The sequence below is a fragment of the Nocardia vermiculata NBRC 100427 genome, assembly GCF_001613265.1.
GTDB classification, from domain to species: Bacteria; Actinomycetota; Actinomycetes; order Mycobacteriales; family Mycobacteriaceae; genus Nocardia; species Nocardia vermiculata.
The window spans coordinates 57,672-158,146 of record NZ_BDCA01000019.1; the positions used below are offsets into that span (position 1 = coordinate 57,672).

At 68.3% G+C, this 100,475-nt stretch carries 98 protein-coding genes and 1 pseudogene (1 of these 99 only partly in view); 63 read left to right on the forward strand and 36 right to left on the reverse strand.

The genetic code is table 11. From position 1 onward, the window contains the following. Together NV2_RS19830 and NV2_RS19835 are read right to left on the reverse strand one after the other, a co-directional pair. Nucleotides 1–102, reverse strand: partial view of a hypothetical protein gene (locus NV2_RS19830; RefSeq protein ID WP_067876436.1) — the 5' end (the start) only. It extends 138 nt beyond the left edge of the window; 102 of the gene's 240 nt are visible here — the first part of the coding sequence; the start codon lies at nt 100–102; the stop codon falls past the left edge of the window. 78 nt (nt 103–180) lie between these two features. Next, nucleotides 181–570 carry a DUF2237 family protein gene (locus tag NV2_RS19835; RefSeq protein WP_067876439.1) on the reverse strand — a complete coding sequence of 130 codons (390 nt, stop codon included), beginning with the start codon at nt 568–570 and terminating at the stop codon, nt 181–183. 213 nt (nt 571–783) lie between these two features. On the opposite strand from NV2_RS19835, the gene ftsY reads away from it, so the two are divergent. The 24 genes from ftsY (at nt 784) to NV2_RS19955 (ending at nt 25,704) form a co-directional block, all read left to right on the forward strand. After that, nucleotides 784–2,472 (forward strand): signal recognition particle-docking protein FtsY, encoded by a 1,689-nt coding sequence (gene ftsY / locus NV2_RS19840; RefSeq protein ID WP_067876442.1) that lies wholly within the window; start codon nt 784–786, stop codon nt 2,470–2,472. Between the two features lie 270 nt (nt 2,473–2,742). After that, nucleotides 2,743–4,089, forward strand: a complete 1,347-nt coding sequence (locus NV2_RS19845) for an ammonium transporter (RefSeq protein WP_157102989.1) — start codon at nt 2,743–2,745, stop codon at nt 4,087–4,089. A gap of 4 nt (nt 4,090–4,093) precedes the next feature. Continuing rightward, nucleotides 4,094–4,432 carry a P-II family nitrogen regulator gene (locus NV2_RS19850; protein WP_067876457.1) on the forward strand — a complete coding sequence of 113 codons (339 nt, stop codon included), beginning with the start codon at nt 4,094–4,096 and terminating at the stop codon, nt 4,430–4,432. Nucleotides 4,433–4,516: 84 nt separating this feature from the next. Beyond that, nucleotides 4,517–6,955, forward strand: a complete 2,439-nt coding sequence (locus NV2_RS19855; RefSeq protein ID WP_067876459.1) for a [protein-PII] uridylyltransferase — start codon at nt 4,517–4,519, stop codon at nt 6,953–6,955. 193 nt (nt 6,956–7,148) lie between these two features. Next, nucleotides 7,149–7,460, forward strand: coding sequence for a hypothetical protein (locus NV2_RS19860; protein WP_067876462.1), 312 nt, complete (start codon nt 7,149–7,151; stop codon nt 7,458–7,460). Between the two features lie 110 nt (nt 7,461–7,570). Continuing rightward, entirely contained in the window at nt 7,571–9,232 is a 1,662-nt protein-coding gene (locus NV2_RS19865; protein WP_067876465.1) for a signal recognition particle protein, read from the forward strand. 72 nt (nt 9,233–9,304) lie between these two features. Further along, complete coding sequence (locus tag NV2_RS19870) at nt 9,305–10,399, forward strand: amidohydrolase family protein (protein WP_067876664.1); 1,095 nt, start codon at nt 9,305–9,307, stop codon at nt 10,397–10,399. A gap of 293 nt (nt 10,400–10,692) precedes the next feature. Further along, nucleotides 10,693–11,130, forward strand: coding sequence for a 30S ribosomal protein S16 (rpsP, locus tag NV2_RS19875; RefSeq protein ID WP_067876468.1), 438 nt, complete (start codon nt 10,693–10,695; stop codon nt 11,128–11,130). Further along, nucleotides 11,130–11,372, forward strand: a complete 243-nt coding sequence (locus NV2_RS19880) for an RNA-binding protein (protein WP_067876471.1) — start codon at nt 11,130–11,132, stop codon at nt 11,370–11,372. Before rpsP ends, NV2_RS19880 begins: the two co-directional genes overlap by 1 nt. Beyond that, on the forward strand, nt 11,373–11,921 hold the full coding sequence (rimM, locus tag NV2_RS19885) for a ribosome maturation factor RimM (protein WP_067876474.1): 549 nt from the start codon (nt 11,373–11,375) through the stop codon (nt 11,919–11,921). Nucleotides 11,922–12,108: 187 nt separating this feature from the next. Next, nucleotides 12,109–12,807, forward strand: a complete 699-nt coding sequence (gene trmD / locus NV2_RS19890; RefSeq protein ID WP_067876667.1) for a tRNA (guanosine(37)-N1)-methyltransferase TrmD — start codon at nt 12,109–12,111, stop codon at nt 12,805–12,807. 267 nt (nt 12,808–13,074) lie between these two features. Then, on the forward strand, nt 13,075–15,447 hold the full coding sequence (locus tag NV2_RS19895) for a Tex family protein (protein ID WP_067876670.1): 2,373 nt from the start codon (nt 13,075–13,077) through the stop codon (nt 15,445–15,447). Nucleotides 15,448–15,624: 177 nt separating this feature from the next. Next, nucleotides 15,625–16,512: a hypothetical protein gene (locus NV2_RS19900; protein ID WP_245662686.1), complete on the forward strand. Its 888-nt coding sequence runs from the start codon at nt 15,625–15,627 to the stop codon at nt 16,510–16,512. Nucleotides 16,513–16,537: 25 nt separating this feature from the next. Continuing rightward, on the forward strand, nt 16,538–17,047 hold the full coding sequence (locus NV2_RS19905; protein ID WP_067876477.1) for a hypothetical protein: 510 nt from the start codon (nt 16,538–16,540) through the stop codon (nt 17,045–17,047). A gap of 101 nt (nt 17,048–17,148) precedes the next feature. Beyond that, nucleotides 17,149–17,952 carry a DsbA family protein gene (locus NV2_RS19910; RefSeq protein ID WP_067876480.1) on the forward strand — a complete coding sequence of 268 codons (804 nt, stop codon included), beginning with the start codon at nt 17,149–17,151 and terminating at the stop codon, nt 17,950–17,952. Then, complete coding sequence (locus NV2_RS19915; protein ID WP_067876483.1) at nt 17,949–18,824, forward strand: cytochrome c biogenesis CcdA family protein; 876 nt, start codon at nt 17,949–17,951, stop codon at nt 18,822–18,824. Before NV2_RS19910 ends, NV2_RS19915 begins: the two co-directional genes overlap by 4 nt. Nucleotides 18,825–18,983: 159 nt before the next feature. Continuing rightward, on the forward strand, nt 18,984–19,325 hold the full coding sequence (gene rplS, locus NV2_RS19920; protein ID WP_067876486.1) for a 50S ribosomal protein L19: 342 nt from the start codon (nt 18,984–18,986) through the stop codon (nt 19,323–19,325). Between the two features lie 133 nt (nt 19,326–19,458). Further along, on the forward strand, nt 19,459–20,286 hold the full coding sequence (gene lepB, locus NV2_RS19925; protein ID WP_245662687.1) for a signal peptidase I: 828 nt from the start codon (nt 19,459–19,461) through the stop codon (nt 20,284–20,286). 61 nt (nt 20,287–20,347) lie between these two features. Continuing rightward, the gene (locus NV2_RS19930) at nt 20,348–21,091 is read left to right on the forward strand and encodes a ribonuclease HII (RefSeq protein WP_281198549.1); all 744 of its coding nucleotides are present in this window, start codon (nt 20,348–20,350) and stop codon (nt 21,089–21,091) included. A gap of 43 nt (nt 21,092–21,134) precedes the next feature. Continuing rightward, the gene (locus NV2_RS19935) at nt 21,135–21,440 is read left to right on the forward strand and encodes a DUF2469 domain-containing protein (protein ID WP_025351744.1); all 306 of its coding nucleotides are present in this window, start codon (nt 21,135–21,137) and stop codon (nt 21,438–21,440) included. A gap of 107 nt (nt 21,441–21,547) precedes the next feature. Next, nucleotides 21,548–21,904, forward strand: a complete 357-nt coding sequence (locus NV2_RS19940) for a YraN family protein (protein ID WP_067876489.1) — start codon at nt 21,548–21,550, stop codon at nt 21,902–21,904. Then, nucleotides 21,904–23,412, forward strand: a complete 1,509-nt coding sequence (locus NV2_RS19945; RefSeq protein ID WP_067876491.1) for a YifB family Mg chelatase-like AAA ATPase — start codon at nt 21,904–21,906, stop codon at nt 23,410–23,412. The genes NV2_RS19940 and NV2_RS19945 overlap by 1 nt, the downstream gene beginning before the upstream one ends. Before the next feature lie 149 nt (nt 23,413–23,561). After that, nucleotides 23,562–24,743: a DNA-processing protein DprA gene (gene dprA, locus NV2_RS19950; protein ID WP_245662700.1), complete on the forward strand. Its 1,182-nt coding sequence runs from the start codon at nt 23,562–23,564 to the stop codon at nt 24,741–24,743. Between the two features lie 37 nt (nt 24,744–24,780). Beyond that, a complete protein-coding gene (locus NV2_RS19955) occupies nt 24,781–25,704 on the forward strand; it encodes a tyrosine recombinase XerC (RefSeq protein ID WP_067876495.1) in 924 nt (307 codons plus the stop codon). A gap of 28 nt (nt 25,705–25,732) precedes the next feature. Here the strand turns inward: NV2_RS19955 and NV2_RS19960 are convergent, their stop codons facing one another. Continuing rightward, complete coding sequence (locus NV2_RS19960; protein ID WP_067876499.1) at nt 25,733–26,248, reverse strand: DUF1990 domain-containing protein; 516 nt, start codon at nt 26,246–26,248, stop codon at nt 25,733–25,735. 145 nt (nt 26,249–26,393) lie between these two features. On the opposite strand from NV2_RS19960, the gene NV2_RS32320 reads away from it, so the two are divergent. Then, entirely contained in the window at nt 26,394–27,164 is a 771-nt protein-coding gene (locus tag NV2_RS32320; protein ID WP_067876502.1) for a siderophore-interacting protein, read from the forward strand. A gap of 56 nt (nt 27,165–27,220) precedes the next feature. Here NV2_RS32320 and NV2_RS32325 read toward each other — a convergent pair. Then, a pseudogene (locus tag NV2_RS32325) lies at nt 27,221–27,739 on the reverse strand (M23 family metallopeptidase); the annotation flags it as partial. Nucleotides 27,740–28,083: 344 nt separating this feature from the next. Between NV2_RS32325 and NV2_RS19970 the strand changes: the two are divergent. From NV2_RS19970 to NV2_RS20000, 7 genes are all read left to right on the forward strand, one after another. Continuing rightward, nucleotides 28,084–28,416 carry a YidH family protein gene (locus tag NV2_RS19970; protein WP_245662688.1) on the forward strand — a complete coding sequence of 111 codons (333 nt, stop codon included), beginning with the start codon at nt 28,084–28,086 and terminating at the stop codon, nt 28,414–28,416. Continuing rightward, nucleotides 28,413–28,793 carry a DUF202 domain-containing protein gene (locus NV2_RS19975; protein WP_067876506.1) on the forward strand — a complete coding sequence of 127 codons (381 nt, stop codon included), beginning with the start codon at nt 28,413–28,415 and terminating at the stop codon, nt 28,791–28,793. The genes NV2_RS19970 and NV2_RS19975 overlap by 4 nt, the downstream gene beginning before the upstream one ends. 241 nt (nt 28,794–29,034) lie before the next feature. Further along, on the forward strand, nt 29,035–29,910 hold the full coding sequence (rpsB, locus tag NV2_RS19980) for a 30S ribosomal protein S2 (protein ID WP_067876509.1): 876 nt from the start codon (nt 29,035–29,037) through the stop codon (nt 29,908–29,910). 124 nt (nt 29,911–30,034) lie between these two features. Continuing rightward, nucleotides 30,035–30,859, forward strand: coding sequence for a translation elongation factor Ts (gene tsf / locus NV2_RS19985; protein ID WP_067876512.1), 825 nt, complete (start codon nt 30,035–30,037; stop codon nt 30,857–30,859). 265 nt (nt 30,860–31,124) lie between these two features. Beyond that, complete coding sequence (gene pyrH, locus NV2_RS19990; protein WP_067876515.1) at nt 31,125–31,856, forward strand: UMP kinase; 732 nt, start codon at nt 31,125–31,127, stop codon at nt 31,854–31,856. Nucleotides 31,857–31,920: 64 nt separating this feature from the next. Then, nucleotides 31,921–32,478 carry a ribosome recycling factor gene (frr, locus tag NV2_RS19995; protein ID WP_067876684.1) on the forward strand — a complete coding sequence of 186 codons (558 nt, stop codon included), beginning with the start codon at nt 31,921–31,923 and terminating at the stop codon, nt 32,476–32,478. A gap of 101 nt (nt 32,479–32,579) precedes the next feature. Continuing rightward, a complete protein-coding gene (locus NV2_RS20000) occupies nt 32,580–33,467 on the forward strand; it encodes a phosphatidate cytidylyltransferase (RefSeq protein WP_067876686.1) in 888 nt (295 codons plus the stop codon). A 46-nt stretch (nt 33,468–33,513) separates the two neighbouring features. On the opposite strand, the gene NV2_RS20005 is transcribed toward NV2_RS20000, so the two are convergent. After that, nucleotides 33,514–33,897 carry a LapA family protein gene (locus tag NV2_RS20005; RefSeq protein ID WP_067876517.1) on the reverse strand — a complete coding sequence of 128 codons (384 nt, stop codon included), beginning with the start codon at nt 33,895–33,897 and terminating at the stop codon, nt 33,514–33,516. A 92-nt stretch (nt 33,898–33,989) separates the two neighbouring features. After that, nucleotides 33,990–34,619, reverse strand: a complete 630-nt coding sequence (locus NV2_RS20010) for a TetR/AcrR family transcriptional regulator (protein WP_067876519.1) — start codon at nt 34,617–34,619, stop codon at nt 33,990–33,992. Nucleotides 34,620–34,655: 36 nt separating this feature from the next. On the opposite strand from NV2_RS20010, the gene NV2_RS20015 reads away from it, so the two are divergent. Next, complete coding sequence (locus NV2_RS20015; protein WP_084475124.1) at nt 34,656–36,119, forward strand: serine hydrolase domain-containing protein; 1,464 nt, start codon at nt 34,656–34,658, stop codon at nt 36,117–36,119. A 54-nt stretch (nt 36,120–36,173) separates the two neighbouring features. Beyond that, complete coding sequence (gene rlmN, locus NV2_RS20020; RefSeq protein WP_067876525.1) at nt 36,174–37,283, forward strand: dual-specificity RNA methyltransferase RlmN; 1,110 nt, start codon at nt 36,174–36,176, stop codon at nt 37,281–37,283. 41 nt (nt 37,284–37,324) lie between these two features. On the opposite strand, the gene efeB is transcribed toward rlmN, so the two are convergent. The 11 genes from efeB to hpnC form a co-directional block, all read right to left on the reverse strand. After that, entirely contained in the window at nt 37,325–38,563 is a 1,239-nt protein-coding gene (gene efeB, locus NV2_RS20025) for an iron uptake transporter deferrochelatase/peroxidase subunit (protein WP_067876528.1), read from the reverse strand. Between the two features lie 25 nt (nt 38,564–38,588). Then, nucleotides 38,589–40,754: an iron uptake transporter permease EfeU gene (gene efeU, locus NV2_RS20030; protein ID WP_084475126.1), complete on the reverse strand. Its 2,166-nt coding sequence runs from the start codon at nt 40,752–40,754 to the stop codon at nt 38,589–38,591. Between the two features lie 90 nt (nt 40,755–40,844). Next, nucleotides 40,845–41,960: a flavodoxin-dependent (E)-4-hydroxy-3-methylbut-2-enyl-diphosphate synthase gene (gene ispG / locus NV2_RS20035; protein ID WP_067876687.1), complete on the reverse strand. Its 1,116-nt coding sequence runs from the start codon at nt 41,958–41,960 to the stop codon at nt 40,845–40,847. Then, nucleotides 41,957–43,750 carry a 1-deoxy-D-xylulose-5-phosphate synthase gene (locus tag NV2_RS20040; RefSeq protein ID WP_067876533.1) on the reverse strand — a complete coding sequence of 598 codons (1,794 nt, stop codon included), beginning with the start codon at nt 43,748–43,750 and terminating at the stop codon, nt 41,957–41,959. Before NV2_RS20040 ends, ispG (NV2_RS20035) begins: the two co-directional genes overlap by 4 nt. 43 nt (nt 43,751–43,793) lie before the next feature. Then, a complete protein-coding gene (gene hpnH / locus NV2_RS20045; RefSeq protein ID WP_067876536.1) occupies nt 43,794–44,795 on the reverse strand; it encodes an adenosyl-hopene transferase HpnH in 1,002 nt (333 codons plus the stop codon). Continuing rightward, a complete protein-coding gene (ispH, locus tag NV2_RS20050) occupies nt 44,796–46,271 on the reverse strand; it encodes a 4-hydroxy-3-methylbut-2-enyl diphosphate reductase (protein WP_067876539.1) in 1,476 nt (491 codons plus the stop codon). It abuts the gene before it with no gap. After that, nucleotides 46,268–48,280, reverse strand: coding sequence for a squalene--hopene cyclase (gene shc, locus NV2_RS20055; protein WP_084475128.1), 2,013 nt, complete (start codon nt 48,278–48,280; stop codon nt 46,268–46,270). The genes ispH and shc overlap by 4 nt, the downstream gene beginning before the upstream one ends. Nucleotides 48,281–48,282: 2 nt before the next feature. After that, nucleotides 48,283–49,299 (reverse strand): polyprenyl synthetase family protein, encoded by a 1,017-nt coding sequence (locus NV2_RS20060; protein WP_067876540.1) that lies wholly within the window; start codon nt 49,297–49,299, stop codon nt 48,283–48,285. Then, nucleotides 49,296–50,771 carry a hydroxysqualene dehydroxylase HpnE gene (gene hpnE / locus NV2_RS20065; protein ID WP_067876543.1) on the reverse strand — a complete coding sequence of 492 codons (1,476 nt, stop codon included), beginning with the start codon at nt 50,769–50,771 and terminating at the stop codon, nt 49,296–49,298. The genes NV2_RS20060 and hpnE overlap by 4 nt, the downstream gene beginning before the upstream one ends. Further along, nucleotides 50,768–51,664, reverse strand: a complete 897-nt coding sequence (gene hpnD, locus NV2_RS20070) for a presqualene diphosphate synthase HpnD (RefSeq protein ID WP_218019009.1) — start codon at nt 51,662–51,664, stop codon at nt 50,768–50,770. Before hpnD ends, hpnE begins: the two co-directional genes overlap by 4 nt. Nucleotides 51,665–51,666: 2 nt before the next feature. After that, nucleotides 51,667–52,521 carry a squalene synthase HpnC gene (hpnC, locus tag NV2_RS31960; protein WP_067876549.1) on the reverse strand — a complete coding sequence of 285 codons (855 nt, stop codon included), beginning with the start codon at nt 52,519–52,521 and terminating at the stop codon, nt 51,667–51,669. A 104-nt stretch (nt 52,522–52,625) separates the two neighbouring features. Here hpnC and NV2_RS20080 point away from each other — a divergent pair, with 104 nt between their 5' ends. Beyond that, nucleotides 52,626–53,846 (forward strand): PucR family transcriptional regulator, encoded by a 1,221-nt coding sequence (locus NV2_RS20080; protein ID WP_084475132.1) that lies wholly within the window; start codon nt 52,626–52,628, stop codon nt 53,844–53,846. Here NV2_RS20080 and NV2_RS20085 read toward each other — a convergent pair. Together NV2_RS20085 and NV2_RS20090 are read right to left on the reverse strand one after the other, a co-directional pair. Beyond that, nucleotides 53,843–55,597: a sensor histidine kinase gene (locus tag NV2_RS20085; RefSeq protein WP_245662689.1), complete on the reverse strand. Its 1,755-nt coding sequence runs from the start codon at nt 55,595–55,597 to the stop codon at nt 53,843–53,845. The two genes, NV2_RS20080 and NV2_RS20085, sit on opposite strands and share 4 nt — an antisense overlap. Continuing rightward, complete coding sequence (locus NV2_RS20090) at nt 55,590–56,267, reverse strand: response regulator transcription factor (protein ID WP_067876555.1); 678 nt, start codon at nt 56,265–56,267, stop codon at nt 55,590–55,592. Before NV2_RS20090 ends, NV2_RS20085 begins: the two co-directional genes overlap by 8 nt. Nucleotides 56,268–56,387: 120 nt before the next feature. On the opposite strand from NV2_RS20090, the gene NV2_RS20095 reads away from it, so the two are divergent. Next, the gene (locus tag NV2_RS20095) at nt 56,388–56,771 is read left to right on the forward strand and encodes a PepSY domain-containing protein (protein WP_067876558.1); all 384 of its coding nucleotides are present in this window, start codon (nt 56,388–56,390) and stop codon (nt 56,769–56,771) included. A 24-nt stretch (nt 56,772–56,795) separates the two neighbouring features. Here NV2_RS20095 and crcB (NV2_RS20100) read toward each other — a convergent pair whose 3' ends face one another. The 3 genes from crcB (NV2_RS20100) to NV2_RS20110 are packed head-to-tail and all read right to left on the reverse strand — an operon-like array spanning nt 56,796 to nt 58,233. Next, nucleotides 56,796–57,152 (reverse strand): fluoride efflux transporter CrcB, encoded by a 357-nt coding sequence (crcB, locus tag NV2_RS20100; RefSeq protein ID WP_067876561.1) that lies wholly within the window; start codon nt 57,150–57,152, stop codon nt 56,796–56,798. Continuing rightward, nucleotides 57,149–57,589 (reverse strand): fluoride efflux transporter CrcB, encoded by a 441-nt coding sequence (gene crcB, locus NV2_RS20105; protein WP_067876566.1) that lies wholly within the window; start codon nt 57,587–57,589, stop codon nt 57,149–57,151. The genes crcB (NV2_RS20100) and crcB (NV2_RS20105) overlap by 4 nt, the downstream gene beginning before the upstream one ends. Continuing rightward, complete coding sequence (locus NV2_RS20110; protein WP_157102986.1) at nt 57,586–58,233, reverse strand: phosphatase PAP2 family protein; 648 nt, start codon at nt 58,231–58,233, stop codon at nt 57,586–57,588. Before NV2_RS20110 ends, crcB (NV2_RS20105) begins: the two co-directional genes overlap by 4 nt. Before the next feature lie 137 nt (nt 58,234–58,370). Between NV2_RS20110 and NV2_RS20115 the strand changes: the two genes are divergently transcribed. Beyond that, entirely contained in the window at nt 58,371–59,129 is a 759-nt protein-coding gene (locus tag NV2_RS20115) for a LysR substrate-binding domain-containing protein (protein ID WP_067876572.1), read from the forward strand. Between the two features lie 131 nt (nt 59,130–59,260). On the opposite strand, the gene NV2_RS20120 is transcribed toward NV2_RS20115, so the two are convergent. Beyond that, the gene (locus NV2_RS20120) at nt 59,261–59,545 is read right to left on the reverse strand and encodes a DUF2631 domain-containing protein (RefSeq protein WP_084475158.1); all 285 of its coding nucleotides are present in this window, start codon (nt 59,543–59,545) and stop codon (nt 59,261–59,263) included. Nucleotides 59,546–59,714: 169 nt separating this feature from the next. Between NV2_RS20120 and dxr the strand changes: the two genes are divergently transcribed. The 5 genes from dxr to NV2_RS20145 all read left to right on the forward strand — a co-directional run bounded on the left by dxr (nt 59,715) and on the right by NV2_RS20145 (nt 66,254). Further along, complete coding sequence (gene dxr, locus NV2_RS20125) at nt 59,715–60,860, forward strand: 1-deoxy-D-xylulose-5-phosphate reductoisomerase (RefSeq protein WP_067876699.1); 1,146 nt, start codon at nt 59,715–59,717, stop codon at nt 60,858–60,860. A 21-nt stretch (nt 60,861–60,881) separates the two neighbouring features. Beyond that, nucleotides 60,882–62,102: a M50 family metallopeptidase gene (locus NV2_RS20130; RefSeq protein ID WP_067876575.1), complete on the forward strand. Its 1,221-nt coding sequence runs from the start codon at nt 60,882–60,884 to the stop codon at nt 62,100–62,102. A gap of 157 nt (nt 62,103–62,259) precedes the next feature. Next, nucleotides 62,260–63,390, forward strand: coding sequence for a flavodoxin-dependent (E)-4-hydroxy-3-methylbut-2-enyl-diphosphate synthase (gene ispG, locus NV2_RS20135; protein ID WP_210749704.1), 1,131 nt, complete (start codon nt 62,260–62,262; stop codon nt 63,388–63,390). A 107-nt stretch (nt 63,391–63,497) separates the two neighbouring features. Next, nucleotides 63,498–64,358: a GNAT family N-acetyltransferase gene (locus NV2_RS20140; protein ID WP_245662690.1), complete on the forward strand. Its 861-nt coding sequence runs from the start codon at nt 63,498–63,500 to the stop codon at nt 64,356–64,358. Between the two features lie 81 nt (nt 64,359–64,439). Continuing rightward, entirely contained in the window at nt 64,440–66,254 is a 1,815-nt protein-coding gene (locus NV2_RS20145; RefSeq protein ID WP_067876702.1) for a penicillin-binding transpeptidase domain-containing protein, read from the forward strand. 63 nt (nt 66,255–66,317) lie between these two features. Here NV2_RS20145 and NV2_RS31495 read toward each other — a convergent pair whose 3' ends face one another. Together NV2_RS31495 and NV2_RS20150 are read right to left on the reverse strand one after the other, a co-directional pair. Beyond that, a complete protein-coding gene (locus NV2_RS31495; protein WP_157102987.1) occupies nt 66,318–66,473 on the reverse strand; it encodes a hypothetical protein in 156 nt (51 codons plus the stop codon). Between the two features lie 162 nt (nt 66,474–66,635). After that, on the reverse strand, nt 66,636–67,187 hold the full coding sequence (locus NV2_RS20150; RefSeq protein WP_067876581.1) for a peroxynitrite isomerase: 552 nt from the start codon (nt 67,185–67,187) through the stop codon (nt 66,636–66,638). Nucleotides 67,188–67,359: 172 nt separating this feature from the next. Here NV2_RS20150 and NV2_RS20155 point away from each other — a divergent pair, with 172 nt between their 5' ends. Then, complete coding sequence (locus tag NV2_RS20155; protein ID WP_084475134.1) at nt 67,360–68,217, forward strand: ABC transporter permease; 858 nt, start codon at nt 67,360–67,362, stop codon at nt 68,215–68,217. Then, the gene (locus NV2_RS20160; RefSeq protein WP_084475136.1) at nt 68,214–69,029 is read left to right on the forward strand and encodes an ABC transporter permease; all 816 of its coding nucleotides are present in this window, start codon (nt 68,214–68,216) and stop codon (nt 69,027–69,029) included. Before NV2_RS20155 ends, NV2_RS20160 begins: the two co-directional genes overlap by 4 nt. Before the next feature lie 22 nt (nt 69,030–69,051). On the opposite strand, the gene NV2_RS20165 is transcribed toward NV2_RS20160, so the two are convergent. After that, the gene (locus NV2_RS20165) at nt 69,052–69,915 is read right to left on the reverse strand and encodes a helix-turn-helix domain-containing protein (RefSeq protein ID WP_067876710.1); all 864 of its coding nucleotides are present in this window, start codon (nt 69,913–69,915) and stop codon (nt 69,052–69,054) included. 110 nt (nt 69,916–70,025) lie between these two features. Continuing rightward, nucleotides 70,026–70,838: an alpha/beta hydrolase gene (locus tag NV2_RS20170; protein ID WP_157102988.1), complete on the reverse strand. Its 813-nt coding sequence runs from the start codon at nt 70,836–70,838 to the stop codon at nt 70,026–70,028. 518 nt (nt 70,839–71,356) lie between these two features. Here NV2_RS20170 and NV2_RS20175 point away from each other — a divergent pair. The 4 genes from NV2_RS20175 (at nt 71,357) to NV2_RS20190 (ending at nt 75,048) form a co-directional block, all read left to right on the forward strand. Then, nucleotides 71,357–71,788, forward strand: a complete 432-nt coding sequence (locus NV2_RS20175; protein WP_245662692.1) for a DUF4254 domain-containing protein — start codon at nt 71,357–71,359, stop codon at nt 71,786–71,788. A 59-nt stretch (nt 71,789–71,847) separates the two neighbouring features. Beyond that, nucleotides 71,848–72,711, forward strand: a complete 864-nt coding sequence (gene map / locus NV2_RS20180) for a type I methionyl aminopeptidase (RefSeq protein WP_067876586.1) — start codon at nt 71,848–71,850, stop codon at nt 72,709–72,711. A 46-nt stretch (nt 72,712–72,757) separates the two neighbouring features. Then, on the forward strand, nt 72,758–74,320 hold the full coding sequence (locus NV2_RS20185) for a cobyric acid synthase (RefSeq protein ID WP_067876590.1): 1,563 nt from the start codon (nt 72,758–72,760) through the stop codon (nt 74,318–74,320). A 167-nt stretch (nt 74,321–74,487) separates the two neighbouring features. Then, on the forward strand, nt 74,488–75,048 hold the full coding sequence (locus NV2_RS20190) for a hypothetical protein (RefSeq protein WP_067876594.1): 561 nt from the start codon (nt 74,488–74,490) through the stop codon (nt 75,046–75,048). Between the two features lie 12 nt (nt 75,049–75,060). On the opposite strand, the gene NV2_RS20195 is transcribed toward NV2_RS20190, so the two are convergent. Continuing rightward, nucleotides 75,061–76,077 carry an alpha/beta hydrolase gene (locus tag NV2_RS20195; protein WP_067876597.1) on the reverse strand — a complete coding sequence of 339 codons (1,017 nt, stop codon included), beginning with the start codon at nt 76,075–76,077 and terminating at the stop codon, nt 75,061–75,063. Nucleotides 76,078–76,270: 193 nt separating this feature from the next. On the opposite strand from NV2_RS20195, the gene mqo reads away from it, so the two are divergent. Together mqo and NV2_RS20205 are read left to right on the forward strand one after the other, a co-directional pair. Then, nucleotides 76,271–77,773: a malate dehydrogenase (quinone) gene (gene mqo, locus NV2_RS20200; RefSeq protein WP_067876600.1), complete on the forward strand. Its 1,503-nt coding sequence runs from the start codon at nt 76,271–76,273 to the stop codon at nt 77,771–77,773. 21 nt (nt 77,774–77,794) lie between these two features. Further along, on the forward strand, nt 77,795–78,244 hold the full coding sequence (locus NV2_RS20205) for a GNAT family N-acetyltransferase (protein ID WP_067876602.1): 450 nt from the start codon (nt 77,795–77,797) through the stop codon (nt 78,242–78,244). A gap of 159 nt (nt 78,245–78,403) precedes the next feature. Here NV2_RS20205 and NV2_RS20210 read toward each other — a convergent pair whose 3' ends face one another. Further along, nucleotides 78,404–79,192: an EI24 domain-containing protein gene (locus NV2_RS20210; protein WP_067876716.1), complete on the reverse strand. Its 789-nt coding sequence runs from the start codon at nt 79,190–79,192 to the stop codon at nt 78,404–78,406. Nucleotides 79,193–79,341: 149 nt separating this feature from the next. Between NV2_RS20210 and NV2_RS20215 the strand changes: the two genes are divergently transcribed. The 4 genes from NV2_RS20215 to NV2_RS20230 all read left to right on the forward strand — a co-directional run bounded on the left by NV2_RS20215 (nt 79,342) and on the right by NV2_RS20230 (nt 83,941). Further along, complete coding sequence (locus NV2_RS20215) at nt 79,342–81,411, forward strand: VWA domain-containing protein (RefSeq protein ID WP_067876604.1); 2,070 nt, start codon at nt 79,342–79,344, stop codon at nt 81,409–81,411. A 32-nt stretch (nt 81,412–81,443) separates the two neighbouring features. Further along, on the forward strand, nt 81,444–82,058 hold the full coding sequence (gene cobO, locus NV2_RS20220) for a cob(I)yrinic acid a,c-diamide adenosyltransferase (protein WP_067876607.1): 615 nt from the start codon (nt 81,444–81,446) through the stop codon (nt 82,056–82,058). Nucleotides 82,059–82,080: 22 nt separating this feature from the next. After that, nucleotides 82,081–83,514, forward strand: coding sequence for a cobyrinic acid a,c-diamide synthase CobB (locus NV2_RS20225; RefSeq protein ID WP_067876720.1), 1,434 nt, complete (start codon nt 82,081–82,083; stop codon nt 83,512–83,514). Nucleotides 83,515–83,578: 64 nt separating this feature from the next. After that, entirely contained in the window at nt 83,579–83,941 is a 363-nt protein-coding gene (locus NV2_RS20230; protein WP_084475138.1) for a cobalamin biosynthesis protein, read from the forward strand. Between the two features lie 18 nt (nt 83,942–83,959). Here NV2_RS20230 and NV2_RS20235 read toward each other — a convergent pair whose 3' ends face one another. Then, nucleotides 83,960–85,102, reverse strand: coding sequence for a phosphotransferase family protein (locus NV2_RS20235; protein ID WP_067876611.1), 1,143 nt, complete (start codon nt 85,100–85,102; stop codon nt 83,960–83,962). Between the two features lie 384 nt (nt 85,103–85,486). On the opposite strand from NV2_RS20235, the gene NV2_RS20240 reads away from it, so the two are divergent. Next, nucleotides 85,487–86,875, forward strand: a complete 1,389-nt coding sequence (locus NV2_RS20240; protein WP_245662693.1) for a DoxX family protein — start codon at nt 85,487–85,489, stop codon at nt 86,873–86,875. 5 nt (nt 86,876–86,880) lie between these two features. Here NV2_RS20240 and NV2_RS20245 read toward each other — a convergent pair whose 3' ends face one another. After that, nucleotides 86,881–87,849 (reverse strand): poly(ethylene terephthalate) hydrolase family protein, encoded by a 969-nt coding sequence (locus NV2_RS20245; protein ID WP_067876614.1) that lies wholly within the window; start codon nt 87,847–87,849, stop codon nt 86,881–86,883. Between the two features lie 273 nt (nt 87,850–88,122). Between NV2_RS20245 and NV2_RS20250 the strand changes: the two genes are divergently transcribed. From NV2_RS20250 to NV2_RS20260, 3 genes are all read left to right on the forward strand, one after another. Next, nucleotides 88,123–88,668 carry an LGFP repeat-containing protein gene (locus NV2_RS20250; RefSeq protein ID WP_067876617.1) on the forward strand — a complete coding sequence of 182 codons (546 nt, stop codon included), beginning with the start codon at nt 88,123–88,125 and terminating at the stop codon, nt 88,666–88,668. A gap of 69 nt (nt 88,669–88,737) precedes the next feature. Next, entirely contained in the window at nt 88,738–90,003 is a 1,266-nt protein-coding gene (cobA, locus tag NV2_RS20255; RefSeq protein ID WP_067876620.1) for a uroporphyrinogen-III C-methyltransferase, read from the forward strand. A 145-nt stretch (nt 90,004–90,148) separates the two neighbouring features. Continuing rightward, nucleotides 90,149–91,633: an MFS transporter gene (locus NV2_RS20260; protein ID WP_373863593.1), complete on the forward strand. Its 1,485-nt coding sequence runs from the start codon at nt 90,149–90,151 to the stop codon at nt 91,631–91,633. A 98-nt stretch (nt 91,634–91,731) separates the two neighbouring features. On the opposite strand, the gene NV2_RS20265 is transcribed toward NV2_RS20260, so the two are convergent. From NV2_RS20265 to yaaA, 3 genes are all read right to left on the reverse strand, one after another. After that, on the reverse strand, nt 91,732–92,127 hold the full coding sequence (locus tag NV2_RS20265) for an ankyrin repeat domain-containing protein (RefSeq protein ID WP_067876623.1): 396 nt from the start codon (nt 92,125–92,127) through the stop codon (nt 91,732–91,734). 65 nt (nt 92,128–92,192) lie between these two features. Then, nucleotides 92,193–93,746, reverse strand: a complete 1,554-nt coding sequence (locus NV2_RS20270; protein ID WP_210749682.1) for a three-helix bundle dimerization domain-containing protein — start codon at nt 93,744–93,746, stop codon at nt 92,193–92,195. A 209-nt stretch (nt 93,747–93,955) separates the two neighbouring features. Further along, nucleotides 93,956–94,720 carry a peroxide stress protein YaaA gene (gene yaaA, locus NV2_RS20275; protein ID WP_067876625.1) on the reverse strand — a complete coding sequence of 255 codons (765 nt, stop codon included), beginning with the start codon at nt 94,718–94,720 and terminating at the stop codon, nt 93,956–93,958. Nucleotides 94,721–94,778: 58 nt separating this feature from the next. Here yaaA and NV2_RS20280 point away from each other — a divergent pair, with 58 nt between their 5' ends. Continuing rightward, entirely contained in the window at nt 94,779–96,536 is a 1,758-nt protein-coding gene (locus NV2_RS20280; RefSeq protein WP_067876737.1) for a proline--tRNA ligase, read from the forward strand. 84 nt (nt 96,537–96,620) lie between these two features. Here NV2_RS20280 and NV2_RS20285 read toward each other — a convergent pair whose 3' ends face one another. Next, entirely contained in the window at nt 96,621–97,052 is a 432-nt protein-coding gene (locus NV2_RS20285; RefSeq protein WP_245662694.1) for a ferritin-like domain-containing protein, read from the reverse strand. 31 nt (nt 97,053–97,083) lie between these two features. Beyond that, nucleotides 97,084–97,623 (reverse strand): hypothetical protein, encoded by a 540-nt coding sequence (locus NV2_RS20290; RefSeq protein ID WP_245662695.1) that lies wholly within the window; start codon nt 97,621–97,623, stop codon nt 97,084–97,086. A gap of 358 nt (nt 97,624–97,981) precedes the next feature. Here NV2_RS20290 and rimP point away from each other — a divergent pair, with 358 nt between their 5' ends. From rimP to NV2_RS20305, 4 genes are all read left to right on the forward strand, one after another. Beyond that, nucleotides 97,982–98,620 carry a ribosome maturation factor RimP gene (rimP, locus tag NV2_RS20295; RefSeq protein WP_067876631.1) on the forward strand — a complete coding sequence of 213 codons (639 nt, stop codon included), beginning with the start codon at nt 97,982–97,984 and terminating at the stop codon, nt 98,618–98,620. Beyond that, nucleotides 98,617–99,645, forward strand: coding sequence for a transcription termination factor NusA (gene nusA, locus NV2_RS20300; RefSeq protein WP_067876633.1), 1,029 nt, complete (start codon nt 98,617–98,619; stop codon nt 99,643–99,645). Before rimP ends, nusA begins: the two co-directional genes overlap by 4 nt. Before the next feature lie 63 nt (nt 99,646–99,708). Then, the gene (locus NV2_RS30955; protein ID WP_084475142.1) at nt 99,709–100,089 is read left to right on the forward strand and encodes a YlxR family protein; all 381 of its coding nucleotides are present in this window, start codon (nt 99,709–99,711) and stop codon (nt 100,087–100,089) included. A 120-nt stretch (nt 100,090–100,209) separates the two neighbouring features. Continuing rightward, the coding region (locus NV2_RS20305) for a translation initiation factor IF-2 N-terminal domain-containing protein (RefSeq protein WP_245662696.1) at nt 100,210–100,475 on the forward strand (266 nt) is incomplete at its 3' end.

The window sequence follows — 100,475 nt, forward strand, 5'->3', positions numbered from 1 at the left end:
GCGTTCGTGGACGTGTTTGCGAGACGGGCCGAACAGTGCGTCGATCTCCGCGCCGCGCATGCGCCCGTCCGTGGAGCGCCCGCGGCCCCGCCACCATGTCATCTCGTCGAAGGTACCCGCCTCCCGGAGGCCGTGCGGCCGGCCGCGGGCGGAAACCCGCCGACAGCATCGGGGACAGGTTCACAGTAGGTCGCTGACGTCGTCGGGGACGTCGACGGCGTATTTGCGCAGGGTTTCCATCGGGACCACTTCGAGGGCGTTCTCATGGGTGGCCGCCAGCACCACCGGGGCAGCGACACCGTCTTCGTGGGCGTGCAGCCAGCGCACCGCGACCACACACCAGCGGTCGCCGGGCTGCAGTCCGGGAAAGTTGTTCTCCGGCCGGGGCGTGAGCAGATCGTTGCCGATCGATTTCTGGTGTTCCAGAAATTCTTGGGTCGCAACGGTGCAGACGGTGTGGCTACCGAGATCCTCCGGGCCGGTGCTGCAGCAGCCGTCCCGATAGAAGCCGGTGAGGGGATCGGTGCCACACTCCTCCAGCGGTCCCCCGAGCACATTTCGATCGGTCACAGGCCGATCCTATTGTCTCTGTGTCGGATTCGCCGTGCCTTCCGCTGTTGCCGTGCGGACGCCGGTGGCGATGTGCGGCCGGACAGGCACATCGTCCGACGTCGTCGGCGTGTCGGTGTCGGATGAGCCGTTCCGAATACTGGGACGGTCCGAGTGCCGGTCGGGGCCTGCCGCACCGCGGGGGCGTGCTCGTGTTCTGACAGGATGGGGAGCGTGAATGCGCAAGCCTGGATTCTGATCGCCGCGATCGTCGCCGTTCTGCTGGTGGCCTTCGTTGCCGGATTCGTCCTGTACAAGCGCCGTCGCATCAGCATTGCGCCGGAACCGGAGCAACAGGGCGAGCCGCAGCAGCTGACCGATCGGTCGGGTGGGTACACCGCATCCGGTGGCTTCAGCTTCAGCCAGGGCGGTGCCGGAGCGGGGACGCTCGCGCCGCCACAGCCCGAACCGGTGCCGGTCGAACGCACCGACGACGACGGCCAGCCGCATATCGGGGACGATGCCGCGATTCCGCGCGATTCCGCACGCCGCAGCATCACCGATGTGCCGCTGCCGGAACCGGCCACCGATCAGCAGACCGGAGGGGCCACGGCGACGGCGGCCCCGACTGCCGAGCCGGAGACCACCGAGGTACCGGCGGACCGGGTAGTCGAGGCGGAACCGGAGACACCCGCGGGCGCCGAGACGCTCGAGACGGTCCCCGCACCGGTCGAGCCGGCGCCGGCGGACAGTGCGCCCACGCAAGCACCCCCGAGCGCGCCCACGGAAGCACGACCGACGGTCCCCGAGGCCCCGCCCACCGAGGCGGTACCCACCGAAGCTGCGCCGACCGACACCGCCCCGGCGGAAGCCCCGGCCACTCCGGCGGATACCGCCCCGGCGGAGACCGCGCCCGCCGACACCGTGCCGGTGGCCCCGGCACCCGAAACTCCCGCCCCCGCGACTCCGGCCGAGGCCGCCCCGGCAGCGGTGGAGGAGATCGAACCCACCGCAGGCCGGCTCACCCGTCTGCGGGGCCGGCTGTCACGCTCGCAGAACGCCGTCGGCAAGAGTCTGCTGGGCTTGCTCGGCGGTGGCGACCTCGACGAGGACTCCTGGGAGGAGATCGAGGACACCCTGGTCATGGCCGACCTCGGTACCTCGGTCACCATGACCGTGGTCGAGCGGTTGCGCGAGGAACTCGCCGCGCGCAGCGTGCGCACCCCCGACGAGGTGCGCGAAGTCCTGCGCGATGTACTGATCGAGGCCTTGCGCCCGGAACTGGACCGTTCGATTCGCGCGTTGCCGCACGCCGATCATCCGTCGATCCTGCTGGTCGTCGGTGTGAACGGCACCGGCAAGACCACCACCACCGGCAAGCTGGCCCGCGTGCTGGTCGCCGACGGCCGGCGCGTGCTGCTCGGCGCCGCCGACACCTTCCGGGCGGCGGCCGCCGATCAGTTGCAGACCTGGGGCGAGCGAGTGGGCGCCGACACCGTGCGCGGCCGTGAGGGCGCAGACCCGGCCTCGGTGGCCTTCGACGCGGTCACCCACGGCATCGACGAAGGCGTCGACGTTGTACTGGTCGACACCGCCGGCCGGCTGCACACCAAGACCGGCCTGATGGACGAGCTGGGCAAGGTCAAACGTGTGGTGGAGAAGAAGGCCGCGGTCGACGAGGTCCTGCTCGTACTCGACGCCACCGTCGGCCAGAACGGGCTCACCCAGGCGCGGGTGTTCGCCGAGGTGGTCGACATCACCGGCGTGGTGCTGACCAAACTCGACGGCACCGCCAAGGGCGGCATCGTGTTCCAGGTGCAACACGAGCTCGGCGTGCCGGTGAAACTGGTCGGGCTGGGCGAGGGAGCCGACGATCTGGCGCCCTTCGAACCGTCCGCCTTCGTCGACGCGCTGCTGGGCTGACGCCGCAGTCGCAGGAAAATAGCAGGTCACCTCACCTCGAGGCGGTCCGCACAGTGAGACATACAGCACTGTGCGGACCGCGAAACACAGAAGCAACACGCTCGCCGGATCCGTTCACGCCTGCGAAACACCGCGGCGGCACGAACGAAACACCCACTGGCGACCCTTCTGTGCAGGCTCGTTTGCCGCATTTCGGCCGGGCCCGAGACGAGGAGGAACAAGGTGGCGTATCCCTTGGTCGGTGTTCCCGACACCGGCGACACCGCATGGATGCTGGTGAGCGCGGCACTCGTGCTGCTGATGACCCCCGGCCTGGCGTTCTTCTACGGCGGTATGGTCCGCGCGAAGGGCGTGCTCAACATGATCATGATGAGCATCAGCGCCATGGGGGTCGTCGGAGTGCTCTGGGCGCTGTACGGCTTCTCCATGGCATTCGGCGACGACAAGGCCGGGCTGTTCGGCAACCCGGCGCAATTCTTCGGACTGAAGGGCCTGATCGGCGGGAACGGATCCGCGGCGACTGCCGCCGATCCCGCAACGGGTGCGGCCGCGAGTGATGCGGTGACGATCCCGCTGGCCGGCACCATCCCGATGACGGTCTTCGTCGCCTTCCAGATGATGTTCGCCATCCTCACCGTGGCCCTGATCTCGGGTGCGGTCGCCGATCGCATGAAATTCCGTGCCTGGATCGTCTTCTCGATCGTCTGGGTGACGATCGTGTACTTCCCGGTGGCGCACTGGGTCTTCGACTTCGATGTCACCGACGCCGCCGGCACCGTCGTGCACCACGGTGGCTGGATCGCGAACAAGGTGCAGGCCATCGACTTCGCCGGTGGTACCGCGGTCCATATCAACGCCGGTGCCGCGGGCCTGGCGCTGTGCCTGGTACTGGGACGCCGCAAGGGCTGGCCCAAGACGCCGATGCGTCCGCACAATCTGCCGTTCGTGATGCTCGGTGCCGGCCTGCTGTGGTTCGGCTGGTTCGGGTTCAACGCGGGCTCCGCGGTCGGCGCCAACGGTCTGGCCGGTTCGACCTTCCTGATCACCACCTTCGCCACCTGCGCCGCGATGCTGGGCTGGCTCGTGGTGGAGAAGATCCGCGACGGCAAGCCCACCAGCCTGGGTGCTGCCTCCGGCATCGTCGCCGGTCTGGTCGCCATCACACCGGCCTGTTCGTCGGTGAACGTGCTCGGTGGCCTGATCATCGGCGTGGTGGCGGGTGTGCTGTGTGCCCTCGCGGTAGGACTGAAGTTCCGGTTCGGCTTCGACGACTCGCTGGATGTGGTCGGTGTGCATCTCGTCGGCGGCATCGTCGGCACATTGCTGATCGGCGTGTTCCTGGCGCCGGAGTCGGGTGCGGGCGCGGACGGCGCCAAGGGCCTGTTCTACGGCGGCGGCTTCGATCAGCTCGGCAGACAGGCCGTCGGCGCCTTCGTCGTCCTGGCGTTCTCCTTCGTCGTGGCACTGATTCTGGGGCTGATCATCAAGTACACGATCGGTATCCGAGCCTCCGACGAAGAGGAGTTCGCGGGTATGGACGAGTCGGAGCATGCCGAATCGGCATACGATTTCGCTGCTGTGGGTGGCACGGCACGTACCGCCGTCAAGGAGGCATGACGTAATGAAACTGATCACCGCCATCGTCAAACCGTTCACGCTCGAGGACGTCAAATCGGCACTCGAGCAGGCCGGGGTACTGGGCATGACGGTCAGCGAGGTCCAGGGGTACGGCCGGCAGAAGGGGCACACCGAGGTCTACCGCGGTGCCGAGTACTCGGTGGATTTCGTTCCGAAGGTTCGGGTCGAGGTCGTCGTGGACGACGCCTCGGTGGAGAAGGTCGTCGAGGTGGTCGTCGAGGCCGCCCGCACCGGAAAGATCGGTGACGGCAAGGTCTGGGTGAGCCCGGTCGAATCGGTGATCCGGGTTCGCACCGGCGAACGTGGTGCCGACGCACTGTAGGAATGACAGGTCCGGGCAGCCCCGCTCCCGGCCGGAGACGGCCGGGAACGGGGCTGCCCGCATGAACGGGCGGTGGTTGCGGGGATGAGTGCAGACGGATTGTCCGATGGTGCCAAGGATTTGGTGACCGCGCGAGATCGGTTGCTCCGGGGTGAGGACCCCCGCCGGCCGCGCCTGACCGCGGATGCGCTGCGGGAGGCCCTGGTCGACCTGCACGAGCTGTGGCTGACCGGCAAGGGCGCCGAACTGGGCATCACACCCGGTAGCGGTCTGGCCGTGGTGGCTGTCGGTGGCCTGGGGCGCCGGGAGATGGTGCCCTACTCGGATCTGGACCTGGTACTGCTGCACGACGATGTCGACCCCGCCCGCGTCGCCGAGGTCGCCGACGCGCTCTGGTACCCCCTGTGGGACGCCCACATCGCACTCGATCACAGCGTGCGCACGGTGCCGCAGGCGCTGCGGGTGGCCGCCACCGATCTGACCGCCGCGCTGGGGATGCTCGACGCGCGGCACATCGTGGGCGACGCCGAATTGAGCAATCTGCTGATCGGCGGGGTGCGCCGGGAATGGCGTACCGGAATCCAGCCGCGCTTCACCGAATTGGTCGAGCAGGTGAAGGTGCGCTGGCAGCGCAGCGGCGAGGTCGCCCATCGTGCCGAACCCGACCTCAAGAACGGCCGCGGTGGCCTGCGCGATATTCAGCTACTCGATGCGCTGGCCGTCGCGCATCTGACCGATGCCGTGCCGGGGCTGGGACCGGATGTGCCCGGTGGCGGACTCGAGCAAGCACACCGTCGACTGCTGGATGTGCGTACCGAACTGCAGCGGGTGGCCGGCCGCGCCCGCGATCAGCTTCGTGCCCAGGACGCCGACGAGATCGGTGCCGCCCTGCGTATCGGGGACCGATTCGACCTCGCGCGCACGCTCAGTGACGCCGCGCGGACAGTCGGCTATTCGGTGGATGTGGGTCTGCGGACCGCCGGTAACGCCCTGCCGCGTCGTGGGCTGGCCCGATTGCGTCGCCTGCCGGTGCGCCGCCCACTCGACGAGGGAGTGGTCGAACATGCGGGGGAGGTCGTGCTGGCCCGCGACGCGCGCCCGCAACGCGACCCCGGGCTCATCCTGCGAGTGGCGGCGGCCTCGGCGCGGACCGGGCTGCCGATGTCGGCCACCACGCTGGCCCGGCTGGCCGAGGATGCACCGGAACTACGGGAGCCGTGGCCGCGCGAGGCGGTCGGTGATCTGCTGGTACTGCTGGGAGCCGGACGTGCGACGATCGACGCGATCGAGGCGCTGGACCGTACCGGGTTGTGGGGCAGGCTCTTTCCGGAGTGGGGTGCGGTGCGCGACCTGCCGCCGCGCGACGCCCTGCACACCTGGACCGTCGACCGGCATCTGGTCGAGGCAGTCGTCTACGCCAGTGCGCTCAGCACCCGCGTCGCCCGTCCCGACCTGCTGCTGCTCGGTGCGCTGCTGCACGATCTCGGCAAGGGGCGCACCGAGGACCACAGTGTGGTCGGGGCGGAGCTGGCGACCCGGATCGGGAGCCGACTCGGATTGTGGCCCGAGGATGTGCGGACGCTGTCGGCAATCGTGCGCTATCACCTGCTGCTTCCGGAGACGGCCACCCGGCGCGATCTCGACGATCCCGCCACCGCCGCGCGCGTGGTGACGGCGCTCGACGGGGACCGGCGGCTGCTGGAAATACTGCACACTCTCGCCGAGGCCGACTCGCTGGCCACCGGGCCCGGGGTATGGGGGGAATGGAAAGCATCGCTGATCGGTGAGCTGGTGCGCCGCGCACGGGCGGCCATGACGGGCGAGCCGCACACCCGCAGTGCGGAATTCGCCCGGGTACCGGTCGATCCCGCCCTTCTGGCCAAGGCCGCGGCGGGCGGGGTGCAGGTGGAGCTGCGGCCCGGCGACGGCCGCTACACCCATATCGTCACGGTGATCGCCCCCGATACCGCGGGTCTGCTCTCCGACGCGGCCGGGGTGCTGGCACTGCATTCGCTGCGCGTGCTCTCGGCCACCCTGTCCGGCAGCGGTGCCGCGGCGATCGACACCTTCGTGGTCAGCCCGATATTCGGTGATCCGCCCGACGCCGGACTGCTGCGCCAGGATCTGATCCGGGCGATCAACGGCGATCTGGATCCGGCCGCGGCCGTGGCCGCCAAGGAACGCGAGACCGGGGTCCGGGTCAGCCCGTATGCGCAGGCACAGCCGCGAGTGATCTGGACCGAGAGTGACGAACCCGGTCGGGTGCTGCTCGAGATCCGCGCCGAGGACCGCGTCGGGTTGCTCGGGCGCTTGGCTGCCGCTCTGGCCGCACAGAACGTGGATGTGCGCTGGGCGAAGGTGGTGACGATGGGATCGGTGGTCGTGGACGCATTCGGGCTGGAACTCGGGGAGACCGATTCGCCGCTGCGGCGACGGGAGATGGAAAGCGCCCTGCTGGCGGTGGTTCCGCATCAGGAACCGAAGAAACCGAGCGAAACGGACAGAAAGACTATTACGGGCTAGGTTTACCAACCGCTCGACGTTTCCGGGCCGAACCTGGTCAACTGCAATGTTTGTGGTTGATCAAACTGTTGCCGCGCGCTGTACTCAATGTGATCTCGGGCACTTTAGCATCTGTAATTGATCGTGATACGAGCTGTTCGAACCGTTGCGTTACCTGTCCGGCGAGTTGGGTTCGTTCGATGGGAGCAGGTCGATGGCAATCGAAGTCGTTTCCGCATCCATGATCACCAGTGATTCGACCCACCACATCGCTCGCTGCGTCGGCGGCGACCGCTGGGTGGTGTCCTGGCTTCCGGGCCGCACCCTCACCGGCGAGCAGGCCGTGACGGCCGTGACGCTCGCCGGAGTCTCCGTCGACGATCACCCTGTGGACGGAGACTGGGCGGTCATGGACGCCATGGCGCTGCCACTCGGGCTGACCGGCCGGGAAGCCGTCTTCCTGGTCGCCTGTGAGCAGCACGAGCTGGACCGGCCGGGGGATTCCCGGTCGTGTGCGCTGTCCTAGTGGCCGACCCGCACCGGGCCGGTTCGGCGAGGGCGAATCCACCGATCGCGAGATTGCCCGTACCCTGGTAACCCGAGTGACGTCCCTCGACGAGACCAGGAGCGCGATCGGTGTTCGAATCCCTGTCCGACCGGTTGACCGGTGCCCTGAAAGATCTGCGTGGCAAGGGACGCCTGTCGCCGGCCGATATCGACGCCACCGCGCGTGAGATCCGGCTCGCCCTGCTCGAGGCCGATGTGGCCCTGCCCGTGGTGCGGCCGTTCATCGCCAAGATCAAGGAGCGCGCCAAGGGAGCCGAGGTCTCGGCCGCGCTGAATCCGGCGCAGCAGGTCGTCAAGATCGTCAACGAGGAACTGATCGGCATCCTCGGTGGTGAGACCCGCCGACTGCAGCTCGCCAAGACCCCGCCGACGGTCATCATGCTGGCGGGTCTGCAGGGCGCCGGTAAGACCACACTGGCCGGCAAGCTGGCCAAATACTTGAAGGGGCAGGGGCACACCCCACTGCTGGTGGCCTGTGACCTGCAGCGCCCCGGTGCGGTGACGCAGTTGCAGGTGGTCGGCGAGCGGGCCGGCGTTCCGGTCTTCGCCCCGCACCCCGGCACCACTGTTGCGACTGGCGGCGCGAGCGAGCCCTCCGTGGTTACGCAGGCTGCCTCCTCCGGGTCTGACGCTGTCGCCGCGACCGGTGGCGGCGAGAACGCGCTGGGTATCACCGCGGCCGACCCGATCCACGTCGCCGAGTCCGGTGTCGAGGAGGCCCGGCAGAAGCACTACGACATCGTCATCGTCGACACCGCCGGACGGCTGGGCATCGACGAGGAACTGATGCGGCAGGCCGCCGGTATCCGCGACGCCGTCCAGCCCGACGAAACCCTGTTCGTCCTCGATGCCATGATCGGCCAGGACGCGGTATCCACCGCCGAGGCGTTCCGTGACGGCGTGGGCTTCACCGGCGTCGTGCTCACCAAGCTCGACGGTGATGCACGCGGTGGCGCGGCCCTGTCGGTGCGTGAGGTCACCGGCATGCCGATCATGTTCGCCTCCACCGGTGAGAAGCTCGAGGATTTCGATGTCTTCCACCCCGATCGCATGTCCAGCCGCATTCTCGGCATGGGCGACCTGCTCACCCTGATCGAACAGGCCGAACAGGTCTACGACCAGCAGCAGGCCGAGGACGCTGCGCGCAAGATCGGCTCCGGGGAACTCACCCTCGAGGACTTCCTCGACCAGATGCTGGCCATCCGCAAGATGGGCCCGATCGGGAACCTGCTCGGCATGCTGCCCGGCGCGGGCCAGATGAAGGATGTCCTCGAACAGGTCGACGACAAACAGCTCGATCGGGTGCAGGCCATCATTCGTGGCATGACCCCCGCCGAGCGGGCCAACCCCAAGATCATCAACGCTTCTCGCCGGCTGCGTATCGCCAACGGTTCTGGTGTCACCGTGACCGATGTCAACCAGCTGGTCGACCGGTTCTTCGAGGCCCGCAAGATGATGGCGGCCATGGGCCGGCAGATGGGGATGCCCGGATCGCGGCGCAACACCAAGGGGAAAAAGGGCAAGAAGGGCAAGAAGGGTGGGCGTGGGCCCACACCGCCGAAGGGAATGCGGGGCGGGTTCCCCGGAATGCCCGGCATGCCGCCGGGGATGCCCGGGCTGCCTCCCGCCGCCGGCGGGCCCGACCTGTCGAATATGCCTGCGGGACTGGACGAATTGCCTCCCGGTCTGGAGGGATTCGACCTCTCGAAGTTGAAGTTCCCCAAGAACTGAGACGAGGCTGCGGTGTCGGCCGGCGCGGCACTTCGGTCGGACGCTCGGCGTGATCAGGAGGTCTGTGTGCGGATGCATCTGCGGGGGACGGTTCTTCCCGGCGACGAGGTCCAGGATCTCTGGGTTCACGACGGGGTGATCTCGTTCGAACCGGTGCGGGGGGCCGAAACACTCTGCGACAGCGGGTGGATCGTGCCGGGCCTGGTGGACGCGCACTGTCATGTCGGCATCCGCTACGGCGGAGGCCACGAGGATCGCGAGGGCGCCGTCGCGCAGGCGGAAATAGAGCGTGAGGCGGGGGCGCTGCTGCTGCGCGATGCGGGATCACCGATCGATACCCGGTTCATCGACGATCGTCCCGAACTGCCGGAGATCATCCGGGCGGGCCGGCATATCGCCCGGCCCAAGCGGTATATCCGGGAACTGGGGATCGAGCTCGACGACGAGCGGGACCTGCCCGACATCGTCGCCGAACAGGCCCGCTTCGGAGACGGCTGGGTGAAGATCGTCGGCGACTGGATCGATCGGTCGGTGGGCGATCTGGCGCCGCTGTGGAGCGATGCCATCCTGACCGAGGCCATCGAGGCCGCGCATCGGGAAGGTGCCCGGGTGACCGCGCACGTCTTCGGTGAGGACGCGCTGCCCGGCCTGATCAATGCCGGAATCGACTGTCTCGAGCACGGCACCGGATTGACCGGCGACACCATCGCGATCATGGCCGAGCACGGCACCGCGCTGGTTCCGACGCTGGTCAACATCGACACGTTCCCCGATATCGCCGACAGTGCGACGAAATTCCCGGTGTACGCGGCCCATATGCGGGATTTGCACCGCCGCGTTCGCGACACGGTCGCCGATGCCCATGCCGCCGGGGTGCCGATCTATACCGGAACCGACGCCGGAGGTTCGATCCGGCACGGGCGGATCGCCGACGAGATCGAGGCGCTGGCCGGGGCGGGGTTGTCTCGGCACGAGGCGCTGGCAGCCTCCTCGTGGCGGGCTCGGGAGTGGCTGCACCGACCCGGTGTCGAGGCCGGCGCACCGGCCGATTTCGTCGTCTACCGCACGGACCCGCGCGAGAGCCGCGAAGCCCTCGACAGGCCCGCCTACGTCGTGTTGCGCGGGCAGGTATATCCCGGACGTGACCCCGTCACCGGTCATCGCTGAGCGGACCGCGGCGATTGCACCTTCCGTGCCGTGGGGTGCGAGAACCACCGGGCCGGGGTGATTTCTTCCGTTGTGAGTACATCTGGCAGAATGAACGACCGTCCGCGGTGATCCCCCGACCAGTTCGGCGGGGTGTGCACCGGGACAGTGTCAGCCCGTCTCCGGTTACGTACCGCGCGGCGGTCACACACTCAACGCAAAACCGGGCCCGCAATCGGTGCGGGCCGCTGAATTGCGCCGTGACCAACCAGGCTGCCTCCGGGTGGCCGCCATCGAAAGGCAAGTGCACAGCCATGGCTGTCAAGATCAAGCTGACCCGTCTGGGCAAGATCCGCAACCCCCAGTACCGCATCGTCGTCGCCGATGCGCGCACCCGCCGTGACGGCCGCTCCATCGAGAGCGTCGGCAAGTACCACCCCAAGGAAGAGCCCTCGCTGATCGAGGTCGACTCCGAGCGGGTGCAGTACTGGCTGGGCGTCGGCGCGCAGCCCACCGATCCGGTGAAGCGTCTGCTGGAGATCACCGGCGACTGGCAGAAGTTCAAGGGCCTGCCGGGCGCCGAGGGCACCCTGAAGGTCAAGGCCGCCAAGACGAGCAAGCTGGACCTGTTCAACGCCGCGCTGGCCGCCGCCGACAACGAGCCGGTCGCCGAGGCCGTCACCCCCAAGAAGAAGAAGTCCAAGGCTGCCGCCGGTGACGAGGCGTCCGAGTCCACCGAGGCTGCCGAGTAATGAGTGTCGTCGTCGCCGATGCCGTCGAGCATCTGGTGCGTGGCATCGTTGCCAACCCGGACGACGTTCGCGTCGACCTGATCACCGGTCGTCGCGGGCGCACCGTGGAGGTCCACGTCAATCCCGAGGATCTGGGCAAGGTGATCGGTCGCGGCGGACGTACCGCGACCGCGCTGCGCACGCTGGTCGCCGGGATCGGTGGCCGGGGCATCCGGGTCGACGTGGTCGACACCGATCAGTAGATGGAACTGGTAGTCGGGCGGGTCGCCAAATCGCACGGTGTGCGTGGTGAACTCGTGGTCGAGGTACGTACCGACGAGCCCGAACTTCGTTTCGCACCGGGTTCGCGCCTTCGCGGGCGGAAACCGAAAAGCGAAGCGGTACAGACGTATACGGTGGAGTCGGCCCGGGATCACTCGGGCCGGCTGCTCGTTCGTATCGAGGGCGTCGCCGACCGCACCGCCGCGGATGCATTGCGTGGCACCCTGTTGCTCATCGATACCGCCGAGCTGGCGCCGTCGGAGGATCCCGACGAGTTCTACGATCACGAACTCGAGGGATTGAGCGTGCGTCTGGTCGACGGCACCCAGATCGGTACGGTGACCGAAGTTCTGCATTCGGCCGCGGGAGAACTGCTGTCGATCGAAGCGGGCGAGGGCGCGGGCGGTCGTGCCGGTCGCGAAATTCTGGTGCCGTTCGTCACCGCTATCGTGCCGACCGTGTCGATTGCCGAGGGCCTGATCGTCATCGATCCGCCCGAAGGTCTCCTGGACGACGAGGAGCACCGGTGAAATACACTGCGCAGCCTTTTTGCCGGTGCGACCGGGTGCGGGTGTCCCGCAGAGCTACAGGAGCACCGGTGAAATACACTGCGCAGCCTTTTGCCGGTGCGACCGGGTGCGGGTGTCCCGCAGAGCTACAGGAGCACGAGTAGGGATGCGCCCCGGAGCCGACGAGACCGGAGCCGGCGGCCCCGCGCTGCGCATCGACGTCGTCACCATTTTCCCCGAGTATCTCGAGCCACTGCGCACCGCGTTGCTGGGCAAAGCGATCGAGAAGGGCATCGTCGAGGTCGACGTGCACAATCTGCGGGGCTGGACGCACGATGTGCATCAGTCGGTGGACGATGCGCCCTACGGTGGCGGCCCCGGGATGGTCATGAAACCCACCGTGTGGGGGGATGCGCTCGATGAGGTGTGCCCGGACGACGCCCTGCTCGTGGTTCCCACGCCCGCTGGGGTGCCGTTCACGCAGGAGACCGCGCAACGCTGGTCGGCCGAATCGCATCTGGTGTTCGCGTGCGGTCGGTACGAGGGGATCGATCAGCGGGTCTTCGACGATGCGGCGCGCCGCGTGCGGGTGCAAGAGGTCAGCATCGGCGATTATGTGCTGATCGGCGGCGAGGCCGCGGTGCTGGTGATGGCCGAGGCGGTGGTCCGGCTGATCCCCGGGGTGTTGGGTAATCAGCAGTCCCACCAACAGGATTCGTTTTCCGACGGATTGCTCGAAGGTCCCAGTTACACCCGCCCGGTGCGTTGGCGCGAACTGGATGTGCCCGAGATTCTGCTGTCGGGCAACCATGCGCGGATCGAGGCATGGCGCCGCGAGCAGTCCTTGGCCCGAACCCGGGACCGCCGGCCGGACCTGCTGCCGCGGGATCTGCCCGCGCCCGAGTAGCCGCCACGCCCGGGCCGACTCGGAAAGGGTGCGGCTGTGCCGTCGGTCCCGCCGGGAATCACAGCATGTGACGGTCCACGAAATCCCGCCCGGCCAGCGGTTTCGGCATATTGGACCGATCCGTTCCGGCGATAGCGGGTGCGGCCGGACGGATCGCGGTCGCGCCACTTCGTGGACTGTCGGCTGCCGACGGTAGTGTCAGCGAGCGTGACGACAGCCTCCGAATCCGTCAGCACCGAAGCCCCTGCCCGCGCCGTCCCGGATGTCGTGCCGGTCCGGCTGGCCAGCGTCGGCCGCCGCATCGCCGATGAGCTGGACGTGCGCGACGAACAGGTGCGCGCCGCCGTCGAGTTGCTCGACAGCGGGTCGACCGTGCCGTTCATCGCGCGCTACCGCAAAGAGGTCACCGGTGGCCTCGACGATGCGCAGCTGCGGCAGTTGGAGGAGCGGCTGCACTACCTACGCGAACTCGACGATCGCCGCAACACCATCCTGGAATCCATTCGCGGCCAAGGCAAGCTGGACGCCGCACTCGAACAGCAGCTGATGCTCGCCGAAACCAAGGCGCGCCTGGAAGATATCTACCTGCCGTACAAGCCGAAGCGGCGGACCAAGGCCCAGATCGCGCGCGAGGCCGGCCACGAGCCGGTGGCGGATGCGCTGATCGGCGATCCGACGACCGACCCGGCCGGCTACAGCACCGAACAGCTCGACGGGGCCCGGGCCATCCTGGTGGAACGCTTCGCCGAAGATGCCGACCTGGTGGGCGAACTGCGTGATCTGATGTGGGAACGCGGTCAGGTCAGCTCCCGGGTCCGGCCCGGCAAGGAAGAGGCCGGCGCGAAGTTCGCCGACTACTTCGAATTCAGCGAACCGTTCGCCAAACTGCCTTCGCATCGGATCCTCGCGTTGCTGCGCGGTGAGAAGGAGGAGGTGCTGAGCCTGTCGCTGGACCCGGACACCGAGGAACCGGTGCCGGGCGAGCGCACGATCTACGAGGGACGCATCGCGCGCACCTTCGATATCGCCGATCAGGGTCGCCCCGCCGACACCTGGCTGCTGGATACCGTGCGCTGGGCGTGGCGCACCAAACTTCAGGTCAGCCTCGGTATCGATACGCGCATGCGGCTGCGTCAGTCCGCGGAGAAGGATGCGGTCGACATCTTCGCCGCCAACCTGCGGGATCTGTTGCTGGCTGCTCCGGCCGGAACCCGCACCACGATGGGGCTGGATCCGGGCTATCGCACCGGTGTGAAGGTGGCCGTGGTCGACGGGACCGGCAAGGTTGTCGCCACCGAAACCATCTATCCGCACAAGCCGCAGGGGCAGACGGAGAAATCGCTCGCGGTGCTCGGTGCGCTCGTCGCCCGCTTCGATGTGGATCTCATCGCGATCGGCAACGGCACCGCGTCCCGGGAGACCGACGCCCTTGCCTCGGAGCTCATCTCGCGAATCGGGGCCACACCCGGCGCGCGCACACCGATCAAGGCCGTGGTCTCGGAGGCCGGTGCGTCGGTGTACTCTGCCTCGGCTTATGCCTCACAGGAACTTCCCGATCTCGATGTGTCGCTGCGTGGCGCGGTGTCGATTGCGCGCCGGTTGCAGGATCCGCTGGCGGAGCTGGTGAAGATCGAGCCGAAGTCGATCGGTGTCGGCCAGTATCAGCACGACGTGTCCGAGACGCTGCTGGCCCGCTCGCTGGGGGCGGTCGTGGAGGACGCGGTGAACGCGGTCGGTGTGGATGTGAATACCGCCTCGGTGCCGCTGCTGTCGCGGGTGTCCGGTGTCGCCGCCTCGGTCGCGGAATCGATCGTGGCGCATCGCGACGACAACGGCCCGTTCCGCAGCCGTACCGCGTTGCTGCGCGTGCCGCGCTTGGGCCCCAAGGCTTTCGAGCAGTGCGCGGGCTTCCTGCGGATTCGCGGCGGCGACGATCCGCTTGACGCCTCCGCGGTGCACCCCGAGGCATATCCGGTGGTGCGGCGCATGCTGGAAGCCACCGAGCGTGATGTGCCGGGGTTGATCGGCAACACCTCGACGCTGCGTGCGCTGCGCCCGCAGGACTTCACCGATGACACCTTCGGCGTCCCGACCGTCACCGACATCATCGCCGAGTTGGAGAAACCCGGCCGCGACCCGCGCCCGGAATTCAAGACGGCCGAATTCGCGGCCGGAGTGGAGAAGGTCGCCGATCTGAAACCGGGCATGGTGCTCGAGGGGGCGGTCACCAATGTGGCGGCCTTCGGTGCCTTCGTCGACGTGGGTGTCCATCAGGACGGTCTGGTGCACGTCTCGGCGATGTCACACTCGTTCGTCCGGGACCCGCGCGAGATCGTGAAATCCGGTGATGTGGTGAAGGTCAAGGTGCTCGAGGTCGATGTGGCGCGTCAGCGCATCGGGCTGACCCTGCGGCTGGACGACGAGCCGGGCGCGGGTAAGGCGGACAAGGCCGGGCAGGGGCCGCGCGGCGGTGGCCAGGCCCGGGGCGGGCAGCCGCGCGCCGGGCAGGGGCAGGGACGCGGCAACCAGGGCAAATCGGGGCAGGGCAATCAGGGGCGGGGCGGTCGCGGGCAGCAGCGCCGCAGTGAACCGTCCGGGTCCATGGCCGACGCGCTGCGTCGCGCCGGCTTCGGCCGCTGAGGTCCGGCCCGAGCGGAGAGAACCCGAGAGCGCCGGACGGTGTTCGGCGTTTTCGGTCCGATCGGCCTCGCGTGGTGCTGGACAATGGACATGCGGGGCCGGTCCGGCGACGGGTCCCGCGGACCTGAACTCCGAGCGGCGAGCTGAGCGAGGGGGTGCGCGGCCGTGCGAGGGTGGATGCAGGACACGATCATCGGGCAGGGGCGGCTGCCGCTGCTGTGTTTCCTGCTGGGCTTCATCGTCGGATTCCTGCTCATCCGGCTCAGCGTGCGGCTGATCCGTAAACAGGTGCGGTGGTGGCCGGGCAACCTCAGCGCCGGCGATGTCCACATCCATCACATGGTGTTCGGTGTGGTGCTGGTCTTGTTGTCCGGCCTGGGACTGGTTGCCGCCTACGAGAGTGGCGTCGCCACGTTGTCCGCGCTCGCGGCCCTGTTCGGCCTCGGTGCCGCACTGATACTCGACGAATTCGCGCTGATCTATTACCTGCGTGACGTGTACTGGGAGGAACAGGGCCGCACCTCGGTCGACGCGGTCTTCGTCGCGGTGGCCGTGACCGGGTTGCTCCTGCTGGGGATCCATCCGCTGTGGCTGCTCGACTTCAACGACATTCGCCACGACACCAGCGTGGTCGGACGTGCGCAGGTCAGTGCGTTCGCGGTGGTGAACCTGGTCCTGGCCGCGATCGTCATCGCCAAGGGCAAGATCTGGACCGGATTGTTCGGCATGTTCTTCCTGCCGCTGCTGGTCATCGGTGCGCTGCGACTGAGCCGTCCCGGTGCCCCCTGGGCGCGCTGGCGCTACGGCGACCGGCGCCGGCTCATGTATCGCGCGGTCGTGCGGGAACGCCGGTATCGGCGGCCGGTCATCCGGGCCAAGATCTACGTCCAGGACCTGGTGGCCGGCAAGCCCGACCGCACCCACGTACGCGTGGCCGCGGAGGAGGTGCTGACCCGCACGGTGGTGCCCGCTCCGCCGGCACCGCCACGTTCCAGGCAGCGACTGTCCGGTCACCCCTCCGATGATCCGGCGTCCCCGGAGGCGGTCGACCAGCACCACGAGTGAATTCTGCCTTCGGTATGGTGCTGGCATGCACCGTCGGCCGCTCTCCCACGCCGGGGGCCGGCGTGTGTGGGTGGCAGTAGTTCTCGCGACGCTGGTGGTGTCGCTGATCGGTGTCTGCGGGCCGATGACGGGGCATCGCTCGGTCGTACCGGAGGCTGCCGGTTCCGCCGCAACCGCTGTCGAGTCCGTGCCGCGGACGACCCTCGTGCCGGCCGCCGACGAGGGCGTGTCACCGGACATCGCGAACCCGGACCACGACCGGACCGGGGAGGCAGCCCCTCGGGCAGACGAATCTCTCCCCGCGGTGACCGCGGTCCGCGGGACACCGCCGCAGCGGTGCGGCGGGCCTGCGATCCATGTCGACGCGGATGTGTCGGCGACGGCATCGGTGCCGCGCGGCGATCTCGTGGTCACCGCGCTCCGCGCCGCGATCGCGGCGCCGTTCGGACTTCCACCCGCGCTCGTCGAGGTGCACGTCTCCGACCAGGAGCCGCCGCCGACGGCGCCACACCTGAGCACGGTGTTGCGGATTTAGATGACCCGTCCCGAGCTGCCGTACGGAACCGGCAGGTCGGGCCTTGGTCCGCTACCCATCATCGTCGGGCCCGCATCGTTCGGGCCATCAGGAGAACTGTCATGTCCGCACGCAGTAGAGCTGTGTCTTCTTCCCGTTCCGGATCCGCAACCCCGCCCGAACTGCCCGGCCGGCCGCCGTGGTGGCGTCGCAGCCGGATGATTGTCGGCATCCTCGCGCTTGCCGCTGCCGTCGCACTGCTGTCGGTCGCCGTTGTCGGCCTGGTGAACAGCGGCGACGGCACCGGCACAGACGATTCCGCCGCCGCCACGAGCGATCAGGGCCCGGTATACCCGGAGCTCGCGGCACTGGCTCGTCGTCACCAGGCAGACCCGATGGCACGGGGCCGGGCCGATGCCCCCGTGGTGCTGATCGAGTACTCCGACTTCCAATGCCCGTTCTGTAAGCAGTTCGCCCGCGACACCGAACCCGAGCTGATCGAGGAATACGTGCGCGCGGGAGTGCTGCGCATCGAATGGCGGAATATGCCGGTCTTCGGCCCGGAATCCGAAACCGCCGCGGCCGCCGGGTGGGCCGCCGCGCAACAGGGAAAGTTCTGGGAATTCCACGATGCGCTCTACACGAACGCGCCCGATCGGAAGAATTCCGGTGCCTTCACCGAGGATCATCTGGCCGAACTGGCCGCGGGTGCCGGAGTCGCCGATATCGCAAGGTTCCGTGCCGATCTGGCGTCGCCGGCCGCGGCGCAGGCCGTACAAACCGATCTGACCGAAGGCCTCCGCATCGGGGTCAATTCCACGCCGGCGTTTCTGATCAATGGGCGCCCGATGCTCGGCGCCCAGCCGATCACGCAGTTCCGTGCCTATGTGGATGCCGCGGCGCGTGCTGCGAGGTCCACGAAATGACCGGCGGTATCGGGCTTTTCGCCGCGTTCCTCGGTGGGCTGCTGGCGCTGGTCAGTCCGTGTAGCGCGCTGCTGCTTCCCAGCTTCTTCGCCTATTCGTTCGGCTCCCGGGCGGCGCTGCTCGGACGGACACTGACCTTCTATCTCGGCTTGCTGACCACGTTGGTGCCGTTGGGTGCGGCCGGGTCGATGGCCGGGCGTCTGCTGGTCGGCCACCGTGACCTGTTGATCACCATCGGAGGCGTCGCGGTGATCGTGTTCGGTGTGCTGCAGATTCTCGGTCGCGGATTCGCCCCGGCCTTCGCGCAACGGGCCGCGTTACGGCGAATCCGGGCCGACGGAGGCTGGGGTGTATTCCTGCTCGGCTCGGTGTACGGGCTGGCCGGATTCTGCGCGGGTCCGATTCTCGGTTCGATTCTGACGGTGGCCGCGATGGGCGGTTCACCGGTCCGGGGTGCGGTGCTGTTGGCGGTGTACGGGCTGGGCATGGCTGCGCCGCTGTTCGTGCTGGCCTTGTTGTGGGATCGCTTCGAGCTGGGTCGGCGCAGTTGGTTGCGTGGGCGTGTGATCACGCTCGGGCGGTTGCACCTGCACACCACCTCCACGGTGTCGGGATTGATCTTCATTGCGCTGGGAGTGGTACTGCTGCTTTTCGACGGTGCGGTGGTGGCTCCCGCGACGCTGGACGTGGGCACCCAGTTCGCGCTCGAGGACCGGGCGCGTGCTCTCGGCTCCGCGATCACCGACAGCACCGTGCTGCTCATTGTGGGAGCAGCCGCGCTCGGTATCGTCGCCTGGCGGGCGCTGTCGCGTGGTGCCGCGGCGCGTGCGACCCGCGCAGCGGTATCCGATGACGAGCAGGATGTGCGGTGATCAAGGGGCGATTTTTGTCGCTACCTGCCGGTCTGGCACAATGTTCGGGTTGCCCCTGGTCGGAGTCGGCCCGGCGCACCGCCCACTATCCTGAGCACGAACCGGCCGAGCTCTCGCCGCCAGGTTCCTCTGTTCACGCGAACCTCTTGAAGGACGGACATGAACACCCTCGACTTCGTCGACGAAAAGTCGCTGCGCACCGATATCCCCGAGTTCCGCCCGGGTGACACGGTGAACGTGCACGTGAAGGTTATCGAAGGCAACAAGGAGCGCATCCAGGTCTTCAAGGGTGCGGTCATCCGCCGCCAGGGTGGCGGCATCCGCGAGACCTTCACCGTGCGCAAGGTGTCGTTCGGTGTGGGTGTCGAGCGCACCTACCCGGTCCACAGCCCCAACATCGACCACATCGATGTCGTGACCCGCGGTGATGTCCGCCGGGCGAAGCTGTACTACCTGCGCGACCTGCGCGGTAAGGCCGCCAAGATCAAGGAGAAGCGCTGAGCTCACGGGCACCTGCCCGCTCCTGCGCTCGAACCCCCGGCCCTGGCGGCCGGGGGTTCCCTTTTGTCCGACTCGACGGCTGCCGGGTGCGCCCGAACGACGGTGAACGCAGCTGCGGGATAACCTGTTCGGCGTGACAGACGAAAGCGAGTCGGTGGCGGTGCCTGGATCCGATGACGAAGACACGGGCAGGTCCGCATCGCGACGCCGTCGGCAGGGCGGTAAAAAGAAGCGGAAGCAGCGCCCCTTCTGGCAGGAATTGCCGATTCTCGTCGTCATCGCTGCGGTCATCGCCGCGCTGGTGGTCAACTTCATCGGCAGGCCGTACGTGATTCCGTCGGAGTCGATGGAGCCCACGCTGCACGGATGCACCGGATGTACCGGAGACCGAATCTACGTCGAGAAGCTCAGCTACGACTTCGGCGATCCGAAGCCCGGTGACGTGGTGGTGTTCAAGGGCCCGAGCGGTTCGTGGAACCGCGGCTATCATTCCAACCGCTCCAGCAACACCGTCGTGCGCGGCGTGCAGAACTTCTTCTCCTTCTTCGGTCTGGTGCCCCCGGACGAGAACGATCTCGTCAAGCGAGTGATCGCGGTGGGTGGTCAGACCGTGCAGTGTTGCGATGTCCAGGGGCGGGTCATGGTGGACGGTAAAGCCCTGGACGAGCCGTATGCCCACTACGATTACCCGTACCAGCCCGGCCTTCCGTATGCGACCAAGGTGGCCGGCGGGTTGTCGGTCAACCCGATCGGGCGCGAATTCGGCCCGATCCAGGTGCCCGAGGGCAACCTGTGGGTGATGGGTGACAATCGCAGTCATTCGCTCGACTCACGCGGCCACGTCGACGACGAGTTCTCCGGAACCGTGCCGATCGACGACGTCCGGGGTAAGACGGTGTTCAGGATCTGGCCGCTCAACCGGATCGGGCCGGTGCACTCGGAGAATGCGCAGGAGAACTGATCCGGCGCTCGCGCGGGATAATCGAGGAATCGGTAGTCGAACGGTAGGTGCAGTGGCGGAAATATCGCGACGCACGGCACGCAATGGTAAGTCCGGCACGACGGCACGGAACGGGGACTGGCCGCCACGGGTGGTGATGCGGCGGGCCGGTGGTCTGCGCACGCTGGAGGCAGCGCTGATCCGCAGTGGTCTGGGGCCGGTGGCCGGGGTCGACGAGGCGGGACGTGGATGCTGTGCGGGGCCGTTGGTCGTCGCCTCGTGTCTGCTGGCCCCCAAGGCTTACGATTCCCTTGCGGGGCTGGACGATTCGAAGAAGCTCACCGAGAACGAGCGCGAGCGGCTGTATCCGATCATCACCCGCCGCGCACTGGCCTGGCAGGTGGTGGTGATACCCGCGTGGGAGATCGATGCGATCGGAATCCACGTGGCCAATATCGAAGGCATGCGCCGTGCGGTCGCCGGGCTGGAGACACGGCCGGGATATGTGCTGACCGACGGCTTCCGGGTGCCCGGTATCAGCGTGCCGTCGTTACCGGTGATCGGCGGGGATGCGGCAGCGGCCTGTATCGCGGCGGCGAGCATCCTGGCCAAGGTCACCCGTGACCGCATCATGGTCGAGATGGACGGTGCGCTGCCCGGGTACGGATTCGCGACGCACAAGGGATACAACACCCCGGAACACCTGGCGGCGCTCGCGCGGCTCGGGCCGAGCGAGGAACATCGGCGGTCGTGGCGAAATGTCCGCGGCCTGGAATCGGACGGGACGACCGGGCGAGTGGTTGCCGACCCGGCCCATGCGAGATGATGTCAGTACACGCATCGTGGCGATAAGGAGGAAGTCCCACCCGATGAGCGCCGAAGACCTCGAGAAGTACGAAACCGAGATGGAACTCTCGCTGTATCGCGAGTACAAGGACATCGTCGGTCAGTTCTCGTACGTGGTGGAGACCGAACGTCGCTTCTACCTCGCCAATTCCGTCGAACTGCGACCGCAGAACGCCGACGGAGAGGTGTATTTCGAGGTGCGGATGTCGGATGCCTGGGTATGGGACATGTATCGGCCTGCACGCTTCGTCAAGCATGTGCGGGTCATCACCTTCAAGGATGTGAACATCGAAGAGCTGGAGAAACCGGACCTGCGCCTGCCCGACTAGGGGGTGCGCGCCGGCCGTTCGTCCACAGTCGGCCACTTCTCCACAGGGAATCTGTTCGCCCAGGTGAGATCGCCGGCGCGGGAGTGGCCACACGCCATGCTGAGCGGGTGGCACATAATCTGGCGCTGGGCGCACACGGGGAAGAGCTCGCCGCGCAGTTTCTGCACGGGGCGGGCATGGAAATCGTCGAACGGAACTGGCGGTGTCGCTACGGCGAGCTGGACGTCATCGCCCGGGAGGGTGACACCACCGTCTTCGTGGAGGTGAAGACCCGTTCCGGACTCGGGTTCGGCACCCCGGCCGAGGCGGTGACCTTCACCAAGCAGCAGCGCATCCGCCGTTTGGCGCTGCTGTGGCTGGCCGAGCAGAGCGGCCCGTGGCGTCGAATCCGGTTCGACGTCGTGTCGGTACTGGTTCCACGCGGCGGTGAACCGCGAATCGAGCACGTCCAGGCCGCATTCTGATGGCGCTCGGACGGGCCCATTCGGTCGCGGTCACCGGGGTGGACGGCCAGCTGGTCGAGATCGAAGCAGATATCGGGCAGGGGCTACCGTCGGTTCATCTGGTCGGCCGCCCGGATACCACCTTGCAGGAGTCGCGGGACCGGGTGCGGGCGGCGGTGGCCAACTCCGGGGAGAAATGGCCCGACGGACGCGTCGTCCTCGCACTGTCACCGGCGACGCTGCCGAAGGTGGGCAGTGTTTACGATCTGGCCCTGGCGGCGGCGGTGCTGCACGCCGGCGATTCGGTTCCCGGTGAACGGCTGGCCGGTGCGGTGCTGCTCGGTGAACTCGCGCTCGACGGCCGGGTCCGCCGGGTCCGCGGCGTGCTCCCCGCAGTGCTCGCGGCACGTCGGGCGGGACGCGCCACGGTGGTGGTGCCGGAGTCGGTACTCGGTGAGGCCGGTCTGGTGGACGGCATCACAGTGCTCGGGGCGCCCACCCTGCGGGCCCTCGTCGACTGGTTGCGCGGAGACGGTGCACTGTCCGAGCCGGATGGGAATTACGCTGCGCCGCAACACCGTCCCGGTGACCTGAACGAAGTGGTGGGCCAGGACGAGGCGCGCTGGGCGCTGGAGGTCGCCGCCGCGGGTGGCCACCATCTGCTGTTGACCGGCCCACCCGGTATCGGTAAAACGATGTTGGCCCAGCGGCTTCCGGGGCTGTTGCCGGCGCTCACCGAATCCGAGTCGCTGGAGGTCACTGCCATCCATTCGGTGGCCGGGACGCTGTCCGACGATCATCCGCTCGTCACCAGCGCACCCTTCGTTGCGCCACACCATTCCACTTCGGTGACGGCGATGGTCGGCGGTGGTTCCGGTTCCGCCCGCCCGGGAGCAGTCAGCCGTGCCCATCGCGGCGTGTTGTTTCTCGACGAATGTGCCGAAATCGGAGCCAAGGTGCTCGAGGCGCTGCGGACTCCGCTGGAGGAAGGTGAGGTACGCATCGCGCGGCGCGACGGTGTGGCACGCTATCCGGCCCGGTTCCAGCTGGTCCTGGCGGCGAATCCGTGTCCGTGCGCGCCCGCCCGGGACGTGGACTGCATCTGCGCACCGCTGGCCCGGCGCAGATACCTGGGCAAACTGTCGGGGCCGCTCATGGATCGCATCGACATCTGGGTGCAGATGCATGCGCATGCCGCCGGCGCCTTCACTCCCGCCGAAGCCGAATCGAGTGTGGCCGTGCGGGAACGCGTCGAGATCGCGCGCCGGGCGGCGGTCCAACGCTGGTCCGAACACGGCTGGACATCCAACGCCGAAGTGCCGGGGCATGTGCTGCGGCAGCGCTTCCGGCTTCCGGCCGAGGCACTCGCGCCAGTGGAGAGTGCCCTGAAACAGGGCCGGATGTCGGCTCGCGGTGCCGACCGTGCCATCCGGGTCGCCTGGACGGTCTGTGATCTGCGCGGGGGACAGGTGCCTTCGGCTCAGGATGTGCTGCAGGCGCTCAACTTCCGGCAACGCGGCGCCACCTGAGCGGTGCGGCGCATTCTCGGCATTGTCGCAGCCGCGCCGCGTCCGGCCGGCTCATCGAACAGTCGATAATTTCAACAAGGGGGAACAAGGATGTACCGAGAGATCCGCGAGCGTCCGCGCCGGTCGGTCGGGGGCGAACTGTGAGTGGGCTGTCCGGCGGGGGTCCGGCGGCCGCGTCGCCGGTGACCGTCGACGCGGACGAGCGCCGGCTGGCCTGGGTGTACCTGTCGCGGGTGGTGGAGGGGCCGTGCCCGGCGCTGTCGGCGCTGATCGCGAAGGTCGGGGCGGTGGAGGCGGCGCGGGCGGTGCGCGAATGCGATCTGCCGGAGGCGCTGCGCGGTCCCACCGAGCGGCGGCGCGGACTCGATCGTGCTGAGCGGGACCTCGAGCTGATGGCGCGCCTGGGCGGACGCGTGCTCACTCCGGACGACGACGAATGGCCGCAGTGGCGATTTCTCGGTTTGCATCAGCTCGATCCCACTCGCGACGCCGATGCGGCCGTTCCGCTCGTGCTCTGGGCCAGAGGGCCGCTCGGGCTGCAGCAGTACACCGAGCAGGCGTTGGCCGTGGTCGGCGCCCGCTGTAGTACCGGCTACGGCGAGCAGGTCGCTGCCGAACTGGCAGGGGACCTGGCGGTACGAGGCTGGACGATCGTGTCCGGTGCCGCCTTCGGGATCGACGGCACGGCGCACCGCGCGGCACTGGCCGCCGGCGGTCCCACCGTGGCGGTCCTGGCCTGCGGTATCGACCGGCCCTACCCCGCCCAGCACGATCGTCTGCTGGCCGAGATCGCGGAGTCGGGATTGGTGCTCAGCGAGTATCCACCGGGTGCCGCCGCGTACAAACACCGATTCCTCGCGCGCAACCGTCTCATCGCGGCGTTGGCGGACGGCGTGCTGGTGGTCGAGGCAGGTATGCGCAGCGGTGCGCGCAACACCGCGAAATGGGCGCGGCGCCTGGGACGTCCGGCGCTCGCGGTCCCCGGGCCGGTCACCGCGGCCGCATCGGTGGGCTGTCACCGCATGATTCGCGACCAGGAGGCGATTCTGGTGACGCGGGTGGAGGAGATCCACGACGAGATCGGGCCACTGCGTCTGTCCCTGCCGACCGGCGTTCGCGAACCGGAGCTCGCGGGCGACGAGGCGACGGTGTTCGCGGTGCTGCCGGTGGCGGGTTCGCGGCTGCCCGGGCAGCTCGCCGAGGAGAGCGGACTCGCGGTGGCTGCGGTGCGTGCCGCCCTGGCGGCGCTGGAGATGGCAGGACTGGTCGGTGTGGACGGCTCCGGTTGGTTCCGCACCGTCCGGAAGGGGGCGCGGGGCGGCGGCGCGTGAGCTTGCATCCGGTCCGGTGGTCGGTGACGGTGGACGAATGGACGGATTACCGGGCGATCTGGTGGATCTGCTCGAGCAGTACGAGCGGCATCTGCGGTTGGGGCGCAACAGGTCGCCGCATACGGTGCGGGCGTATCTCGGCGATGCGCGGTCGCTGCTGGAACATCTGTGTGCGCGTGCCGCCGACGCACCGGTCGGTGAGATCGACGTGGCGCTGCTGCGCTCGTGGCTGGCGGAGCAATCGGCCGGTGGTGCGGCGCGGACCACCATGGCGCGTCGTGCCTCGGCCGCGCGGGCCTTCACCGCCTGGCTCACCCGCACCGGTCGGCTGCTCGTCGATCCGGGACCTCGGCTCGGTTCGCCGCGTGCTCACCGAGTGCTGCCCGCCGTGCTGGGCAGGGATCAGGCCGATGCGGCGATGTCCGCTGCGGAATCCGGTGCCGCGCAGCATGATCCGATGGCGCTGCGGGATCGGCTGATCGTGGAGATGCTCTATGCCACCGGTATCCGGGTGAGTGAGTTGTGCGGGCTCGATATCGACGACGTCGACCGGCATCGGCGGCTGATACGGGTACTGGGCAAGGGCAACAAGGAACGCGCGGTGCCCTTCGGGCTGCCCGCGGATCGCGCACTCGAGGTATGGCTCACGGTAGGGCGGCCGCACCTGGCCATCACGGAATCCGGCCGGGCGTTGCTGCTCGGCCGTCGGGGCCGGCGCCTGGATCAGCGCCAGGCTCGGGCCGTGGTGCACGAGGTGGTCTCGGCGGTGCCGGGTGCGCCGGACCTCGGTCCACACGGGCTCCGGCATTCGGCCGCGACGCATCTGCTGGAGGGCGGCGCCGACCTGCGTGTGGTGCAGGAGATACTCGGCCATGCCAGCATGGCGACCACTCAGCTCTACACGCACGTCTCGATCGAGCGCCTCCGGAGTGTCCACGACCAAGCGCATCCGCGAGCCTGAGACTGCCGACTCGGGGACCGGTCTCGGGTCACGTCGGCCGGATCGCGTGGATGTAGCGTGCGCCGATGAGCCGCTGCACCACTCCGACCAGCGGCCCGGCCAGTCGGATGTACCAGACCGCGGGGCGGGAGAACGCCGCGACGACGCCGTAGACGGATCGGTCGGCGGGGTCGTATTCGACCGCGAACTGTTCTTCGCCGCTCTCCGGGTGTCCGGGTAGCGTTCCGTAGGCGAAGCCGCGGCGGTCCGGTTCGTCGAGCACGTAGACGACCCGGCACGGTGCGGTGATCGCCAGGGGGCCGAAACCCAGCCGGACCGTGAGTGCCGTTCCCGGCTCTGCGATCGGGGTGTCGGCCTGTTCGAAGATGCCGGTGCCGCGTTGCATTCCGTAGGCCAGGATCCGGTCACCGGCGGATTCGAACAGTTCACGACCGGTTCCGATTCTGCGGCGTAGTCGGAAGTGGTGGTATCCGGCAGGGAATTCACCCGCGGTCGCCCCCACTTCCGGATAGGTGAACTGACCGGGAGCCGCTGAATTCTGCATGGCACCATCCTCGTCGTTTCGAGCGGTTCGGCGACTCGATCGAACCCATTCGAGGCGAGAGGATATATCTACGATATTCCCCGAGCTATCGGCGATCATGTGGTGTACCGTGATTAGGTAACCCTAATATTGGAGGTATCGCACTGTGGCACGCACTCGTACCCGACTGACCTTCGAGGTCCGCCGCACCGAGCGGCTGACCGACCATCTGATCCGGGTGTACCTCGGTGGGGCGGGTTTCGCCGGTTTTCAGCCGAGCGAATTCACCGACGCCTACGTCAAGCTGCTGTTTCCCGGTCCGGACGGCGACACCATGCGCACCTATACGGTGAGTTCGATCGATCCGGACGCGCAGCAGATCGCGATCGATTTCGTCTACCACGGCGACGAGGGAGTGGCCGGACCGTGGGCGGCCGGCGCACGCCCGGGCGACACGATCGATCTGTTCGGTCCGGGTGGGGCATACGCACCGGATCCGGCGGCGGACTGGCATCTGCTGGCCGGTGACGAGGCCGCCCTGCCCGCTATCGCCGCGGCCTGTGCCGCGCTGCCGCCCGAGGCCGTGGGGCTGGTATTCCTCGAGGTGGCCGGCCCCGCCGACGAGCTCGAATTCCCGTGCCCGGCCGGCGTCGAGCGGCGCTGGATCCACCGCGGCGAGATGCTCCCCGGCGAGGCTCTCGCGGCCGCCGTCCGCGCCGCACCCTGGAGTGAGGGCGAGGTACACGTCTTCATCCACGGCGAGGCGGACAAGGTCATGCACGATCTGCGGCGGTATATCCGTACCGAGCGGGGCGTCCCGGCCGCGCGCGCGTCCATCTCCGGGTACTGGCGCCGCGGCCGGACCGAGGAGGGCTTCCGGGATTGGAAGCGTGAGCTGACGGAGCGCGAGGAAGCCGGCACCGGCGCGGCGCGCTGACCGTTCCACGTCCACCGCACCTGGTGACCGTGGGTGCTCGACGCCTGCTGGGGGTGGACGGGTTCGAGGCGAACCGGTGTGTGCCGCAACAGGCCGAGCGGGTCGAGATACTCCCGGCCCCGGCGCAGCCCCCAGTGCAGACAGACGGCGGTGCAGCCCGGGTGGCCGGGTTGTAGCCTGCCCACCACCGCGCCCCGCGGTACCCGCCGCCCGACCTCGACGGTGGCCCGCACAGGTTCGTAGGTGGTCCGCAGCCCGCCCGGGTGGTCGAGCGATACCACCGGCTTACCGGCCACTTCACCGGCGAACACCACGATGCCGTCACCGGAAGCGAGTACCGCCTGACCGTCCACGCCCGACAGGTCGACACCGCGGTGTCCCGGCAGCCAATCGTGTTCGGGCTTGTCGAATGCGCGGACCACCCGGGGTTTCGGCTGCAGCGGCCAGCCGAAAGCCGCTGCCGGTGCTGCCGCGGCATCGGGTGCCGCACACGACGCCGCTGTGACCGATACGGCCGTGGCGATCGCACCCAGCCCCACTGCGGCCCCCGTCCACCGCCACACCCACCATCGCATGTGTTCCACCCTCGCGTCGGCGGCCGGACATGGAAAGATCGGTGACGGTGTATGTGGACAACTCGGGAGAGTGTGAACAGGCCGCGGTCCGCTGAGCGCGGTCCGGATGAGCGCTACCCGAGCCCCGTGGGGCAGACCCGAAAGAGGTGGGTGCCGATGCGAATCCGCGCTGTGCCGCGCGGCGGCCGTCCGGCCGCTGGGTCTCTCGTACCGCTGGCCACCGCGGCCACGCTGGATCGGCGGGAACGGTGAGCGGCCGGACACCGGAGTCCGGCGCTGCCCGACAGCCTCCGGTCGAGTCCGAGGTCGAGGCCGTGTCGGCGGAGGTGTCCGTCCCTCCGGTCGTGGAGGAGAAACAGCTCGATTATCGGTTCACGCTGGCCGGTGAACGGACCTTCCTCGCCTGGGTTCGTACCGCGCTCGGACTGCTCGCCGGGGGTGTGGCGGTGCACGAGTTGGTGCAGCCGTTCGGGCGGCACGACATCCGCTCGGCGCTGGCGATCAGTTGCATCGTGCTGGCCGCGGTCATCGCAGTGGGAGCCTTCCTGCGCTGGCGAGGCGTGCAAGCGGCGATGCGCGCCGGTCGTCCGCTCCCGCATACGGTGATGGTCCCGCTGCTCGCGGTGGGAATCGGCGTGATCGCCGTGCTGGCCTGCGTCGGCCTGTTGCTGTCGTGACGCCGCCCGCCTCCCCGGAACGCCCCGTCGACCCCGGTGCGCCGGACCCGTCCGATCCCGGATTGCAGGCCGAGCGCACGGCGTTGTCGTGGTGGCGTACGTCGGTGGGAGCGATGGCCAGTGCGCTGCTCCTGCTTCATGCCGCGCTGACCGGCGGGGAGCCGGCGGCGACGATTCTCGCCTTCGTCGCGGTCGGCGCACTGGCGGTGGTGACCGTCGTCTGCGTGCTGCGCAGCCGGAACCTGCGCACGCACGCACAGGGGCCGTTCGGCGACGGCCGGATTGCCATGTTGCTGGTGAGTGCGGCGATCTGTGTGGTCGCGGTGTCCGCTGTCGTGGTGGGGTTGCTGGAACCGCCGGGCGAGCGGCCGTGGTGACCGACTTCGGCTACCGTGGCCGGTTCGGTGGGGCGCTGACCACCCCGTTTAGGTTCTCACCTGCGCGAGTCGTAGACTGGTCGAGCGGTTCGCTGTACGCGGATCGACTTCGCGCGTCCGATCATGACGCCGCCGGCTGGTCCTCCTGATTCCTCTGGAAGGTCCGGCGGCTGCGGACGCCAGGGCAGGGATCGATATCCGATCTCTGCGTCAACCAGAACAGGAAGGCGGATACGCGGCTATGGCTGTCGTAACCATGAAGCAGCTGCTGGACAGCGGCGCACACTTCGGTCATCAGACCCGGCGGTGGAACCCGAAGATGAAGCGGTTCATCTTCACCGACCGCAACGGCATCTACATCATCGATCTGCAGCAGACGCTGACCTACATCGACAAGGCCTACGAGTTCGTCAAGGAGACCGTCGCCCACGGTGGCACCGTTCTCTTCGTCGGCACCAAGAAGCAGGCTCAGGAGTCGATCGCGGCCGAGGCGACTCGCGTCGGGATGCCCTACGTCAACCAGCGTTGGCTGGGTGGCATGCTCACCAACTTCTCCACCGTCCACAAGCGTCTGCAGCGCCTGAAGGAGCTCGAGGCGATGGAGCAGACCGGTGGCTTCGAAGGTCGCACCAAGAAGGAAATCTTGATGCTGACCCGCGAGAAGAACAAGCTGGAGCGCACCCTCGGCGGTATCCGGGACATGGCCAAGGTGCCCTCGGCCATCTGGGTCGTCGACACCAACAAGGAGCACATCGCCGTCGGCGAGGCTCGTAAGCTGAACATCCCGGTCATCGCGATCCTGGACACCAACTGCGATCCCGACCTGGTCGACTACCCGATCCCGGGTAACGACGACGCGATCCGCTCGGCCGCACTGCTCACCAAGGTCGTCGCCTCCGCGGTGGCCGAGGGCGTGCAGGCCCGTGCCGCCCGTGCCTCCGGCGATGCCAAGCCCGAAGCCGGCGCCGGCGAGCCGCTCGCCGAGTGGGAGCAGGAGCTGCTGGCTCAGGCGACCCCGGCCACCGAGGGTGGCGAGGCTGCTCCGGCCGAGGCCGCACCGGCCGAGGCTGCCGAATCCAAGGAAGAGCCGGCCGGCAAGACCACGGCCGACGCCTGATTCACGGCGGTTCCGACCGCGATTGCTTGTTCACCGTGCCGGCCCTTCCTGTTCGGAAGCGGTCGGCATGGTGGTCCCGGAGACCTGACCAAACTTTCGTAACCTTTCGAGGAGGCTCGCCACGATGGCGAACTACACCGCCCAGGATGTGAAGCGGCTCCGTGAGCTCACCGGCTCCGGAATGATGGACTGCAAGAAGGCGCTGGAGGAGACCGACGGCGATTTCGACAAGGCCGTCGAGGTTCTGCGGATCAAGGGCGCCAAGGATGTCGGCAAGCGCGCCGAGCGCGCCACCGCCGAGGGCCTGGTCGCCGCGCAGAACGGCGTGATGATCGAGCTCAACTCCGAGACCGACTTCGTCGCCAAGAACGACGAGTTCCAGAACACCGCCGGTGACATCGTCGATGCCGCCGCCAAGGTGCGTCCGGCCGACCTGGAGGCCCTCAAGGCCGTCGACGTGAACGGCAAGACTGCCGATCAGGTCGTGCAGGAGCTGGCCGCGAAGATCGGTGAGAAGCTCGAGCTGCGCCGCGTCGTCTCCTACGACGGCCCGGTCGCGACCTACCTGCACAAGCGTTCCTCGGATCTGCCGCCCGCCGTGGGTGTGCTGGTGGAGTACCAGGGTGAGGGCGACGCCGCTGCCGAGGTCGCTCGTGCCGCCGCGATGCAGATCGCCGCACTGAAGGCCAAGTACGTCACCCGCGAGGAAGTCCCGGCCGATATCGTCGCCAAGGAGCGCGAGATCGCCGAGGCGACCGCCAAGGAAGAGGGCAAGCCGGAGGCTGCGCTGCCGAAGATCGTCGAGGGTCGTGTGAACGGCTTCTACAAGGACGTCGTCCTGCTGGAGCAGTCGTCGGTCACCGACAGCAAGAAGACCGTCAAGGCACTGCTGGACGAGGCCGGTGTGACCATCACCCGCTTCGCCCGCTTCGAGGTCGGCCAGTCCTGATCTGCCGCTGATCCGTCCGTCACCAGGCCCCCGGCGTAACAATTCGTTGCGCCGGGGGCCTCGTGCGCTGTCGGTCCGATAGCCGGCGGTTCGCCCTCCGGTGCGTCTGCCGGCGGCCTGCTGTTTTTCGTGGGTCGGCTCCCCGGCTTTCCTGCTCGTGGTGCAGGATGGACACAGCGTGTTACCGTCCCGCGCGACACCGTGCGCCCCGGGAGGGTGATTTCCCGTGCGTGCGCTCGCTCGACCGTAGAGAACAAGGAGACCGATGGACCCGGATACGGCGCCCGACCGCGAAGGCTATCGCCGAGTACTCCTCAAATTGGGTGGAGAGATGTTCGGTGGCGGCGAGGTCGGACTCGACCCGGATGTGGTCCAGGCCGTGGCCGAGCAGATCGCGGAGGTGGTCTCGACCGGTGTGCAGGTGGCCGTGGTCATCGGTGGGGGCAATTTCTTCCGTGGTGCCGAGCTCGAGGAGCGCGGTATGGAACGAGCTCGCTCCGACTACATGGGTATGCTGGGCACCGTGATGAACAGCCTTGCGCTGCAAGACTTTCTGCAGAAGCAGGGGATCGATACCCGGGTGCAGACCGCCATCACCATGGGCCAGGTCGCCGAACCGTATCTGCCGCTGCGTGCCAAGCGGCACCTGGAGAAGGGGCGGGTGGTGATCTTCGGTGCCGGTATGGGTATGCCGTATTTCTCCACCGACACCACCGCGGCCCAGCGGGCCCTGGAGATCGGCGCGGAGGTGGTGCTGATGGCCAAGGCTGTCGACGGCGTCTTCACCGCCGACCCCAAGATCGACGCCGACGCGAAAATGTACACCCAGGTGTCGCACAAGGAAGTTCTCGAACGCGGGCTCAAGGTGGCCGATGCCACCGCATTCAGTCTGTGTATGGACAACCAGATGCCGATGCTGGTGTTCAATTTGCTGACCAAGGGCAATATCGCCCGTGCGGTCGCCGGTGAGAAAATCGGAACACTGGTTCTGTCCTGATTTCACCGGACCCGGTTCTCGTGAAATCCGGGCCCGTCGAAACGATGCTGTGGAGGAAACGGTCGTGATTGATGAAGCACTCTTCGATGCCGAGGAGAAGATGGAGAAGGCCGTCTCGGTAGCGAAGGACGACCTCGGAGCCATTCGGACGGGCCGGGCGAACCCGGGCATGTTCAACCGAGTCGTCGTGGACTACTACGGTGCACCCACACCGATTACTCAGATGGCGAGTATCACCGTGCCCGAACCGCGCATGGTCGTGATCAAGCCGTATGAGCAGGGGCAGATGCGGACCATCGAGACCGCGATCCGCAACTCGGATCTGGGTGTGAACCCGACCGACGACGGCAACGTCATCCGGGTGATGATCCCGCAGCTGACCGAAGAGCGCCGCCGCGAACTGGTCAAGCAGGCCAAGTCCAAGGGCGAGGATTCCAAGGTCGCCATCCGCAATGTGCGGCGCAAGTCGATGGACGAGCTGAACCGGATCCAGAAGGACGGTGAGGCCGGCGAGGACGACGTCGCCCGCGCCGAAAAGGAACTGGACAAGGTCACGCAGAAGTACGTGGCGCAGATCGACGAGCTGGTCAAGCACAAGGAATCGGAACTGCTCGAGGTGTGAGACTCGCACCCGGCGCGACGGGGCACGGGTACGGGGACGGAGTGAACGAGTAAGTGAGCGACGGGACAATCGTGGCGGAAGAAGCCGCAGCCGGCGAGGCGATGCCGGCCAGCGACACGGCCGGTGTACCACCGGCACCCGATATGCCCTCGGCACCGCCGAGCGGTAAGTCCTCCCGCGCCGGTCGTAATCTGCCGGCCGCCCTGGCGGTCGGTGTCGGCCTCGGCGCCGCACTGATCGCGATCCTGCTGTTCGTTCCGAAGGTGCTCATCGGCGTCGTCGCCGTTGCCATGGCGATCGCGACCTGGGAGGTCGCCAAGCGGCTGCGCGAGGCCGATGTGCTGGTGCCCCGTGTGCCGCTGCTCGTCGGCGGACAGGCCATGATCTGGCTGGCCTGGCCGCTGGGGCCGCAAGGAGTGGCCGGCGCGTTCGCCACGACAGCGCTGGTCTGTATGGTCTGGCGCTTGTTCGATCACGGACTCTCGGCGACACCGCGCAATTTCCTGCGAGACACCGCGATCACCGTCTTCGTGGCGTCCTGGATCCCGCTGCTCGCCGCGTTCGCGGTCCTGATGCTGCTGCAGGACGACGGCAATCTGCGGGTGCTGACGTTCATGATCCTGGTGGTCTGCTCCGATGTGGGCGGCTATGTCGCCGGCGTGCTCTTCGGCCGGCATCCCATGGTTCCCGCGATCAGCCCGAAGAAGTCCTGGGAGGGCTTCGGTGGCTCACTGCTGTTCTGTGTCATCGGTGGCCTGCTGACGGTGACTCTGCTGCTGCAGGCCAACTCGATGATCGGTGTCCTGCTCGGGGTCGCGGTGGTGTTCGTGGCCACCCTCGGTGATCTGATCGAATCGCAGATCAAGCGGGAACTGGGTATCAAGGACATGGGCACCCTGTTGCCCGGTCACGGCGGCATCATGGACCGCCTCGATTCGATGCTGCCCTCGGCATTCGTGTCCTGGCTGGTGCTGACTGCGCTGCTCTAGGGTCCGCCTGTCCACCGGCCCAGCGTTCGGCCGGTGGTCGTGTGGTTCAGCGACGTTTTTTCGCCTCGCGGCGCAACTGCATGATCCGCCAGCCACCCGCCAGAGCCATCACCAGTGCTCCGGCGATGACCGACAACAGCATCGTCACTCCCAGTGGCAGATCGATCTGCCAGAAGAACAGGTGGATCGGTGCGGTGTCGAGATTCTGAATGATGAAGATCAACAACAGAATCCCGATGATCGCCGCTGCCACCAGGGCGACCCAGGTGTACCCGGCGCGCGTCCGCGACGGGCGGTTGCGGCGCGTCCGTGCGGTCGAGGGCGGGGTATCGACCCGTGGGGTATCGATGGGGTCGGTGTAGGTCGGGTCGGCGTGCGGCACCGGGCCCGGCCGGTCCGGTCCGTTCTCGGGTACTGCTTCGCTGGACATAGCTCGATCATTCCCGATCGCTATGGCGGATGCACGCACCTTCGCCCGGTTGATCGGCGCTGGCCCGGTGTGTGTCTGCTCGGCGCCGTAGGTCAGGTGCCGTAGTGGCTGCAGTGTCCGGTGAAGACCAGGGAAATCACCGGACGAAGGATTGCGTCCATCGAGCCGGGATCGCCGAGCGAGGGATTCATCGCCAAGCTGTCGGCGAATCCGCGTGCGGCACAGAGGATCATTGCCGCAGACCGGTCGCTGTCGACCGCTGTGGATACCTCGCCGCACTCCTTGCCGTTGTCTATGGCAACGGCAATACGTTGCTGTAGATCTGCGCTCGCCCGCTGCGCGACCGCGGCCAGTTCGGCATCGTTGAGCGACAGCATCCACAGGCTGCGTTCGACACGGAACTCGAGCGTCCGCTCCGGATCCAGCGGCAGGAGTTCGGTCAGGCCGTCGAGCAGTATCACCGCGATAGGTTGCCGGGCGGACTCACCGGTGCGAATTCGGGTTTCGACCCGCCCGGCACTGCGTTGCAGGCAGTCCTCGTATGAATACCGCAGCAACGCTGCCTTGTTCTCGAAGTAGTGCTGGATCAGTCCGACCGATACACCGGCCTCCGTGGCCACTCGCGCGAACGAGACACGATGTAGTCCTTCGGCGGCCAGGAGTCGTTGAAATGCCCGCGTCATCAGGTCGCGGCGCTGGTCGTGGTCGGCGGTACGGGGCACGTGACAACAATATACTCATATGGTTACCTTTCCAATATGACCATATTGGTACGCTGTGTGGCCTGGCTTGCTGCCGTGGCGCTACTGATCATCACCACGGCGGGACCCGCGGCGGCCGACGAACACGGCAACACACCGCGCCTGTACGACACGATGGACACGTTCGTCCGCGACAGAATGAGCAATGCGGGAAGTCCCGGGGCCGCGTACGCGATCGTGGACCGCGACGGCATCCGCCACTCCGGAACCTTCGGCTCCGACGGGGACGGAGGCGCGGTGAGTAGCGAGACCCCCTTCCTGTGGGGCTCGGTGGCCAAGCCGGTGACGGCGACGCTGGTGATGGCGATGGTCTCGGCCGGAGAACTGCGGCTCGATGCGCCGCTGACCACATACTTGCCGTCGTTCCGGACCCGCGATGTCGAGCGGTCCGCAATGATCACGGTGCGTCAACTGCTCGATCACACCAGCGGCCTGCCCACCAGCACTCGCCACACCGATCGCACCGCCCCGCACCGGCGCCCGGCAGATGTAGTGCCCGAACTGGAGCGGGAGTCGCTGGTCGGCGCACCCGGCGTCACCTACCGCTATTCCAGCACGAACTATCTGCTGCTGGCTGCCGTGGTGGAGGCGGTGACCGGCCGGCCGTTCCCCGAGGTCCTGCGCGACCGGGTGCTCGGCCCGTTGGATATGCGCGACGCTGTCACTACCGCCGAGCAGGCGAGGGCAACCGTGCCGCATGGTCACCGGTACGTCTTCGGTCGGCCGGTGCCGATGGCCACCCCTTTCGATCCCGCCGGCGTGGGGTACGGATATCTCGGTGGGTCGGTCGCGGACCTCGCCGCCTTCGCTCGAATGAACCTCGGCGGCGGCGTCGAGGTCGTCGGGCCGGCGCAACGCGCCGCCATGGTCGCAGGAGATGTCCCCACCGGACCGGACCGGAGTTATGGACTCGGCTGGCGACGCTGGGCGATACCCGGCACCGATACTCCGATGGTCTGGCACGGCGGCGCTGTCCCGGGCTTCTGGGCGCAGATAATTCTGCTTCCGGAGCACGCCGTCGTCCTGCTCGCGAACAGCTACGGGCCGTTGCACGAACCGAAGCTGCTGAATATCGGATTCGGTCTGGCGGAACTGTCGCTCGGCCGTCAACCGCCCGAGAGTCCCTCGACGTACACCTATCCCGTTGTGCTCGGTGCCATGCTCGCCATGGTTGTGATACTGCTCGGACTCATCGTCCACGGAGTCCGGCTCCTCATCGGCCGAAGACCGGCTACACCGAGCAGGGTGCGCACCGGCGCCGTCCTCGCCGGATGGGTGCTCGTTCTCGGAGGCGTGCTGTACGGATTCGGGCGCATCCTGCCGACCCGCTCGGGGGTCGAGCTCTACCAGCTCGGTCTGTGGGCACCGGATGTCGCCGCCCTGGTCTTCGCCACCCTCATCGCGGCCGGCGTGCTCCTGGTGCTGCGGGTCGTGATCGGCCTTCGCGCCCTCCGGCGATGACCTTCACCACCCACCGGGCGTTCCCACGTGCATGGATGCGACACTGGTAGGGCTATGACTACCTCCCTGCCGCTCGTTTTCGATGCTCCGCGCCGCGGTATGCCGCCGCGTCATCTCGCCGATCTCGATGCGGAGCAGCGGCGGCAGGTGGTGCAGGAACTCGGCCTGCCGAAGTTCCGCGCCGATCAGATCGCCCGCCAGTACTACGGGCGATTGCAGGCGGATCCGCGCCGGATGACCGATCTGCCGGAGCCGATGCGGGACAAGATCGCCCAGGCGCTGTTTCCGTCGCTGCTCAGCGAGGTCCGGCACGTGGTGTGCGACGACGGCACCACTCGGAAGACCCTGTGGCGGGCGGGGGACGGCACGCTGTTGGAGAGCGTGCTGATGCGCTACTCCGATCGCAACACGTTGTGTATTTCCAGCCAGGCCGGCTGCGGTATGGCCTGCCCGTTCTGCGCGACGGGGCAGGGCGGTCTGAACCGGAACCTGTCCACCGCGGAAATCGTCGACCAGGTGCGCGCGGCTGCCGCGGCCCTGCGCGACGGTGAGGTGGCCGGGGGAGCCGGCCGCCTGTCGAACATCGTGTTCATGGGTATGGGTGAGCCGCTGGCCAACTACAAGCGGGTGGTGGCGGCTGTCCGGCGGATCACCTCGCCGGCTCCCGACGGCCTGGGCATCTCACAACGCAATGTGGTGGTGTCGACCGTCGGTCTGGCCCCGGCGATCCGCAAGCTGGCCGACGAGGGTTTGTCGGTGACGCTGGCGGTTTCGCTGCACACCCCCGACGACGAGCTGCGTGACACGTTGGTGCCGGTGAACAATCGCTGGTCGGTGGCCGAAGTGCTCGATGCGGCACGGTATTACGCGGACACCACCGGCCGCCGGGTATCGATCGAGTACGCGTTGATCCGCGATATCAACGATCAGCCGTGGCGGGCGGACATGCTGGGCTCGAAGCTGCACAAGGCGCTGGGTTCCCGGGTGCACGTGAATCTGATCCCGCTCAATCCCACCCCGGGCTCCCAGTGGGACGCCTCGCCGAAACCGGTGGAGCGAGAGTTCGTCCGCCGGGTGGAGGCGCAGGGCGTGCCGTGCACGGTCCGCGATACCCGCGGGCAGGAGATCGCCGCGGCCTGCGGGCAATTGGCTGCCGAGGCATAAACGCCGGCGGCACGGCTCGTCGCCGTGATCCGGCGCGCCGCTCAGCTCAGCAGCGTCCGTGCATACCAGTCCTGCTCGTCGCGGACGCCGGGCAGCGCGAAGAAGTATCCACCGCCGAACGGCTGGACGTAATCGGTGAGCGGTTCGTCGATCAGCCGGGTCTGGATCGCCTCGAACTGGCGGCTCACATCCTGCTGGTAGCAGCTGAAGATATGACCGGCTGCCATATTGCCGTTGCGTTCGACGCCGAGGTCGTAGTTGTAGGAGCGGCGCACCAGTTGCTGTCGTGCGGTGTCCGGGGTGCGCGGATTGGCCAGCCGGATATGGGAATCGAGCGGAACGACCGAGCCTTCGGGGTCGGCCGCGTAGTCGGGGGTGTCGAATTCCTGATTGCCGTCGAGCGGTGCGCCGGAGTCACGGCGACGGCCGAACATGTTCTCCTGCTCGTTGATCGACACCCGGTCCCAGAATTCCACCAGCATCCGGATCAGCCGCACCACCTGATAGGTGCCACCTCGGGTCCATGCCGGTTCGTCCGCGCCCGCGGGGATCCAGATCAGTGATTCGGCCTCGGCGCCGGTCGGGTTGGCGGTGCCGTCCTTGAAGCCGAGCAGATTGCGGGCGGTCCCGGAGGGACGCGGCGGGGAGTTGTAGCCGTCGATCTTCCAGCGCAGCTGCAGCGCGCCGCGGGTGTGCCGGGTGAGGTCGCGCAGCGCGTGGTGGACGGTGTCGGGATGATGGGCGCACAGCTGAATCAGCAGGTCGCCGTGCATCCACGCCGGGTCCGGGGTGTCGTTCGGGAAGGTTCGCATGGGCTGGAGGCGTGCGGGTGCGGCGGCGCGCAGCCCGAAGCGGTCGTCGAACAGACCGGCGCCGACCGCGGTCGTGACGGTGAGTCCGTCGGCGATCACCTCGGGGCCGAGAACGGCGCTGTCGGCCGGAGGTTCGCCGAGTCCGAGGTCGTCCGGGGTGCCACCGGCGGTGAGGAATCTGGCGCGTTCGGTGAGGGCGCGCATCGCCTCGGCGAGCTCGTCCCGGCTCCGGGCGGTGACATCGAAGGCCGCGAAGCAGGCGGCATTCTGCTTGGCGTCCGGCCCGGGAGTGAGAATGCCCGACTGGTGCACACCGTGGAACGGATAGCGGGCCGAGGCGACGGGCCGGCCCGCTACTGCCGCCTCGGCATCCTGGTGGGCGCCTTCGGCGAGGAGACCGGCGGTCAGCGCGGTTCCCGCGGCACCGGCGGCGGCACCGGAGAAGAAGCTGCGACGGCTGACGTTCATCGTGGAGCCTTTACTGGTTCGGCGATCAGTGGGAGATCGGGACTTCGAGCAGCCGTGGCACCCGGGCGAGCTCTTCGAGCGCGGCTCCCAGACGTGCGTTCACGGCTTGGTGCAGGGCTGGTGGCGTGGCCTCGGGGGCCCGCCAGTGACCGTGGTCCCGGGTGGCGAGCAGTGCTGCCTGGAGCTCGTCCAGACGGGTTCGCAGGCCGGCACGCAGGTCCGGAGCCCGCTCGTCGAGCAACGGCCCGAGTTCGGCGAGGACGGTGCGGGTGACGTCGATATCGGCGAGCGTCATCGGGTAGGCAGCACCGCCGCCGTGATCGTCGATACCCGAAATATGGTCGCGTTGGGCATCTTCGAGAATTTCGTGGGCGCGCAACGGCAGATTCACCGGATCACCGGCGAGGTCCTCGCTACCCAGATTCTCGCGGAGATGCCCGATATCGGCACCGAGGCGGTCGAGGACCGGCAGCAGTTGCTCGGGTCGCTGCCCGTGCCACAGGCCGTATTCGAGGCGGTGCAGGCCGGTGAAGTCCGGATCGGCGACACCTCCGGGCAGGCCGTCCGGGAGACCCGACACCGCGGTGCCGGCCGCACCGAAACTGTTGTAGGAGGCACCGACTCGTTCCCACATCTGCTGTGCGGTGAGCCAATCCACCCGGGCTGCGGCGATGTCCCCGCGCCGCAGATCTGCGCCGATGGCGTCGAGCGTGGCGGCCAGCCGGGTCAGGGTGCCGGCGGCATAGGCCTGGTAGGCGTCGTTCGGGCCACGCAGATCGTCCGCGGTGACGCGGTGGACCGGTGGCGGGGCATCACCCACCCGGCCGCTCACCGCTACCGCCGCCGACGAGGTCACCGGCTTGCCCGACATCAGGCATTGCATGGTGTAGTTGCCGTCACTGAGGGTTGCGGTGAGGTCGGCGGTGGTGCCCGGGCCGATCGTCTCGATCTCGCCGACCACCGCGCCGCCGGAATTCACCAGGTTGATCTCACCGGCCACGGAGGTCTTGTTCTGTACCTGGAAGGTGCGGGTGCCGGCGGTGGCGGACGTCCATTCCGCCGCACACGAGGTGTCGGAGACGGTCACGGCCTGGATGGAATCGGAGCCGGGGGAGGGGAGCAGTGCGATCGCGGCACCGGCCGCGAGGGCAGGTACGAGCACCAGCACGGCACCCACCAGCGCCGGGCGCGGCCCCACGATGCGCTCCCACCGGTCTGCGGATGCGGACCCGGCCGGCGCAGGTTGCGCGGAGGTACGGGGAGATTCGTCGGGCGTCGCCGGTGGGCCGGCCGGTTCGGCAGCCGCTGCCGGTTGTGCAGGCCCCGGTTTCGGCGGCTGCGCGGATGCCGCCGAGGACGTGGTCGTGGCGGTGCGTCCGGCACGGACGAACAGCGGGATCACCACGGCCAGATAGGCCACCCAGGCCACGACCTGCAGTACGGTCATCCGCGGCGTGAGCTCGGTGACGCCGGTGATGATCGAGACCCACCACGAGTTCGGGTCGATATGTGCCGACAGGTCGAAGGCGACCCAGTGCCGGCCGGGCAGGATTCCGGCATCCTGCAGGTCGCCGAGACCGTAGGCCAGCACGCCCGCGGCGATGACGATCAGCGCCAGTGCGGTGCGATTGAAGAACACACCGAGGTTGAGTTTCACCGATTGCCGATACAGCAACCAGCACAGGACGACGGCGGCGGCGAATCCGAGTGCGGCACCGATCAGCGGTGCGAGGGTGGTGCCGGATGCCTTGACGGCGGTCCAGACGAACAGCGTCGATTCCAGTCCCTCGCGGCCCACGGCGAGGAAGGCGGTGACTGCCAGTGCGCCCGCGCCGATCGCGGTGGCCCGGGCGACCTCGCCGCGCAACTGGCCCGAGAGGGATGCGGCGGTACGCCGCATCCAGAACACCATCGCGGTCACCAGGCCGACCGCGGTCACACTCAATACGCCGCCGACGATCTCCTGACCGGAATTCGACAGCACATTCGTGGAGTAGGTGAGGACAGCGGCGAAGGCCGCGGCGACCGATACGGCGCCGAGCACACCGAGCCATACCGGAGTGGTGGCAACCGGGCGTTCGGGCGTCGAGGTCTTGCGTACCGCGGCCAGCAGGATCGTGACGACGAGTCCGGCTTCCAGGCCCTCTCGCAGGCAGATCAGCAGGTTGGGTACAGCCTCGGCCCAGTTCACCGTCCAAAGGTAAGGCATACCTTCAACGCCGGTCCATCCTTGTGGCGTGATTATCACCGCAGGTGAGGAGGTATGCGCGCTTTGTCTGGATTATTCTTGGTGCTCCTCGACCAGGGTGAGCGCTTCCTCGATCAGCGCCTCGACGATCATCGATTCCGGGACGGTGCGCACCACCTCGCCGCGTACGAAGATCTGGCCCTTGTGATTGCCCGCGGACACACCGATATCGGCCTCGCGGGACTCGCCGGGACCGTTGACGATGCATCCCATCACCGCGACCCGCAACGGGGCGGGGAAATCGCGGAACGCCTCCTCCACTCTCTTGGTCAGATCGAAGACGTCGACCTGGCAGCGACCGCAGGTGGGGCAGGACACGATATCGAGGGTGCGTGGCCGCAGACCGAGTCCGGCCAGAATGTGGTGACCGACCTTGACCTCCTCGGCCGGTGGCCCCGACAGCGACACCCGGATCGTGTCGCCGATCCCCTCCGACAGGAGGATGCCGAACGCGCTCGCCGACTTCGCGGTGCCCTGCAGCGGTGGGCCGGCCTCGGTGACGCCCAGATGCAGCGGATAGTCGCAGCGCTGCGCGAGCAGGCGGTAGGCCTGGATCATCACCAGGGGGTCGTTGTGCTTCACCGAGATCTTCAGATCCCGGAAACCGTGTTCCTCGAACAATCCGGCTTCCCAGAGCGCGGATTCCACCAGCGCCGGCGCGGTGGCACGGCCGCCGTAGCGGTCCAGGACGCGCTGATCGAGTGAGCCCGCGTTGACCCCGATGCGGATCGGTACGCCCGCGGCACCGGCCGCGGTGGCGATCTCGCGCACCTTGTCGTCGAACTTGCGGATATTGCCCGGGTTCACCCGGACGCCCGCACATCCGGCGTCGATGGCGGCGAAGACGTAGCGCGGATTGAAGTGGATATCGGCGATCACCGGGATGGCCGAACGCCGGGCGATCGTCGGCAGTACGTCGCAGTCGTCCTGGGACGGCACCGCGATGCGCACGATGTCGCAGCCCGCGGCGGTCAATTCCGCGATCTGCCGCAGCGTCGCCTCGACGTCGGCGGTCACGGTGGTGGTCATCGACTGGACGGAGATGGGTGCTCCGCCACCCACCGGCACCGATCCGACATCGATGCGCCGGCTGTGCCGGCGCGGACGCAGCGCCGGCGCGGCGGGCTCGGACAAGAAGACGGCGGTCATCGGATCCTCTCGGTTGCGGGCAGCCATTCCAGGCAGGCCGCGGCGATGCCCTCGCCGGTGAGTCCGCAGTCGGCGAGTATCCGGTCGCGGGGGGCGTGGGCGATGAATTCGGTCGGCAGTCCGAGTGCGCGTACCTGCGTGGCCGCGCCGTCGCTTGCGACCGTCCGAGTGAGGTGCGCGCCGATACCGTTGCCGGCGATACCGTCCTCCACGCAGACGGTGAGCCGGTGGCGCGCGGCGATGGAGACCAGGCCCGGATTGATCGGCCACACCCAGCGTGGATCCACCACGGTGGCTCCGAACCCGTTGTCGGACAGTATCCGCGCCGCCTGCAGACACGGCGTGGCCATCGGCCCGACGGCTACCAGCAGCACGTCGAGCGGGCTGTGCGGGCCACGGTGCAGGATGTCCATGCCGTCCATCCGCGCGATGTTCGGAACATCCTCTCCCACAGAGGCTTTCGGATACCGCATGGCCGTCGGGCCCGGGGTGGCAACGGCTTCCCGTAACAGTTCACGCACCCGGTTCGGGTCCCGCGGACAGGCGATACGCATGCCCGGAACACAGGTGAGCAGGGCCAGATCCCACATGCCGTGGTGACTGGGACCATCGGGTCCGGTGACCCCGGCCCGGTCCAATACCAGTGTCACCGGCAGTTCGTGCAGCGCGACATCGAGCAGTACCTGATCGATGGCCCGGTTGAGGAAGGTCGAGTACACCGCAACCACCGGGTGCATGCCCGCGGCCGCCAGCCCGGCCGCGGAGGCGAGTAGGTGTTGTTCGGCGATACCCGAGTCGAAGACCCGATCGGGTGCTCGTCGGGAGAACTCTCCGAGCCCGGTGGGTAACCGCATCGCCGCGGTCAGCGCGACCACCTCGGGTTGGTCGTCGGCGATAGCGGCCAGTTCGGTTTCCACCAGATCGGTCCAGCTGACGGTGGGCGGCTTTCGTGGCGCCCCGGTCTCCGGATCGATGACACCGCAGGAGTGCATGCGGTCGGCTTCGTCGGCCTCCGCGGGAGCGAATCCCCGTCCCTTGCAGGTGATCGCGTGCACCACGACCGGGCGACCCGCTGCGGCGGCAGTGTGCAGGGCGGTGCACAGCGCCCCGATGTCGTGCCCGTCGACCGGTCCGACATAGTCGAAACCCATGGCGTCGAACAGATTCCCGGCACCGGGCGCGCCTTCGCGCAGCGCGCGCAGGTGGTCGGCCAGGGCGCCGGCGGTCGGATCGTAGGATCGGCCGTTGTCGTTGAGCACCACCACGACCGGCCGCCGGGCGGCGCCGATGTTGTTCATCCCTTCCCAAGCCACTCCGCCGGTGAGCGCACCGTCACCGATCACCGCGACCACTCGGCGGTCGTGCTCACCGCGTAGTTCGAAGCCCTTGGCGATGCCGTCCGCCCAGGCCAGACTCACCGAGGCATGGGAATTCTCCACCCAGTCGTGCGCGGATTCGGCGCGGCTGGGATAGCCGGCCATACCGCCCGCGCGGCGCAGACTGTCGAAGGAATCCGCTCGCCCGGTGAGCAATTTGTGCGTGTAACTCTGATGCCCGGTGTCGAAGACCAGGGCATCGGTGGGGGAGCGGAACACCCGATGCAAGGCGATGGTCAGTTCCACCGTCCCCAGGCAGGCTCCCAGATGCCCGCCGACACCGGTCACCGTCTCGACGAGGCGTTCACGTATTCGCCGCGCCAATTCGGGCAGTTCTGCCTCGGCCAGGGTGGCCAGGGCGTCGGGACCGGTGAGGCGGGTGAGCGGGTCGGACCCGCGCGTCGACAGTGTCATGGGTGGGGTACTCACCTTCCGGGGCGGGAACCTGGGATGTCGGTCAGTCGACTGCGGCTCGGATCGTTTCCTTCAACGAGCCCAGCGTCGCGACCACCGCGGTGGGCTCGTATCCGCAGTGCGCCATGCAGTTCGAGCAGCGTTCGTCGTTGCCGCGCCCGAAGGCACCCCAGTCGGTGTCGTCGATCAGCTCCCGGTAGCTGGCGGCGTAGCCGTCGTCGAGCAGGTAGCACGGGCGCTGCCAGCCCTTGAGCGAATACGACGGGATGGCCCACGCGGTGCAGCCGAAGTCGACCTTGCCCTCGAGGAAATCCAGGTACAGCGGGGAATGGTTGAGTCGCCACTTCTTGCGGCGTCCGTCGGCGAACGCCTTCGTGAACAGTTCGTGGGTTTGTTTCACCCCGAGCCAGTGCTCCTGATCGGGCGCCTTCTCGTACGCGTAGCCGGGGGCGATCTGCATATGGTCGATCTCGAGTTCGTCGTTGAGATAGTCCAGTACGTCGATCACGTCCTGCGGCGAATCCACATCGAAGAAGGTGGTATTCGTCATCACCCGGAATCCGGCGGCCTTGGCCTGGCGGATCGCGTCCACCGCCTGATCGAACACGCCGTCCTTGCAGACCGAGGCGTCGTGTCGTTCGCGCAGCCCGTCCAGATGCACCATCCACGCGAAGTTGCGGTGCGGGGTGAACTTGTGCATATGTTTGGGCAGCAGCACGGCGTTGGTGCACAGGAAGACGATCTTGTTGCGGTCCAGCAACTGCTGTACGATCTCGTCGATCTGCGGATGCATCAACGGTTCACCGCCGGCGATCGACACCATCGGCGCGCCGCACTCCTCGATCGCGCCGACCGCCTGCTCGACGGGCATGCGCTGTTTGAGCAGCGTATGGGGATGCTGGATCTTGCCGCAGCCCGCGCACGCGAGGTTGCACGCGAACAGTGGCTCCAATTCCACGAGAATGGGGTACTTCTCGCGGCGAAGGACCTTCTGTTTCGCCAGATAGGCTCCCAGACGCACGGATTGACGGAATGGCATGGCCATTCAGCTCACCTCCCGAGGCAGGTTGAATCGAACATTTTCTTCGGTCACGGTGGTGCGGCGAACCTGGACGGTGCCGAGCCCGGACAGGGCCCGCACCAGGTCGTCCACCAGATGGGGTGGCGCCGAGGCGCCGGCGGTCACACCGATGCGGCGGGTACCGGCCAGCCAGCCGAGTTCGACCTCACCGGCGTCTTCCACGAGGTGCGCACGCACTCCCTCCGCCGCGGCGACCTCGGCCAGCCGCAGCGAATTGGAGGAATTGCGCGAACCCAGCACGAGCACGAGATCGGTCTGCCGCGCGACTTCCCGCACGGCGTGCTGGCGATTGGTGGTGGCGTAACAGATGTCGTCCTTGCGCGGCGCGTGCAGCTCCGGGAACCGTTGCCGCAGTACGGCTGCGGTGGCCTCGGCCTCCGCGGTCGCGAGCGTGGTCTGCATGACGTAGGCGACCCGGTCGGGGTCGGGCGGGTGGACCCGGGCGGCCTCGTCGGGATCGGCCACGACGATCACCTCTGCCGGTGCCTCCCCTCGAGTGCCGACGACCTCTTCGTGCTCGGAGTGTCCGATCAGGAACACGGTGTTGCCGGCTGCCGCGAAGGTGCGTACCTCCGCGTGCACCTTCGACACCAGGGGACAGGTGCCGTCGACCACTCGCAGTGCGCGCGCCTCGGCCTGCCGTCGGACCGCGGGTGCCACCCCGTGGGCGGCGAGTACCACCACGCCCCCTTCGGGGACCTGATCCAGCTCGTCGACGAACACCGCGCCGTGCTCGGACAATTCGTCGACCACATGGCTGTTGTGCACGATCTGTCGACGCACGTAGACCGGCGCGCCGAACCGGCGCAACGTCCGTTCGACGATTTCGATGGCGCGTTCGACGCCGGCGCAGAACGATCGCGGGCCGGCCAGCACCACCTCTCGTTCGCCGGTGGCCGCCGCCCAGCGGTCCAGCGCCGGACCGGCCGCGCGCAGCGACCGCAAAGCGCGTACCCCGCGCCATGCGGTGCCCGGATGCACCAGCGGCGCGTCCGGCGTGTCGACGATCGCGCGCAGCGCCACGGCCTGTCCCCCGGGTGCGTCGGCGGCGAGGAAGGCCGATTCGGTATCGACCGCGAGGGCCCCGGAATCCGCCAGCTCGGTTCGTGCGCGGCCGGTGACGACACGGTCGGCGGAGAACACCGGGCCCAGATGTGCGGGCAGCCCGAGCCGGAGTAGTTCACCGTGTAGCAGAACGGCTGCGGAGCTGGGGAATTCGGAAGTACTGCTGCGCAGCTCATCCGCTACGACCAGATCGCCCGGCCGTAGCCTGGCGGTGAGCGCACCGGCTACTCCCGCCACCGCGACAGGCCCCGCGCCGGCGCCGGAGTAGCGATGCCGCGGGCCGCGCGCGGTGCGTATCACCGGCGCCGAGACGGCGCCGTACAGCGCCGCCCATTCCGAACGCAGCGGCGTGCAGACGACTCCGGATCGGGTCATGGGCCTCGGCTCCCGTCCACGGCGGCGACGCCCTCGGGCGCACTCGCCTCCGGATGCCTGCGCAGGTACCGGCCCAGTGCCCAGACCGGGAACACCAGCCGATACAGGTGGTAGTTGATGTAGAAATCACCCGGGAAGCCGGTGCCGGTGAAAAGGTCCTCGTCCCAGCCCCCGTCGGCGCGCTGAGTCCCGACCAGCCAGGCGATTCCCCGCTCGACGGCGGGGGAGTCCTCCTCGGCTGCCAGCAGGGCCAGCAGTGCCCACGCGGTCTGCGACGGAGTCGAGTCGCCGCGGCCGACCCAGGCCGCATCGCGGTAGGACCGCAGATCCTCACCCCAGCCGCCGTCGGCGTTCTGATGCTCCTCCAGCCAGCGCACCGCCCGGCGGATCGGCCGGGACCGAGGGGCGGTGCCCGCAGCGACGAGAGCGGGAACCGCCGCGCCGGTACCGTAGATATGGTTGGCGCCCCAGCGGCCGAACCACGAGCCGTCGGTCTCCTGGTGATCGATCAGCCAGCGCACACCGCGCCGGCATTCGCGGTCGCCGCTGCGTCCCAGCGCCGCCAGCATCTCCACCACGTGGGCGGTCACATCTGCCGAGGGCGGATCGGTGACGGCGCCGAAGTCGCAGAACGGCAGCTTCGTGGGAAGTACCGAGGTGTTGTCGGCGTCGAATGCGCCCCAGCCGCCGTCGGCGGACTGCATGCCCACCGTCCAGCGCGCGGCACGATCGATCGCGGCATCGAGGCGCTGCCGGTCCGGGTGCGCGACCTGATTGAGCGCGATGACGATCTCCGCGGTGTCGTCGGTGTCGGGATAGACGTCGTTGGCGAATTCGAAGGCCCACCCGCCGGGTTCGAGCCCGGGCCGGCGCACCTGCCAGTCGCCGCCGGCGGTGATCTGCTCACCGAGCAGCCAATCGGTGGCGCGCAGTACGGCCGAATCACCCGGTGCCACACCCGCATCCAGCAGCGCGGCGGTCGCAAGCGCGGTATCCCACACCGGGGATTGGCAGGCCTCGAGCCGGCGGACCTCCCCGTCGGGTGTCTGCTCGCGTACCACGAACCCGTCCAGGCCCTCGATACCGGCCCGTAGCGCGGGATGATCGAGCGGATAGCCCAGAAGATGCAGTGCCAGTAGCGAATACACCCACGGCGGCTGAATTCCGCCCCAGCCGCCATCGGCCTCCTGCCGGGCCAGAATCCATTCCCCCGCCTGCCGCATCGCCAGGTCCCGCACCGGATTGAGCGGCAGCCGGGCGTAGGTGTGCAGCACCGTGTCCACCCGCTGGAACACTCCCGCCAGGCTGGTGAGCGGCGCCCGGCGCGCGGCGGGCGCGCCGGTACGCAACTCGTCGATGCCGAACGGTAGTGGGCGGCAGGGCCGTAGTGTCGCAACGACGGTCAGCGGCACGACGGTCTGGCGCGCCCAGCAGCCCCAGTCGTAGATGTTGAGCGGGAACCAGGACGGGAACAGCACCAGTTCGGGTGGCAGATTCGGCAGATCGTCCCAGGACCACAGACCGAACAGGGCCAGCCAGATCCGGGTGAACACGCGGCTCGCCTCGATACCACCTTCGGCACGGACGAACCGGGCCGCGGCGCGCATATGGGGTGCCGTCGGATCGTCGCCGGCCAGTCGCAACGCGACCCAGGCCTCGGCAGTGGTCGACAGGTCGCCCGGGCCGTCGTGGAAGGTCGCCCAGGTGCCGTCGGCACGTTGCTGCGAACGGATCCAGCGGGCGGCGGGGACGGTCACCTCCGGTGTGGAGATGCCGAGGAATTCCCGCAGCAGCAGGTCTTCGGCGTCCATCGTCACGTTCGTCGCCAATTCGCCCTTCCACCAGCCCTGTTCGTGCTGGGAAGTGCGCAGTAGATCGACCGCCGCCGCGGTGGCCGCGCGTACCGCGGCGGGATCGCTCGATCCGAGGGAAGGGACGGCCGCCGTGCGCGCGGTCGCGTGTTCGACGGCTGCCCGCCGGCTCGCCGCGCCGGTGTGGGTGACTGTCATACCTATGCACTCCGTTCCACGATGAAATCCGCCAGACCGCTGAGCTCCCGGCGGTATTCGGGGGTGATGGGCACCGAGTCGAGCGCTTGCTGCGCGGCCCGCACCCGCCGTCGTGCCTCCGACCGGGCCCAGCGGCGGCCACCTGCGGTGTCGACCAGGCCGGCGGCCGCGCGCAACTCGTTCTCGGTGGGCTCGTTCGACTGCGCGAACCACTGCGCCAGCGCACGCCCGGCAGGACGGCCGGATTCCAGACTCCAGGTCACCGGCAACGACTTCTTGCGCGAGCGCAGATCCGAGAACACCGGCTTACCCGTGGTCGCAGGCTCGCCCCAGATCCCGAGCAGATCGTCGACCAACTGGAATGCGATCCCGATATCGTCGCCGTAGGACCGCAGCGCGGCGACCGTCGCAGCGGGTGCGTCGGCCAGTACCGCGCCGATCGCCGCGCTCGCCGCCAGCAGTGCTGCGGTCTTACCGCCGGCCATCTCGAGACATTCGGCCAGCGTCACATCGTCGCGATGTTCGAAGTCGACGTCGGCGGCCTGGCCGCGGATCAGGTCCTGGGTGGCCCGGCCGATCAGGCGGGCGGCGTCCACGGCCCGCGGTGAACCCGAATCGAGGAGCACTTCGTGGGCCAGTGACAGCATCGCGTCGCCGGCCAGCACGGCTACCGCATCGCCCCAGACTGCCCAGACCGTGGGGCGGTGGCGGCGGGTGGCGTCACGATCCATCAGGTCGTCGTGGACCAGCGAGAAGTTGTGTACGAGTTCGACCGCGACCGCACCCGGCACCGCACACCGGTCGTCGCCGCCGGCGGCATGGGCGGCCAGCATCGTCAGCCGTGATCGCACCGACTTTCCGCAGTCGCCGGCCACCGGGCGGCCGTGTTCGTCGCACCAGCCGAGGTGATAGGCGACCACCGGCCGGATGGCACCGTCGAGTCGTCCGACAGCGTCGAACAGCGCCGCGCGAACGGCCTGTCCGTCGGCGTCGACAGTGGACAGGGCAGTTACCGTCATCTGATCACCTCCGATATCCGCGAGCGTGGGTCGGGTATCTCGGCGCGATCGGATGCGCCGGTACGGGAACCTTCTTCCGAGAACTGCGAAATGATCTCTGCCGCAGCGTTTTCACCGCTGCGAACGGCACCTTCCATCGTCGCCGGCCAGCCGGTCGAGGTCCAGGCTCCGGCCAGCGCGAGGCCGGGCATTGTCGTGTGCGCGGGAGGCCGCAACCGCGCGGAACCGGGGGCGGGACGGAAGGTCGCGTGCCGTTCTCGCGTGACGAAGAAGTCGAGTACCCGTGCGTCGCGGGCCGCCGGCAGCATCTGTTCGACGGCGGGCAAGAAGCGCTGCCGCAGCTCGGCGGTGGGGGTGTCCACGAAGGCGTCGGCGGCCGACACCGACACTGCGACATACTGGGCGCCCGCCGGCATCGGGGCCGGGGGAGCGGTATGGAGTGCGTCGGCGGGGGATGCGGTGTGCCCCGCCGGCTGCTGCCCGGAGGTCAGCCCCGCGGCGGCCGTGCGGTCGAAGATCCACTGCACCTCGGTGCCGACTCCCGCCCGCATCGGCTCGTGCAGCACCCGCCGGTCGTAGACCACATGAATATTGACGATCGGCGAACTACCCAGGGCCGCAGCCCAGTTCGGTGGCAGGTCGACCGCGGCAGCGGGGAGCAGTGCCTGCGCCGCGGTGTGTGGAACGGCGCAGATCACCGCATCGGCAGCGACGTCGCCCGGTGCGGTGCCGACCGTCCAGGCCGTCCCGCACGGCCGGATCCCGGTGACCTTCGTCCGCATCGAGACACGCACACCCGCGTCGGACAAGGCCACGAGCCCCGCATCACCGTGCAACTGCCGCAGCGGAATCCGGGACCATCCGATATCGGCTGCGTCCGAATCGGTGAGCAACCCGATCTGGAACACCGTCGCCGCCAGCGCCAGCGAGACGTCGTCGGCGCGGGCGTTGAGGGTGGCGATCCCGACCAGATCCCACAGGGAGTCGATGGCATCGCGGTGCTGCCCGTGGGCGCGCAGCCATGCGCCGAAGCTCGTGGTGTCGGTGCGCGGATCGGTGGTGTCGACGGCGCGCAGTGCTAGTGCGGCCCAGGTGAATCGCATCCGCGCCGCGGGGGACAGCCACGGGTAGCGCAGCAGCGACCAGCCCAGATGCAGAGGTGCGGGCAGCGGTGATCGACTCAGCCGACCGGTCCGCCCGCCGCCCGACACCGCGATATCGAGCCGGGGCTGCAGGTGTACCGCGTCACGCATACCCAGGCGACGCAGCAGGGCCAGATAGTGCTCACAGCATCGGAGGAATACGTGCTGGCCGTTGTCGACCCATAGCCCGCCACGGGTGAACGAGGAGGTCAGACCGCCCAGCCACGGCCGGGATTCGAAGAGCTGCACCGAATGCCCGGCATCCGCGCAGCGCAGCGCCGCGGTGATCCCCGCGAGACCACCACCCACTACGGCCACTCGCACGGTCATCGCGACCGCCCGAGCGCCGTCATCGAATACTGCAGCAGTGCGCCGGAGGCGACCCGGGTCTTCTCGCGTCCGCTCAGCGACAACCGCCGGTCGTACACCGCCACCGGATTGGCGTGAATCCGGTTGTTGAGCCGCCGGTAGATGCCCGCCATCGCCGCACAGCAGGCGGCGCTGCGCCCGTCGAGGTGCGGTAGGAGCCGCATGCCCAGGCAGTACCAGTTCTCGGCGCGTTCGGTGGCGGTACGGATGAGTGCGGCCAGGCCACCGTTGGGATCGTCGAGTGCGCCACCGGCGTCGAGTTCCAGTCGCACGCCGAATCGGCTGAGGTCGGCCTGGGGCAGGTAGATGCGGCCGTTGAGCAGATCCTCGCGGATATCGCGCAGGATATTGGTCTGTTGCAGCGCGATCCCCAGCTGATCGGCATACAGCGGTGCACTGGGTTCGTCGGTCGAGCCGAAGATCGACAAGCACAGCCGCCCTACCGCGCCGGCCACGCAGCGGCAGTAGTGGGTGAGTTCGTCGAAGTCGCCGTAACCAACGCCGTCGACATCGGCTTGTACGCCGTCGATCAGTTCGCCGAACGCACCCATCGGCACCGGAAAGCGGCGCGCCGAGTCGGCGACGGCGAACAGCACCGGATCATCGGTGTCGGCGCCGCCGCCGATCCGGTCCAGATCCTTGCGGAGCAGCCGCAGCGCCTCGGTTTTCGCGGCCGGCGCACCGTCCTCGTCGCCGATGTCGTCGATCCGCCGGGCCAGGGCGTACAGGGCACACAGCGCCGATCGCTTCTCCGGGGGCAGCAGCCGGATGCCGTAGTAGAAATTCTTGGCCTCGGTGCGGGTGATCTGCTCACACGCGGTATAGGCCTGGGCCACCGTGGGGCCGACAGCGATGCTCACGGCGTCACCACCGTCGCCTTGCCGAGCAGGGTGACCATCGCGGCCACCGTGTCGACATGCCGGGGCCGCACCGGTGCACTCCACACATCGCCTTCGGCGGCGCGCAGCGCGCGCACGGTCGCGTAACCGCCCGCGATATATCCCGCGACGGCGATGCGTGCCCATCCGGTCAACCGCGCCACCAGCGGCGCGCCCTCGCCGAGGAGCGACTCACACCGCTCCACCTGGGTGAGCACCAGTGCACGGCAGGCCGGATCGCCCGGCCCACCGGTGGCCACGCTCGCCTCGGCGATCCCGGCGGCGGCGAGGTCGTGTTGCGGAAGGTAGATGCGGCCCGCGGCGTAGTCCTCGGCGATGTCCTGGCAGTGTTCGAGCACCTGGAGCGCCGAGCAGACCCGGTCGGACAGGGCGACGGTGTCCGGAGTGGACTGGTCGAATACCGCGAGGACCAGCCGGCCCACCGGATTCGCGGACAAGCGGCAGTAGCCGAGCAGATCGTCGAAGGATGCGTAGCGGTGGACCCGCTGGTCTACCAGGTTGGCCTCGATCAGCTCCTGGAACGCCTCCTGCGGCAGCGTGCAGGCAGTGACGGTCGAAGCGAGCATCTGCAGGACCGGATCGTCCGGTGTGTGGCCCTGCCACAAGGCCGTGACCTGGGCGCGTAGCGCCAGGAGCTGCGACACCCGGTCTCCGGGTGCCGCGTCACCGGTCTCGTCGATTAGTCTGGTGGCGGCGTAGACCGCGTGCAGGTGTCGGCGTGGTTCCCGCGGCAACCACCGCAGCGCGACGGGAAAGTTTTCTTCCTTTTCACGGGCCCGCAGCCGGCGGGCCGGGGCGGTCGCTGCGTCCATGGTTCGATGGTGACCGCAACACAGGGTTCAAATCTTCAACGGTTCAAGTGATTTCGCTCGACGTTTTTTGTATCCGGACGATAATCGAGTCGGAGAGGACTCGAATGAGCGATTCCCATCATGAAATTCCGATAACACCGGAGGCGTTGGAGCAGCTTTCGGAGGAACTCGACGCTAGGATGCCGGACCTCCTCGACGAGGTTCGTGATCTCCTGGCGGCCGAATGGCCCGACTACGCGCGCTATCTCGACGAGCATCGTCCCGAAGTGGCCGAGGTCGGCGTGCTGTTCGTCCATCGGATGCTGGATCTCGCCGAACACGGCCCCCGAACCGATGACGGCGCAGGTGAGGCCGTTACCGCACCCACCCAGCTGGTTTTCGAACAGGTCGGCCGCCAGCAGTTGCAGGACGGTGCGGATCTGTCGGACCTCCTGGGTGCGTACCAGGTGGGGGCCCGGGCAGCGTGGCATCACGTGGCCGAAACCGCGCTCAAACTGGATCTGGGACCCGAAGTGCTGGCGATCCTGGCCGAAGCCGTCTTCGCATTCGTCGACGAATTCTCTGCAGCCTCCGCGCACGGCTATGTACTGGAACAATCCGCCTCCAGTGCAGCGCGCGAGCGGCACCGTGAGGAATTGTCGGAAATGCTGCTTTCGGGCAGATCGGACACGATCGCGATCCGCTTGGCAGCCGACCGGGCCGGTTGGCAATTGCCCGCCGAGGTCGCGGTCGTGCTCGTGGACCCGGCCGATGCGCGTTCCTGTGGCGTGGTGGAGCATTTCGGCAGTCAGTGCCTGCCCATCCGCCGCGACGACGCGGTCGGCGCGATCGTTCCCAACCCGGGCCTGGCCGGGCGCAGTATCCGGCTGGTGGCCGCGTTGCGGGACTGTTCGGCAGTGATCGGCGACTCCCTGAGCCTGGATCTGCTGCCCGCCGGTATGCGGGTCGCGCGGATAGCCCTGCGATTACGCAAGGCGGGTGTGTTGACGGGGACACCGGTGATGGTGGCCGACGAGATCGACACCATCATCGCCAACCGGGACGAGTGGCTGCTGGAGTCGCTGCGCGCCCAAGTGTTGCGGCCGCTGCAGGAACTGACCGACGGCAAGCGAGATCGGCTGGTGGAGACCCTCAAGAGCTGGCTGTGGAATATGGGTGACCGCCACGCCATGGCCGACGAACTGCACATCCACCCCCAAACCGTGCGCTACCGCATGGACAGATTGCACGACGTCTTCGGTGACACCCTCGACTCCCCCCGCGAACGAGCCCGCATGTACCTGGCCCTGACCTGGACCAGCGGAAACGGCGTGAACCAGGGCTAGTGCGGCTCGGCCGAAACCCCGCCGGAGCGAAGCGGCGGCAATTCGACACGGAAGAGGGCGCCACCGTCCTCGGCGTCGCGCACCTCGATGGTGCCGCCGTGTCCGGCCACGACGTCGGCGACGATGGCCAGGCCCAAACCGGCGCCGCCGTCGTCGCGGCTGCGGGCGTCGTCCAGGCGCACGAATCGTTGGAATATCCGGTCGCGGTCGGCTGCGGCGACGCCGGGGCCGTCGTCGCCGACCTCGAGCACGACCCGGCCGTCGCGGCGTTCGAGATGTACGCGGACGAGTGCGGTGGCGTGGCGTTGCGCGTTGTCGACCAGGTTGCCCAGTACTCGGGCGAGCTGAATGCGGCTGCCTTGCACCATGAGCGATTCGTCGGGGAGCTCCAGTAGGGTGCGGTGCCGGTCGCCGGCTCGGCGGGAGAGTTCTTCCCGGACCAGGGTGGTCAGGTCGATCTCGTCACGGCGGGGTTGTTCGCCGGAGTCGAGGCGTGCGAGGAGCAGCAGGTCGGTGGCGAGTTGCTGCAACCGGACGGTGTCGTCGACGACACCGTCGAGGTCGAGTAGCTGAGGATGGGCGCGGGCAACTTCGAGTTGGGTGCGCAGACTGGCGATGGGGCTTCGTAGTTCGTGTGCGGCGTCGGCGATGAAGCGGCGCTGTCGTTGTGCGGAGTTTTCCAGCGCGGACAGTGTGACGTTGGTGGTCCGTGCGAGTCGCGCGATCTCGTCGCGGGCGGCAGGTTCGGGGACCCGGCGGGACAGGTCGCCGTCGACGATTTCGGCCAGTTCGGTGCGGATCGCCTCGACCGGTCGCAGTGCACGGCGGGTTACGAGCCAGGTGACCGCGGCGACGACCGCGAGCAAGGGGCCGAGCCCGAGCAGCATGGCGGTGCGTACGCCGGAGACGGCACGGTCGGCGATACCGAGTGAGGTCGCGGAGTACACCGTCAGTGGGCGGCCGCCGGGTGTGGTGACGGACACGGCGGCGATGCGGTAGTCGTGGCCGCCGGTATCGGCATCGGCCACCGGGAGTCGCCCGTCGTGGAGGGCGACGTCGCTGCTCACTGTGCCCGGATCATCGTGTGGGCCGGGGCTGTCCGAGGTGGTCGCGGTGTCCGGCAGGTTCGTCAGCGCCGGGCCCGCCGAGGTGGGCGAGGTGTCGCGGGTGCCGCCCGCCCGGCGTTCGCTGTCGGAGAGGCCGTGTGACGCTGCCGAATCGTCGTCGTCCGTGTCGTCGTCATCATCCTCGTCGTCATCCTTGTCGTCCGCCGCCGCCTCCTCGTCGTCGGTGTCGTCGTCGGAGCGCTCGTCGTCCGAACTGTTGCTGTCCGTGTCGTCGCGGTCGGACTTCTCGTCCGAGCCGGCGAGGTTCACCGGGTCCCCGGATTGCTCTGCGGATGTCACGTCCCGGCCGGTGCCCAGGATCGGCCCCGGTGGTAGGTCGTCGGCGGCGGCCAGCACCACACCGTCGCGTGAAATGACCTGTACCGGTTGCTGGTCCGCGTCCGGGAGGTTCAGCTGGGCGAGATCGGCACCGGTGGCGATGCGGTCGGCGATCGCCCGAGCATTCGTCTCGGCCTGCAGGCCGGCGCTGTCGACGAGGTTGTGCCGCAACACTGTCAGCACCGCCGCCCCGGCGGCGACCAGTGCCACCGCCACGACCACGGTGGCGCATGTCGTGGTGCGCGCCCGCACGGAACTCCACCAGCGCAGCCGGCGGGCGGGAGTGTCGTCCGGTGGCTCAGCCACGGGCAGCCACCAGCCGGTATCCGGCGCCACGCACGGTCAGGATGCTGCGGCGGCCGAACGGGGCGTCGATCTTGCGGCGTAGTGCGCTGATGTACACCTCGACGATATTGGGGTCCCCGTCGTAGGCGAAATCCCAGACATGGTCGAGGATCTGGGCCTTCGGCACGATCTGTTCGGCACGCAACGCCAGATGCTCGAGGACCGCGAATTCCTTCGCCGTGAGGCTCACCGGCTGGTCGCCGCGGCGGCAGATGTGTGTCGCCGGATCGAGCGTCAGATCACCGACCCGGACCATCGGCGCGCCGCCACGGGTGTTGCGGCGCAGCAGGGCCCGGATGCGGGCCAGCAGAACCACGTACGAGAACGGTTTGCACAGGTAGTCGTCCGCACCGGTGTCGAGTCCCTCGGCTTCGTCGTACTCGCCGTCCTTGGCGGTCAGCATCAGCACCGGTGTCCGATCGTCTTCTGCGCGCAGCGTGGCGCAGATCCGGTAGCCGTTGATCCCCGGCAGCATGATGTCGAGAATGATCAGGTCGTAACCGTTGGTGCGGGCCATGTGCAGGCCGTCGACGCCGTCGTGCGCGACGTCGGTCGCGAAGCCTTCCGCGGCCAGCCCTTTCGCAAGGGTGTCGGCCAACCGCTTCTCGTCCTCCACGATCAGTAGGCGCATGGGGATCAGCTTCGCAGATTCTTCCTGAAGGGAATTTCAGGTTGCTTCAGCGAGCCTTCAGGTAGCCGCTGCCATGGTGGTCCCGTTGCCGAAATATCCACGGGTACAGGAGGAACCATCATGGGATCGATCTCGAGCAGGATCTACCGCGGGATTCGCTGGCTGCTGATCGGCGCCGCGGCCGTCGCGACGGTCGGCACCGGCAGCCTGGCGGTGGCCGGCTGGTCGGACAATGGCCGGCAGCACGCGGCCTACGAGCCGGTCGCCGCCGTCCGCCCGCTGGCCGAACGAGCTCCCGCCGGCCCCGCGATCGACCGTAACCGGGCCGTCGAGGCGGCGCGCCACGAGATTCCGGACGCCACGGTGCTCTCGGCCGAACTCGACGACGAAAAGGGAACCCAGGTCTGGGAGGTCGACCTGCGCGATGCCCGGGGCGCCGAGTTCGAGGTCACCGTGGACGCGACCAGTGGCGCCGTGCTGTCGGCAATGCGGGACGACGACTGAACCGCCCGGCCGACTCGCGAGGCGCTACAGCGCGTGGCCGACCGCGTAACCGGCCAGCGCCGCGGCGAGTCCGCTCACCACGCTGACCACTACGTTCAGCACCGCGTAGAGCGTCACCCGCTGTTCGAGCAGGCGCACGGTCTCGTAGCCGAAGGTGCTGTAGGTGGTCAGTGCACCGCAGAAGCCGGTGCCGGCGAGCGCGAGTACCGGGGTACCGACGGCGGCACCGGTCAGGGTGCCCAGGATCAGGCAGCCGACGATGTTCACCGTCAGTGTGCCCCACGGGAATACGCTGTCGTGGCGGCCTTGGACGAATCGGTCGGTCAGATAGCGGACCGGGGCGCCGATCATCGCGCCGACGAAGACCAGGAGCACCGTCACGGCCGCTCACCTGCTATCCGGTCGCGCAGGACAGCGAACCGGGTCAGGGTGACTCCGGCCAGTACGGCGAGCAGCGCGGCGAGCACGGTGCCGGCGAGGTAGACGAATCCGAGGATCACCGAGTCGGCGGCCAGCAGGCCGCGGAATTCCACGGCGTAGGTGGAGAAGGTGGTGAATCCGCCGAGGAAACCCACGCCGAGGAATGGCCGCACCAGCCGGTGGGCGGACCAGACCTCGGTGATCAACACCATCAGGATGCCGATGGCGAGGCACCCGAGAACGTTCTCGGCGAATGTGCCCCAGGGGAAGTGACCGGGCCGGGTGGGCAGCAGCTGCGACAGCCCGTAGCGGGCGAGGCCGCCGAGACCGCCACCCAGCGAGATCACCGCGAGCACGGGAACGTGCTCGCGGACAAGGGCGGCCCGGTGCTCGTTCACCTGCGCGCGGCGGGGATCTTCGCGGTCTCGGCGACCAGCGGGGCGAGGGCGGATTCTCTCAGCCTGTGCACCACCGTGGTCGCGGGGCGCACCAGCAGCAGGGTGATCGCGAGAGCCACGGGAACCGCCAGGACCGCCGCGCCGAGAACGTCGTGCGGATAGTGCGCGCCGACATAGACCCGGCTGAAACCTTCGAGCAGCGCGATGACCAGCGTGATCCAGCCGAGCCGTCGATTCAGCAGGAAGAGGACGGTGACGGTGGCCGCGGCCGTGGTGGTGTGCCCGCTGGGGAACGAGTAGTCGCTGAGGACCGGACATTCGTCGACGAAGTAGGCGGTCGGTACACCGCGGCACGGACGTGGTTCGGCGACGATCACCTTCACCACTTCGGCGACCATGTAGGTCGCGACGACGCTGACCGGAGCCAGCAGCGCCAGCGCCATCGACCGATCGTCGCGGCCGCGCGCCAGCCACCACCCGGCGACCATCAGGACTCCGAACAGCACCAGCGCGGCGTCGGTCCACAGGAGCATCGCCTCGTTGAGCCACCGAGTGTTGTCGGCGAAGTCGGTGATGGTGGTGAACAGCGGCCGATCGATTCCGGGGCCGCCGGCAGCCATCGGGGCCTGGGAGGGGGTCGTCAACGCGTATCCGATCTGATCTGGCCCGGGATCTCCGGGCGAGCGGGGGAGGTGTCGCGATCATTTCTACCGTGTCCGGCGGGTGAGCACCCTGGCGACCGCTGCGGTCCGGTCCGGTGCCCGTGCCATAACCTTGCCGTATGACCGAATCTGCTCCTGCGCTGCGCATCGGCTACGTTCCGGGCGTCACCGTCGCCAAGTGGGCGCGGGTGTGGGCCGAGCGGTTCCCGGACGCACCACTGGAGCTCGTTGCGGTGCCGCAGGCACGGCAGCGTGACGCCCTGGTGCGGGGTGAAGTCGATATGTGTTTCGTGCGGCTGCCGCTCGATCGTGCGGAGCTGCACGCGATTCCGCTGTACAGCGAAGTCGCGGTGGCGGTGGTGCCGAAAGATCACCCGATCGCGTTGTTCGACGAGGTGAGCCTGGCGGACCTGGACGGCGAACGGATGCAGGATGCGAGCGATATCGATGCGCTGGACGCAACGGTGGAGCTGGTAGCCGCGGTCGGTGGGGCGGCCGTGGTCCCGCATGCTCTGGCGCGGCTGCATCACCGCCGGGATCTGATCTTCCGCCCGGTCACCGATGTCGAACCCACCCAGGTTTCGCTGGCGTGGCCGATCGACGATCCGGGCGAGTATGTCGAGGAGTTCATCGGAGTGGTGCGTGGGCGTAGTGCACGCAGTTCCCGCACCGCCGGTGAACGGGATCGCCGCGGCCGCGGTGAGGCGAGCGGACGGTCGGGCAGCGCTGCGGGAACGGACCGCCGTGCTCCGGGCTCGTCGGCGGGCACCGGACGTCGGGGCGGTGCGGTTCAGCGTGGTGACGCTGCGCGGCGGGCCGGTGCCGCGGGGCGGGGGCGTCCGGGAAAGAGCGGGCCCCGCAAACGGCGCGGCCGGTAGGTGCCGCAGCGGCGGGGCCGGATCCGTGTAGCGCGGGCGGGCCGAGGACGACGCCGCCGGGGACAACACGGCGCGGCCGCCGAGTCGGTGGACTCGACGGCCGCGCGGGTAATGCTGCGGGACCGACCGACTCAGCGCGGCTTGCGGCTGATGATCGAATCGCGGATCAGGATGGCGGCGATTGCGGCCGCGAAGCCGATCAGGAAGATGTAGCCGGTGTCGCCGGTGCCCGACGACGAGCCCTGCTGGTTCTCGAACAGCATGGCCAGCAACAGGACCACGACGACCCAACCGGCGATCCGGAAGGTGCGCCGGGATTCACCGCTCCAGCCCCATGCGGCGGAGGGAACTTCAGCGGGATCGACCTTGGTGACAACGCCGGCGTTCTCGGCGGGTTCCAGTTCCGTGGCGGCCACGTTCGCTCCCATCATTCCGTGATCGCTGCGGCTCCGGTACGTCGTGCACCGTGAGTTCCGCAGGTCGTGAAGGTGACTGTGTGAATATGGTTGCATACGACCGGCCGTCGTAGCCAGCGGGGTGAGCGTCGCGTCGGTTCGGCGGGTACCGACCGTGGACAATGAGTGCGTGTCCGACATCGTGAAAGTTCTGCTGCTGGGCAGCACCGGCTCCATCGGAACCCAGGCCCTGCAGGTCATCGCCGCCAACCCGGATCGTTTCCGCGTGGTCGGCCTGGCCGCCCGCGGCGGCAGTCCCGAGCTGCTCGCCGAGCAGATCCGTGCCACCGGCATCGATATCGATGCGGTAGCCGTCGCCGAGCCGGCCGCCGCGGCGCAGCTCGGCGTGCCGCTGGCCGGCCCGGATGCGGTGACCGAACTGGTCCGCCGTACCGACGCCGATGTGGTGCTCAATGCCCTGGTGGGCTCGCTCGGACTGCAGCCGACTCTTGCCACCCTGGAATCGGGGCGCCGGTTGGCGCTGGCCAACAAGGAATCACTGGTCGCGGGCGGCAGTTTGGTCACCCGCGCCGCGGCACCCGGACAGATCGTTCCGGTCGACTCGGAGCATTCGGCGATGGCGCAGTGCCTGCGCGGCGGCCGTGCCGAGGAGGTGGCGCGCCTGGTGCTGACGGCGTCGGGCGGGCCGTTCCGGGGCTGGAGCACCGAGATGCTGGAGTCGGTCGGTCCGGACGAGGCGAAGGCCCATCCGACCTGGTCGATGGGCCTGATGAACACGCTGAATTCGGCCACCCTGATGAACAAGGGGCTGGAGCTGATCGAGGCTCACATGCTGTTCGGCATCGACTACGACAGGATCGATGTCACGGTGCATCCGCAGTCGATCGTGCATTCCATGGCGACCTTCACCGACGGCTCCACCCTGGCTCAGGCCAGCCCGCCCGATATGAAGCTGCCGATCGCGCTGGCGCTGGGCTGGCCGGACCGCGTCGCCGGCACCCTCGCTCCGATCGACTTCGGCACCGCGTTCACCTGGGAGTTCGAACCCGTCGACAACGAGGTGTTCCCGGCGGTGGAACTCGCCCGTACGGCCGGTAAGGCCGGTGGCAGTATGACCGCGATCTACAACGCGGCCAACGAGATCGCCGTGCAGGCCTTCCTCGACGGCGTCCTGCGCTTTCCCGATATCGTGCGCACGGTGGCGAGGGTGATCGAGTCGGCAGACCGCTGGAGCGAAGAACCCAGTACGTTGGACGAGGTGCTCGCGGCGGACGCGTGGGCGCGGCAGCGTGCGCGCACGCTCGTGAGCAACTGATTCAGGAGGGTTCTGCACCGCATGGGCTTCGTGATCGGATTCGTGCTGTTCGCCCTCGGCATCACGCTATCGGTGGCGCTACACGAATGTGGCCACATGTGGGCGGCGCAAGCCACCGGCATGCAGGTGCGCCGCTATTTCGTCGGCTTCGGGCCGAAGGTGTTCTCGTTCCGTCGCGGCGAGACCGAGTACGGCCTCAAGGCACTGCCGCTGGGCGGTTTCTGTGATATTGCCGGGATGACCGCGCTCGACGAGGTCCCACCGGAGGATCTGCATCGGGCGATGTACCGGCAGGCCACCTGGAAGCGGCTGGTGGTGATGTTCGGCGGGATCGCGATGAACTTCCTGCTCGGCTTCCTGCTGATCGTGCTGCTCGCGGTCGCGTGGGGCCTGCCGCGCCTGGATTCGCCGCCGGCCACCCAGATCTATCCCGGATGTGTCGCCCCGCAGAATCCGGACGGCTCGATGCAGAAGTGCCCCGGCCCCAGTCCGGCGGAGGCAGCCGGTCTGCAGCGCGGTGACCTGGTCACCGCGATCGACGGCAAGCCCGTCGAGAGCTGGAAAGATCTGCAGTCGATCACCGCGAAGTCGTCGGAGCCGCTGGTCTACACCGTGGAACGGGACGGGCAGACGCTGCAGCTGACGGTGACTCCGCAGCGGGTCGCCACCTATCCGTTGCAGTCTCCCGACAGTTCCGAACGGGTCAGCAGCCCGGTGTACGTGTACAAGGTCGGCGTCGGCCAGGACTTCTACGGTCCGGTCAAGCACGACATACTGTCGGCGATTCCTGCGTCGGTGTCGTTCACCGGCGATATGTTCGGGCGCACCTTCTCCGCGTTGGCGCAGATGCCGAGCAAGGTGGCCAGCCTGTGGGATGCCGTCACCGGCGGTGAGCGCGACGCCGATACCCCGGTCAGTGTGTACGGTGCCAGCAAGATCGGCGGCGAAACCGCCGAGCACGGGCTGTGGGGTGCGTTCGTGCTGGTGCTGGCCAGCTTGAACTTCTTCCTCGGTGCCTTCAACCTGCTGCCGTTGCTGCCGCTGGACGGCGGCCACATCGCGGTGGTGATCTTCGAGAAGCTGCGCAATCTGTGGCGCAACCGTAAGGGCCTGCCCAACGGTGGCCCGGTCGACTACATGAAATTGTTGCCTGCCACCTATGTCGTGGTGGTCATCGGCGGCGCTTACATGATCCTCACCCTGGTCGCCGACATCGTGAACCCGATCAAGCTGTTCCCCTGAGCGCGGTTTCCCGGCCCGGGGCGGGCCGTGTGCGGGTGGTGTCGGTGCTCTCACAGATCGGCGCCATCGGGTCCGCATTAGACTCGGGGCGAACGGGTGCACCCAGAACGCAGACGAAAGTAGGCAGCCGAACGTGAGCACAGCCACCACCCTGGGGATGCCGGCGCCGCCGGCAGCGATCCTCGCACCGCGGCGTAAGACTCGCCAGCTGATGGTGGGCTCGGTGGGAGTGGGCAGCGATCACCCCATCTCGGTCCAGTCCATGACGACGACCAAGACCCATGACGTGAACGCGACGCTGCAGCAGATCGCGGAGCTCACCGCGTCGGGCTGCGACATCGTGCGGGTGGCGTGCCCTCGGCAGGAGGACGCCGACGCGCTGCCGATGATCGCGAAGAAATCGCAGATCCCGGTGATCGCCGATATTCATTTCCAGCCGCGCTACATCTTCGCCGCGATCGACGCCGGATGTGCGGCGGTCCGGGTCAACCCGGGCAACATCAAGGAGTTCGACGGCCGGGTCGCCGAGGTTGCCAAGGCCGCGGGGGCGGCCGGTATCCCGATCCGGATCGGTGTGAATGCCGGTTCCCTGGACAAGCGCATGCTCGAGAAGTACGGCAAGGCCACCCCCGAGGCGCTGGTCGAGTCGGCGCTGTGGGAGGCGAGCCTGTTCGAGGAGCACGGCTTCGGCGATATCAAGATCTCGGTGAAGCACAACGATCCGGTGGTCATGGTGGAGGCGTATCGCCAGCTGGCCGCGCAGTCGGACTATCCGCTGCACCTCGGGGTCACCGAGGCGGGACCGGCCTTCCAGGGCACGATCAAATCCGCGGTGGCGTTCGGCGCGCTGCTCGGCGAGGGGATCGGCGACACCATCCGGGTGTCGTTGTCCGCACCACCCGCCGAGGAGGTCAAGGTCGGTGCGCAGATCCTGCAGTCGCTGAATCTGCGTCCCCGCAAGCTGGAGATCGTGTCGTGCCCGTCGTGCGGCCGCGCGCAGGTCGATGTCTACACCCTGGCCAACGAGGTGACCGCCGGGCTGGAGGGGCTCGAGGTGCCGTTGCGGGTCGCCGTGATGGGGTGTGTGGTCAACGGTCCCGGCGAGGCGCGCGAGGCGGATCTGGGGGTGGCCTCCGGTAACGGCAAGGGCCAGATCTTCGTCAAGGGTGAGGTCATCAAGACCGTGCCCGAACACCAGATCGTGGAGACCCTGATCGAAGAGGCCATGCGCATCGCCGAGGACATGGGCGGCGACGACGCCGGAGCGCCTGTCGTCACGGTGGGATAGCGTGACGGAGCAGTAGGGAGTCCTGCGTGTCCCGCGCCACGCGCATTCCGATATCGGAGCCGAGTAAAGCCCCCGCATGCGAGCGCCGTTCATGGCAGGCTGTGGATGTGCGGAGTGTGCTGGAACCGTCGCGCCGGTCACGGATTTCCGGTGCGCGTCAGCTCGCCGAACGCGATCTGGCGCGGGTACTGCAGGTACTGGACACCGATCCGGTTGCCTGCTGCATGGTGGCCGCGCGCCTGCAGGAATGCGGGCTCGACAGTCGCGGTGCCGGTGAGCTGTGGACGCGGGGCAGCCCGGAGGATTCGCTGTGCTTCTCCGGCGCGAATCTGATTCCGTTGCGTGGCACGATCGACGATTTGCGTGCGTTCGCCGACCGTGCCGGGCGCTGGCCGCGGATCTGTTCCTCCGTGGTCGGACGCCAGGAGCTCACGCTGCCGCTGTGGGACATGCTGGAGCAGCGCTGGGGCCCGCCCCGGGAGATCAGGGCCGATCAGCCGCTGCTGGCGCTGGCCGGTCGCTCGCAGGCCCTGCCCGATCCGAAGGTGCGCCGGGTGCGCGCCGATGAACTCGAGCGCTATCTCGTCGCCGCGGTGGCGATGTTCACGGAGGAGATCGGCGTCGACCCGCGTGTGGGTGACGGTGGCCGCGGCTATCGGCGGCGGGTGGCGAGCCTGATCCGGACCGGCCGCGCCTGGGCCCGGTTCGAGGACGGTGAGGTGGTCTACAAGGCCGAGGTCGGCGCCATGTCGCGCGACACCGGCCAGATTCAGGGCGTGTGGGTGCATCCGCAGTGGCGCGGTCGGGGGCTGAGTATCGGCGGCACCGCGGCGGTGGCCGATGCGATCGTGGCGGCCGGGCGTACCGCGAGCCTGTATGTGAACTCTTACAACGAGGTTGCCCGTCGCGCCTACGACCGAGTGGGGTTTCACCAGGTGGCGACGTTCGCCACCGTGCTGGTGGACTGACACGCCGCCGGAGGGTGTGGCAAAACCAGTGTGTCGCAACGGGTACCGGCGACATCCTGGCTACCATCGGTGGTGATGTCGATGGGAACAGAGGTGCTGCGGTGGTGGGGGCGCCGCGTGCTGGCGGTGGGTGCTGCCACCGCCGTGGTCGTCACGGCGGGCGCATGCTCGTCCGGACAGCAGGGGCCGGTGGCGGCTGCGGACAGGTTTCTGTCGGCATTCGCCGACCATGATCCGACCCGTGCGGCCGGGTTGACCAATCAGCCCGAGAAGGCCGCCGCCGCACTCGATTCGGCATGGGAGAACCTACAGGCGGGCAAGCTGAGCGCGCATTCCGGTTCGGCCCGGGTGACCGGCGATACCGCCACGGTCGACTACACCTACCAGTGGACGCTGCCCCGGGACCGGGTGTGGACCTACTCCGGTCAACTGCAGCTCGGCCGCAGTGATGGGCAGTGGCAGGTGCGCTGGTCCGCCTCCGATATTCATCCTCGCTTGGGTGATACCCAGAGTCTGCGGTTGCGGGTGACTCCGGCGCCACGGGCGCGGGTCAACGAACGATCCGGCAGTGATGTACTGGCTCCGGGTGTGGTGCACCGCATTTCGTTCGCCGTCGCGGCGGCACCGGATCCCGGCTATGTGGCTCGGGCGCTGTCGGCCGCGTTGAAACAGTTCGACGACACCCTGGTCCCCGAGTCGATTCTCACTGCTGCTCGTAAGGCCGAAGGCTCCTATCCGGTCATCGCCCTCAGCGATCGGGAATTCGAGCAGGCCGGTGGGCAGCTACTGGGGCTGCCGGGTGTCACCATCGAGCGGCAGGGCGATCTGGTGCCCACCGACCGTCATTTCGCTCCCGACCTGATGACCCAGATCCACAAGACGGTCATCGACGAGATCGACGGTAAGGCGGGCTGGAGTGTGGTCGCGGTCAATGCCAACGGTGCCGAAACGGGGGTGCTGCAGGAGGTGGCTCCGCAGCCGGCGCCGTCGTTCTCGCTGAGCCTGGATCGTGGTGTGCAGAATGCGGCGCAGCGAGCGGTCGACGGTCGCCGGGAGCAGACCATGATGGTGGTGATCCAGCCGTCGACCGGCGCCGTTCTCGCGGTGGCGCAGAACGAGGCGGCCGATGCCGACGGCCCGATCGCCACCATCGGACTGTATCCGCCCGGGTCCACTTTCAAGACCGTCACGGCGGCGGCCGCGATGTCGACCGGGCTGGCCGGACCCGACACCACGGTCCCGTGTCCGAGTCGAATCGTGGTGGGGGAGCGCACGATTCCCAACTACGATATGTTCTCTCTCGGTGATGTGCCGATGTCCACCGCCTACGAGCGGTCCTGCAATACGGCCTTCGCGAAGTTGGCCAGTGAACTGCCGCCGGACGCCCTCACCGATGCCGCGGCGCAGCTGGGAGTCGGCCCCGACTATGCGGTGACCGGGTTGCCGACCGTATCGGGTTCGGTGCCGCCGGCCGAGGATCTGGTGCTGCGTACCGTGGACGGAATCGGCCAGGGAAAGGTGCTGGTGAGTCCCTTCGGCATGGCACTGGTCGCGGCGACGGTGGCGAACGGTTCGGTGCCGACGCCGTATCTGATCTCGGGGTACGACACCGTGGTCGACGGTGACCGACCGGCGCTGAAACCGGAGGTCGTCGACGGCCTGCGGGAGATGATGCGACAGGTGGTCACCGGCGGCACTGCCGCGCGCATCGCCGATCAGGGCGAGGTCTTCGGTAAGACCGGTGAGGCGGAGGCCGGGGGCGGATCGCATTCCTGGTTCATCGGCTATCGCGGTGATCTGGCCTGGGCAACCTTGCTGGTGCAGGGCGGCAGCTCCGACAATGCGGTCGCCGTCACCAGGGATATGCTGGCCGCCTTGCCGGCATCGAGTTCGTGAGACGCGTGACCGGACGCCGACAGCCGGCGTCCGGTCACGGGGGTGAAGATTTTCCGATGCCGGTTATGGTGCCTGCACCTCCGATCCGCTGCTGGTGACCGCGGCGGGCTGCTGGGTCGGCGGTGCGGCTCCCGCCGACCCGTCTCCCAGAATTTCCACGGCCCCGGTTCCTGCGAGGATCATCCCCGCGGTGATCAGTGTGAGCGTCGAGCGCTTCATGGTCGTCTCCCTTGTGAGTGAGAGCCACTGGCTTCGAACCGACGGTTCGCCGACTGTTAGCCGACTTCGAAAACCGTAGAACGGTGAGCCGTGCGCTGACAACCCCCTGTGCTGGATTGCGCAGCGGAAATGGCAGGAAGAGACCCGATTACATCGGTATTTTCACTGTTGTTCAGCTCGGTGCAAGACCGCGGCCAGGTGATGCCGAATAGATTGCCCGACGGCTGCCATTTGCAGTGAGTAGTCGATGGTGTCGCCGGACAGATGGATCGAGCGGCCCAGCGCGGTCACCGACTTCGCGGTGCTGGACAGACCGATCCGGGTCGATTCGAGCTCCAGCCGCACTCCCGCGTCCTCGACGAGGACGCTCCCCTCGCAGATCTCGGTGATGCCGGTCGGATGGGCCAGGATCAGCTCGACCCGATCGGGTCCGGCCGACCGCAGATAGCCGGTCTCGGCATGCAGGGAGCGGCCGTCGCCTGCGTGGCGGGTGCGCTGCCGATAGGTGAGGAACGGCCGGCCGACGTGACCGAAGTGGATTTCCTCGTGGTAGTCGAACGGCTCGATGGTCGGGTATTCGCCGTGCCCCGATCCACGCCAGGTGCCCAGCAGGGCTGCCAGGTGGGCGATATCCGGATGGGGCGCGACGAGGGGTTCGGGTTCGAGCACGGCGCACAGCCTAGTAGTCCGCTGTCGTCGTGGTGGGAGGACCATGCATCCGATTCGTTCCGTCGGATGCCGGGCGGGTCATTTTCCGGACATATCGACCGAACCGGGCCGGGTATGGCGACCGAACCGGTCGGCGCGCGGCCTGATTGCCCGGCGGGCCCGGCGGCATCTGGTGGGATGAACGGCGGGGAGCGGCTGCGTGTGAACGGAGCGAGCGATGACGGTGCGGATCCGGCCGGTGCCCCGGCGCGAGCCGGGGGTGCTGCCGTGGCGGGCCCCGGCGGCGCGCCGGGGAGGCTGGTGGCAGTCGTGCTGGGTGCTGGCGTGGCGTGGGATCCGGCCCTCGATCCGCAACGGGGAGGTACTCACCGCGATTCTCGCGCCCACGGTGTTCACGCTGGGCTTCTATGTTCCGCTCGCGCGGGTGATGAATTTCGTCGGCCACGGGTCCAGTAGCTATGCCCAGTTCCTGATGCCGATGATCATCATGCAGGCGGTCTCCTTCTGTGCCACCGCCGCCGCACTGCGCTCGGCGTCCGATGCGCGCGACGGGCTCGATGCCCGCCTGGCCACGCTGCCGATCCCCTCGGTCGCACCGCTCGCGGGTCGCACCGCGGTCACCGGCTATCGCATTGTGATCGCGGTGGCGGCGGCGCTGGTGAGCGGGCACGTGATCGGGTTCCGCTGCTATGGGACGTGGCCACAGACCGCCGGGTTCCTCGCCGTCGCGGTGGCCCTGGGGGTGATGCTCGGCCTGTTCGGCGATCTGCTGGGTGCGCTGTCGAAATCACCGGAGGCGACCACTCAGATGCTGACGTTGCCGCAGTTGATCCTCGGGATGGTTTCCACCGGGTTCGCGCCGGTCGAGCAATTTCCCTCGTGGATTCAGGGGTTCGCGCGGCACCAGCCGGTGTCGGCGTTCGTCGACACGATGCGTGCGCTCGCCGGTGACCGTCCGGGATATGCGACGGCGCCGACCTGGGCGGCGGTCGGGCCGGGAATCGGCTGGTTGGCGGCGGGGGTGCTGGTCTTCGGCGGCGGTTCGGTGCTGGTGGCCGTGCGGCGGCGGCGATGACCCGGGTGGTGGCGGACAGCGTGCCGGTGGTGCGCGGCGATACCGAGCGGTGGCGGTATCTGGTCCCGCAGACCGTGGTGCAGACGCAGCGTCTGTTGCGGCGCTGGCGGCGCGATCCGGTCACCACCGCGCAGACGCTGGGCTTCCCGGCGCTGCTGCTGGTGGTTCTGAATACGGTGCTGGGCCGGCAGATCTCGGCGTTCTCCGGGGTGGACGCACTGTACGGAACGGTGCCGATGGTCGCGGTGGTGTCGGCGATGACCGGGTCGCTGGCCGGGGCGGTGACGCTGGGCCGCGAGCGCGACAGCGGCCTGCTCGCGCGGCTGTCGGTGCTCCCGGTGCATCGGGCCTCGGGTCCGCTGTCGCGCATCCTTGCCGAAGTGATCCGGATCGTCGTGTGTACGGCGGTGCTGTTCGCTATCGGAACGGCGCTCGGTTTCCGGTTCCACCGGCCCCTGGCGGCGCTCGCGGTGCTGGGCGTCCCGGTGGTCTACGGACTGGGGTTCGCGACCATGGTGACGGCGGTCGCGGTGTATTCGGCACGCACCTTCGTGGTGGAGGCCGTCTCGCTGGGATCCGCACTGCTGATGTTCTTCAGTAGCGGATTCGTGCCGCCCCAGGCGTATCCGGACTGGGCGCGGCCGCTCGTGCAGCATCAGCCGATGTCGGCGGCTGTCGACGCGATGCGAGCACTGGCGCTGGGGGAGCCGGCGGGCAGCGCGCTGGCGGCCACGCTGGCCTGGTCGGTGGGTGCGATGCTGGTGTTCGCGGTTCCGGCGGCGATCGGTTTCCGACGGGCGGACCGGCGGTGACCTCGTTCGTCGGACGCTCCGGTCAGTGCATGCCCTTCGCGATCTCGAGAATCATCTCCGAGGAGTCGCGTGGGCTCAGTGCCATCGCCCGCAGCTGGTCGAACATCACGCCGAAGCGGCGGATCTCGTTGTGGCCCTCGACGATGTCGTCGCCGGCGATACCTTCGACGTACACCAGCTCCGGGTCGGCCGGGTCCGGGAAGTCCAGCACGACGAAAGAGCCGACCATCGCGGGATGGGCGCCCGCGCCGAACGGGAGTACCTGCAGAATCACATTGCGCTTGTCGACGTCCTCGGTGAGGCGCAGCAGTTGTTCCCGCATGACTTCCGCGCCGCCGACAACCCGGCGGATCGCTGCTTCGTCGAGAACCACCCACAGTTCGAGCGGATTACCGTCCCGGGTCAGGACACCGGAGCGCTCCACGCGGGCGCGCAATCGCTGTTCGATCACCGCTGTCTCGACCTTCGGCATCGCGGTGTCCAGCACCGCCCACGCATACCGCTCGGTTTGTAACAGGCCGGGAATGAACGAGGTCTGGAACAGTCGGGCCGAGAGCGCCTCGGTCTCGAAGTTGATGTAGGCCGCGTAGACCTCCGACACCGCCGTCTCGAACCGGCGCGACATTCCGGGCTTCTGCGCCTCGGCGAGTAGCTGCATCGCATCCGACCGGTGCGGTTCGTCGACCCCGTAGAGATCCAGCATCGCGGTGAGGGTGCGGCGCTGCGGGCGCGCCTGTGCGGTTTCGATGCGGTACAAGGTGGTGACGTTGATGCCGGTGCGGGAACTGACTACTTCCTTGCTCATTCCCGCTTCGTCGCGCATCTGGGACAGCAGCGCGGCCAATCGGCGCAGCTGGACCGTCAGTGCTGTGCGTTTACCTGCCATCGCGCGCATTCTCCTCATCGATTCGGGAGGCCGGAATGTGTTCCACGGTGGTGTGGGAGCGGCCGGGAGAGCATAGACGCGCCCGGCCGGTGTGGATGCGCCCGGGTCGGTCAGGCACCGGTCAGCACCACGGCTCCCGGTGCGGCGGCCGGGCCGGCAGCGGCGCCGTTCGGATAGAGCTGTGCGGTGTGATCGCCGGTGACGAAATCGTGGGTCCAGCCGAGTGTCAGCGCCTGGAGCGTTGCGACGTCATCGGATTGCGGGACGCCGCAGAGCAGTTCACCCAGCATGTCGCTGCTGGCGCCCTCGGCATCGGTGTGGTCGCCCGCGGGCAGGCGCACACCGACGAACGGGCGGTGCAGTCCGGCTTGCAGTGCGGCGGTACCGGTGCCGAAGTTGTTGCACAGCGCGGGCGGCCCGGACACGGTGAGGATCGGCAGGTCGGTGCGGTCCAGATCGGCGAGTGCGCGGGTGGTGTTGTCGCCGACGAACGATGCGACCGGATCCAGGAGCACCAGCCCGGCCAGATGCGGCCAGAGGTCGTGATGCCGGCGCAACAGCTGCGCGGCTACATATTCCACGGCTTCGCCACCGGCGGAGTGGCCGACGAAAACCCAGTGCTGCGGGATCGTGGGCACCGGTGCTCCCGCGGCGTGCGCGGCGGTGGACAGTGCGCCACCGAGCCCGGCGGCCGCTCTCGGGTCGAACAGATCGGCGATCCCCGCGAGGAAAGCGGTGTTGCCGGTGACGTTCTGCAGCGTGCATCCGGCCGGATCGGCCGACGGGATACTCGGTGCGAAGACCAGGTAGCCGGCATCGGCGTAGTGGCGGGCGAGGTCTGCCACGTTGGCGGCGCTGCGGGCGAATCCGTGCTGCAGCCAGATCAGTGCCCGCGGTGTGGTGGTGGGGACGTACCAGTCCACCGGAACCGTCAGAGTACCGGCCCCGCACGGGGTCTCGACGGAACCGGGGAGGGGGCCGGCCGTGGCCGTGCCGCCGGAGGCGAGAACGAACAAGGCTACTGCGGACGCTAATACCATACGGCGCAGGCGGCCTGGGTGGCCGATGTCGAACATCGTTGAAGTATCGCGCGATTGCCCCGGTCACCGCGGGGAAATCGAGTGGAGTCGAGGGGTATGTCCGGGCGTGTCGGACGGCGAGTGGCAATTCGGTATCGAATCCCGACGCGCCGGTGGATGTTCACCGCCGCCGTCCGCACCCGTGGAAACATCGCCGCCGCAACCCTTCTCGACCGATTCGTGCAGGTCGGACCGGTTACCGCGCGGTCTCTCGACTGTGATCGGACCGTAACGCCACTACTGCGGACGCAATCTTGCGTTCTTGCATATGCAAGAGCAGAATCCCCTCTACCCTTGGTTCGGACGACCGATCCGATGTACGGACGAGCGAAATCCGGAGATCAATGATGGCAGTGCGATCGATGACCTCTTCGATTGCCAGTGTGCTACCCGCGGCTCCCCAATTGCTGTGTGCATTCCAGGGGCGTCGATTCCAGGACCGGGAACTGCTGCGGTCCGCGAGGGCGCTCGCGGATCTGCACACCCGGCGCGCCCAGGTGGTCGACCCGATGGTCATTGCGGAGATCGATTGCCGGCGCGGCGAACTCATCGGCGAGATCAACGACTGGGTGGACAGTGAACTCCCGGGCTACCGCGCGGGTGTCGCACTGCGCACCGATGTCCTCGGCGCGATGGTCGATCGTATGGCGGGGATGTGGGTCGCCGCCAATCGCGCCATCGACCGCGACGGTGCTCGCAGCGACACCACGCACAAGCATTGGACCCACCTCGCCGAGCTGGTCGACGGATACACCGACCTGGTCACGGCCGCGAGCGGGTCCGCCGGACGGTGACCGCACCGCATCCCGGCGTCGCCGCCGGGCTGTTCGGATGCGGCGGATAGTCTGAATACATGTCTGTGCGCACCCGCAAGCCACTCGTCCCCGGAACACGCTCACCCGTCCGTGAAGTGCCCCGATCGATCGAGCGGCCGGAGTACGCGTGGAAGAATTCGGTGAACGAGGGCCGGGAACCGTGGGTGCAGACGCCCGAGACCATCGAGAAGATGCGGGTGGCGAGCAGGATCGCCGCGCAGGCACTGCAGGAAGCCGGTACTGCGGTCGCGCCGGGCGTCACCACCGATCAGCTGGACGCGATCGTGCACGAGTACCTGTGTGATCACGGCGCCTACCCCTCGACCCTCGGCTACAAAGCCTTCCCGAAATCGTGCTGCACCTCACTGAACGAGGTGATCTGCCACGGCATCCCGGATTCGACCGTGATCGAGGACGGTGACATCGTCAATATCGATGTCACGGCCTATATCGATGGTGTGCACGGCGATACCAACGCCACCTTCCTCTCCGGTGACGTCGACGAGGAGGCACGGCTGCTGGTCGAGCGGACCCACGAGGCGACGATGCGTGCGATCAAGGCCGTTCGCCCGGGCCGTGCGCTGAACGTGATCGGGCGGGTCATCGAGTCCTACGCCAACCGGTTCGGTTACGGCGTGGTCCGCGACTTCACCGGACACGGCGTCGGCCCGACCTTCCACAGCGGTCTGGTGATCCTGCACTACGACCAGCCGGCGGTCGAATCGGTGATCGAGCCGGGAATGACCTTCACCATCGAGCCGATGATCAACCTCGGCGGTATCGACTACGAGATCTGGGACGACGGCTGGACCGTGGTCACCAAGGACCGCAAGTGGACCGCGCAGTTCGAACACACCCTGGTCGTCACCGAGGAAGGTGCCGAGATCCTCACTCTGCCGTGAGGTTCGCGGACGTGCGCCTGGTGAGCGGGCGCTCCGGGGGCCGGGCGTGAAGGGCGCACTGCTGATCGCCGGTACGACCTCCGATGCCGGGAAGAGTGTGGTCGTGGCCGGCATCTGCCGGATGCTGGCGCGCCGCGGGATTCGGGTGGCACCGTTCAAGGCGCAGAACATGTCGAACAACTCGGTGGTGACCCTGGACGGGGGCGAGATCGGCCGGGCACAGGCGCTGCAGGCCCGCGCCTGCGGACTCGAACCGAGCGTGCGATTCAACCCGGTGCTGCTCAAACCCGGCAGCGACCGTCGTTCCCAGTTGGTGGTGCGCGGCGTCGCGGTCGACACCGTGGGGGCACGCGACTACTTCCGGCACCGGCAGCAGTTGCGCGAGGTGGTGGCCGCCGAACTGGCCGCGTTGCGTGCCGAGTTCGACGTGGTGATCTGTGAGGGTGCCGGATCGCCCGCCGAGATCAACCTGCGGGCAACGGATCTGGCGAACATGGGGTTGGCACGGGCGGCGGACCTGCCGGTGCTGCTGGTCGGCGACATCGACCGCGGCGGGGTACTGGCCCATCTGTTCGGCACGGTGGCGATTCTGGAGCCCGACGATCAGCACCTGATCTCGGGCTACATCGTCAACAAGTTCCGCGGCGACGTGGACTTGCTGCGGCCGGGCATCGACCGGCTCACCACACTGACCGGCCGACCCACCCTCGGCGTGCTGCCCTACACCGACGAGCTGTGGATCGATGCCGAGGACTCGCTGGGCACGGTCGCCGACGCACCGGTCGGGCGCCCGCTCCCACCCCGGGGCTCCGAATGGCTGACCGTGGCCGCGATCCGCCTGCCCCGAATTTCCAATTCGACCGATATCGAGGCACTCGCCTGTGAACCCGGGGTGTCGGTGCGCTGGGTGAGCGAGCCGTCGCGGCTGGCCGGGACGGATGTGGTCGTGCTGCCCGGCAGCAAATCCACGGTCTCGGATCTGGACTGGTTGCGGCGCACCGGTATCGCCGACGCGGTGCGCGCACACGCCCGGGCCGGTAAGCCCGTCCTCGGAATCTGCGGCGGGTACCAGATGCTGGGGCAGCGCATTCACGACGAAGTGGAATCGAGCGCGGGCGACGTGGCGGGGCTCGGTCTGCTGGACCTCGATATCGCATTCGACGATCCGAAGGTGGTACGTCGCAGCGCGGGACGCGGTGTGTCTGCCGGTGGCGCCGTCGCCGATATTCCGGTGTCCGGCTACGAGATCCACCACGGTCGCGTCCGGCGCAGCGGCGATGCACCGTGGATGGTGCTCGACCGGCCGGTCGAGGCACCCGAGGGCAGTGCCCGGGGTGCGGTGCGTGGTACCCATCTGCACGGTCTGTTCGAATCCGACGGGTTCCGCCGAGCCTGGCTCCGGGAAGCCGCCGCAGACGCCGGGCGGACCGGTTTCGAGGTCGCCCCCGACACCTGTGTGACCCGGGTTCGCGCCGCGCAGCTCGATCTGCTCGCGGATCTGGTGGAACGCCACCTGGACACCACCGCGCTGGACCGGTTGATCGCCCGGGGCGCCCCTGGTGACCTGCCCACGCTCACCGTCGGATATCGCGAGCCCGATCCGCGGTAGTTCCGGCGTACTCGATTCGCCGAGCATCGGGATTGCGGCCGGCCCGCCGGGGCTGCCTGTGGTGGGCGCGATCGGCGGGCCGCAGTGCGATGCAGCTCATCGGTACCGGATGCACGTGGTCGAAGACATGTCCCCGAGCGGCGTGCTCGCGTGTAGCGTGGATCGTCATGGAAACCCGGCGAATCGCGGTCGGTGACCGCGCCTGGACGGTACGAATCGGCGGGCCGGAGTCCAGGCATACGGTGCTGCTGCTCCCCGATGCCGGAACTCCGCCCGACGGCTACGACCAGGTGTGCGAACGGCTGCACAACTCCGATATGCGCACTGTGACCCTGGAGTCGATCGACGGTCTCGACGAGACCGCGGTCTACGCCATCCTCGACGAACTCGGGGTGGCGTGGGCGAATCTGGCCGGCGACGGCGCCGGTGCGGAACTGGCATGGCAGCTCGGCGCACGCGGATTCGGGCGGTTCGTCGGGCTGGTGGTCGCCGGGCGCGCGCATCCTGCGGTGGCCGTCGACGGTTCGGCCGTGGATCCGAAGTGCCCGGCCGTGGAGCTTCCCACCACCGTGATCGCGACCGACGACCTGACCCGCACGGCGGCCGACGCCAGCGCCCGCCACGTCTACGGCGAGTTCCGCGTCACCCAGGTCGACACCGCGGATATCGCGGCCAAGGCCGACCACGAATTCGCCACCGAGATCGTGCTGCGCTCGGGATTGTGGTGAATCGGGCGCGGATCAGGCTTCGGTGGAGCGTGATTCGCGCAACCAGCGCAACCAGGAATCGAGTTCGCCGAACGCCGCGGTACGGACCGGCAGCGCGGACAGGAACACGTCGTGGCGGGCGCCCTCGATCGGCACGATAGTGGTGCGTCGCCCCAGGCAGCCGGACCAGCGCTGGATCTGACGCACGTCGAGTACGACGTCGGATACGTCCGCAGCAGGGCCGTACTTGCGCATGAACTTGGTGACCTGAGACCGCAGAATCAGTGCCGGGACACCGATGTCCAGTCCTTGATGCAGCTCGGCGTGGCCCTTGCGGATCGCCCGCAACCAGCCCAGATGGATCGGGAAACCGCCCAGCGGCTTCCAGTCCAGGTTGTAGTCCCATTCGCCGGAGCTGCTGGTGTGCAGACTGTCGCCGTAGGTGCTCAACTCCGCGCCGGGTAGGCGGGTCATGGCCCGCAGCCGTCCGACGGCATCGATGACCACGGTGCCGATGCTGCGGTAGAACGCGGGGCCCTGCAGGTCGAACCACGGGCTGTTGAGCACCAGGCCGGTGATGCCTGCGGCGGCGGGGTCGCGGCGATTCAGCCACAGCGGCAGCACCAGGCCACCGGTGGAATGTGCCATCAGCAGCACCGGCAGCCCGGTCTCCTCGCGCACGATCTCGACGGCGCGGTCCAGTTCGGCGTCGTAGAGTTGCAGATCGGTGACGTAGTGGGCGGTCTGCCCGGCCTGTAGTGAACGCCCGCACTTGCGCAGGTCCAGTGCGTAGAAGTGGTAGCCGGCCGCGCTCATGTGTTCGGCCAGATGCTTCTGGAAGAAGTAGTCGGTGAAGCCGTGGACGTAGAGCACCGCACCGAGCGCCGGGGGTGCGTCCACGGGGTCGTGGCGGATCAGGGTGGCCTCGACCTCTCCTTCGCCGTCGGGGTCCGGCCCGAGCGCGAGGGTCAGTTGCCGGTACCCCTCGCCGAGGACATCGGGCTGCCAGTCGTATGCCGTCGTGGTGGCCTGCGGGGTCTCGTTCGTCACAGCCCCACGATATTCGACCCGCTCAGCGGCTTGCGCGGCGAGCCGGTGCCGAGGCCGTGGTGTGGTCGTTTTAGGAAACGGGCATGGTGAGGGGCAGAATCAAGTTGAAGTGAACGGCGGGTAACCTCATTCCCGCCCACGAAGTGCCCCCGCGCTGGACAAGGAAGTCGATCAACCCGTGCCGAACGCTGCGATGACTGAAAAGACCGATGTAGTCCTCATCGGTGCCGGCATCATGAGTGCCACCCTCGGTGCACTGCTTCGTCAGTTGCAGCCGGATTGGTCGATCACCATGTTCGAGCGGCGCGACGCCGCCGCCCCCGAAAGCAGCGACCCGTGGAACAACGCGGGTACCGGTCACTCCGCGCTGTGCGAGCTGAACTACACGCCGCAGCAGGCCGACGGCTCGGTCGACATCACCAAGGCCATCGACATCAACGAGCGGTTCCAGGTGTCGCGCCAGTTCTGGTCCTACGGCGCCGAGAACGGCATCCTCGACGATCCGTCCGCCTTCATCAACCCCATTCCGCACGTCAGCTTCTGCCACGGCGCCGACGGCGTGGACTACCTGCGCAAGCGGCACGAGGCGCTGTCGCGCCACCCGCTGTTCGACGGTATGGAATTCATCGACGATGCCGACGAGTTCGATCGCCGGTTGCCGCTGATGGGCAAGGGCCGCGATTACGCCGAACCGGTCGCGCTCAACTGGACCGAGACCGGCACCGATATCGACTTCGGCGCCTTGACCAAGCAGCTGCTCGCCTACCTGGGTTCCTCGGGTGTCGACATCGCCTTCGGCACCGAGGTCACCAACCTGTCCAAGCAGCGTGACGGCAGCTGGACGATCAAGGTGCGCAACACCCGCACCCGCGCCACCCGCACCGTCAACGCGAAGTTCGTCTTCGTCGGCGCGGGCGGCTACGCGCTGCCGCTACTGCAGAAGTCGGGCATCTCCGAGATCGCCGGCTTCGCCGGGTTCCCGGTCAGCGGCCAGTTCCTGCGCTGCACCAACCCGGAGCTGATCGCCCAGCACCGTGCCAAGGTCTACGGCAAGGCCGCGGTGGGAGCCCCGCCGATGTCGGTGCCGCACTTGGATACCCGCGTCATCAACGGCAAGGCGGGCCTGCTGTTCGGTCCCTACGCGGGCTGGACGCCGAAGTTCCTCAAGGACGGCAAGATGTCGGACCTGGTGAAGTCGGTGCGGGCCGGTAACCTCGTCCCGATGCTCGGGGTCGGCGTCACCGAGCTCGGTCTGGTCAAGTACCTGGTCAGCGAGCTGGCGAAGTCGCAGGCCGGCAAGGTGAACACCATGGAGGAGTTCATCCCGCGTGCCGACGGCCAGGACTGGGAGCTGATCACCGCCGGTCAACGTGTGCAGATCATCCGCCGCAAGGGTGCGGGCGGCGTGCTGGAACTCGGCACCGCCGTGATCGCGGCCGGCGACGGATCCATCGCGGGCCTGCTCGGTGCCTCGCCCGGCGCCTCCACCTGTGTCAGTGCGATGCTCGATGTGATGCAGCGCTGCTTCCCCAGCGAATACGCCGCGTGGACACCGAAACTGAAGGAAATGGTGCCGTCGCTGGGAGTGAAGCTCTCGGAGAACCAGTCGCTGTTCCAGGAGGTATGGGACTGGTCCACCAAGGCACTGCGCCTGAGTGATAACACGCCGGTTTCCGCCGGGGTCGCGCGCGGCTGAAACATGTGATAACAAAGCGCGATGATGTCAACAGTTGCGCTCAAACGCTCGTGGGCCGCGGATCTCGACACCGCGACGCTGTACAAGCTGTTGAAACTGCGCGTCGAAGTGTTCGTCGTGGAGCAGAAATGCGCCTACCCGGAATTGGACGGCCGCGATCTGCTCCCCGAGACCCGGCACTTCTGGCTCGACGACGAGGGCGAGATCATCTGCACTCTGCGGTTGCTCGAGGAGCACGCCGACGGCGTGAAGTCGTTCCGTATCGGGCGGCTGTGCACCACCCCCGAGGCCCGCGGTCACGGGTACACCACCCGGGTACTGCAGGCCGCCATCGCCGAGGCGGGTTCGGCCACAGTGCGTTTGAATGCACAGACCTATCTGGTCGACCTCTACACCAAGCACGGGTTCAAACCCGACGGTGCGGAGTACGAGGAGGACGGCATCGCGCACATCCCGATGCGACGGGGGTAGTGCGGGCGCGCTGCCCCGCCGGTCGTTCCGGTCCCGCGGTCGTTCGTCGACTGCGGGACCGTGCTGTAGGCGCCGAACCGCATGTGGTTCGTGACCGGCGTGGGTCCGGTACGCGGACGGCCCCTGCCGGCGTTCCGGTCGTGGTGCCGAACGTGAGGTTCAGCCCCGCAGACTGTTCGGCGATGGTTCGGCGGCGTCGGTGTTGTTCCCCCCGCACAGGTCGCGTGCCAGCATGGTCGCTCCGGCCACCGCACCGGGCATCAGGAACACCGCGACGAACGGAATCAGGAATGCCGCCGCCAGCGGAATCCCGAACCCCCACACCAGCATCCGGCGGGCGCGCAACATCGTCAATTGCTCGCGCAGTTCGATCCGCCGGCGCAACATGGCCACCGCGGTGAGCTCCTGGGCGAGGAAGAACCCCGTGACGCCCACCGCCAGCACCGGAATCACCGTCTGCCCGATGACCGGCAGGAATCCCGCGCAGAACAACAGCACGCCCCATACTGCCGCGCGTACCAGGATTCGCACGCCGTCACGGCTTCCGATCCAGATCTCGCGCCAGGTCGACAATCCGGATTCGGGTGCGTGGCCGTCGGCCGACAGCGACCGGTCGACCCGTTCGGACAGTGCCTCGTAGAACGGTTGCCCGAGCACCAGCGTCACCGCGGTGAAGGTGATCACCGAGACGAACAACCCCAGCAGCACCCCCAGCACCGCGAGGCACCCGCGCAGTAGGCCCGGCCACGGTGAGCTCCAGTCCGACGCGAAGGGGGTGGCCCAGGTGGCCAGGTCGCCGGCGAACCACACCAGCGCCACCAGCAGCGCCAGGTACAACACCAGCGCGATCAGTCCCGGTACCAGTCCGAACCCGAACTGGCGCCGATGCACTCCGGCCCACCGTTGCCCTCGGACCAGGTATCCGAATCCACGCGCTATGTCTCGCACCGGCACAGCGTATTCGGGTAGGCGGTTCGCCGCGGGCCCGGCGGGACGCGGGACTGTCGCCGGGTGCGGCTACCTCGGTGGTCCGGCTGGGCGCGTACGGCGAGGCGGCCCGGTGCGGGGCACGAACAGTGCGCGCCTAGAGTGACTCTGTGTCCGATTTCCTGGTCGAGTCCGCGCCTCCTGCCGCCGTGTCCGCCGATCTCGAGGCGGGGTTTCCGTTCTCCGCGGTGGTGGGGCAGGAGCAGCTGCAGCTGGCGCTGATCCTGTGCGCCGTGCATCCCGGTATCGGCGGTGTACTGGTGCGCGGGGAGAAGGGGACCGCGAAATCCACCGTGGTGCGGGCACTGGCGCAGTTGCTGCCGCCGGTGCGCGACGAGCGGGGACAGCGCCCGGCCCGGCTGGTGGAGCTGCCGGTGGGTGCGACCGAGGATCGAGTCGTGGGATCGCTGGATCTGGAGCGGGTGCTGCGCGACGGGGAACAGGCGTTCCGGCCCGGACTGCTGGCGGCCGCCCATCACGGGGTGCTGTACGTCGACGAGGTGAATCTGCTGCACGATCATCTGGTCGACGTGCTGCTCGACGCAGCCGCGATGGGGCGGGTGCACATCGAGCGGGACGGTGTCTCACATTCGCATCCGGCCCGGTTCGTGTTGGTCGGCACCATGAATCCGGAGGAGGGCGAACTGCGGCCGCAGCTGCTGGACCGTTTCGGCCTCACCGTCGACGTCGCGGCCTCCCGTGACGTGGATATACGGATGGCGGTGGTCCGCCGCCGCCTGGACTACGAGGCGGACCCCGGCGCCTTCGCCGCCGCGTACTCCGCGGCCGACCGAGCGGTCGCCGCCCGCATCCTCGGCGCGCGGGAACGGCTGGGGGAGGTGGCGCTCGACGATATCGAGCTACGCCGGATCGCGGCACTGTGCGCGGCCTTCGACGTCGACGGTATGCGCGCCGATCTGGTGGTGGCCCGGACCGCGACCGCGCATGCGGCGTGGCGCGGAAGCGACCGTGTGACAGCCGAAGACGTGCGGGTCGCCGCCGAATTGGCGCTGCCGCATCGGCGGCGCCGCGATCCGTTCGACGAGCCCGGAATCACCGAGGAACAACTCGACGACGCCATGCGCGACGCCGAACAGGAAGCCGAGCGGGCCCGCTCCGAGAACGAGAACGGCGAGCCCGAGCAGGGCAGCGGCACCGGCCCGGAGACCAGCGACAGGCCGGACCGGCCGGAACCCGATCGCCAGGACCCGTCGTCCTCGACCGAGGACGGCGAGCGTCCGGGCGACGACGGCCCCGACGACGATCCCGACGGTGGGGGACCGGGGGACGGTCCCGACGACGACGGTCCCGGAACACCCGGCGGCGGTCCGGGTGGATCGCGGGACACCCCTGCCGGCCTGCCCGCGAACTCTGTGACCCGGACACCGCACTGGGAGGTCCCGGGTGTCGGCGAGGGCGCACCGGGGCGCCGGTCCCGAGCGCAGACCCGGCACGGCCGGGTGGTGCGGTCGGTCACCGACACCTCGTCCGGCCTGCACCTGCTGGGCACCCTGTTCGCCGCCGCGCCACATCAGGTGGCGCGGGGCCGGGTCGGCGGCCCGCTGGCCCTGGAGACGGCCGATCTGCGCGGCGCCTATCGGGAAGGGCGGGAAGGAAATCTGGTCGTCTTCGTGGTGGACGCGTCCGGTTCGATGGCCGCCCGCGACCGGCTCTCGGCGGTCACCGGCGCCGTGGTGGCGCTGCTGCGTGACGCCTATCAGCGGCGTGACAAGGTCGCGGTGATCACGGTGCGCGGCACGGATGCCGAGCTGGTGCTGCCGCCGACCTCCTCGGTCGATATCGCGGTCCGCCGGCTGGCCGATCTGCGCACCGGCGGGAAAACACCTCTCGCCCAGGGACTGCTGAAGGCTCGCGAGGTCGTGTCCCGGGAACGGATCCGCGATCCGCGGCGCCGGGCGATGGTCGTCGCACTCACCGACGGCCGTGCCACCGGTGGTGTCGACCCGATTCCGCGCGCCCGCGCGGCCGCGCGGATGCTGGCGCGCGACGGTGTGACCGGAGTCGTGGTCGATTGTGAACGCGGCATGGTCCGGTTGGGATTGGCCGCCGAATTCGCCCGCGAGATGCGCGCAACCTGCCTGCGGCTCTCGGAGCTGACCGGGGATTCGGTCGCCGCCGCGGTGAAGTCGAGCCTGCCGCACGGTCGCCTCGCGGCCTGACGTACCGATAACGGCTGAAAAGGAGAGCAGCGATGCCGAAGGGCGTTCCGGAGACGATTCCCGACGACGGGCTGACCACTCGGCAGCGGCGCAATCAGCCCGTGCTCGCGGTCCACACCGGGCCGGGGAAAGGGAAGTCCACCGCCGCGTTCGGGATGGCCCTGCGCGCCTGGAATCAGGGTTTCGACGTTGCGGTGTTCCAGTTCGTGAAGAGTGCCAAGTGGAAGGTCGGCGAGGAAGCCGCCTTCCGCACGCTGGGGCGGCTGCATGAGGAGACCGGCACCGGCGGCTCGGTCGAATGGCACAAGATGGGTGAGGGCTGGTCCTGGGCCCGGAAACAGGGAACCGAAGTCGACCACGCGGCCGCGGCACTGGCGGGCTGGCAGGAGATCTCCCGGCGGATCGCGGCCGAGCAACACCGCTTCTACGTCCTCGACGAGTTCACCTACCCGTTGAAATGGGGATGGATCGATATCGACGAGGTGGTCGACACCTTGGGTTCGCGACCCGGGAACCAGCACGTGGTGATCACCGGCCGCGACGCACCGCAGGCGCTGATCGACACCGCCGACCTGGTGACCGAGATGAGCAAGGTCAAACATCCGATGGACACCGGGCGCAAGGGCCAGCGGGGCATCGAATGGTGATCGCGCGGGCCGGGCGGCCGTGGTGAACGCACCCGCGGTCGTCATCGCGGCGCCTGCCTCCGGCAGTGGTAAGACCACCCTCGCGACCGGCCTGATCGGTGCGTTGCGCCGCGCCGGACATCGGGTGGCGCCGTTCAAGGTGGGCCCGGACTATATCGACCCGGGCTATCACGGGCTCGCTGCGGATCGCCCCGGGCGCAATCTGGATCCGGTGCTCGTCGGCGCCGAGCGGGTGCTGCCGCTGTACCGGCACGGCAGCGCCGGCTGCGACCTGGCCGTGGTCGAGGGGGTGATGGGGCTGTTCGACGGCCGCATCGACGCCGAGAACCCCGCCCCGGTCGCCGAAGGATCGACGGCCCAGGTCGCTGCCCTGCTCGGTGCGCCGGTGCTGCTGGTGGTCGATGCGCGCGGGCACAGCCAGAGCCTGGCCGCCCTGCTGCACGGATTCGCCACCTTCGACAGTAGCATCCGGCTGGGTGGTGTCATCCTCAACCGGGTCGGCAGTCCGCGCCACGAGCAGGTGCTGCGGGCCGCCTGTGCGCGGGTGGGCCTGCCGGTGCTCGGCGCGCTGCCGCGCATGGCCGAACTCGCTGTTCCGGCACGGCATCTCGGTTTGGTGCCGGCAGTCGAGCACGGCACCGCGGCGCGGGCGGCGGTCGAGGCGATGACCGAACTCGTCGGAGCCCATATCGATCTGGCCGCGGTGGCCCGGCTGGCCGATACCACGGTGTCGGGGCCGGTGTGGGATCCGCGGGACGAATTCGCGGGCGCGGACTCGGTCGGTCGAACCGACACGGTCGAGGGGGGCCGGGCGGCGGGCGGAAGGTACGACCAGCCCGTGGTGGCGATGGCGGGTGGCCCGGCGTTCACCTTCGGCTACGCCGAACATCGCGAGTTGCTCGCCGCCGCCGGGGCGCAGGTGGTGGTCTTCGATCCGCTGCACGAGCAGCTGCCCACGGGCACAGCGGGTCTGGTACTTCCCGGGGGTTTTCCCGAGGAGCACGCCGCCGACCTCGCCGGTAACGGCGAACTCCTGCGCGCGGTCGCCGAGGCCGCCGCCCGGGGAATGCCGATTCACGCGGAATGCGCCGGTCTGCTCTATCTCACCCGATCGCTCGACGGCCACCGGATGGCCGGAGTACTCGACGCCACCGCGGAATTCGGCCCCCGCCTGACCCTCGGCTACCGGGACGCGGTCGCGCTGGCCGATTCGGTGCTGTGGCGGACCGGTGAACGGGTTCGAGGACACGAATTCCACCGCACCCGCTTGGTGGACGCCGGGGCGAGTGACCGTGCCTGGGGGTGGCGCACACCGGACGGCGCTGTGCGCGAAGGTGCCCTCGCCGACCGGGTGCACGCCTCGTATCTGCATACCCATCCGGCCGGAAACCCCGGTGCGATAGCACGTTTCGTCACCGCATGCCGGGAGTTCTCCGTGTCCTCCGCGCAGGTGTGAGAGGTGGATACACCGCGTTCGCGCTGCTGTCGGACCCGGCCGGGCGGTGGTGGTGAGTAGCGCAGTGGTCGGCGTCGGTGCCCGGCCGGGCACCGACAGCTCCGACATTGTGGCCGCCGTGCGAAAAATACTCGGAGACCGCGTTTGTCACTGTTTGGCTACCGTCGACCGGCGCGCCGGCGAGCCCGGCATGATCGCGGCCGCGGCCGAACTGGGGGTGCCGTTGCTGGGCTTCGGGACGGTCGAATTGAGACGGATCGTGGTGCCGAACCCCGCCACGCGGACCGTCGAGGCCCTCGGCACGGGGAGTGTGGCCGAGGCGGCGGCGGTGCTGGCGTGCCGGCGGTGTGGTGGCGGCGCGGTGGCGATAGTGGTGCCGAAGACCGTGATCGGGCCGGTCACCGTGGCACTGGCGGTGCCGGAGTGATGATCGGCCGCGGCGCGGTCAATCCCACCGATAGGTGCCGTCGAGCAGTGCTTCCAGGGTCGGCCGGTGCATCACGTAGTCGTCGCGATCGGTGCAGTCGGTGTCCTCACCGAAATGGATCATCCGACGCTTGATGCGCGCCATCACGATCCCGTGGCGTAGTGCGGCATAGACGATGTACCAGTCCAGATCTCGCAGGGTATGCCCCGTGAGCTTCTCGTAGTGCCCGACCACATCGTCGCGGCGCAGGTAGTCCGGTAGGCCGGGCTGCTCGAAGCGGGTGGCCATGTCCTGGAAGAAGCGGTGGATGAAGATCAGCCACGCCACGTCGAGTTCCCGTGGGCCGATGGCGGCCATCTCCCAGTCCAGGACCGCGGCCGGGTCGAACTCGTCGAAGATGATATTTCCGGGGCGGGCATCGCCCCAGTTCAGTACGTCCGGTCCGGGGTCGGTCGGCCAGTTCTGCTCGAGCCAGTCGAAGGTGCGTTCCAGCAACGGGATCCGGTACCCGTCGTCGGCGAGTGCCCACCGGTACCACCGGCGCTGGGCGTCGAAATGCCGGCGCAAGGCGGACGTGTCGGAGGCGGCAAGTGCGGGGAAGTGGGTGTGGGGCTCGGTGATGGCGTGCACGCGGGCGATCACATCGACGGTGGCGCGGGTGACGTGCAACCGCTGCTGGTCCGTGGCGTCGAACAGCCAGCCGACGAAGACGTACGGCGGGTTGTCCTCCGGGATCCTGCCGTCCACCCGGCGCATCACGAAGAACGGCGTGCCCAGTACCGTGTCGTCGGCTTCGTACCAGGCCAGCCCCGGTACCGGGATATCGGTGTGCTCGGCGACTCCCGCCATCACCGCATATTGGGTTTCGAGATCGTAGGTTTCGAATACGGGGAACGACCCCTCTTCGGGAGCCATACGTGCCACGAAGGAGCCGCCCTCGGTGATGCCGTTGCGTTCCCAGCTCGCGTCGAACAGTACCGAGGAGCTGGACATACCACCGGCCTGCGGGCGGGTCAGGTTCGACACCACCGGTGTGGGGCCGTCGAGCCGACCGGTCAGCCATCGGGTGAGCCGCTCGGCCAGTTCGCCGAGATCACGCGCACTGGTCGTCAGCTGCCGACGCTGCCCGGGGTCGGTTTCGGGTTCGGATTCGGTCGACATATCCGGTCTCCTCGGGAAATGGAAAACTGTTGTGTGCCAGGCAGTTACCTGCTGTGCGTCGGGTCGTTGCGCGAAACCGGGTGGGCGTGCACCCCGGCGCGGGAGGCATGCGAGTGCAATCTAACGCCCCGCGCCGATGCTCGACCCCGAAACGCGGTCGGGTACCGCTGACCGGGATCCGAGTTGCTCGCCCGCCCGCCGTTCGCTGCCGCGGCATCGACGGTTACCGGACCCCGGGCGAAGTACCTCTCGAGAGGTACCTCGACATCAGGGTCGGGCCGGAGGGAAATCGGGGTTCGACCGGAGGTTTTTCGGCTCGGCATTCCATAGCGTGGTTCGCAGCGTGGACCCCGTAGGTGGGACCGGCGTCGAGAAGGAGTAGATGTGGTGGACACTCGGACCGAGGCACCGCAGGCAACCGGCGAACCGACGGACCGGTCCGGCTCCGGCGCGAACGGCCTGCCGGACGACGGCGCCGCAGTCGCTGCACGATGGAATCCGGTCACCCGCCTGGCGTTTCGCTTCGCCTTCCTGTATTTCGGCCTGTTCTGCCTGATCTATCCCCAGATCATCTTCGCCTTCACCGGGTGGTTCGCCAACCAGCTCGACGTCGAGGCGGTGGCCTGGCAGCCCCGGCTGTTGCAGCCGATCCTGGAGTGGGTCGGTGCGACGGTCTTCGGCATTCATCCGGTGCTGCACTTCGGGGGGAGCGGTGACCAGTCCATCCTGTGGGTGCTGGTGTTCTGCATCCTGGTCGTCGCGGCCGTCGGCACGCTGATCTGGACGGTGCTCGACCGCCGCCGGCCCGGTTATCCGCGGGCGGCCGGCTGGTTCCTGATCTTCATCCGGCTGTGCCTGGGTGCACAAATGCTGAACTACGGGTTCGCGAAGGTGATCCCCACTCAGATGCCGGAGCCGACACTGGTCACCTTGCTGCAGCCCTACGGTGAGCTGACGCCGATGTCCGTGCTGTGGAATCAGGTCGGCTCCAGTCCCACCTACGAGATCCTGCTGGGCGCGGCGGAACTGCTGGCCGGTGTGCTGCTGTTCATCCCGCGCACCGCGACTGCGGGCGCACTGCTGAGCCTGGTCGCGATGGCGCAGGTTTTCGTGTTGAACATGACCTTCGACGTTCCGGTCAAACTGCTGTCCGGGCACCTGCTGCTGATGTCGATGGTGTTGCTGGTCCCGCAGGCCCGGCGGCTACTGGGCGTGCTGCTGCTCGATCGGGCGGTCGGTCCCTCCACGGCGCCGTACCCGTTTCGGACCCGTCGCTCCCGCATGATCGGGGCGGCAGCGCAGCTCGCGGTCGGGCTCTGGGTCGGCGCAGCGCTGGTGGACGTCAGCGCGCAGATGTGGGAAGAGGGGCCGGGGCGGGAGGAACCGCCCCTGTACGGGATCTGGCAGGTCGAAGAGTTCGCCCGCGACGGCGATCGGGTACCGCCGTTGCTGACCGATCCGGTGCGGTGGCAACGGGTGGTGTTCGATTTCCCGGGCGTCATGCACTATCAGCGCATGGACGGGACGATGGGGGCCGCGCAGGTGAAGGTCGACACGGAGGCGCACCGAGTGGCGTTGTCCGCGGCCGCTCCCGATGCGGCGGCCGCCACCACGGGCGACTTCGGCTACGAGCAGCAGGGGCCCGACCGGCTGTCGCTCACCGGTGAACTGGACGGGCATCCGGTGACGGTCACGTTCCATCGTCAGGACCCCGACGCGTTCCCGCTGCGCAGTACCGGATTCCACTGGGTGCAGGACGAGCCCGGATACTGACCGGCTCAACGCGCGTTCGCGCCGGTCTGGTTGCCCCAGTGCGGGTTCGGGGCATAGAACTCTCCGGTGCCGGGTGCGAATGCCGCCGCGGCATGGGGGCAGTTCTGCAACCGGGCCACCAGCCACGCGGTCGGATAACCGAGGTAGCCGTACACCCCGTCGGTACACGGCGACGAAGCCTCCGCACAGCCCGGTTGTCCCTGTACGTCGTTGTGATTCGGGCCGACCAGCGTGCCCCACACCTTCGTCACCGACGCCGGCGTCGCTCTGTAGTAGTCGAAATTCGACTGCAGCCCGGGAATCTTCCACTGCGCTCGGGACGGCGATATCAGCGCGTCGTCGGAGCCGTTGACGAAGAACACCGATCCGCGGGTGAGTCGCGTCGGATCGGTACAGCTCAATCTCTTCGAGCACAGGGCCTGCGCGGGCAGGTGCATCGGCACCGCGGTGCGGATCGAGCCCGACGAGGCGATCATCGCATTGAGGGCGCCGGTCGCCCCCTGGGAGTGACCGATCGCGCCGATCGCGGAGGTGTCGAGCCGATCGTGGAACGGGCTCTTCGGGTCGGCGGCCCGATCGATGAGGTACCGCGCCGCCCGCAGGATGTCGGTGCCGTTTCCGGTCCGCCGGTTCTCCGTCGCGATCACCACGAATCCCCACGACGCCAGGTGCCGGAGCAGATAGGCGTACTGCCGGGGCCTCGCATCGGTGCCGTTGCCCCAGGTGAGGATCGGATAGCGGGTATCGCCGTGACCGAGATCGGTCGGGTACCAGAGGTCATATGCGGCCCCGGTGGAATCACAGCAGCCGAAACCGTACTTCTCGGTCACCTGCCACGGTCCGGGGTCGAAGTAGCGCGCCTCCACCGGACCGGCCGGATGATAGGGAGCCGCGGCATAGGACGTCGCCGCGACCGCAGCGGCGATCACCACCGTCACCAGCACCGTCACGAACTGCAACACCGCCCGCCGCATGGTCGAAGCTTAGAACCGTTGCGGGCTTCCGCGGCCGGGAACGAGTCTCGGGCGCGGCGCGTCGGCGGTGCCGGGCACACCTGCCGACCCGTGTGAGAAGAGTCTCGTTTGTGATACGCGCAGCGTTGCGGCGCCGGTGTACTCCCTGAAAGATTGGCGTGAACGGCGGCCTCCGCCGTGACGAATTCGCAGGTGGAGGGAGTTCTCTTGACTTCGACACAGCGCAGACAGAGCAGACGGTCCGGAGACCGAACCTGGGCACGGGTCCGGACGGTGACCGCGGGTGCCGCGGCACTGGCGTTGCTGACCGGCACCGGAATGGGAGTCGCCGGTGCGCGACCGATCGGTGCCTTCGAGGTCGGCGGTGCCATCGAGAAGGCGTACGACCGGGCCGGGGGTGCTGCCACCTTCGGTAATCCGACCGGGCCGGAATCCGACGCCAACGGCGGTAAGTTCCAGGTCTTCGAGCGTGGTTGCTCGATCTACTGGTCCGTCGGCACCGACGCCCATGCGATCTGCGGGCTCATCCGCGACAAGTGGGGAGCCATGGGCTGGGAGAACAGCCCACTCGGATTCCCGTTGACCGACGAGTCGGCGGGCGGTAAGGACGGCAGCGCCCGGTTCAACCAGTTCCCCGGTGGGGTGATGTTCTGGTCGGAGGACACCGGCGCGCATCCGGTGTGGGGCTCGATTCTGGGTATCTGGAACGCCAACAATGCCGACCGCGGCCGTTACGGGCTGCCGACCAGCGACGAATACGACTACAACGGCGGCAAGGCACAGGATTTCCAGGGCGGCCGGATCACCTGGAGGCCGTGAACCGATCGATCGGCACGCGGTGGCGGGTGATTGCTCCGCGGTTCGCGGCACGCCGTAGGCTGAAAACTTGTGCCGAATACGACAGACGACCAGCAAGCCGGTGACCCGAACTATGTTGTCGGACTCGATCTCGCCGGCCGCCGCGTCGTCGTGGTGGGCGGCGGCTCGGTAGCTCAGCGGCGGCTCGGACTTCTCATCGCCAGTGGTGCCGATATCGAGGTGATCAGCCGCACCGTCACGCCCGCCGTCGAAGGGATGGCGACTTCCGGGCAGCTGCGGGTCTCGCAGCGTGCCTACGCCGACGGTGACCTCGCCGACGCCTGGTACGCGATCGCCTGCACCGACGAACCCGACACCAATGCGGCCGTGGTCGAGGAGGCCACTCGCCGGCGCATCTTCTGTGTACGTGCCGACAACGCGCGTCTCGGGACCGCTGTCACCCCCGCCAGTGCCCGCTACGACGGGCTCACCCTCGCCGTCTTGGCCGGCGGGTATCACCGCCGGTCGGCGGCGGTGCGCACGGCCCTGCTCGAGGCATTGCAATCGGGGGTGGTGACCGACGATTCCGAACCGGTGGCGCCGGGCGTAGCCCTGGTGGGCGGCGGACCGGGTGATCCCGATCTGATCACCGTGCGGGGTCGCCGGTTGTTGTCGCGCGCGGATCTCGTGGTGGCCGACCGGCTGGCGCCCCCGGAGTTGCTCGCCGAACTCGGACCGGACGTGGAGGTCGTCGACGCGGCGAAGATCCCGTACGGGCGGGCCATGGCACAGGAGGCGATCAACACCGCCTTGATCGAAGGTGCCCAGTCGGGCAAGTTCGTGGTCCGGCTCAAGGGCGGTGACCCGTACGTCTTCGGCCGCGGCTTCGAGGAACTCGAGGCCTGCGTGGCCGCCGGGGTGGCGGTCACGGTCGTGCCGGGCGTGACGTCGGCCATCTCGGTGCCCGCGCTGGCCGGTATTCCGGTCACCCACCGCGGAGTGACCCACGAATTCGTGGTGGTCAGCGGTCACATCGCGCCGGATCATCCGGATTCGCTGGTGGATTGGCCGGCATTGGCGCGGCTGCGTGGCACGCTGGTGCTGCTGATGGGGGTGGAACGGATCGAGAAGTTCGCCGACGCCCTGCGCGCGGGTGGTCGCGCCGCGGACACCCCGGTGACGGTGGTGCAGGAGGGCAGTCTGCGGACCCAACGGGTGCTGCGGGCGGACCTGTCGACCGTCGCCGCCCGGGTGCGAGCCGAAGGTATCCGCCCGCCTGCGATCATCGTGATCGGTCCGACCGCCGGATTCACCGCCGGGGCGCCGGAGATCGATCGGTCCGGCGGACCGCAGTAGGACGTGCGCGCAGCGGTTCGTCCGACCGCGGACGGTGGCCGCAACCGGGCTGCCGAATTCGGTCGACTCGGGCGTTCGGCGCGGCCTGCGGGGGGCCGCTACGCGTGAGTATCTACAGTCCCGGTATCCGTTACAGTGGCTCACTGTGCTCGACAACCCCGCCGCGGCGATGCAGTATCCGGTGACGAAGCGGGCCTTCGGGCTGCCGATCCTGGTGCTGTCCGGACTGAACCTGATGGTCGTGCTCGACGGCACCGTCGTCATCTTCGCGATCCCCCGCCTGCAGGAACAGATGGGCCTGTCCAGCGCCGCCAGTGCGTGGACGGTCACGGCCTACGGGCTACCGTTCGCAGGCCTGATGCTGCTGGGCGGCCGTCTCGGTGACGTCTTCGGCCGCAAGCGAATGCTGATTCTCGGCGTCACGCTGTTCACGGTCGCCTCCGCGCTGTGCGGTTCGGCCCAAACCGACTGGATGCTGCTGGCGGCGCGCGCCGTGCAGGGCACCGGTGCGGCGATCGCCGCACCGACCGCGATGGCTTTGGTGGCCAGTACCTTCGCTCCCGGGCCGGCGCGTAACCAGGCGATCGCGATCTTCGGCTCGATGATGGCAATCGGTTCGGTCGGCGGCCTGGTGATCGGTGGCATGCTCACCCAGTTGAGCTGGCGCTGGATCTTCCTCATCAACGTCCCGCTCGGCGCGCTGTTGATCCTGGGGGCGATCTTCCGGCTGCGCGACACCGAACATCTGCGGGCCAGGCTGGATGTTCAGGGCGCCATCCTGGGCACACTCGGATGCGTCGCGATCGTCTTCGCCGCGACCGAAGGCCCCGAGATGGGATGGGGCAGTCCGTACATCATCGGCTCGGCCATCGCCGGGTTGCTGCTACTGGCGGTATTCGTCGTCGTCGAGCGCACCGCCGACAATCCGCTGCTGCCGTGGTCACTGTTCGACAAGCGCGACCGCGTGATGACGTTCATCGCATGTGTGCTGGCCGGTGGCGCCATGGGGGCGATGACCTATTTCGTCGCGCAATTCCTGCAGAACGTGCTCGGCTACACCCCGTTGATGGCGGGTGTGGCCGCGATCCCGTTCACCGTCGGCGTCGGCCTGGGCGGTGCGGTGTCGTCCAAGGCCGCCATGCTGATCCAGCCGCGCTGGTTGTTGAGCGGTTCGGCCCTGTTCCTCGCTGCGGGCCTGTTCTACAGCTCGACCCTGGACTCCACGGTCGACTATTTTCCGACGTTGGTGATTCTGTTGCCGCTGATCGGGTTCGGCGTCGGCATCGTCATGGTGGTGGTGCCGCTGTGCCTGCTCGTCGGTGTGGAAGTGGACAATATCGGTCCGCTGACCGCGATCGGGCAGATGGCGTTCAATCTGGGCGGGCCGGTCGCGATCGGCCTGCTGAGCCCTATCGCCCTGTCACGCACCCTGTCGATGGGCGGCGGCTCCGACCGCCCCGCCCCCGGGGACACCGTGCAGATCGACGCATTGAGCAGTGGTTACACCTTGGTGCTGTTCGTCTGCTCACTGGTGGCCGTCGCGATCGCGGTGGTGACGGTGACCCTGCGCTACACCCCGCAACAGCTGGCCCAGGCTCAGCATGCGCAGGAGGAAGCGCAGCAGGCCTGACAGCGCCGGTGACCTCGGCGGCACGGGTGGCGGAGTCGACAGCCCGAATCGGTGGCGTCACCGATCCCTCGAAACCGCTACGGTTCGCCGGTCGCGTGTCAGCGGTCGCCGAACAGGTCCAGCAGTTCGGTCTTGCCGAACATCGTCGCGGAGTCGCGGGCCGAGGGGGTACCGGCATCGGGGTCGGCTCCGGCGTCCAGTAGCGCCCGCACGATCTCGTCCTCACCCTTGAAGACGGCGCCCGCGATCGGGGTCTGGCCGCGGTCGTTGGGCCGGTCCGGGTCGGCCCCGCGCTCGAGCAGAGCAACCACCGTGGCAGCGTGCCCGTGGTACGCGGCGAGCATCAGCAGGGTGTCACCGCGATCGTTGGAGAGGTTCACCGGGACCCCGGCGTCGAGGTAGGTGGCGAGGGTATCGACGGCTCCGCTGCGCGCCGTGTCGAACAACCTGGTGGCCAGCTCGACCACGTCCGGATCCACATCGTCGGCTGCCATCCGCCTTTCCTACCACGAACCCACACAACTGCCGGGCGCGAGTGCACGGGGCCGGAGCCGGCTGCTCAGTTGTAGGCGCGGGCGACACCGTCGAGAAGGTGTTCGAGAGTGTCGTAGGTGGGCGTGTCGACCACATCGACCAGATCCCGCGCGACCGGGACCCGATGGTCGGCAACCACGCCGGCGAAGGCCGAGGGGTCCGCGGTGCGGAAGCCGTGTTCGGCGGCCAGTCGCTGCAACACCGGATCGGTACTCAGCAGCCGCCCGATGCGGTCTCCGGTGGGGCTGAACGGGATCAGGGTGTGCCGGGACAGCACGGTCGGCGACGGGTAGGCCAGGACCGCGTCGGCGGGCAGCTTTCCGGCGATCGCCGCTTCGACGAACTGCGACTCGTAACCCCACACCATCGGGGTCGGACCCATTCCGCCGGCGAGATATTCGGCGAACGGCCCCGCGCTGGAATTGTCGGTGTAACCCTGTCCGGTGAACAGCCGCGACACCTTCGACAACACGAACTGCTCGGCCGTCGATCCACGCACGATCGCGTCGTCGTTGGCGACATAGGCGGCCACCGCCAGGTACATGGCCGCAGAGTTGGAGGTGCGTGGGTCGGTGGTCGAGATCAGGACGTTCTTCCGCACCGGGTACGCGGTGTTGCCGGGCAGCCGGTCCCACTGCACGCCCTGCTGGGCGAGTGCGAGATAGCGCCGCATGTCGAACGCCGGCACCGGTCCGGGGCGGACGATTCCGGCGCGGGTCAGTGCCTCGGCGATCGGACGGAAGGTCGCGATCACCATGGGCGAGGAGAACGGCGTGTATTTCGTGGTGATCGCGCGCTCGCGCTGAATCCGTTCGGCCGCCAAGCTGCTGGACGGGAACGCGAAATCCGCGCCGGAGAGGTCCACCGTCGTCGCGATCTGCCGCGACCCGGCGGGCTCGACCTCGAGCCGAATACCGTTGCGGGCCAGCGCCTCCACCACTGCGGGGTCCCGGAAGAAGCTCAACTTCTCCGACCCCACCACGCCACGTGCGGTCACCACGGCGGCCGCGGGGGAGGGGGCGGCATCGTTGTTGTTGCGGAAACCGGCGACGGCAATCACGGCCACCAGCAGCACCACCACGATTGCGGCCGCACCGGCTGTCGCAGCGATGTGGTGACGCCGCAGCGTCGCAACGAGTGTGCGCTTTGCTGCGCCGGGTCGCGGCGGGATGCTCCCGGTTTGCGCTGTGGTGGCCGGCGTGGTCTCGACCGACGACCCGGCCCCGACCGCGACGGCTGCCGAGGGCTCCTCCGCGACGTCGGATGGTGCGTCGCCCGAGTCTTCGGAGTGCTGCTTCGTCTCACTCGCCTCCGCGGCCTCCGGCGGAACATCCTGTGCCGCAGGCACTTCTGCCTCCGGCTGTCGCCGGCTCGGCGGCGGCTCCCGCAGTTCCCGGTGCGCGATGCGCTCGACGAGGATCGGCACGAAATCGCGCACGGTGTGGCCGTCGAATCGCCGCCGCACCCGGCCGACGACATCGTGCACATGGTCGGCGGAATGATTGCCGTCGTAATGATCGACGAGACGACTTGTCAACTGGCGCAGTGCCTTTTCTTCACGGTCGGTGGCCTCGTCCATGCCGAACTCCTCGCCCATTGTTTCCAGCAGCCGCGGCCGACCGGCCGTGCCGAGCAAACGATAAGCGAGGTGAAACCACCTGGCGTACCACCCGATGTGTGGTCGGATGCCAGGAAAGATGCTGGTATTCGCCGATTGTCGGACAAAAGTGAATGCTCGGCGGAGTCAGGAATTCCGGACGAATTCCGGCACCGGTCACCGGGAGTTAATCAGGTGAGTACCAGCAATTCGCTCGAGGACGCAATTTCCACCCGCAGGCCCGCCTTTTCGGCAATGCGGGCCAGTGCGCGGATATCGGAGGGTTCGGCGCGGGTGGACACCAGGGCGCGGGCGAGCAGACCCTTGTGATGTTTGTTGAAATGGCTCACCACGGTGCGGCTGCCGTCCGGCCGTTCTGTCAGCACCGTCGCGGTCACCGCACCGGGCAGCCGCCCGAGTTGCTGATAGCTGCCCGAGCGTAGATCGACGACGAGATCTCCCGCCGTGGCTTCCCGCAGCGCGGGGGCCAGCACCGGCTTCCACATTGCGGCCAGGGTGGGCATACCCGGCAACTTCGAACCACCGGAGAGCCGGTAGCCGGGAATTGCGTCCCCCGCCCGCACCACGCCGAACAGCGCCGAACCGATCGCGAGCCGCGTCTGCGCGCGTGCATGCTGCGCCTTGGTCAACGACCCGGCGTCCAGCGCGTCGTAGAGCACGCCGGTGTAGCGCTCGAGTGCCGGTGTGGTCGCGGCCGTCCGCAGCGCGGTATTGCGCGCGAGCGCGGTCTGCAAACCTTCCGCATTGCCGGCGCGAGCTTTACCCAGCCCCAACGCCACCCGTGCTGCCTCCGCGTCGCCCGACAACTCGATCAGTTCGGTGATCAGTTTGTCCCGCACCGCGGTGAGCTGCGGTAACCACAGCGAATCCAGTTCGAGCGGACCGAGCGTTCCGCCGTCGGACTTGGTTTCGGAAGGAGGCAGAATCACCAGCACGAGCGGATACGGTAATGCCTTGTGAGCATCCGTGCAGCAGGGGCTACTCTGTGCATCCGTGATCACCCGTCTCTCACATCTGTTCCTGCGCACCCTGCGCGACGATCCCGCCGACGCCGAGGTACCGAGCCACAAACTTCTGGTCCGCGCCGGATATGTGCGCCGGATCGCTCCGGGCGTCTACTCGTGGTTGCCGCTGGGCCTGAAGGTGTTGCGCCGGGTGGAGAACGTGGTGCGCGAAGAGATGGACGCCATCGGCGGCCAGGAGATTCTGCTGCCGGCCCTGCTGCCGCGCGAGCCCTACGAGACCACCAACCGCTGGACCGAATACGGTGACGCCCTGTTCCGCGTGCAGGACCGGAAGGGTGCGGACATGTTGCTCGGACCGACCCACGAGGAACTGTTCGCGCTGACGGTCAAGGGCGAATACAACTCCTACAAGGACCTGCCGGTCCGGCTGTACCAGATCCAGACCAAATATCGCGACGAGGAGCGGCCCCGCGCCGGAATCCTGCGCGGGCGCGAATTCGTCATGAAGGACTCCTACTCGTTCGATCTCGACGAGGACGGTCTGAAGGCCAGCTACGCCGCGCACCGCGAGGCATATCAGCGCATCTTCTCCCGGTTGGGTGTCGAATACGTGATCGTCGCCGCCACCTCGGGTGCGATGGGCGGCAGCGCGTCCGAAGAGTTCCTGGCGAGCAGCCCCAACGGTGAGGACACGTATGTGACCTGCCGTGAATCCGGGTATGCCGCGAATGTCGAGGCGGTCGTGACACCCGCTCCGGAGCCGATCCCCGTGGCCGGGCAGCCGGCGGCGGTCGAACACGACACCCCCGGCACTCCGACGATCGCCGCACTGGTCGACTGGGCCAACGAGGCCGGTATCGCCGAGCAGTTCGGGCGGCCGGTCACCGCGGCGGACACGCTGAAGAACGTGATGGTGAAGCTGCGCCATCCCGACGGCAAGTCCGAGATCGTCGGCATCGGCATCCCCGGTGACCGCGAGGTCGATGCCAAACGACTCGAAGCGAGCCTGGAGCCGGCCGAGGCCGAACTGCTCACCGACGCGGATTTCGCCGCCAACCCGTTCCTGGTGAAGGGCTACATCGGCCCGAAGGCGCTGCTGAACAACGGTGTCCGCTATCTGGTCGACCCGCGTGTCGTGACCGGCACCGCGTGGATCACCGGGGCGGACTCGGCAGGTAAACATGTCGTCGGACTGGTCGCGGGCCGCGATTTCACGCCCGACGGCACCATCGAGGCCGCCGAGGTACGCGACGGCGATCCCTCACCCGACGGCCGGGGCGCGCTGCATGCGGCACGCGGTATCGAGATCGCCCACATCTTCCAGCTCGGCTACAAGTACACCGATGCGTTCGAGGTCGACGTGCTCGGCGAGAACGGAAAGCCGGTCCGCCTGATCCAGGGCTCCTACGGTGTCGGTGTCTCCCGCATGGTCGCGGTGATCGCCGAGCAGATGCACGACGAGAAGGGACTGCGCTGGCCCGCCGAGGCGGCGCCGTTCGATATCCACGTGGTGATCGCCAACAAGGACGCCGCCGCCCGTGCGGGTGCCGAGGAAGTCGTCGCCGGTCTGCACGCGCAGGGCCTGGAGGTGCTGTTCGACGATCGCACCGCGTCACCCGGCGTGAAGTTCAAGGATGCCGAATTGCTCGGTATGCCATGGATTCTCGTGGTCGGCCGCGGCTGGAGCGAGGGCAAGGTCGAACTGCGTAATCGCCTGACCGGCGCGGCCGAGGACATCGCGGCCGATGCGGCGGTGCAGACCGTGGTCGCCAAGCTCCGCGGCTGATCACCGGGCCCGCGGCCGACCGCCGGGTGCGGTAGTCGGCCGCGGGCCCGCTGCGGTGGGTCACCGGGCTCGTCCGGCGCCGGCTCAGGGGCGGCCGGGAAATGCGGTCGTGGCCGGGCTCACCCCGAGGATGGCCTGCCAGGTGGCCGTGCGCACCGCGCATTCGGTGAGGGCCTCGATTCCCTTCCCGCGTAGTTCGGCGGTGGTGGCCCGTTCCACCACCGAGCGCCACACGATCGCGGTATCGGATTCCACGGTCACCGCGAGCTTCGCCGCGGGTATCGGATTGTCGACGGGGAACGGCGGGGTGTAGGCCGCGGCGGGAGCCGGGACGTCCGCGCCCGCCGCCTCGAGCATGTCGACGAGGGCATCGCGGCGCGCCCGGTGCGCGGCGGTGTACTCGGCGACGATGTCCGCGCGGGTCGGGGAGGCGTAGGCGGCGATCAAACCGTAGGCGTACACCGCGGTGTATTCGGCGTTCAGCGCCTCGAGCAGGACCTGCTGATCGGTACTCACACGAATCCTTTCCGGCGTGTGGGGGAGATGTTCACGCCAGCGCGACGGCCACATGCGAGGCGCAGGCGGCGCTGATGGAGGCGAGGAGGCCCGCGCGGTAGTCGGACTGCGTGGTGGCGAGCCGGGCTGCCGCCTGCTGGGCCTCGGTCAGCCGCTCCCGGACGGCGGCGAGAGCCGGTGGCGGGGCGGGCGCGGCCGGTTCGGGTACCGGAGGTGTCGCGGACTTCGGCTTGGTGCCGTCGCCGTAGACGCCGACGGCCCGGTCGATCTCGGTTCGTAGTGCGTCGGCGTGCTGGGTGCGCTGGTCGGCGACCGAGTTCAAGGCGGCCGTATGTTCCGGCGCGACGGCGATGGCGGCCCGCGCCCAGACCGCATCGGTACGGGCCGCCTCCTCCTGGGAGACGAGCACATCCGGTTCCGTCGGCGCGGGATCCGAGCACGCGGCGACCGCGCTCAGCGCGAGGAGAGCGACGGCGCCGCCTCCGGCGGAGCGGAGCACCGAGCGGCGGTCGACGGAACGGGAAGCGGTCCGCTGGGGTGGCGCGGAGGTCACATCGCGACGGCTGGGCACGCCCCTATCGTGCCAGTGCGCACCGGCGGCGTGACCACGAGCCCGCCGACACGCTCGCGCTCGCGGTTTGCCGTGCCGTCGGAGGCCGCATTCGCGCAGTTCGGCGGCCGCGGAAGCGTTTTCGAGCGCCCACACCCGGCGCGGCGTGGGCGGGACGCCGGCGGCATCGACTGGCCTCCGCGGCTTCCCCGAGCGCAGCCGGTACCCACCCTGGCCGACGCGACCGGGTTGGCTGGTCCTTTACACTCTTGCAGCGCGTTAGGCTGGACATCCGGCGGAACAATCCGTGGGATATGCGCGCCGACCATACCGGACCAGGACCGATACCGCGTCACAACTGAACCAGGAGCCGCCCCATATGCCGATGCCGACCGAGGAAAGGGTGAGCCAGCTCGTTGCTGAGCTCGTCGAACGCCGAGGACTCGACCTCGAGGGCGTACGTATCACGGGTGGCCCACAGACGCAGGTGACGGTCACCGTCGACGGTGAGGAAACCGTCGACCTGGATGCGGTCGCGGAATTGAGTTCCCGGATCTCGGAGGTTCTCGACGAGGCGGGCGACTTCGGGGACAAGCCGTATCTGCTCGAGGTGACCACTCCGGGGGTGGAGCGGCCGCTGACCGAGCTGCGGCACTGGCGCCGGTCCCGCGGCCGCAAGGTCCGTGTCCGGATGCGGCGCGATGCGCCGACTCCGGACGGCAAGGCCACGTTTGATGCCCGTGTCGGTGCTGTCACCGAGACGGAGGTGGCATTGGTACTCGGCGGGAAACGCGCCCCGCACCGGGTCACCGTGCCACTCGCCGATATCGATTCTGCGGTCGTCCAGGTGGAATTCTCCCCACCGGGCGCGGCGGAACTGGAGCTCGCCGGCGGGGTGGCCGCCGGCCGCCCGGAGCCGGGGGCGGTGGATCAGGCTGTGGACGTGGCCGGATCCGCAGATGTGAACCAGGGAAAACACCGTCCAGTAGTTGCGCCGACCGAAGGGACCGTGGAATGAACATCGAAATCGAAGCCCTGCGCGCGATTGTCGCCGATAAGGGCATCTCGATGGAGACAGTGCTCTCCGCGATCGAGTCGGCCCTGCTGACCGCCTATCGGCACACCGAGGGCCACGAGCCCAACGCACGCATCGACATCAATCCCAAGACCGGCATCGTGCGGGTGATGGCAACCGAGACCGATGCCGACGGCAATGTCGTCTCCGAATGGGACGACACTCCGGAGGGCTTCGGCCGCATCGCCGCCACCACCGCCCGGCAGGTGGTGCTGCAGCGCCTGCGCGACGCCGAGAACGAGAAGTCCTTCGGGGAGTTCTCCACCCACGAGGGTGACATCGTCGGCGGCGTCGTACAGCGTGATGCCCGGATGAACGCACGCGGCACGATCGTGGTGCGCATCGGCAGCGAGGCGAACGGGGCCGAGGGCCTGATTCCGCCCGCCGAACAGGTCCCCGGCGAAAGCTATGAGCACGGTGACCGCATCAAGTGCTACGTCTACGGTGTCTCGCGCGGTGCGCGCGGCCCGCAGATCACCCTGTCGCGCACCCACCCGAATCTGGTGCGGCGCCTGTTCGCACTGGAGGTGCCCGAGATCGCGGACGGTTCGGTGGAGATCGTGGCCGTGGCGCGTGAGGCCGGACACCGTTCCAAGATCGCCGTGCGGTCCACGGTTCCGGGCGTGAACGCCAAGGGTGCGTGTATCGGCCCGATGGGGCAGCGGGTGCGTAATGTGATGAGCGAGCTGGCCGGCGAGAAGATCGACATCATCGACTGGGCCGAGGACCCGGCCACATTCGTCGGGAATGCACTGAGCCCGTCGAAGGTTGTCTCCGTGACGATCGTCGATCCGGAGGCGCGTGCCGCCCGGGTCGTGGTCCCTGATTTCCAGCTGTCGCTGGCGATCGGCAAGGAAGGCCAGAACGCCCGGCTCGCGGCGCGGTTGACCGGTTGGCGCATCGATATCCGTTCCGACGCGGCGCCCGACGTGGCAGGATCACCGCGTCCGCAGGCGCAGCACGGATAGATCGCGGTGCGGCGGCGGACGGAGTTCGGGCGGTAACGAGGGGCTGGATGCGGAGATCGGGACATGGCAGCGGTACAGTGGACACAGGCTCAGCGCGAGTCTTCGGTATCCGCACCTTCGGTCCATGTCGGACATCGGGTTCCCACCCGAGACTCCGGCCCGGTCCGAACCTGTGTCGGATGCCGGAAACGCGAGCTGGCCGCCGATCTGTTGCGGGTCGTGGCGCAGTCGCCCGGCAGCCGTCCCCTCGGGGACGCTGGTGTGGTGATCGTTCCGGATCCGCGGCGCAGACTTCCCGGGAGGGGTGCTTGGTTGCACCCCGTTTCGTCTTGTCTGAGCGTGGCAGAACGGCGCCGAGCGTTCGGCAGAGCGCTACGAGTGTCCGGAAAACTGGATATCTCAGCCCTGGAGCACTACGTCGAGAACAGGCACGAGCACTCATGAGCACACCGTGAAGTACCAGCGATGAACGGCCATCGAAGATAACCCGAGGTCGTGCGGGCGTCCTGACCCCTGAAGCGGGGTCCCCGGACCGTCACGCTCGACCTCTCAGTGAGGAGAGCAGTGGCAGGCAAGGCCCGCGTGCACGAGTTGGCGAAAGAACTCGGTGTCACGAGCAAAGAACTACTCGCAACGCTCAAGGAGCAGGGCGAGTTCGTGAAGTCGGCGTCGTCGACGGTGGAAGCACCCGTCGCGCGCCGTTTGCGGGAGTCGTTCGCGACGAAGTCCGCACCAGCCAACGGTTCCGCGAAATCCTCCGCGAAGCCCGGCCCCGCACCGGCACGCCCGGCCGGCGGTGCCACCCCCGGTCCGCGCCCCGGCCCCCGTCC

Excerpts from the sequence above, each read along its gene's own strand:
- NV2_RS19845 (WP_157102989.1), top strand. The coding sequence starts at position 2,743 with ATGCTGGTGAGCGCGGCACTCGTGCTGCTGATGACCCCCGGCCTGGCG.
- NV2_RS19850 (WP_067876457.1), top strand. The coding sequence starts at position 4,094 with ATGAAACTGATCACCGCCATCGTCAAACCGTTCACGCTCGAGGACGTC.
- NV2_RS19855 (WP_067876459.1), top strand. The coding sequence starts at position 4,517 with ATGAGTGCAGACGGATTGTCCGATGGTGCCAAGGATTTGGTGACCGCG.
- NV2_RS19860 (WP_067876462.1), top strand. The coding sequence starts at position 7,149 with ATGGCAATCGAAGTCGTTTCCGCATCCATGATCACCAGTGATTCGACC.
- NV2_RS19870 (WP_067876664.1), top strand. The coding sequence starts at position 9,305 with ATGCATCTGCGGGGGACGGTTCTTCCCGGCGACGAGGTCCAGGATCTC.
- rpsP (WP_067876468.1), top strand. The coding sequence starts at position 10,693 with ATGGCTGTCAAGATCAAGCTGACCCGTCTGGGCAAGATCCGCAACCCC.
- NV2_RS19880 (WP_067876471.1), top strand. The coding sequence starts at position 11,130 with ATGAGTGTCGTCGTCGCCGATGCCGTCGAGCATCTGGTGCGTGGCATC.
- rimM (WP_067876474.1), top strand. The coding sequence starts at position 11,373 with ATGGAACTGGTAGTCGGGCGGGTCGCCAAATCGCACGGTGTGCGTGGT.
- NV2_RS19900 (WP_245662686.1), top strand. The coding sequence starts at position 15,625 with ATGCAGGACACGATCATCGGGCAGGGGCGGCTGCCGCTGCTGTGTTTC.
- NV2_RS19905 (WP_067876477.1), top strand. The coding sequence starts at position 16,538 with ATGCACCGTCGGCCGCTCTCCCACGCCGGGGGCCGGCGTGTGTGGGTG.
- NV2_RS19910 (WP_067876480.1), top strand. The coding sequence starts at position 17,149 with ATGTCCGCACGCAGTAGAGCTGTGTCTTCTTCCCGTTCCGGATCCGCA.
- NV2_RS19915 (WP_067876483.1), top strand. The coding sequence starts at position 17,949 with ATGACCGGCGGTATCGGGCTTTTCGCCGCGTTCCTCGGTGGGCTGCTG.
- rplS (WP_067876486.1), top strand. The coding sequence starts at position 18,984 with ATGAACACCCTCGACTTCGTCGACGAAAAGTCGCTGCGCACCGATATC.
- NV2_RS19935 (WP_025351744.1), top strand. The coding sequence starts at position 21,135 with ATGAGCGCCGAAGACCTCGAGAAGTACGAAACCGAGATGGAACTCTCG.
- NV2_RS19945 (WP_067876491.1), top strand. The coding sequence starts at position 21,904 with ATGGCGCTCGGACGGGCCCATTCGGTCGCGGTCACCGGGGTGGACGGC.
- NV2_RS19955 (WP_067876495.1), top strand. The coding sequence starts at position 24,781 with ATGGACGGATTACCGGGCGATCTGGTGGATCTGCTCGAGCAGTACGAG.
- NV2_RS19960 (WP_067876499.1), bottom strand. The coding sequence starts at position 26,248 with ATGCAGAATTCAGCGGCTCCCGGTCAGTTCACCTATCCGGAAGTGGGG.
- rpsB (WP_067876509.1), top strand. The coding sequence starts at position 29,035 with ATGGCTGTCGTAACCATGAAGCAGCTGCTGGACAGCGGCGCACACTTC.
- tsf (WP_067876512.1), top strand. The coding sequence starts at position 30,035 with ATGGCGAACTACACCGCCCAGGATGTGAAGCGGCTCCGTGAGCTCACC.
- pyrH (WP_067876515.1), top strand. The coding sequence starts at position 31,125 with ATGGACCCGGATACGGCGCCCGACCGCGAAGGCTATCGCCGAGTACTC.
- NV2_RS20000 (WP_067876686.1), top strand. The coding sequence starts at position 32,580 with ATGCCGGCCAGCGACACGGCCGGTGTACCACCGGCACCCGATATGCCC.
- NV2_RS20005 (WP_067876517.1), bottom strand. The coding sequence starts at position 33,897 with ATGTCCAGCGAAGCAGTACCCGAGAACGGACCGGACCGGCCGGGCCCG.
- NV2_RS20015 (WP_084475124.1), top strand. The coding sequence starts at position 34,656 with ATGACCATATTGGTACGCTGTGTGGCCTGGCTTGCTGCCGTGGCGCTA.
- rlmN (WP_067876525.1), top strand. The coding sequence starts at position 36,174 with ATGACTACCTCCCTGCCGCTCGTTTTCGATGCTCCGCGCCGCGGTATG.
- efeB (WP_067876528.1), bottom strand. The coding sequence starts at position 38,563 with ATGAACGTCAGCCGTCGCAGCTTCTTCTCCGGTGCCGCCGCCGGTGCC.
- ispG (WP_067876687.1), bottom strand. The coding sequence starts at position 41,960 with ATGACCGCCGTCTTCTTGTCCGAGCCCGCCGCGCCGGCGCTGCGTCCG.
- NV2_RS20040 (WP_067876533.1), bottom strand. The coding sequence starts at position 43,750 with ATGACACTGTCGACGCGCGGGTCCGACCCGCTCACCCGCCTCACCGGT.
- hpnH (WP_067876536.1), bottom strand. The coding sequence starts at position 44,795 with ATGGCCATGCCATTCCGTCAATCCGTGCGTCTGGGAGCCTATCTGGCG.
- ispH (WP_067876539.1), bottom strand. The coding sequence starts at position 46,271 with ATGACCCGATCCGGAGTCGTCTGCACGCCGCTGCGTTCGGAATGGGCG.
- shc (WP_084475128.1), bottom strand. The coding sequence starts at position 48,280 with ATGACAGTCACCCACACCGGCGCGGCGAGCCGGCGGGCAGCCGTCGAA.
- NV2_RS20060 (WP_067876540.1), bottom strand. The coding sequence starts at position 49,299 with ATGACGGTAACTGCCCTGTCCACTGTCGACGCCGACGGACAGGCCGTT.
- hpnE (WP_067876543.1), bottom strand. The coding sequence starts at position 50,771 with ATGACCGTGCGAGTGGCCGTAGTGGGTGGTGGTCTCGCGGGGATCACC.
- hpnC (WP_067876549.1), bottom strand. The coding sequence starts at position 52,521 with ATGGACGCAGCGACCGCCCCGGCCCGCCGGCTGCGGGCCCGTGAAAAG.
- NV2_RS20080 (WP_084475132.1), top strand. The coding sequence starts at position 52,626 with ATGAGCGATTCCCATCATGAAATTCCGATAACACCGGAGGCGTTGGAG.
- NV2_RS20090 (WP_067876555.1), bottom strand. The coding sequence starts at position 56,267 with ATGCGCCTACTGATCGTGGAGGACGAGAAGCGGTTGGCCGACACCCTT.
- NV2_RS20095 (WP_067876558.1), top strand. The coding sequence starts at position 56,388 with ATGGGATCGATCTCGAGCAGGATCTACCGCGGGATTCGCTGGCTGCTG.
- NV2_RS20115 (WP_067876572.1), top strand. The coding sequence starts at position 58,371 with ATGACCGAATCTGCTCCTGCGCTGCGCATCGGCTACGTTCCGGGCGTC.
- NV2_RS20130 (WP_067876575.1), top strand. The coding sequence starts at position 60,882 with ATGGGCTTCGTGATCGGATTCGTGCTGTTCGCCCTCGGCATCACGCTA.
- ispG (WP_210749704.1), top strand. The coding sequence starts at position 62,260 with ATGCCGGCGCCGCCGGCAGCGATCCTCGCACCGCGGCGTAAGACTCGC.
- NV2_RS20145 (WP_067876702.1), top strand. The coding sequence starts at position 64,440 with ATGGGAACAGAGGTGCTGCGGTGGTGGGGGCGCCGCGTGCTGGCGGTG.
- NV2_RS31495 (WP_157102987.1), bottom strand. The coding sequence starts at position 66,473 with ATGAAGCGCTCGACGCTCACACTGATCACCGCGGGGATGATCCTCGCA.
- NV2_RS20150 (WP_067876581.1), bottom strand. The coding sequence starts at position 67,187 with ATGGTCCTCCCACCACGACGACAGCGGACTACTAGGCTGTGCGCCGTG.
- NV2_RS20155 (WP_084475134.1), top strand. The coding sequence starts at position 67,360 with ATGACGGTGCGGATCCGGCCGGTGCCCCGGCGCGAGCCGGGGGTGCTG.
- NV2_RS20160 (WP_084475136.1), top strand. The coding sequence starts at position 68,214 with ATGACCCGGGTGGTGGCGGACAGCGTGCCGGTGGTGCGCGGCGATACC.
- NV2_RS20165 (WP_067876710.1), bottom strand. The coding sequence starts at position 69,915 with ATGGCAGGTAAACGCACAGCACTGACGGTCCAGCTGCGCCGATTGGCC.
- NV2_RS20175 (WP_245662692.1), top strand. The coding sequence starts at position 71,357 with ATGACCTCTTCGATTGCCAGTGTGCTACCCGCGGCTCCCCAATTGCTG.
- map (WP_067876586.1), top strand. The coding sequence starts at position 71,848 with ATGTCTGTGCGCACCCGCAAGCCACTCGTCCCCGGAACACGCTCACCC.
- NV2_RS20190 (WP_067876594.1), top strand. The coding sequence starts at position 74,488 with ATGGAAACCCGGCGAATCGCGGTCGGTGACCGCGCCTGGACGGTACGA.
- mqo (WP_067876600.1), top strand. The coding sequence starts at position 76,271 with ATGACTGAAAAGACCGATGTAGTCCTCATCGGTGCCGGCATCATGAGT.
- NV2_RS20205 (WP_067876602.1), top strand. The coding sequence starts at position 77,795 with ATGATGTCAACAGTTGCGCTCAAACGCTCGTGGGCCGCGGATCTCGAC.
- cobO (WP_067876607.1), top strand. The coding sequence starts at position 81,444 with ATGCCGAAGGGCGTTCCGGAGACGATTCCCGACGACGGGCTGACCACT.
- NV2_RS20235 (WP_067876611.1), bottom strand. The coding sequence starts at position 85,102 with ATGTCGACCGAATCCGAACCCGAAACCGACCCCGGGCAGCGTCGGCAG.
- NV2_RS20245 (WP_067876614.1), bottom strand. The coding sequence starts at position 87,849 with ATGCGGCGGGCGGTGTTGCAGTTCGTGACGGTGCTGGTGACGGTGGTG.
- NV2_RS20265 (WP_067876623.1), bottom strand. The coding sequence starts at position 92,127 with ATGGCAGCCGACGATGTGGATCCGGACGTGGTCGAGCTGGCCACCAGG.
- NV2_RS20270 (WP_210749682.1), bottom strand. The coding sequence starts at position 93,746 with ATGGACGAGGCCACCGACCGTGAAGAAAAGGCACTGCGCCAGTTGACA.
- rimP (WP_067876631.1), top strand. The coding sequence starts at position 97,982 with ATGCCGATGCCGACCGAGGAAAGGGTGAGCCAGCTCGTTGCTGAGCTC.
- nusA (WP_067876633.1), top strand. The coding sequence starts at position 98,617 with ATGAACATCGAAATCGAAGCCCTGCGCGCGATTGTCGCCGATAAGGGC.
- NV2_RS30955 (WP_084475142.1), top strand. The coding sequence starts at position 99,709 with ATGGCAGCGGTACAGTGGACACAGGCTCAGCGCGAGTCTTCGGTATCC.